Annotated in this window: 99 protein-coding genes, 2 tRNA genes and 3 rRNA genes (2 of these 104 only partly in view); 55 read left to right on the top strand and 49 right to left on the bottom strand. The window is 38.5% G+C overall.

The genetic code is table 11. The annotated features are described in order from the left end of the window. The 8 genes from P7V56_RS06955 to P7V56_RS06920 all read left to right on the top strand — a co-directional run. Positions 1-91 carry the 3' portion of a glycosyltransferase gene (locus tag P7V56_RS06955; RefSeq protein WP_171222422.1) on the top strand. 977 nt of this gene lie to the left of the window's left edge, so the window shows 91 of its 1,068 coding nt (coding positions 978-1,068); its start codon lies off the left edge, out of view; the stop codon is at positions 89-91. Positions 92-95: 4 nt separating this feature from the next. After that, entirely contained in the window at positions 96-1,943 is a 1,848-nt protein-coding gene (gene asnB, locus P7V56_RS06950) for an asparagine synthase (glutamine-hydrolyzing) (RefSeq protein WP_171222421.1), read from the top strand. Positions 1,944-1,988: 45 nt separating this feature from the next. After that, positions 1,989-3,002, top strand: coding sequence for a UDP-N-acetylmuramate dehydrogenase (gene murB, locus P7V56_RS06945; RefSeq protein ID WP_171222580.1), 1,014 nt, complete (start codon positions 1,989-1,991; stop codon positions 3,000-3,002). An 86-nt stretch (positions 3,003-3,088) separates the two neighbouring features. Further along, on the top strand, positions 3,089-3,700 hold the full coding sequence (locus P7V56_RS06940) for an FMN-binding negative transcriptional regulator (RefSeq protein ID WP_171222420.1): 612 nt from the start codon (positions 3,089-3,091) through the stop codon (positions 3,698-3,700). Between the two features lie 77 nt (positions 3,701-3,777). Continuing rightward, on the top strand, positions 3,778-4,884 hold the full coding sequence (locus P7V56_RS06935) for a glycosyltransferase (RefSeq protein WP_171222419.1): 1,107 nt from the start codon (positions 3,778-3,780) through the stop codon (positions 4,882-4,884). Beyond that, complete coding sequence (locus tag P7V56_RS06930; RefSeq protein WP_171222418.1) at positions 4,875-5,426, top strand: RNA polymerase sigma factor; 552 nt, start codon at positions 4,875-4,877, stop codon at positions 5,424-5,426. Before P7V56_RS06935 ends, P7V56_RS06930 begins: the two co-directional genes overlap by 10 nt. A 170-nt stretch (positions 5,427-5,596) precedes the next feature. Then, positions 5,597-6,412, top strand: a complete 816-nt coding sequence (locus P7V56_RS06925; protein WP_171222417.1) for an energy transducer TonB — start codon at positions 5,597-5,599, stop codon at positions 6,410-6,412. A 117-nt stretch (positions 6,413-6,529) separates the two neighbouring features. After that, positions 6,530-7,753 (top strand): serine hydrolase domain-containing protein, encoded by a 1,224-nt coding sequence (locus tag P7V56_RS06920; RefSeq protein WP_171222416.1) that lies wholly within the window; start codon positions 6,530-6,532, stop codon positions 7,751-7,753. 6 nt (positions 7,754-7,759) lie between these two features. Here P7V56_RS06920 and P7V56_RS06915 read toward each other — a convergent pair whose 3' ends face one another. Beyond that, positions 7,760-8,599, bottom strand: a complete 840-nt coding sequence (locus P7V56_RS06915; RefSeq protein WP_171222415.1) for a CvfB family protein — start codon at positions 8,597-8,599, stop codon at positions 7,760-7,762. Between the two features lie 118 nt (positions 8,600-8,717). Between P7V56_RS06915 and P7V56_RS06910 the strand changes: the two genes are divergently transcribed. From P7V56_RS06910 to P7V56_RS06900, 3 genes are read left to right on the top strand one after another with little or no spacing between them, the layout of a single operon-like run. Continuing rightward, a complete protein-coding gene (locus P7V56_RS06910; RefSeq protein ID WP_171222414.1) occupies positions 8,718-9,212 on the top strand; it encodes an RNA polymerase sigma factor in 495 nt (164 codons plus the stop codon). Between the two features lie 5 nt (positions 9,213-9,217). Next, entirely contained in the window at positions 9,218-9,856 is a 639-nt protein-coding gene (locus P7V56_RS06905; RefSeq protein ID WP_171222413.1) for a DUF8845 family protein, read from the top strand. 1 nt (position 9,857) lies between these two features. Next, positions 9,858-10,712 (top strand): TraB/GumN family protein, encoded by an 855-nt coding sequence (locus P7V56_RS06900; RefSeq protein ID WP_171222412.1) that lies wholly within the window; start codon positions 9,858-9,860, stop codon positions 10,710-10,712. Positions 10,713-10,831: 119 nt separating this feature from the next. Here P7V56_RS06900 and P7V56_RS06895 read toward each other — a convergent pair whose 3' ends face one another. Both P7V56_RS06895 and P7V56_RS06890 read right to left on the bottom strand, forming a co-directional pair. Next, positions 10,832-11,665 carry a lysophospholipid acyltransferase family protein gene (locus P7V56_RS06895; protein WP_171222411.1) on the bottom strand — a complete coding sequence of 278 codons (834 nt, stop codon included), beginning with the start codon at positions 11,663-11,665 and terminating at the stop codon, positions 10,832-10,834. Between the two features lie 53 nt (positions 11,666-11,718). Then, complete coding sequence (locus P7V56_RS06890) at positions 11,719-12,357, bottom strand: NUDIX hydrolase (RefSeq protein WP_171222410.1); 639 nt, start codon at positions 12,355-12,357, stop codon at positions 11,719-11,721. Positions 12,358-12,425: 68 nt separating this feature from the next. On the opposite strand from P7V56_RS06890, the gene P7V56_RS06885 reads away from it, so the two are divergent. After that, positions 12,426-12,869: a DUF4268 domain-containing protein gene (locus P7V56_RS06885; protein ID WP_171222409.1), complete on the top strand. Its 444-nt coding sequence runs from the start codon at positions 12,426-12,428 to the stop codon at positions 12,867-12,869. Here the strand turns inward: P7V56_RS06885 and P7V56_RS06880 are convergent. After that, positions 12,866-13,162, bottom strand: a complete 297-nt coding sequence (locus P7V56_RS06880) for a DciA family protein (protein WP_171222408.1) — start codon at positions 13,160-13,162, stop codon at positions 12,866-12,868. The genes P7V56_RS06885 and P7V56_RS06880 overlap by 4 nt on opposite strands. Further along, positions 13,162-13,578 carry a hypothetical protein gene (locus P7V56_RS06875; RefSeq protein WP_171222407.1) on the bottom strand — a complete coding sequence of 139 codons (417 nt, stop codon included), beginning with the start codon at positions 13,576-13,578 and terminating at the stop codon, positions 13,162-13,164. The genes P7V56_RS06880 and P7V56_RS06875 overlap by 1 nt, the downstream gene beginning before the upstream one ends. Before the next feature lie 128 nt (positions 13,579-13,706). Between P7V56_RS06875 and P7V56_RS06870 the strand changes: the two genes are divergently transcribed. Next, positions 13,707-14,783, top strand: coding sequence for a serine hydrolase domain-containing protein (locus P7V56_RS06870; RefSeq protein ID WP_171222406.1), 1,077 nt, complete (start codon positions 13,707-13,709; stop codon positions 14,781-14,783). 6 nt (positions 14,784-14,789) lie between these two features. On the opposite strand, the gene P7V56_RS06865 is transcribed toward P7V56_RS06870, so the two are convergent. From P7V56_RS06865 to P7V56_RS06820, 10 genes are all read right to left on the bottom strand, one after another. Then, positions 14,790-14,972 (bottom strand): hypothetical protein, encoded by a 183-nt coding sequence (locus P7V56_RS06865; RefSeq protein WP_304986207.1) that lies wholly within the window; start codon positions 14,970-14,972, stop codon positions 14,790-14,792. Positions 14,973-14,977: 5 nt separating this feature from the next. After that, positions 14,978-15,931, bottom strand: a complete 954-nt coding sequence (gene ftsY / locus P7V56_RS06860; protein WP_171222405.1) for a signal recognition particle-docking protein FtsY — start codon at positions 15,929-15,931, stop codon at positions 14,978-14,980. A gap of 130 nt (positions 15,932-16,061) precedes the next feature. Next, the gene (locus tag P7V56_RS06855; RefSeq protein ID WP_171222404.1) at positions 16,062-16,214 is read right to left on the bottom strand and encodes a DUF4295 domain-containing protein; all 153 of its coding nucleotides are present in this window, start codon (positions 16,212-16,214) and stop codon (positions 16,062-16,064) included. A gap of 47 nt (positions 16,215-16,261) precedes the next feature. Continuing rightward, on the bottom strand, positions 16,262-16,444 hold the full coding sequence (rpmG, locus tag P7V56_RS06850) for a 50S ribosomal protein L33 (protein WP_131475924.1): 183 nt from the start codon (positions 16,442-16,444) through the stop codon (positions 16,262-16,264). Positions 16,445-16,470: 26 nt separating this feature from the next. Then, a complete protein-coding gene (rpmB, locus tag P7V56_RS06845) occupies positions 16,471-16,707 on the bottom strand; it encodes a 50S ribosomal protein L28 (RefSeq protein WP_304986206.1) in 237 nt (78 codons plus the stop codon). 161 nt (positions 16,708-16,868) lie between these two features. Continuing rightward, positions 16,869-18,122 (bottom strand): CinA family nicotinamide mononucleotide deamidase-related protein, encoded by a 1,254-nt coding sequence (locus tag P7V56_RS06840; RefSeq protein ID WP_171222402.1) that lies wholly within the window; start codon positions 18,120-18,122, stop codon positions 16,869-16,871. A 213-nt stretch (positions 18,123-18,335) separates the two neighbouring features. Continuing rightward, a complete protein-coding gene (locus P7V56_RS06835) occupies positions 18,336-18,680 on the bottom strand; it encodes an Hpt domain-containing protein (protein ID WP_171222401.1) in 345 nt (114 codons plus the stop codon). Beyond that, entirely contained in the window at positions 18,680-19,291 is a 612-nt protein-coding gene (locus P7V56_RS06830; RefSeq protein ID WP_171222400.1) for a fumarylacetoacetate hydrolase family protein, read from the bottom strand. Before P7V56_RS06830 ends, P7V56_RS06835 begins: the two co-directional genes overlap by 1 nt. A gap of 76 nt (positions 19,292-19,367) precedes the next feature. After that, entirely contained in the window at positions 19,368-20,141 is a 774-nt protein-coding gene (locus P7V56_RS06825) for a 3'-5' exonuclease (RefSeq protein WP_171222399.1), read from the bottom strand. 136 nt (positions 20,142-20,277) lie between these two features. Further along, on the bottom strand, positions 20,278-20,613 hold the full coding sequence (locus P7V56_RS06820) for a helix-turn-helix domain-containing protein (RefSeq protein ID WP_171222398.1): 336 nt from the start codon (positions 20,611-20,613) through the stop codon (positions 20,278-20,280). A gap of 260 nt (positions 20,614-20,873) precedes the next feature. On the opposite strand from P7V56_RS06820, the gene P7V56_RS06815 reads away from it, so the two are divergent. Continuing rightward, on the top strand, positions 20,874-21,371 hold the full coding sequence (locus tag P7V56_RS06815) for a hypothetical protein (protein WP_171222397.1): 498 nt from the start codon (positions 20,874-20,876) through the stop codon (positions 21,369-21,371). Between the two features lie 17 nt (positions 21,372-21,388). Here the strand turns inward: P7V56_RS06815 and P7V56_RS06810 are convergent, their stop codons facing one another. Both P7V56_RS06810 and P7V56_RS06805 read right to left on the bottom strand, forming a co-directional pair. Then, positions 21,389-22,690 carry a dihydrolipoamide acetyltransferase family protein gene (locus P7V56_RS06810; protein ID WP_171222396.1) on the bottom strand — a complete coding sequence of 434 codons (1,302 nt, stop codon included), beginning with the start codon at positions 22,688-22,690 and terminating at the stop codon, positions 21,389-21,391. Between the two features lie 74 nt (positions 22,691-22,764). Beyond that, positions 22,765-23,925 carry a glycosyltransferase family 2 protein gene (locus P7V56_RS06805; RefSeq protein WP_171222395.1) on the bottom strand — a complete coding sequence of 387 codons (1,161 nt, stop codon included), beginning with the start codon at positions 23,923-23,925 and terminating at the stop codon, positions 22,765-22,767. Between the two features lie 136 nt (positions 23,926-24,061). On the opposite strand from P7V56_RS06805, the gene P7V56_RS06800 reads away from it, so the two are divergent. The 7 genes from P7V56_RS06800 to P7V56_RS06770 all read left to right on the top strand — a co-directional run bounded on the left by P7V56_RS06800 (position 24,062) and on the right by P7V56_RS06770 (position 32,779). After that, a complete protein-coding gene (locus tag P7V56_RS06800) occupies positions 24,062-25,924 on the top strand; it encodes an ABC-F family ATP-binding cassette domain-containing protein (RefSeq protein WP_171222394.1) in 1,863 nt (620 codons plus the stop codon). Between the two features lie 70 nt (positions 25,925-25,994). Beyond that, positions 25,995-26,774 (top strand): O-methyltransferase, encoded by a 780-nt coding sequence (locus P7V56_RS06795; RefSeq protein ID WP_171222393.1) that lies wholly within the window; start codon positions 25,995-25,997, stop codon positions 26,772-26,774. A gap of 68 nt (positions 26,775-26,842) precedes the next feature. Beyond that, a complete protein-coding gene (locus P7V56_RS06790; protein WP_171222392.1) occupies positions 26,843-27,541 on the top strand; it encodes an ABC transporter ATP-binding protein in 699 nt (232 codons plus the stop codon). 161 nt (positions 27,542-27,702) lie between these two features. Then, entirely contained in the window at positions 27,703-28,272 is a 570-nt protein-coding gene (locus P7V56_RS06785) for a cob(I)yrinic acid a,c-diamide adenosyltransferase (protein WP_171222391.1), read from the top strand. Positions 28,273-28,439: 167 nt separating this feature from the next. Continuing rightward, positions 28,440-28,661, top strand: a complete 222-nt coding sequence (locus P7V56_RS06780; RefSeq protein ID WP_002986941.1) for a DUF2795 domain-containing protein — start codon at positions 28,440-28,442, stop codon at positions 28,659-28,661. A 99-nt stretch (positions 28,662-28,760) separates the two neighbouring features. Beyond that, complete coding sequence (gene secA, locus P7V56_RS06775) at positions 28,761-32,105, top strand: preprotein translocase subunit SecA (protein WP_171222390.1); 3,345 nt, start codon at positions 28,761-28,763, stop codon at positions 32,103-32,105. Positions 32,106-32,191: 86 nt separating this feature from the next. Continuing rightward, a complete protein-coding gene (locus P7V56_RS06770) occupies positions 32,192-32,779 on the top strand; it encodes a hypothetical protein (protein ID WP_171222389.1) in 588 nt (195 codons plus the stop codon). A gap of 189 nt (positions 32,780-32,968) precedes the next feature. On the opposite strand, the gene P7V56_RS06765 is transcribed toward P7V56_RS06770, so the two are convergent. Together P7V56_RS06765 and P7V56_RS06760 are read right to left on the bottom strand one after the other, a co-directional pair. Beyond that, the gene (locus P7V56_RS06765; RefSeq protein ID WP_171222388.1) at positions 32,969-34,372 is read right to left on the bottom strand and encodes an FAD-binding oxidoreductase; all 1,404 of its coding nucleotides are present in this window, start codon (positions 34,370-34,372) and stop codon (positions 32,969-32,971) included. 133 nt (positions 34,373-34,505) lie between these two features. Next, on the bottom strand, positions 34,506-35,720 hold the full coding sequence (locus P7V56_RS06760; protein ID WP_171222387.1) for an MFS transporter: 1,215 nt from the start codon (positions 35,718-35,720) through the stop codon (positions 34,506-34,508). A gap of 105 nt (positions 35,721-35,825) precedes the next feature. Between P7V56_RS06760 and meaB the strand changes: the two genes are divergently transcribed. From meaB to P7V56_RS06745, 3 genes are all read left to right on the top strand, one after another. Continuing rightward, positions 35,826-36,908, top strand: coding sequence for a methylmalonyl Co-A mutase-associated GTPase MeaB (gene meaB / locus P7V56_RS06755; protein WP_171222386.1), 1,083 nt, complete (start codon positions 35,826-35,828; stop codon positions 36,906-36,908). Between the two features lie 405 nt (positions 36,909-37,313). Next, entirely contained in the window at positions 37,314-38,636 is a 1,323-nt protein-coding gene (locus tag P7V56_RS06750; RefSeq protein ID WP_171222385.1) for a sensor histidine kinase, read from the top strand. Position 38,637: 1 nt separating this feature from the next. After that, entirely contained in the window at positions 38,638-39,282 is a 645-nt protein-coding gene (locus P7V56_RS06745; protein WP_171222384.1) for a response regulator, read from the top strand. Positions 39,283-39,286: 4 nt separating this feature from the next. On the opposite strand, the gene P7V56_RS06740 is transcribed toward P7V56_RS06745, so the two are convergent. From P7V56_RS06740 to P7V56_RS06730, 3 genes are all read right to left on the bottom strand, one after another. Further along, positions 39,287-39,514, bottom strand: coding sequence for a DUF8828 family protein (locus tag P7V56_RS06740; RefSeq protein ID WP_171222383.1), 228 nt, complete (start codon positions 39,512-39,514; stop codon positions 39,287-39,289). A gap of 84 nt (positions 39,515-39,598) precedes the next feature. Next, on the bottom strand, positions 39,599-40,987 hold the full coding sequence (locus tag P7V56_RS06735) for an MATE family efflux transporter (protein WP_171222382.1): 1,389 nt from the start codon (positions 40,985-40,987) through the stop codon (positions 39,599-39,601). 34 nt (positions 40,988-41,021) lie between these two features. Beyond that, positions 41,022-41,897: a PPK2 family polyphosphate kinase gene (locus tag P7V56_RS06730; RefSeq protein ID WP_171222381.1), complete on the bottom strand. Its 876-nt coding sequence runs from the start codon at positions 41,895-41,897 to the stop codon at positions 41,022-41,024. 149 nt (positions 41,898-42,046) lie between these two features. Between P7V56_RS06730 and P7V56_RS06725 the strand changes: the two genes are divergently transcribed. From P7V56_RS06725 to P7V56_RS06705, 5 genes are all read left to right on the top strand, one after another. Beyond that, positions 42,047-42,871 carry a DUF6929 family protein gene (locus P7V56_RS06725; RefSeq protein WP_171222380.1) on the top strand — a complete coding sequence of 275 codons (825 nt, stop codon included), beginning with the start codon at positions 42,047-42,049 and terminating at the stop codon, positions 42,869-42,871. Further along, on the top strand, positions 42,868-43,503 hold the full coding sequence (locus P7V56_RS06720) for a hypothetical protein (protein ID WP_171222379.1): 636 nt from the start codon (positions 42,868-42,870) through the stop codon (positions 43,501-43,503). The genes P7V56_RS06725 and P7V56_RS06720 overlap by 4 nt, the downstream gene beginning before the upstream one ends. A gap of 119 nt (positions 43,504-43,622) precedes the next feature. Then, positions 43,623-44,123 (top strand): RNA polymerase sigma factor, encoded by a 501-nt coding sequence (locus tag P7V56_RS06715; protein ID WP_171222378.1) that lies wholly within the window; start codon positions 43,623-43,625, stop codon positions 44,121-44,123. Positions 44,124-44,125: 2 nt separating this feature from the next. Next, a complete protein-coding gene (locus P7V56_RS06710) occupies positions 44,126-45,019 on the top strand; it encodes a hypothetical protein (protein ID WP_171222377.1) in 894 nt (297 codons plus the stop codon). Positions 45,020-45,048: 29 nt separating this feature from the next. Then, the gene (locus P7V56_RS06705) at positions 45,049-47,184 is read left to right on the top strand and encodes a vWA domain-containing protein (RefSeq protein ID WP_171222376.1); all 2,136 of its coding nucleotides are present in this window, start codon (positions 45,049-45,051) and stop codon (positions 47,182-47,184) included. A 94-nt stretch (positions 47,185-47,278) separates the two neighbouring features. Here P7V56_RS06705 and P7V56_RS06700 read toward each other — a convergent pair whose 3' ends face one another. Next, positions 47,279-48,913 (bottom strand): ABC-F family ATP-binding cassette domain-containing protein, encoded by a 1,635-nt coding sequence (locus P7V56_RS06700; RefSeq protein ID WP_171222375.1) that lies wholly within the window; start codon positions 48,911-48,913, stop codon positions 47,279-47,281. 278 nt (positions 48,914-49,191) lie between these two features. Between P7V56_RS06700 and P7V56_RS06695 the strand changes: the two genes are divergently transcribed. Further along, positions 49,192-50,415 (top strand): MFS transporter, encoded by a 1,224-nt coding sequence (locus tag P7V56_RS06695; protein WP_171222374.1) that lies wholly within the window; start codon positions 49,192-49,194, stop codon positions 50,413-50,415. A 6-nt stretch (positions 50,416-50,421) separates the two neighbouring features. On the opposite strand, the gene P7V56_RS06690 is transcribed toward P7V56_RS06695, so the two are convergent. The 4 genes from P7V56_RS06690 to P7V56_RS06675 form a co-directional block, all read right to left on the bottom strand. Beyond that, positions 50,422-50,721, bottom strand: coding sequence for a hypothetical protein (locus P7V56_RS06690; protein WP_171222373.1), 300 nt, complete (start codon positions 50,719-50,721; stop codon positions 50,422-50,424). A gap of 1 nt (position 50,722) precedes the next feature. Further along, on the bottom strand, positions 50,723-50,938 hold the full coding sequence (locus P7V56_RS06685; RefSeq protein WP_171222372.1) for a putative signal transducing protein: 216 nt from the start codon (positions 50,936-50,938) through the stop codon (positions 50,723-50,725). 39 nt (positions 50,939-50,977) lie between these two features. Beyond that, positions 50,978-51,592, bottom strand: coding sequence for a DEAD/DEAH box helicase (locus P7V56_RS06680; protein ID WP_171222371.1), 615 nt, complete (start codon positions 51,590-51,592; stop codon positions 50,978-50,980). A gap of 71 nt (positions 51,593-51,663) precedes the next feature. After that, entirely contained in the window at positions 51,664-52,827 is a 1,164-nt protein-coding gene (locus P7V56_RS06675) for a sigma-54-dependent transcriptional regulator (RefSeq protein ID WP_171222370.1), read from the bottom strand. Between the two features lie 285 nt (positions 52,828-53,112). Between P7V56_RS06675 and panB the strand changes: the two genes are divergently transcribed. The 8 genes from panB (at position 53,113) to P7V56_RS06635 (ending at position 64,352) form a co-directional block, all read left to right on the top strand. Continuing rightward, on the top strand, positions 53,113-53,931 hold the full coding sequence (gene panB, locus P7V56_RS06670; RefSeq protein ID WP_171222369.1) for a 3-methyl-2-oxobutanoate hydroxymethyltransferase: 819 nt from the start codon (positions 53,113-53,115) through the stop codon (positions 53,929-53,931). A gap of 75 nt (positions 53,932-54,006) precedes the next feature. Next, a complete protein-coding gene (locus tag P7V56_RS06665) occupies positions 54,007-54,360 on the top strand; it encodes a four helix bundle protein (RefSeq protein ID WP_171222368.1) in 354 nt (117 codons plus the stop codon). Positions 54,361-54,388: 28 nt separating this feature from the next. Beyond that, entirely contained in the window at positions 54,389-55,081 is a 693-nt protein-coding gene (locus P7V56_RS06660; RefSeq protein ID WP_171222367.1) for an RluA family pseudouridine synthase, read from the top strand. A gap of 82 nt (positions 55,082-55,163) precedes the next feature. Then, complete coding sequence (locus P7V56_RS06655; protein WP_171222366.1) at positions 55,164-56,510, top strand: DUF5723 family protein; 1,347 nt, start codon at positions 55,164-55,166, stop codon at positions 56,508-56,510. 59 nt (positions 56,511-56,569) lie between these two features. Further along, complete coding sequence (locus tag P7V56_RS06650; protein WP_171222365.1) at positions 56,570-57,901, top strand: aldehyde dehydrogenase; 1,332 nt, start codon at positions 56,570-56,572, stop codon at positions 57,899-57,901. A gap of 108 nt (positions 57,902-58,009) precedes the next feature. After that, positions 58,010-61,969, top strand: a complete 3,960-nt coding sequence (locus tag P7V56_RS06645) for a PAS domain S-box protein (protein WP_171222364.1) — start codon at positions 58,010-58,012, stop codon at positions 61,967-61,969. A 12-nt stretch (positions 61,970-61,981) separates the two neighbouring features. Then, positions 61,982-62,839: a KPN_02809 family neutral zinc metallopeptidase gene (gene ypfJ, locus P7V56_RS06640; protein WP_171222363.1), complete on the top strand. Its 858-nt coding sequence runs from the start codon at positions 61,982-61,984 to the stop codon at positions 62,837-62,839. A 160-nt stretch (positions 62,840-62,999) separates the two neighbouring features. Next, positions 63,000-64,352, top strand: coding sequence for a hydroxymethylglutaryl-CoA synthase family protein (locus P7V56_RS06635; protein WP_171222362.1), 1,353 nt, complete (start codon positions 63,000-63,002; stop codon positions 64,350-64,352). Here the strand turns inward: P7V56_RS06635 and P7V56_RS06630 are convergent. Beyond that, positions 64,349-65,884: a YifB family Mg chelatase-like AAA ATPase gene (locus P7V56_RS06630; RefSeq protein WP_171222361.1), complete on the bottom strand. Its 1,536-nt coding sequence runs from the start codon at positions 65,882-65,884 to the stop codon at positions 64,349-64,351. The two genes, P7V56_RS06635 and P7V56_RS06630, sit on opposite strands and share 4 nt — an antisense overlap. A 164-nt stretch (positions 65,885-66,048) precedes the next feature. On the opposite strand from P7V56_RS06630, the gene P7V56_RS06625 reads away from it, so the two are divergent. Further along, the gene (locus P7V56_RS06625; RefSeq protein ID WP_171222360.1) at positions 66,049-66,528 is read left to right on the top strand and encodes a hypothetical protein; all 480 of its coding nucleotides are present in this window, start codon (positions 66,049-66,051) and stop codon (positions 66,526-66,528) included. Further along, complete coding sequence (locus tag P7V56_RS06620) at positions 66,518-66,718, top strand: helix-turn-helix transcriptional regulator (RefSeq protein WP_171222359.1); 201 nt, start codon at positions 66,518-66,520, stop codon at positions 66,716-66,718. Before P7V56_RS06625 ends, P7V56_RS06620 begins: the two co-directional genes overlap by 11 nt. On the opposite strand, the gene P7V56_RS06615 is transcribed toward P7V56_RS06620, so the two are convergent. Both P7V56_RS06615 and P7V56_RS06610 read right to left on the bottom strand, forming a co-directional pair. After that, positions 66,719-67,624, bottom strand: coding sequence for a patatin-like phospholipase family protein (locus P7V56_RS06615; protein ID WP_171222358.1), 906 nt, complete (start codon positions 67,622-67,624; stop codon positions 66,719-66,721). Next, a complete protein-coding gene (locus P7V56_RS06610) occupies positions 67,621-69,696 on the bottom strand; it encodes a M1 family metallopeptidase (RefSeq protein ID WP_171222357.1) in 2,076 nt (691 codons plus the stop codon). The genes P7V56_RS06615 and P7V56_RS06610 overlap by 4 nt, the downstream gene beginning before the upstream one ends. Before the next feature lie 97 nt (positions 69,697-69,793). Between P7V56_RS06610 and recG the strand changes: the two genes are divergently transcribed. From recG to pheT, 6 genes are all read left to right on the top strand, one after another. After that, entirely contained in the window at positions 69,794-71,902 is a 2,109-nt protein-coding gene (gene recG, locus P7V56_RS06605; RefSeq protein WP_171222356.1) for an ATP-dependent DNA helicase RecG, read from the top strand. 112 nt (positions 71,903-72,014) lie between these two features. After that, entirely contained in the window at positions 72,015-73,079 is a 1,065-nt protein-coding gene (locus P7V56_RS06600; RefSeq protein ID WP_171222355.1) for an efflux RND transporter periplasmic adaptor subunit, read from the top strand. A 48-nt stretch (positions 73,080-73,127) separates the two neighbouring features. Beyond that, complete coding sequence (locus tag P7V56_RS06595; RefSeq protein ID WP_171222354.1) at positions 73,128-76,214, top strand: efflux RND transporter permease subunit; 3,087 nt, start codon at positions 73,128-73,130, stop codon at positions 76,212-76,214. A gap of 2 nt (positions 76,215-76,216) precedes the next feature. Next, positions 76,217-77,518, top strand: a complete 1,302-nt coding sequence (locus P7V56_RS06590; RefSeq protein ID WP_317174652.1) for a TolC family protein — start codon at positions 76,217-76,219, stop codon at positions 77,516-77,518. A 30-nt stretch (positions 77,519-77,548) separates the two neighbouring features. Continuing rightward, positions 77,549-78,412, top strand: a complete 864-nt coding sequence (locus P7V56_RS06585; protein WP_171222352.1) for a bestrophin family protein — start codon at positions 77,549-77,551, stop codon at positions 78,410-78,412. Between the two features lie 213 nt (positions 78,413-78,625). Then, positions 78,626-81,046, top strand: coding sequence for a phenylalanine--tRNA ligase subunit beta (pheT, locus tag P7V56_RS06580; protein ID WP_171222351.1), 2,421 nt, complete (start codon positions 78,626-78,628; stop codon positions 81,044-81,046). A gap of 49 nt (positions 81,047-81,095) precedes the next feature. Here the strand turns inward: pheT and P7V56_RS06575 are convergent, their stop codons facing one another. Further along, entirely contained in the window at positions 81,096-82,049 is a 954-nt protein-coding gene (locus P7V56_RS06575) for a hypothetical protein (protein ID WP_171222350.1), read from the bottom strand. Positions 82,050-82,054: 5 nt separating this feature from the next. Then, the gene (locus P7V56_RS06570) at positions 82,055-83,500 is read right to left on the bottom strand and encodes an MBOAT family O-acyltransferase (protein ID WP_171222349.1); all 1,446 of its coding nucleotides are present in this window, start codon (positions 83,498-83,500) and stop codon (positions 82,055-82,057) included. Between the two features lie 317 nt (positions 83,501-83,817). Between P7V56_RS06570 and P7V56_RS06565 the strand changes: the two genes are divergently transcribed. Beyond that, a complete protein-coding gene (locus P7V56_RS06565) occupies positions 83,818-84,534 on the top strand; it encodes a hypothetical protein (protein ID WP_171222348.1) in 717 nt (238 codons plus the stop codon). 53 nt (positions 84,535-84,587) lie between these two features. On the opposite strand, the gene rpsA is transcribed toward P7V56_RS06565, so the two are convergent. From rpsA to P7V56_RS06505, 12 genes are all read right to left on the bottom strand, one after another. After that, positions 84,588-86,363, bottom strand: coding sequence for a 30S ribosomal protein S1 (gene rpsA / locus P7V56_RS06560; protein WP_171222347.1), 1,776 nt, complete (start codon positions 86,361-86,363; stop codon positions 84,588-84,590). A gap of 367 nt (positions 86,364-86,730) precedes the next feature. Continuing rightward, the gene (locus tag P7V56_RS06555; protein WP_171222346.1) at positions 86,731-87,987 is read right to left on the bottom strand and encodes a nucleoside permease; all 1,257 of its coding nucleotides are present in this window, start codon (positions 87,985-87,987) and stop codon (positions 86,731-86,733) included. A 67-nt stretch (positions 87,988-88,054) separates the two neighbouring features. After that, on the bottom strand, positions 88,055-88,750 hold the full coding sequence (gene cmk, locus P7V56_RS06550; RefSeq protein ID WP_171222345.1) for a (d)CMP kinase: 696 nt from the start codon (positions 88,748-88,750) through the stop codon (positions 88,055-88,057). Positions 88,751-88,800: 50 nt separating this feature from the next. Then, the gene (gene porQ, locus P7V56_RS06545; RefSeq protein WP_171222344.1) at positions 88,801-89,832 is read right to left on the bottom strand and encodes a type IX secretion system protein PorQ; all 1,032 of its coding nucleotides are present in this window, start codon (positions 89,830-89,832) and stop codon (positions 88,801-88,803) included. A 131-nt stretch (positions 89,833-89,963) separates the two neighbouring features. Next, a complete protein-coding gene (gene lon / locus P7V56_RS06540) occupies positions 89,964-92,417 on the bottom strand; it encodes an endopeptidase La (RefSeq protein WP_171222343.1) in 2,454 nt (817 codons plus the stop codon). A 222-nt stretch (positions 92,418-92,639) separates the two neighbouring features. After that, positions 92,640-93,539: a DUF6252 domain-containing protein gene (locus P7V56_RS06535; RefSeq protein WP_171222342.1), complete on the bottom strand. Its 900-nt coding sequence runs from the start codon at positions 93,537-93,539 to the stop codon at positions 92,640-92,642. Positions 93,540-93,575: 36 nt separating this feature from the next. Next, positions 93,576-94,877, bottom strand: coding sequence for an MFS transporter (locus P7V56_RS06530; RefSeq protein WP_171222341.1), 1,302 nt, complete (start codon positions 94,875-94,877; stop codon positions 93,576-93,578). A gap of 65 nt (positions 94,878-94,942) precedes the next feature. Further along, positions 94,943-95,761 carry a M48 family metallopeptidase gene (locus tag P7V56_RS06525; RefSeq protein ID WP_171222340.1) on the bottom strand — a complete coding sequence of 273 codons (819 nt, stop codon included), beginning with the start codon at positions 95,759-95,761 and terminating at the stop codon, positions 94,943-94,945. 82 nt (positions 95,762-95,843) lie between these two features. Then, positions 95,844-98,240, bottom strand: coding sequence for a glycoside hydrolase family 31 protein (locus P7V56_RS06520; RefSeq protein ID WP_171222339.1), 2,397 nt, complete (start codon positions 98,238-98,240; stop codon positions 95,844-95,846). A 162-nt stretch (positions 98,241-98,402) separates the two neighbouring features. Continuing rightward, complete coding sequence (glgB, locus tag P7V56_RS06515) at positions 98,403-100,307, bottom strand: 1,4-alpha-glucan branching protein GlgB (RefSeq protein ID WP_171222338.1); 1,905 nt, start codon at positions 100,305-100,307, stop codon at positions 98,403-98,405. 142 nt (positions 100,308-100,449) lie between these two features. Continuing rightward, entirely contained in the window at positions 100,450-102,084 is a 1,635-nt protein-coding gene (locus tag P7V56_RS06510; RefSeq protein ID WP_171222337.1) for a maltokinase N-terminal cap-like domain-containing protein, read from the bottom strand. Next, positions 102,084-104,024, bottom strand: a complete 1,941-nt coding sequence (locus tag P7V56_RS06505; protein WP_171222336.1) for an alpha-1,4-glucan--maltose-1-phosphate maltosyltransferase — start codon at positions 104,022-104,024, stop codon at positions 102,084-102,086. The genes P7V56_RS06510 and P7V56_RS06505 overlap by 1 nt, the downstream gene beginning before the upstream one ends. Positions 104,025-104,098: 74 nt before the next feature. Between P7V56_RS06505 and P7V56_RS06500 the strand changes: the two genes are divergently transcribed. The 4 genes from P7V56_RS06500 to P7V56_RS06485 all read left to right on the top strand — a co-directional run bounded on the left by P7V56_RS06500 (position 104,099) and on the right by P7V56_RS06485 (position 106,220). Continuing rightward, positions 104,099-104,962, top strand: coding sequence for an alpha/beta fold hydrolase (locus tag P7V56_RS06500; protein ID WP_171222335.1), 864 nt, complete (start codon positions 104,099-104,101; stop codon positions 104,960-104,962). A 3-nt stretch (positions 104,963-104,965) separates the two neighbouring features. Further along, positions 104,966-105,157: a hypothetical protein gene (locus tag P7V56_RS06495; protein ID WP_240976633.1), complete on the top strand. Its 192-nt coding sequence runs from the start codon at positions 104,966-104,968 to the stop codon at positions 105,155-105,157. 38 nt (positions 105,158-105,195) lie between these two features. Continuing rightward, positions 105,196-105,606: an endonuclease III domain-containing protein gene (locus P7V56_RS06490; protein WP_240976632.1), complete on the top strand. Its 411-nt coding sequence runs from the start codon at positions 105,196-105,198 to the stop codon at positions 105,604-105,606. 83 nt (positions 105,607-105,689) lie between these two features. Beyond that, complete coding sequence (locus P7V56_RS06485) at positions 105,690-106,220, top strand: 2'-5' RNA ligase family protein (RefSeq protein ID WP_171222334.1); 531 nt, start codon at positions 105,690-105,692, stop codon at positions 106,218-106,220. 329 nt (positions 106,221-106,549) lie between these two features. Here P7V56_RS06485 and rrf read toward each other — a convergent pair. From rrf to P7V56_RS06460, 5 genes are all read right to left on the bottom strand, one after another. Beyond that, positions 106,550-106,659: ribosomal RNA gene (rrf, locus tag P7V56_RS06480) — 5S ribosomal RNA — on the bottom strand. A 124-nt stretch (positions 106,660-106,783) separates the two neighbouring features. Beyond that, positions 106,784-109,657: ribosomal RNA gene (locus tag P7V56_RS06475) — 23S ribosomal RNA — on the bottom strand. Between the two features lie 183 nt (positions 109,658-109,840). Continuing rightward, a tRNA-Ala gene (locus P7V56_RS06470) sits at positions 109,841-109,914 on the bottom strand. Positions 109,915-109,998: 84 nt separating this feature from the next. Beyond that, positions 109,999-110,072: transfer RNA gene (locus P7V56_RS06465), tRNA-Ile, on the bottom strand. An 87-nt stretch (positions 110,073-110,159) separates the two neighbouring features. Continuing rightward, positions 110,160-111,675: ribosomal RNA gene (locus P7V56_RS06460) — 16S ribosomal RNA — on the bottom strand. Together the 16S, 23S and 5S rRNA genes with 2 tRNA genes alongside form the textbook arrangement of a ribosomal RNA operon. 589 nt (positions 111,676-112,264) lie before the next feature. Between P7V56_RS06460 and thrS the strand changes: the two genes are divergently transcribed. From thrS to rplT, 4 genes are all read left to right on the top strand, one after another. Then, the gene (gene thrS / locus P7V56_RS06455) at positions 112,265-114,211 is read left to right on the top strand and encodes a threonine--tRNA ligase (RefSeq protein ID WP_171222850.1); all 1,947 of its coding nucleotides are present in this window, start codon (positions 112,265-112,267) and stop codon (positions 114,209-114,211) included. A 22-nt stretch (positions 114,212-114,233) separates the two neighbouring features. Next, entirely contained in the window at positions 114,234-114,788 is a 555-nt protein-coding gene (gene infC, locus P7V56_RS06450; RefSeq protein ID WP_171222857.1) for a translation initiation factor IF-3, read from the top strand. Between the two features lie 25 nt (positions 114,789-114,813). After that, positions 114,814-115,011, top strand: coding sequence for a 50S ribosomal protein L35 (gene rpmI / locus P7V56_RS06445; RefSeq protein ID WP_011921545.1), 198 nt, complete (start codon positions 114,814-114,816; stop codon positions 115,009-115,011). A 132-nt stretch (positions 115,012-115,143) separates the two neighbouring features. Continuing rightward, positions 115,144-115,343, top strand: partial view of a 50S ribosomal protein L20 gene (rplT, locus tag P7V56_RS06440; protein ID WP_171222849.1) — the 5' portion only. Its footprint extends 145 nt past the window's final position; only the first 200 of its 345 coding nucleotides appear in the window; its start codon is at positions 115,144-115,146; its stop codon lies beyond the right edge, outside the window.

The following is a 115,343-nucleotide window of genomic DNA, read 5'->3' as shown; positions in this document are numbered from 1 at the left end:
TGTTGAAGAAAATGCCAACTATGAAACCAACATGAAAAAAATAGCTTTTAAGTACCACGATTTGATCTCAGCTAAATCAGCTGCCGTATAATTTTATGTGTGGCATTAACGGAATTTTACATTTAGATCACAAACCGGTTGACCAAAATCAATTGGTGAAAATGCGTGATATTCTGGAGCATCGTGGTCCGGATGATAAAGGTATTTACCTTCATAACAATATTGGCTTAGGTCACAGAAGACTTTCTATCATTGATACTTCCGCGGCCGGACATCAACCTTTTATTTCCGACAACGGCCGATACATCATCGTTTTTAATGGGGAAATTTACAATTACCAATCTTTTTATCCCGAATTAAAAAGCAAGGGAATTACTTTAAAATCGGGTTCTGATACCGAAGTTTTACTTAAGCTCTATGAATTGTACGGCATGGAAATGCTCGAACGTTTAAACGGTATGTTTGCCTTTGCGATTTGGGACACTTTGAAAAAGAAACTCACGCTCTGTCGCGACAGAATGGGTGTCAAACCTTTGTATTACACTTTTCACCAAAATACTTTATTTTTTGCTTCTGAACAGAAAGCCCTTTTTACTGCCGGAGTACCACTTGAAATTTCGGAAAACGGTATGGAAGAATACATTTTCAATCGTTTTGTGGCAGGCGAAAATACATTGTTCAATCATGTCAAAAAATTGCTTCCCGGTCATTATATGGTGATTGACGAAAACGGAAAAAGCAATACCGTGAGATGGTGGAATTTGAAAGAGCAAATCCAAAACCACAGCCCGATCATCAATCCGAAAAAATGGTTTGAAGAAATGTTCTTTGATTCGGTCAAACTCCGTATGGTTAGTGATGTCCCCGTTGGGGTTTTACTCAGTGGCGGATTAGATTCTTGCTCGATTTTATCAGCATTGTACCATCAGAATTTTAAAAACATTGAGACTTTCAATATCAGTTTCTCGGAAGAAGAGCATAATGAGTATCATTTGGCCAAAAGAATCACTGAGGAATATCATTATCAGTTGAATCATACCAAATTAGAAAATGAAAATCTATACCAAAATTTGATAGAGACTTCTTATTTTCAAGATGAGCCGATAATGCACCTCAACGAACCACATTTGTTGGCTATCGCAAAATTGGCCAAGCCAAAAGTAAAAGTGTTGCTTTCCGGTGAAGGTGCTGATGAATTGATGGGCGGCTATGTTCGTTATAAAGCCTTGAAAAATCCTTCTTTATTGAAAGTTATTTCACAAATTTCGAAGTTTGAAACCTTTAATAAAAGACCTCGTTACGATAAATTGTTTCGATATTCCAAAATCAACAGCGATGCAGATTTGGTGATTTTTAATGGTTCCAATGTTTATCCGAATGATATTAATTCGTTTTACGGCAACAAGAAAAAACCTGAGAATGATTATCGTCATCAAATTTTAAAAGAAGCACAAGAATTATATCCGAAAGATTTACAACGCCAAGCGTTATATTTTGACCAGCATACCTACTTATGCTCATTATTAGACCGAAACGACCGTTGTACCATGGGAACTTCAATCGAATGCCGCGAGCCATTTTTAGACCAAAGATTGGTTGCCGGTTTGGGAACCTTAGACAGCAAATGGATGTTTACCGGCAAAAAAGGAAAGTTCATCCTCAAATCGACGATGGAAGACAAATTACCGAAAGAAATCATCGATTTCAGAAAGATTGGTTTGAGCGCACCTTGGGGAAAATATTTGACAGACTACCCTATTTTCAAAGAAGAACTCAATAGTTTTGCCCAAAGTGAAATGTTTGAAATGCCTTTTATGGAAAACCTCAACGGACTAAAAATTGTAAGCGAAATCCAAAAAGGCAATACCAAAATTATTCCTTACATCATGCCACTTTTCATGTTCCATGTTTGGCAAAAAAACTACCAAAAGAAATTCGTTTAAATGATGGATTGTTTACTTTTGTAAACCAATAAGCCGATTTAAATGATGCCAATCCAGACTAATTTCTCCCTAAAAAAATACAACACTTTTGGTATTGAAGCCAAAGCCAAGCAATTTATTGCAGTTCACACAGTTGAAGAGTTAAAAACCGTTTTAAAAGAAAATACCAACGAGAAAAAATTCATACTAGGCGGCGGAAGCAATATGTTGTTAACCCAAGACATTCAAGCTTTGGTCATACATGTTGATTTAAAAGGAAAAAGAATTCTCAAAGAAGATGACGATTTCGTTTGGGTAGAAAGCATGGCGGGTGAAAACTGGCACGAATTTGTACTTTGGACCATCGACCAAAACTTCGGTGGATTAGAGAATATGTCTTTAATTCCGGGGAATGTTGGGACAACTCCTGTGCAAAATATCGGTGCTTACGGTACTGAAATCAAAGATACTTTTGTATCGTGTGAAGCGGTAAATATTGCCACGCAAGATCTCAAAACTTTCAATAAAGAAGAATGTAATTTTGGTTACAGGGAAAGTGTTTTCAAGCAAGAAGCCAAAGACCAATTTGTCATTACTTCTGTTGTTTTTAAACTCACCAAACGCAACCACAAAATCAACACTTTCTACGGCGATATCATGAAGGAATTGGAAAAACAAAACGTGGTTAACCCAACTTTAAAAGATGTTTCCAACGCCGTAATTGCCATTCGCCAGAGCAAATTGCCCGACCCGAAAGAACTCGGTAATAGCGGTAGTTTCTTTAAAAATCCGATTATTTCAAAAGCCGATTTCGAAAAAGCACATGCTTTGCATCCGGAAATGCCGCATTACGTGGTTTCGGAAACCGAAGTTAAAGTGCCTGCCGGTTGGTTAATAGAAAGAGCCGGATTCAAAGGCAAACGCTTTGGTGACGCGGGAATACATAAAAATCAAGCATTGGTTTTAGTGAATTACGGCAACGCGACCGGACAAGAAATCTTGGCCGTTTCAAAGGATATTCAAGCTGCGATTTTAAAAGAATTCGGCATCGCGATTGAAGCCGAAGTGAATGTGATTTAAAAAGTTAAAAGGGATTAGGGAAAAGGGATAAGTTTCCTAATCACTCAATATACTAATCCCTTATCCCTTTTAACTAATCCCTAAAAATGTACATCCCCGACTTATACAAAAACGAAAACCAAGAAGACATTCAAAACTTCTTGCATCAAAACGGCTTTGCGATTTTAGTCAACCAAACCAATGGAAAATTATGGGCAACGCACATACCGTTAGTCTTGGATGTGAATGAAAACGGTAATCTAATTTTAGTCGGACACGTCTCTAAACTCAACCCACAAGCAGAAAGTTTTAAGAACAGTGATGAAGTATTGGCTATTTTTTCGGGAGCGCATACTTATATTTCTTCTTCTTGGTATGACCATGAAAATGTACCAACCTGGAATTATCTGGCCGTACATGTTTACGGAAAAGTGACCATTTACAACCACGAACAAGCAGTCAATTCACTTAAAAAATTAGTCGATAAATACGAAGTCAAATCAGAGAAACCGGTTCGTGTCGAAAATCTATCCGAAAAAACCATGCGGGAAGCCCGAGGAATTATTGCTTTTGAAATCGAAGTCACCGGTATCGAAGCCCAAAAGAAATTATCCCAAAATCGAGATGATAAAAACTACCAAAACATCATCTCCGAACTCGAAAAAACCAATGACCATCAGGCCATTGACATTGCCAACGAAATGAAAAAGAACCGATAGGAATTTGTTAAAAATCCCTTGATTATTGCGGTTAGAATAACTACATTTGCACACCTTTTTAAAGTCAAAAAAAGCCTATGTTATTAGCTCTATTCTGTCTATTCATCGCCGTTGTAGTTATTCAATTCTTATATTATGTTGTAGTATTTGGCAAATTTTCTTTTGCTAAACCACAAACTGTAACTCCGAAAAGAGTACCGATTTCAGTGATTGTTTGTGCTAAAAATGAAGAAGAGAATGTGCAGCAATTTGTACCGCTGTTGGCAGAACAAAATTACCACACTTTTGAAATCGTATTGATTGATGATGCCTCGAGCGATAATACCTTAGAGATTTTTGAGGCATTTGAAAAACAATATCCCAACATTAAATTGGTCAAAGTAGAAAATAACGAAGCCTTTTGGGGTAATAAAAAATTCGCCTTGACATTGGGAATCAAAGCCGCAAAATACGAATACTTATTGTTTACCGATGCCGATTGCTATCCGACTTCCAAAGATTGGATTACGAGCATGAGTTCACAGTTTACAGCACAAAAAAATATCGTTTTGGGTTATGGCGCTTATGAAAAAATTGCCAATTCGTTTTTGAATAAAATCATCCGTTTTGAAACGCTATTAACAGCAACCCAATATTTTTCTTGGGCCAAAATAGGGAAACCTTATATGGGAGTTGGACGTAACATGGCCTACAAACGCGAAGAGTTTTTTAAAGTGCGTGGTTTTATGGATCATATGAAAATCCGTTCCGGAGATGACGATTTGTTTATCAACCAAGCCGCAACCGGAGAAAACACAGCCATTTGTTATTTACAAGACAGCTTTACCTATTCGGAGCCCAAAAAATCATTCAAGGATTGGTTTACCCAAAAACGCCGTCATGTATCAACCGCCAAACACTATAAAATGTTTGACCGCAACCAATTGGGGTTATTCTACGCTTCTCAATTGTTGTTTTTATTGCTACCAATAGTCTTGTTGGTATTTCAATTTCAGTGGATTGCTGTGGTGAGTATCATTGGCTTCCGCTATTTATTTGCGTGGCTATCCATGGGATTTGCGGCCGGAAAGCTTAAAGAAAAAGATGTGATGTATTGGTTTCCCATCATAGAAATTGTTTTAATTTTCACCCAATTGAATGTATTCATCACCAATACGTTCTCAAAACCGGTGCATTGGAAATAAACAAATACATAGAGAAAGCCAAGAAAGGTGACCAAGTAGCGTTTACCTTTTTGCTCGACCATTATTGGAACGAAGTGTATGGCTTTATGCTCAAACGAACGGAAAACGAAACCGATTCGGAAGACATTACTATTGAAACTTTCTCTAAAGCTTTTGACAAAATTGCGACTTACAACCCCGAATTTCAATTCAATACTTGGTTGATTGCCATTGCCAAAAATGTGCACATCGATATGCTCCGCAAAAAAAAATCGACCGTTTTTGTGGAAATTACCGATGAAGAAGACCAACAAGCCTACAACGTAGCCGATAGTTCTCCTTCTGCCGAAGACGAATTGATTACTGAACAAAACCTGTCTCGCCTACTCCAATTCATCAAAGAATTAAAACCACATTATCAGGAAGTCATTCAGTTGCGTTATTTTCAGGAAATGAGTTATCAGGAAATTGCAGAACAGCTGAACGAACCCCTGAGCAACGTTAAAATCAAATTGCTTCGCGCCAAAAAATTATTGGCGGAAATCATCGAAAGCAAAAGATAATTTTCTTTTTTTGCCCAGATTTATTTAAATCTTTCCAACCTTTTAGCGGAATACTACCTCTATATAGATAAATATTTAACATTATTTATACTATTTTAATATTTCCTGCGTTATAACTTTAAACACTTCGCTTATGTAGTATAAATACTTAACTCTAAAACCATATAATTATGTCAAACGTTAGTATTTATGAAAGAAACTGGATCGATCTGGTTTTTGAAGGCAAAAACAAAGCCTACGGCGCCTACCAGTTGCGTCAAGAAAATGCCAAAACCTCATTATTTGCTCTTATCGGTGGTGTCGCTTTCTTTTTAACTGCCATTGGCGGTGGGCTGTTCTTGACTTCCTTTAGTGATGTTCCTCATGACGGACCTGTAATTGTAATAGATGACAACCAAATTACCCCGGTTGATTTAACATCTAAACCTGAAATAGAAAAACCGGCGGCTCCCCAAAAAGAGCAACAAGCTCCAAATAGTGTTGAGCCCAACAATCTTTCCAACATGGTCGTTACCGATACCGAAAACGCGACAGACAATGTACCAACCAACAATGAACTCAAAGAAACACCACCACCATCTGAAGGCAATGGCACCGGAACAATCCCAATCACTTCCGGCGTTGAAGGCGGAAACAATAATCCCGTAGACGTTCCGAGTGGTCCGGGTTATGAAACCACCAACAATCTTGATGTACTTCCGAAATATCCGGGCGGTATAGAAAAATTCTACGAATATGTAGTTCGAAAATTTGAAAGACCTGAAATTGAAGAAGATGGCGATGTAACGATGAGTGTTATGATGTCATTTGTAATAGAAAAAGACGGCACATTGACCGATATAAAAGCCATACGCAGTACCAATTACCAGTTAGAAAAAGAAGCCATTCGCTTGCTGAAAGCTTCCAAAGTAAAATGGGAACCGGGTGTAAAAAACGGAAAACCGGTTAGAACCTTATTCATGTTACCTATAAAAGTTAAAATTTAATTCCTCAAAACCGCCTCCTTCAAGAGGCGGTTTTTTGTTAACAAAAGTTGGAAAGATTAACAACGATTTAGAATTTAAAGGTTTTAATTTCGGTTAAATATTGGTATTATTGCAACCATGAAGCTTACCCTGATTTCCTTTTTTCTAAGCACGCTATTGTATTTTTCCGGCCCAATGGTCGGAACCCGACAATTCGTTTCTGAAAACCTTGCAAATCTTGACACTACTCTGATTACAATTCCTTTTAATGTCAAATTCGGCTTGGTTTCAGAAGCTTACATCAACGAAAAGAAACCCAAAATTGATTCATTTTACCACAAATTCATCAATTCGCCTTACTACAGCGGAAGTTTTTTGGTGGCCAAAAACGGCCGAATCATTTATGAAGATTACAGGGGATTTTCCAATGCCAAAACCGGAAAAAAAATCGATGCCAATACCGCTATTCACTTGGCTTCTGTGAGCAAAGTTTTGACGGCTACAGCCATCTTAAAATTGGTACAAGACGACAATATTATGCTCGACCAAAAAGTAACCGATTGGATTCCGAAATTCCCTTATAAAAACACCACCATCAGGACTTTGCTGAACCACAGAAGCGGTTTGCCGCACTACTCCAACTTTCCCGGTATAATGAAAAAAGCCTGGAACCGAAAAAAGGTGTTGACTAATAAAGATATTTTGGATTTGATGATCAAGCAAAAATTCAAACCCGTTTTTGCTGATAATACCCGCTTTGATTATTGCAATACCAACTATGTCATTTTGGCCCTAGTCATCGAAAGAGCTACCGGTCAAAACTTTCGCGACGCCATGCAAACCCTGATTTTCAAACCGCTTGGTATGAAAAACACTTTTGTTTTTAATTATGAAACCGACCGAGATACCGTTTGTAAATCTTACCGTGGCAGCAATATTTTTCCTTGGGATCAATATGACAACTTGCATGGTGATAAAAACATTTACTCAACACCCAGAGATTTAGTGAAGTTTGATTTGGCCACTTACTCTTCGGATTTCATCAAACCCGAATTATTGCAAGAAGCTTATTACGGTTATAGCGCCGCTAAGGTTGCCAAACCAATAAAAGATTATGGCTTAGGCATGCGCATGCGCTTTTTACCTCCAAACGGAGAAAAAATGGTTTACCACAACGGCTGGTGGCATGGCAATAATACCTCCTTTATACCGGTCAAAAAAGATACCGTGACCGTGATTTGTTTGGGCAATAAATATTCTAACCGACCTTATGCTACCTTGAGTATGGTGAGTAGTCTTTTTTATCAAAAGAAAACCGAAATTGAAACTCCGGTGCCGACCGAGTTAGAAATGAAAGAGTAAATTAGTTTAAATTTTAACTTCAGGAACCAAATAGATTCCGTCTTCTTTAAGTTCGATGCGCTTTTCTTTGTACAAGGCACCAATGGCTTTCTTGAAAGTCTTTTTGCTCATTTTCAATACCGTTTTGATATCTTCCGGATGGCTATTGTCTGTTAGACGTAAAAAACCTCTGCTAGCTCTGAGTTCGTCTAGTATTTTTTCGGCATTCGGTTCTACATTGCGGTAACCGAATTTATGCAAAGTGACATCTATTTTATTATCGGGACGAATAGCTTTAATATAACCCGTCATTCTATCGCCTGGCTTTATATCCTCGTAAACTTGGTCTTTGTAAAGCAACCCTTTATGTTGGTCGTTGATAATTACATTAATCCCAACTTCTGTAATATGTGAAATAATCAAATCTACCTCATCGCCTACGGCAACAGTCAAATTATCATTATTCAAAAACTGATTGGTTTTACTCGAAGCTACGATTCTATTGGTCTTTTCATCGATATAGGCAAATACCAAATAGCGTTTGCCTTTTTCCATTGGACGGGCTTGTTCTTTAAAGGGCACAAAAAGGTCTTTCTCCAAACCCCAATCTAGAAAAGCCCCAAATTTATTGACGTAATTTACGCGAAGTAAACCAAATTCATCCATCAAAATATAAGGTTCCAAAGTCGTAGCCACCGGTCTTTCTTCGTGGTCAAGGTATACAAACACTATAATTTCATCGCCTATAGTATATTCCTTTGGCACATATTTTAACGGAAGTAACACATCGGTCGTGCCATCGGTTAAAAAGAGTCCGACTTTGGTTTCTCGGGCTATGGTAAGCGTGTTGTAATGTCCTATTTTCATTTTGAGTGACGGTAATTTTCTGCTGCAAAGATAGCGAAATTAGAAACTTGAATTTGAATAATAAAAAATGTAGTTTTACTAAGTGTAACAAAACAAGGACTTACACTACTAACGGGCTATGAGTGACAACCTAGAACAATCATTTGTAAAACAGCTAAAGGAAAACCAGAACATCATCCACAAGATATGTCGGTTATACACCAATGGCGAAGATGCGCACAATGATCTGTTTCAGGAAATAACCATTCAGCTATGGAAAGCCTTCCCAAAGTTTAGAGGAGAATCTAAATTTTCTACTTGGGCTTATCGCGTAGCATTAAACACTGCCATTACACTGTACCGAAAAAGTACTCGAACCGTTTCGACAGTTACTTACGAAGGACAAAAACATTTCTTAAGTCAGGAAGATTACAATTTAGAAGAAGAAGAACAAATCAAATTGATGTACCAAGCGGTGCAACAGTTGAATGATATTGAAAAAGCGTTGGTATTTCTTTATCTTGAAGATAAGGATTACACCGAAATATCAGAAACATTGGGGATTAGCGAAGTCAATGCCCGTGTAAAAATGAACAGAATCAAAGGAAAATTAAAAAAGATATTAAATCCCTAAGGATTATGGAAGAGTTGGATTTATTAAAAAAAGCCTGGAAAAAGGACACCCATTCTTACGAGCAGGTTTCGGAGAGTGAGATTTACAATATGCTACACAGGAAATCATCATCTATTGTGAAATGGATTTTGATCATTAGCATACTTGAGTTTGCGCTATGGGCTTTATTTAGCATATTGTTCAATACCGAAGAAGCCATAAAAAATTTACATGCCGAAAATTTTGCCGTCTATCTAAAGATATTAACCTATGTAAATTACGTAGTAGTAGTTCTGTTTATTTTTAGCTTTTACCGAAACTACGCTAAGATTTCCACCATTACTTCAACCAAACAGTTGATGCAAGATATTATCAGAACACGGAAAACGGTACAATATTACGTTTGGTACAACTTGTTTATGATTTTTATCAGTACCATTTTAGGCTTTGTGATGGCCTTTGTTTACAATCCGGAAATGGCACCGTTGAAATATAAAATTGCCCACGAAGACAGTTACTATACCCTGACTATTACCATCTGTATGATAGTAGCTACTGTAGTGGTATTTGTTGGCGGATTTTGGTTGATATACCGACTCCTTTACGGTATCCTGCTGCGCAAACTCAACGCCAATTATAAAGAACTTAAAAAAATAGATTTATAATATGAAAAAAGTACTACTGTTTGTTTGTTCGCTTTTTATAGGTTTGGCTTATGGCCAAAAAAGTGAGAATTCGCTCTTGTGGAAAATCTCCGGAAACGGATTGTCAAAACCGTCTTATCTATTCGGAACCATTCACATTACTTGTGATGCTACGCTTTCGGAAAAAGTAAAAAAAGCTTTAGACAATACCGAGCAACTTTGCTTAGAACTCGATATGGATGATCCCGGCATGCAAGGACAAATGCTCAACAGCATGATGATGAAAGATGGTGTAACCATGAAATCCTTAACCACCGAAGCCGATTTTAAAATAGTAGATGCTTTTTTGACCAATAATATTGGCTACTCTGCCGAAATCCTCAACCCGGTTAAACCGTTTATGATTGCCACCATGTTGTATCCTAAAATGTTGGGGTGCGAAATGCAATCGGTAGAAACCGAATTGATGGCAATAGCCAAAGCGCAAAACGAAGAAGTGATAGGATTAGAAACCGTAGCCGAACAGTTGGCTGTTTTTGACGCCATACCGTACAAAGAACAAATGAACGAACTGGTAATTACCGCCAAAGACAATATGCAACGCGATAAAACAGAGCTCAATGAAATGATGGCACTTTACCAAACCGAAAATGTGGAAGCCATGTTGACCTTTACCGAGAAATCACCGAACGTAATGACGTCAAAATACATTGATATAATGCTCAACAACCGAAACAATAATTGGATTAGCCGAATAGATAAAATTGCCAAAACCAAACCTACTTTCTTTGGCGTAGGAGCCGCACACCTAGGAGGTAAACAAGGCGTAATTGCTTTGCTCCGAAAAGCAGGTTTTACGGTAGAAGCGGTAAATTAATTTAGAGATACGTGACAAGTAAAAGTGATAAGTTAGCAATGGCTTAACCCTCTTTTATTTGCTATTAAAAATGAATATTACCTCCCAACAAAAAAATCCCCTCAATACGAGGGGATTTTTTATTCTTCAACAATATCTTCTTTATCCACTTGCCATTTACGTAATTTATTGAGACGCTCTTGTTCGGCAATTTCTTCGGCGGGAATCACTTTTAAGAACGAAGGATGCTGCTCAATGGCATATTCTACTTTTTCTACAATTTGCTCTATGGTTTCGTTGTCGTAATCAATCACCAAAGGTTCTTTGATGATGAAGGATTGCAGGATATTTTTCTTTTTCACCCGTAGCCCTTTTTTGTCAAACGCCCGACGGAAACCGTCAATTACAATAGGCACTACGATAGGTTTGTGTTGTTTGATAATATGCGCCGTTCCTTTGCGCACCGGTTTAAAAGACTTGGTCGTTCCTTGCGGAAAGGTAATTACCCAACCGTCTTCAAGTGCTATGCGAATATTTTCGGTATCGTTAGGATTAACTTCTCGCTTTTCTTCAACATCTTTACCACCTGAACGCCAAGTACGTTCCACTGTTATAGCGCCTACATAGGCCAAAATTCTGGGCAACCAACCGTCTTTCATGGTTTCACTGGCAGCAACGTAGTAGATATTCATTTTGGGTTGCCATAAATAGCCTACGTTTTTAATATTGTCAACTCGCCCTGATAGACTGGCATTGAACACGTGAAACATGGCTACGACATCGGCAAAGTACGTTTGGTGATTGGAGATAAAGAGTACATTTTTATCAGGCAAGCCTTTGATGATTTCAGAACCTTCGATATGAAGTTCGTTAAAACCGCGATACCTGCGGTGCGTCAAAGCTCCGAAGATACGAATTAACCATTTTTTGATAAAGAGTATATGACCAAAAGGATTTCGTTTCAATAATCCCATAATTCATTTTTTAGTCCCGACGTTTCGGGATGCAAATCTACAAAAACTAAAACTTATAAAACCAATTTAAGAGTATCTTTCAATTCGCTCAACATCATGGCTGTTGCGCCCCAAACGAAATGTTCCTTTACCTGAAATCCGGGCACTTCAATACTTCCGGCATAAGAGGTTTTCATAGTGGTATTGACAATGATACTGTCGTCCATAAAATCGGCAAAAGGAAATTCAACTAAACCTGCTACTTCATCTTCTTGTAAAATAAACTCCAATTCGCTTTCACTATAACCCAAATAAGGATAAACCATAAAATTACTCGGTGGAATATACACTTCGGTAAAAGCACGAATGACATTAACACTATTAGGATGAACCCCTATTTCCTCATGGGTTTCTCTGAGTGCAGTTTGGCTTAAATCGGCATCAAAATCCTCAACCTTTCCACCCGGAAAAGCAATTTGAGAAGAATGTACTCCGTTATAACTAGTTCGAAGAATGAGTGCCAAATGGGTTTGCGAAGCTTTAGGATAAAGAAGCATCAATACGGCGGCTTGTTTTGGGGTTACTTTGCTAAAATCGGTTGCTTTGATTAAATCTAATCGGTTGGCCGGTGCCATTTTTGCATGGGCAAGCGTTGCGGGTAGCGCGACATTTTGTATTTTTGGCGTGTATTTTAAAAACTCCTCAAAGTGCATCGTACCTAGTTTTAGAAATATAAAGTTACCTTAAAAAAATAATCCAAACCAACTTTTACACTAATAAAATGTACAGCAAAGAAGAAGCCCAACGCATCAAAAAGGAATTTTGGACCGCATTTGCCGAAGCTTATCCGAGAAAATGGTTGTTGTATGATACTAAAATTAAAGACTTTACATTCAAATTTTATATCGATAATAAAAAGGCACAAGTGCTTTTAGACATTGAGCCAAAAGACGAAGAAAAGCGCAAAATTTATTTTGAAAAAATAGAATCCCTGAAAACTATCTTGCTTGAAGAATACTTGTCGGAAGCGGTATTAGAGCGTAATTTTTACCTGGAAAACGGGAAAGTGATTAGCAGAATTTGGGTCGAAAAATTGGGCGTAAGCCTAAACAACAAAAGTAATTGGCCGGAGATTTTTGAGTTCTTCAGCGATACCATGACGCAGTTTGAAGTTTTCTTCTACGAATACGAAGACTACATTAAAGATTTGGAAACCAACACTTAACGAAGGATTATATCTTTGACCACTTCTTTGCGCAATTCCTCATTAATCATGGTGATGATTTTTTGTTTGCCGTAACTCAACTCTTCGCGTAAAACAGCTGAAGTTAAAGAAACGTATAAAGTTGAACCTTTTAAAACCACTTCCTTGGTATAACTGTTGACACCATTGCCCATCAACGATTTCCAAGCTTGCTGCACGTCAATTTTGTCCATACCGCCTTGGAGTTTATTGGTCTCAATAAACGCTTTTAAAACGTCGCCTATCGAACTTTCGTTGCTGAGTCTTTTGGCCATTACTTTAAAGAAAAAGGTTTGAATTTTTTATAAGTATAAATAAGGTTTTGCTTGTTTTTAAGTACCAAAGTCGAATCTTCTAAAGTAATGATTTCCTCTTTCCATTGACGGTAATTGGTTTTGTATTCTATAAAAAAAGCACTCTTCTTTTGAAGCACTATGATACATTCTTTTATGCCGTTGGTTTTATAGGTTCCGTCAAATTGCGGCATTACTTTTTGGCGAAAGCCCGCATTGTTTTTAACTTCAAAAAAATCGATGGTTTCATTGACTTTATAGTCTTTATTTTCGCCATTGGCCAAAGTCACTTGCTTGATTTCCCAATAACCGTTAAGCTTAGTCAAGTCTTCCTTTTTGACATCAGCTTGGCAAGAAATTAATAAAAAAGTAAGAAATACGAAAGCTATTCTTCTCATGGTTATGGTATTTTAACGCTTTCACAAATTTAATTTTTTAAGTTTAGAAAGCGAGCAAAATAAAAATTAATATTATCAACATTAAACTATTTAGTACATTTAAAGTCCAAAGAAAAAATTCCAATAAAATGAGAAAGATATACCTACTTGCTTTAGTTTCCTTTTTAATGTTGAATTGCAGTTCAGACTCTTCTGAAAGCGAACCAATTAACGAACAAATGTACTTTCCGCCGAGTGATGGCAGCAATACTTGGGAAACCAAATCTATAACCGACTTGGGTTGGAATCAAAATGCCGTTCAACCATTATTAGATTACTTGGAGCTGAAAAATACCAAATCGTTTATCATTTTGGTCAACGGAAGAATTGTGATGGAAAATTATTTCAATGGACATACTGCAACAACACCTTGGTATTGGGCAAGCGCCGGAAAAACACTTACAACAACTGTCACGGGAATTGCTCAAGACGAAGGATTAATCAACATAAACAATAAAGTTTCTGATTATTTGGGAACCGGTTGGACGAGTGCGCCATTGGCAAAGGAAAACCTGATTACTTGTAAAAATTTATTATCTATGAACTCAGGGTTGAATGATGCTTTGGGAGATGATGTTTCTCCGGCCAATTTACAATATGTAGCCGATGCAGGAACCCGATGGGCATACCACAATGTATATGTAAAATTGCAAGATGTAGTAGCTCAAGCCAGTGGGCAAACTTGGAGCAATTATTTCAATACGAAACTGAGAGACCGAATCGGAATGACCGGTGGCGCTTGGATTAACAACGATGGTTTGAGTGTTTATTGGAGTACGAGTAGAAACATGGCACGTTTTGGTTTGTTGTCGTTAAATCAAGGAAAATGGAACGGAACAACCATTGTAAACAGTAACTACTTTAACCAAGCTACTACAACATCACAAACTTTAAATCAGGCATATGGTTATTTGTGGTGGTTGAATGGCAAATCTTCTTATCGCTTACCCGGTCTTCAATTTGAATTTAATGGTACCTTAATGTCGAATGCGCCTAGTGATATGTATGCCGCTTTGGGTAAAAACGATCAAAAAATTTATGTGGTTCCGAGTATGAAAATGGTTATTATCCGAATGGGAGATGTAGCCAATCCGGATAATCCAACGTTTGCCTTATCGGGTTTTGATAATGAATTGTGGGATAAAATCAATGATTTATACCAATAGCAAGGATTACTTTTTATTGAAATATTTTATCACTGCGTAGATAAATAATAAGAAGCCAATTAGCCTTAATCCCAAGAAAATACTAGGCAATGGCTTTTCAATAAAATGAGCAATTCCTGAAAGTATAAAACTTATCAAAACCAATTTTAAAGGAGTGGCTTCAGTAAAAAAAGAGAGTGCTTTGTTCATGTTATTTATTTAAAAAACGAATCTACAAATTCAAATTTATTAAAAACCTGTAAATCTTCAATACCTTCTCCTACGCCTATGTATTTTACCGGTATTTGAAATTGGTCAGAGATTCCGATTACTACACCGCCTTTGGCAGTACCGTCTAATTTGGTTACAGCTAAACACGACACTTCAGTGGCTGCAGTAAACTGTTTGGCTTGTTCAAAAGCATTTTGACCGGTCGAACCGTCTAAAACCAGCATCACATCGTGTGGTGCATCTTCTACTACTTTTTGCATTACGCGTTTTACTTTGGTCAGCTCATTCATCAAATTGACTTTGTTGTGCAAACGACCGGCGGTATCAATAATTACGATATCGGCATTTTGGGTTACGGCACTTTGAAGCGTATCAAAAGCCACAGAAGCAGGATCACTTCCCATTTGTTGTTTTACTAATGGCACGCCTACTCTATCGGCCCAAATTTGCAATTGGTCAATCGCTGCGGCACGGAAAGTATCGGCAGCACCGAGTACTACTTTATAACCGGCTTTATTGAATTGGTGGGCTAATTTTCCGATGGTGGTAGTTTTGCCGACACCATTTACACCAACCACCATTAAAACATAAGGTTTTTTGTTGGCAGGAATGGTGAACTCGCTTTCTTCTCCTGATTTGGTTTCCGAAAGTAAACCCGCAATTTCTTCTCTTAGAATTAAGTTTAATTCTTCTGTCCCAAGGTATTTATCACGAGAGACGCGCTCTTCGATTCTTTCGATGATTTTAAGGGTTGTATTCACGCCGACATCAGAAGACACTAATACTTCTTCCAAATTGTCTAAAACCTCATCATCTACTTTAGATTTTCCGGCTACGGCTTTGGTTAGTTTGGAAAAGAAAGACGTTTTGGTTTGTTCTAAACCTTTGTCTAAGGATTCCTTTTTCTCAGATGAAAATATTCTTTTGAAAAAACTCATTTTTAAATTTAGGAATTAGGATTTTAGGAATTAGGACAGCGCCTAAAACTTAACAAATATCTTGGGCAAATATAAAAATAAAAAAGCTACTTCCGAATGAAAGTAGCTTTACTATATAGTGATTGTTGAATTATTTCTTATTAAGGAAACTATCTACTTCTTCAGGAGTCATGATTGCTTCCTGGAAAGTGTATGCACCAGTTTTTGGAGATCTTACCATTTTGATTGCTTTGGTTAATCTTTTTGATGCTGTTTGTAACGTTGCAACGGTTTTCTTTGCCATGACTTATAATGTTTTATTTGAAATTTCTACTTGGTAAAAACCTCTAATTATTTGATTTCTTTGTGAACAGTCATTCTCTTTAAGATCGGATTAAATTTTTTAATCTCTAATCTGTCCGGAGTATTCTTTTTGTTTTTGTTGGTGATGTAACGAGAAGTTCCAGGAAGACCTGTTGCTTTGTGCTCTGTACACTCTAAAATTACTTGGATTCTATTACCTTTCTTTGCCATCTTACTTTATTTTTAAGGATTTCAGATTATTTAATAAATCCGTTAGCCTTTGCATTTTTCAATACAGCAGCCAATCCGTTTTTGTTGATTGTTTTAATTGTAGACGCAGCTACTCTAAGAGTAATCCATCTGTCTTCTTCAGCAAGATAGAAACGTCTTTTAACTAAGTTTACAGAAAATTTTCTCTTAGTTTTGTTCATAGCGTGGGAAACGTTATTTCCTACCATCGCTCTTTTACCTGTAAGGTCACAAACTCTTGACATTATGCTTTTCTTTTATCGTTATTCAAAATCAGGGTGCAAACTTACGCAAAATAAATCATTGTAACAAAAAAAATATAGCAGATTTTTTTCTTTTTTTTTATTTGCTTTTTTTCGGCAGAAAAGAAAGCCCTTATTTGGTTAGTAATCAGTATCAACTTCAGTTAGAGGGCATTTTTTAAAATTTCTTTTTGCAATAATTCTAACGCTTTATTTGCAGTTCTATCTATCACTTTTTCACGAGGTTGGCCAAAATTAAATTCGGACACCAACACTTCATTCGGTGTAGCCAAAGCAATAAAAACCACACCTACTTCCGCTTTTCCGGGCTCAGATGTTGGCCCGGCATTCCCGGTGGTTGCTAAAGCATAGTCGGTTTTCATCATTTTCTGAATATTGAACGCCATTGCTTTCGCCACTTCTGCACTCACCACATCGTGTTTATCAATTAACACAGCATCAATCCCGAGGACATTGATTTTGGTTTCTTTCGAATAACTAACAACGCTTCCGCGAAAATAATTAGACGCTCCGGCTACCGAAGACAACATTTGGGCAATTTTTCCACCGGTACAACTTTCGGCTGTGGCAATGGTTTTGTACTGTTGAGAAAGCAATTTACCTATCACAACCTCTATGGTTTCCTCTTCGTCAAAACCAACTATAATATCACCAATGATTTTAGTCAAAGAAATCACGTTCTCGTCAATTTTACTTTGCAATAGTTCTTTGTTATTGCCACGGGCTGTGAGTCGCAATCTGACTTTTCCGGGACTGGGCAAATAGGCTAATTTGATAAAATTGGGCAAACTATTTTCCCATTCTTCTATTTTTTCGGCTATTCTGCTTTCTCCTTCTCCATAAGTCATGATGGTTTTGTGGAGAATATAAGGCCGTTTGTATTCTTGAACTACTTTGGGAATAATTTCAAAATCAACCAAGTACTTCATTTCATAAGGCACTCCGGGCAACGAAATATAGACTGTATTATCTTTTTTCATCCACATTCCCGGTGCTGTTCCCATTTTGTTAAAAAGTACTTCACATTTGGAAGGAACCAAAGCTTGGTCACGATTTAACTGGGTAATCGGTCGCTTGTAAAAACCTTCAATGATTTCCGTGACATGAGCTAAAACAGCTTTATCTTCGACTAAAGTATCTTCAAAATACTCGCAGAATGTTTTTTTGGTAATATCATCTTTTGTTGGTCCTAAACCACCGGTGATGATGACCAAATCAACTTTATTCTGTAGAGAGGAAAAAGTATCGAGTATGTGTTGTTTGTCATCGGAAATGGAAAGCATTTCGTGGGTTTGTACACCAATTTTATCCAAAGCTTTGGCGATGTAACTCGAATTGGTATCAACAATTTGTCCGATGAGAATTTCGTCGCCGATGGTGACTATGGTTGCTTTCATTCGATTGTTAATAATTGTTTTTCAATGGTATCATGCAGTCACTTCACTCGTATCATTCTTAAAGGTTCTGAGGCGCTAAGGTTTGTATTTAGTTTACAAAGAAACGAATTGATAACTATTTAGCCCCGGTTGGAGTGTAAATCCTCGAAGAGATTGAAACGGAAAACGGGAACTGCCATAACTGATAGTTCCCGAACCATTCGCTCTTAATTTTTATACTTCGAAATCTTTTTTGATTTCTTTAATGGCTTTTTCCACTTGACTTTGAATGCTGGCGAAAGTATCGTTGATTTCTTTGCGTTTGCCTTCTCTTTTGGTCCAAGCTTCTACTTGAAGAATTTCTTCAAATGCCACAGACATTCCCAATAAATCAAGCGTTGGTTTGATCTTGTGTGCATAGGCGTAAGCCAATTTATGGTCTTTTTCTTTGATACCCAATTCAATTTGTTTCAGGTCTTCGGGGACTTCGGTAACGAACAGGGTGATGATTTGCATTACAAATTCGGGATCGTTGTCTGAAAGTGCGTAAACTTTCGCTAGGTTGTAGTTTATAGCCATTATTTTATGTGTAATCTTAGTAGTTTTTTATCTTCTATAAATCCTTCGAGGATATCATTTGGCAACACTTTGGCTACTCCTTCGGGAGTTCCTGTAAAAATAATATCTCCTTTTTTCAGGGTGAAATACTGTGAAACGTAGGAGATAATTTCATCAATTTTCCACAACATGTGGCCGGTATTTCCTTTTTGAACGGTTTTTCCGTTATTAGTCAACTCAAAAGTAATATTTTCCACCGAATTAAAATGATTTATCGGTAGAAAGTCACCAATTACCGCTGAACCGTCAAAAGCCTTAGCTTTTTCCCAAGGTAAACCCTTCTCTTTCAGCTTGTTTTGAATATCTCTAGCGGTAAAATCTATCCCTAATCCAATCTCGTCGTAGTACTTGTGGGCAAACTTTGTATCGATATATTTCCCCATTTTATTAATCTTGACAATCACTTCAATCTCATGGTGAATATCATTACTGAATTCCGGAATGACAAATGGGGCTTTATCGGGTAAAATCGCTGAATCGGGTTTCATAAAAATTACCGGTGCTTCCGGACGCTCATTGTTGAGTTCGGCTATGTGGTTTACGTAATTTCTTCCGATACAGATGATTTTCATTCTTTATAGTGATTGGTAATTAATAATTGGTAATTAGTGAAAGACTGCTAATCACTAATTACTATTCACTAATCACTCAATTTTTAGTATTTAATTTTCTTAATTTGATTCCCGTTAAAACCTTTTTAGTGTATAAAGGAAACTCGGCATTTTGTATCCAACCGAAATAACCCGGTTCTTTGTCTAAAACCTCATCGACTAAAGCTCCTTTGTGTTTACCAAAGGTAAATATTTCTTTTCCTTCGGCATTCAACGCAATAAAACCGGCAAAATCTACCGATTTCTTACGGGTAGTAAACTCAGAAAGCACTTTCATATCGTTTTCTAAATCTTCGTAACGGTCTAATTGCGCTTTGAGGATTTCATAAGTTGCCATCGTGTCTGCTTCAGCGCTGTGGGCATTTTCAAGGTTTCCGTTGCAATAAAACTTATAGGCTGCACTCAGCGTTCTTTCTTCTTTTTTGTGGAAAATAGTTTGCACATCAACTGATACGCGGTTTTTCATGTCAAAATCGACCTCGGCACGCAACAATTCTTCTGCCAATAAAGGAATGTCAAATCGGTCCGAATTAAATCCGGCCAAATCGGTGTCTTTAATCATGGCATGAATTTGACCTGCCAATTCTTTGAAAGTGGGCTCATTGGCTACTTTTTCATTAGAAATACCGTGTACGGCTGTGGCTTGCGGTGGAATTGGAATCGTAGGATTCACCAACCAGGTTTTGCTTTCTTTGTTTCCGTTAGGATAGACTTTGAAAATCGAAATTTCTACGATTCGGTCTTTAGCGACATCAATTCCGGTGGTCTCTAAGTCGAAGAAGCAAATGGGTCTGTTGAGTTTTAATTCCATTTTAAATTTTTATGCTCACAAATATAAAATATTGATGTTACCGTTTATCGATATTTTAATAAAGATTTATGATTTTACCATAAAAAAACCCATTCGAAAGAGGAATGGGTTGATTTATAATTGTTTGAATTTACAACTATTTTGGCGTATCAAATTTATTAATAAGTAAATCCATCTTTTTATGCAAGTCTTCAAAGAAATGATTGGGTGCTTTGATGATGATTTCGAAACCGTCATTTTTAAAATCAATTTTCGGGTGAGCTTGAACACTATTGTTTTGGTTTTCTTCGAATAAATAATCAATGGGAATCTCCAATGCATCAGCCAGTTTCTTAATGTACTCGTGCTTGATACTTTTGCCTTGTTCCCAATTACCGATAGTAACTTGACTCACGCCAACAGCATAAGCCAATGCTTCTTGGGAAATCTTTTTTTGCTCTCTAAGGGTTCTGATTTTGGTTCCGGTGGTCATAGTTAAGTGGGTTAGCGTTAAAAGTGTTTTGAGAAAGTAAATGCCTTAAGCAATTATACTAATAACGTGATAACTAACAATTTATTATATGACTTAGTCTGTTATTTTAATAATAAAACTTTTAATAATTAGCCACTCTCTTTTGAAGATTATCAGGTTTCTTTTAGGAATTTGAAATCACTATCCGCAACTTTACTCTTTAATTTAAAACCTCAAAATGACATGGAAAGCTTTACGTAATCTCTAAAACAACTTTCATCATGAAACCATTTGAAAAACGTAAAGTAAAATTCCAAATTAAATCGGTCTTAATTGTCTTTTTGGCTATGCCAATAATGTCTAACGCCCAATCGGATCTTACTGCTATAGTAAGAGGTGGCGAAATTTTAGTAGGTGGTTTAATCACCATTTTCTCTTCTTCAAAAACCAATCCGAACAGCACTATTGTAGAAAGTGTTTGCATCAAAAACAAAATGACCGACAAAGTAACTTTAATCATTACACGGCAAACCGAAGAAGGCGATGAAATCAAAAAGGAATTGGTCATTCAAAAAGACAGTAAAGAATGTTTTTATGACTTACCCAAAGGTGTTTACACTTATGAAATACTATTGTCAAATGAAGAAATCTATAAAAAAGGGGAATACCGTTTTAAAGATAAAGTACTCATTACCTTGAGAGAAGACACTAAAGATGTGATAAAAGAAGTGGTAAAAGAGGAAGCCAAACAAGAAGAAACAAAAACCCCGACGGATTAGTCGGGGTTTTCTATTTTTTAATATTCTCTGTTTACATCAAAAGCTTCCAAATATTCCGCTACTCGTTTTACAAAACTTCCGCCAAGCGCGCCATCTACAACTCGGTGATCGTAACTGTGCGACAAGAACATTTTTTGGCGAATACCAATAAAATCGCCTTCCGGAGTTTCAATAACGGCTGGCACTTTTCTAATGGCTCCTAAAGCTAAGATTCCCACTTGCGGTTGGTTGATAATTGGTGTTCCGAATACAGAACCAAAAGTTCCAACATTCGTTACGGTATAAGTTCCACCTTGAGTATCGTCCGGTTTTAGTTTTCCGGCTTTCGCACGGTTTCCTAAATCGTTTACGGCTTTCGCCATACCTACCAAGTTCAATTGGTCTGCATTTTTAATTACCGGCACAATTAAGTTGCCGTTGGGTAACGCAGCCGCCATTCCCAAGTTGATATTTTTTCTTTTAATAATAAAGTCACCATCTACTGAAATATTCATTCCTGGGAAGTCTTTCAACGCTTTCGCCACGGCTTCCATGAAAATTGGTGTGAATGTCAGTTTCTCGCCTTCTCTTTTCTCGAAAGCATTTTTAACGCGATCTCTCCATTTTACAATATTGGTCACATCCACTTCAATAAACGATTGTACATGCGCCGAAGTTTGTACCGAAGCGACCATATAACCCGAAATTAGCTTGCGCATTCTGTCCATTTCCACAAGCTCGTCGCCGCCGTTAACTGAAACAGGTGTTGCGATTGGCGCAGTGGTTTTTGGCGCAGATGTACTAACCGGAACTGCTTGAGCTGCAGCAGCAGGTTGGCTTCCTCTGGTTTTGATATAATTTAAGATATCTTCTTTAGTCACACGTCCGTCTTTTCCTGAACCGGCTATGCTTTCCAATTCAGTTAATGAAATACCTTCCGCAGTCGCAATGTTTTTTACCAATGGCGAGAAGAATTTATCAGACGATTTAAAATCAGCCGGTGCAGCAATAGTTGTTGCAACTTCTATCGTCTTTTCAACTTCAGCAACCGGTGCAGTAACTTCCTGAGCTACCGGAGCAGCAGCAGCAACGCTTCCACCTTCAGTCTCAATAATCGCGATGGTTTGGCCTACTTTTACCACATCATTGACTTGGAATAAAATTTCGGCCAAAACACCCGAAACTTCGCTTGGAACTTCACTGTCAACCTTATCGGTAGCGATTTCCAAAACGGCTTCGTCGGCGTCGATTTTTTCGCCTACATTTTTTAACCAATTGGTAATGGTTGCTTCTGCAACGCTTTCTCCCATTTTGGGCAATTTCAATTCAAACTTTGCCATATTGATAATCTAAAGTTGTATTTTGTTGTTTCGCTTGCAAAATTAATAAAAGAAAAAGCGATTTTCGTGTTTTTCTATAAATTAATTACTTCTCCTCTATCGTTACTACTGTTGCTTCCTATGATGAAATTACTTTCAACGGGTAACATTTTAAAAGTGAACGACTTGTTTTTGTTTTCTTCCAAAAAGGCAATAGCTTTTTTAAAACCTAAATAATTGGTATCTAAAATAACCTCGGTATTCTTAGCCTTCGAAATCGTTTGCGAAATTACTATTTTCCCGTTTTCTAATGGCACTCTTTCAATACTTTTTTGCAATTTGGCCACTAATTTTTCCTTTATCGCTTCATTATCAGAAACTAAAATATACTGATTGGGTTTCACTTTAGGCTGTACTTTGCCTTTAAACACTTTCACTATAGAAAAATAAAAAGCACCAAAACGAGCCATGAGATTGAAAAACAAGGAGCGTTTAAAGTGCTTCTGATAGAAGTAATTCATAAATCCTCTGAAATGCTTCATGTAAGTCGCATCTTTCACTGTGCTTTCTCCTTTATAATGAATGACTGTCGTTTCGTGAAAGTAATAATTCTGTTTTTGCAACAACAATGCTCGATACGACAAATCAATATCGTCGGCATACATAAAACAATTTTCGTCAAAACCTCCTAATTCATTGTACAATTCGCGTTTCATCACCATAAATGCACCAACCAATATATCGACTTTTCCCGTTTGGTTTTCAGCTAAATCTTGAGCGTAATATTTATTGAACATCGATGACTTCGGGAAAATTTTGTACAAGCCAAAAATCTTAGTAAAAGCCACCCATGGTGTTGGAATACCGCGTTTGCTTTCCGGAAGAAAGTTTCCGGTGCCGTCGATGAGTTTGCAACCGATTATTCCAGTGTTCAGTTTCCAGTGTTCAGTGTTCAGTATTTTTTCAAACGTATCTTCGGCTACAACGGTGTCCGGATTTAAAATGCACAAATACTCACCTTTGGCTTCTTTAACCGCAATGTTATTGCCTTTAGGAAAACCGGCATTTTCTTTGTTTTCGATGAGTTTTACAGTCGGAAAACGCTGCTTCATCATGGCACAACTGTCATCGGAAGAGTTGTTGTCGATGACGATAATTTCGGCATCAATATTTTGAATGGCTTTTTGCACACTCAATACACACTGCTCTAAAAAGTAGCGCACGTTATAATTAAGAATGATGACCGATAGTTGCATTGGGCAAATATAATAGATTGTTAGATTATTAGATACGGCTGCGCCTTTAGATTGTTAGAAATTTGAGTTACTTTTGCCGAAAAGTTATAGTTTTCATTTGACTCCTAACTCCTAATTTAAAACTCATACCTCAAAAGTGAATTACCTTTCAGTAGAAAATATATCGAAGTCCTTTGGCGAAAGAACCTTGTTTAAAGATATTTCTTTTGGCATTAATAAAGACCAAAAAATCGCCTTTATTGCTAAAAACGGTTCGGGAAAAACCCAAATCATGCGGATGATTAATGGCGATGACGAACCGGATACCGGACAAATCGTGATTCGAAAAGGGTTGAAAATGGCTTTCTTATCGCAGAACAATAATTTGCAAGATGAATTGACGATTGAGGAAAGTATTTTTGCTTCAGACAACGAAATCCTTCATGTGATTGAACAATATGAAAAAGCGTTGGAAAACCCGGAAGACGTGGAAAAATACCAATTGGCTTTTGACGAAATGGACCGCCACAACGCTTGGGATTTTGAAACACAATTCAAGCAAATTCTATCCAAATTAAAACTAGACGATTTAAAACTCAAAGTCAAATCCCTTTCCGGTGGACAAAAAAAACGTTTGTCCTTGGCCATTATTTTGATTAATCGCCCTGATTTACTAATCTTGGATGAGCCCACGAATCACTTGGATTTGGAAATGATTGAATGGTTGGAAAGTTATTTTGCCAAAGAAAACATCACCTTGTTTATGGTGACCCACGACCGTTTCTTTTTGGAACGCGTTTGCAACGAAATCATCGAACTCGACAACGGAAAACTGTACCAATACAAGGGCAATTACTCTTATTATTTGCAGAAAAAAGAAGAGCGAATCGCGATGGAAAACTCGACGATTGACAAAGCGCAAAACCTTTTCGTCAAAGAATTGGCTTGGATGCGTCGCCAACCGAAAGCACGTACGACCAAATCGAAATCGCGCCAAGATGATTTCTACAAAATCAAAGAAGTCGCGGAAAGCCGTAGAAAAGAAAATGTAGTTGAGCTCGAAATCAACATGGAACGCATGGGTAGTAAGATAATCGAGCTGCACAAATTGTATAAAAAATTCAAGGACAAAGTCATTTTAGACAATTTTACCTATGATTTCCAACGTGGTGAACGTATCGGGATTATTGGTAAAAACGGCACCGGAAAATCGACTTTCTTAAACATCTTAACCAAAACCATAGTTCCCGATGCCGGAAAAGTGGTGATCGGTGACACGATTAAAATTGGTTATTACACCCAAAGCGGCATCAACCCGAAACCCGGGCAAAAAGTCATTGACATCATTAAAGAATACGGCGAATACATTCCGCTAACCAAAGGCAAAATCATTTCAGCTTCGCAATTGTTGGAGCGCTTTTTATTTGATGCCAAAAAGCAATACGATTTTGTAGAAAAACTAAGTGGTGGCGAATTAAAACGACTGTATTTGTGTACGGTTTTGATTCAAAATCCGAACTTTTTAATTCTCGATGAGCCAACCAATGATTTGGATATTGTGACTTTAAATGTTCTGGAAAGTTTCTTATTGGATTATCCGGGCTGTTTATTGGTGGTTTCGCACGACCGGTATTTTATGGATAAAATTGTGGACCATTTATTCATTTTCAGAGGTGAAGGACAAATAGAAGATTTCCCGGGAAATTATTCTGATTTCAGAGCTTATGAAGATTCGGCTGAACCTAAAAATTTATCGAATGTTTCTACGGAGAAAGTCAATTGGAAACAAAACAACCCAACGACTTCGGGTCTGAATTTTAACGAGCAAAAGGAATTCAACAAAATCGAACGCGAAATCAAAGACTTGGAATACGAGAAGAAACAAATCGAAAACCTATTTGCTGAAGGCAAAGTAGCCGATGCCGATATCACCAAAAAAGCTCAGGAATTGGAAGTGATCATTAAGAAACTAGAAGAAAAAGAAGAGCGTTGGTTTGAGTTAAGTTCAAAAATGGAATAAACAACTGCCAGCTTTTAGCCATCAGCAAAAAAAGCTAACTGCTAAAAGCTAACTGCTAAAAGCTATATAAATGCTTCAACAAATAAAATCATATCTAAACTTCCTCTATCACTCCAAAAACGAACACGGAGTCCATTCGCCTTTTGTGTTTAACTTGGTGACCAAATGTTTTTATAATAAGCAACCATATCCCGAATATTCGATACTGAAAAACTATCGGAAATCCCTTTTAGAAAATAAAAACACCATCGAAGTAACAGATTTTGGCGCCGGTTCCAGGGTTTTCAAAAGCAATACCAGAGCGATAAATCAAATTGCGAAAACTGCAGGGATTACGCAAAAACGAGCTGAATTACTGTTCAGAATCACGAAATATTTCCAACCTGATACTATTCTGGAAATTGGAACTTCGTTAGGATTAGCAACTTCGGCTTTATCATTGGGCAACCCAAAAGCAAAAATCACAACATTGGAAGGTTGTGAAAACACTTTGGCTGTAGCCCAAAAACAATTTGAGACTTTTGAATTGAATAACATCTATACGGTCGCAACAGAATTTAATTGCTTTTTAAAAGACCGACAACCGTCAACCGACAACCGACAACTTATCTATTTCGACGGTAATCATTCCAAAGCCGCGACGTTAGAGTATTTTGAGCTTTTAATGCCGACAATCACCAACGAATCGGTTTGGATTTTTGACGATATTCATTGGTCAGCCGACATGGAAGCCGCATGGGAAATCATCAAAAATAACCCTAAAGTAACCGTAACAATTGATACCTTTCAATGGGGATTGGTTTTCTTCAGAACAGAACAAGAAAAAGAACATTTTGTGATTCGTACCTGAAATTTGTAACAAATCCTTGTTGCAGATTACTTATATTCGTAATTCATAATTCGCAATTCATCATTACAATGGCCAATCCGTTAATCAACATAAAGAACCTAAAACGTGATTTCCAACTCGGAAGCGAAACCATCTACGTTTTAAAAGGCATCGATTTACAAATCAACAAAGGCGAATACGTCGCACTCATGGGACCATCAGGTTCCGGAAAATCAACGCTGATGAACCTTTTAGGTTGTTTGGATACGCCAACTTCGGGAACTTATATCCTAAACGGAAAAGACGTCAGCCAAATGCACGATGACGACTTAGCCGAAATCCGCAACAAAGAAATCGGATTCGTGTTTCAAACCTTCAATCTTTTACCCAGAACCACTGCTTTAGACAATGTGGCTTTGCCGATGATTTACGCCGGTTATTCCAAATCCGAACGAAATATACGCGCTACCGAAGTACTGACCCAAGTCAATCTGTCCGACAGAATGGACCACCAACCCAACCAACTTTCAGGTGGACAACGCCAACGTGTAGCCATTGCCAGAGCTTTAGTCAACAAGCCATCCATCATCTTAGCCGATGAACCTACCGGAAATCTCGACAGTAAAACCTCCGTCGAAATTATGAACCTCTTCAACGACATCCACAAAAACGGCAACACCGTAATTCTGGTAACCCACGAAGAAGACATCGCCAAATACGCCCACAGAATCATCCGATTACGCGACGGCATCATCGAAAGTGACAGTCCAAACGTTGATCATTTGTAAAGTTAGGAGCGAAAGGCTCGGGCTTTATCGGTAATCCATATTCCTGCTGTCCATTCTGCAAGGCGCCATTCCCATCAGGGCTAAAGAGTAATCCATTTGCATCCTTGTCAACAATGCAAAAACTTAGTACCTTAGCGCCTTAGTACCTTAGCACCTTAAAAATGAAAGTCTACACCAAAACCGGCGACACCGGAACCACTGCCCTTTTCGGCGGCACTCGTGTCCCAAAACACCATATCCGTATCGAAAGTTACGGCACTGTTGACGAACTCAACTCCCACATCGGTTTAATCCGCGATCAGGACATCAATGTTTTGTATAAAAATGTTTTGGTTGAAGTCCAAGACCGACTCTTTACCGTAGGCGCCATTTTGGCCACGCCACCCGAAAAAGAAGTATTAAAAAACGGTCAACCCCGCTTAAACATCAACCGCATTTCGGAAGAAGATATCGCCTTTTTAGAAAACGAAATTGACAGCATGGACAGTGCTTTGCCACAAATGACACATTTTGTCTTGCCTGGCGGCCATACGACCGTGTCATATTGTCACATTGCGCGCTGTGTCTGCCGTAGAGCCGAGCGTTTGGCCACCCATTTACACGAATTAGAACCCACAGATGAGCAAGTAATTAAGTACCTAAACCGACTTTCTGACTACCTTTTTGTCTTGGCACGGAAGTTGTCCTTTGACCTGCAAGCGGAGGAAGTGAAATGGATACCGCGAAAATAGTGTTCAGTAGGCAGTATTCGGTCGTTTATCTATGTAAAGCTGACCTCTAAAAACTGACCTCTGACCATTAAAACAAGACGTTCTTAAACTTACTTAAAAATAAATCAAAAAAAACTTGACTTTTTCAGTATAAAATTTATTTTTGCATAAACTAAAATCGACAGAAGATGTATTGGACATTAGAATTAGCATCCTATTTAAGTGATGCGCCTTGGCCAGCTACCAAAGATGAACTTATCGACTATGCTATACGAACAGGAGCTCCGCTAGAAGTAGTAGAGAATTTACAATCGATAGAAGACGAAGGTGAAATCTACGAATCAATGGAAGAGATTTGGCCGGATTATCCAACAGACGAAGATTACCTTTGGAACGAGGATGAATATTAAAAAAATAAACAATCACAACAAAGAAAAAAGTCCGTTTAGGGCTTTTTTTTTGTTTAAATTTGCACTCCTTTACGCAAGGAATAAAAACACAAATACAATATGAGTTTCATTAATAGCATTATCAAAGCTTTTGTAGGCGATAAATCGCAAAAAGACGTCAAAGCAACGCAGCCCTATATCACTAAAATAAAAGCTTTAGAACCCGTTTTAGCCGCTTTGTCACACGATGAACTGAGAGCCAAAACAACCGAGTTCAAAGAAAAAATAAAACAAGCCCGCGCCAAACAAGACGCTGAGATTGAAGCCAAAAAAAAAGAAGCCGAAAACACGGCCGATATCGACAAAAGAGAAGACATCTACAACGCTATTGATGCTCTTGAAAAAGAAGCTTATGAAATCTCCGAAAAAGTATTGAGCGAAATACTTCCGGATGCTTTTGCTGTAATCAAAGAAACCGCACGTCGTTTCAAGGAAAATACAACTATTACCGTAACCGCTACGCCAAAAGACCGAGAACTTTCGGCTACCAAATCATATATCACACTCGATGGTGACCAAGCGATTTGGGCCAATTCTTGGAACGCTGCCGGAAAAGAAATTACTTGGGATATGGTGCATTACGATGTACAATTAATCGGTGGTATCGTTTTACACGAAGGAAAAATTGCCGAGATGCAAACCGGTGAAGGAAAAACTTTAGTGGCAACACTTCCACTCTACTTAAACGCTTTGACCGGAAATGGTGTTCACTTAGTAACCGTGAATGACTATTTGGCCAAACGTGACAGCACTTGGAAAGCGCCATTATTCGAATTCCACGGATTGACTGTTGATTGTATCGACAATCACTCACCTAACTCTGATGCACGTAGAAAAGCTTACGAAGCCGATATCACTTATGGAACCAATAACGAATTTGGATTCGACTACTTGCGTGATAACATGGCGCATTCTCCCGAAGATTTGGTACAAAGAAAACACAACTACGCGATTGTCGACGAGGTGGATTCGGTATTGATTGATGATGCGAGAACTCCGTTGATTATCTCAGGTCCGGTACCTGATGGCGACCGCCATGAGTTCAATGAATTGAAACCAAAAATTGAAAACTTATACAATTTACAACGTCAATTGGCCAACGGATTTTTAACAGAAGCCAAACGTTTAATTAAAGAAGGCAATACCAAAGACGGCGGTTTCCAATTGTTAAGAGCTTACCGTTCGTTGCCTAAAAACAAAGCTTTAATCAAGTTTTTGAGTGAAGAAGGAATCAAGCAATTGCTTCAAAAAACCGAAAACGAATACATGTCAGACAACAACCGCAGAATGCCGGAAGTGGATGAAGCCATGTATTTTGTAATCGAAGAGAAAAACAACCAGGTAGAATTGACCGATAACGGAATCAAATTCTTATCTAAAGATACTTCAGAAGATTTCTTCGTGTTACCGGATATCGGAACTGAAATTGCCAATATCGAAAAACAAAACTTGGAAAAAGACCAAGAAGCGGAAGCCAAAGAGAAATTATTTCAAGATTTCAGTGTAAAATCAGAAAGAATCCACACGCTTACGCAATTGTTAAAAGCCTACACTTTGTTCGAAAAAGACACCGAGTATGTTATCATGGACAATAAAATTCTTATTGTAGATGAGCAAACCGGTCGTATCATGGATGGCCGTCGTTATTCTGACGGATTGCACCAAGCCATTGAAGCCAAAGAAAATGTAACCATTGAGGCGGCTACGCAAACTTTTGCTACCATTACACTGCAGAATTATTTCCGCATGTACAGCAAATTGGCTGGTATGACCGGAACCGCGGTTACCGAAGCCGGTGAGTTATGGCAGATTTATAAATTAGATGTAGTAGAAATCCCAACCAATAAAGGCATTTCAAGAATTGACCGTGAAGATTTAATTTACCGTTCGGTTCGTGAAAAATTCAACGCCGTTATCGAAGACGTAACCCAATTATCGCAAGCCGGTCGTCCGGTATTGATTGGAACAACCTCGGTTGAGATTTCTGAATTATTAAGCCGTATGTTGAAAATGCGCGGTGTTGCCCACAACGTTTTGAATGCTAAAATGCACAAAAAAGAAGCCGAAATCGTTGCCGAAGCCGGAAAACCAGGTGTTGTAACCATCGCAACTAACATGGCCGGTCGTGGAACGGATATCAAACTAACGCCCGAAGTAAAAGCAGCCGGAGGTTTGGCCATCATAGGTACAGAACGCCACGATTCGCGACGTGTGGATCGTCAGTTGCGCGGTCGTGCCGGTCGTCAAGGTGATCCGGGAAGTTCCCAGTTTTATGTGTCTTTGGAAGACAACCTAATGCGTTTGTTCGGTTCAGACAGAGTAGCGAAAATTATGGACCGAATGGGATTGAAAGAAGGTGAAGTAATTCAGCATTCCATGATGACCAAATCGATTGAACGTGCTCAGAAAAAAGTAGAAGAAAACAACTTCGGTACTCGTAAACGTTTGTTAGAATATGATGACGTAATGAATGCCCAACGTGAAGTGGTTTACAAACGCCGTCGTCATGCTTTGCACGGAGAACGTTTGAAACTGGATATTGCCAACATGATGTATGACACTTGCGAATTAATCGTAAGTGAAAACAAAGGCAAAAATGACTATAAAAACTTCGAGTTTGAATTGATTCGTTACTTCTCTATCACTTCACCGGTATCGGAAAGCGAATTTGAGAAATTATCCGAAATGGAAATTACGGGTAAAGTGTATAAAGTGGCTTTGGCCTATTACACCGAAAAAACCGAAAGAAGCGCTCGAGAAGCTTTCCCAATTATAGCTGATGTTTACCAAAAAGAAGGCAATAAATTTGAGCGCATTGTTGTTCCTTTTTCTGACGGTATTAAAACCTTAAATGTGGTAACCGATTTGAAAAAAGCATTTGATTCAAACGGAGCACAATTGGTAGCCGATTTCGAAAAAAATATCACTTTGGCCATAGTTGACGAAGCTTGGAAAAAACACTTGCGCAAAATGGACGAGTTAAAACAATCGGTACAATTGGCCGTTCACGAACAAAAAGATCCGTTGCTGATTTACAAATTGGAAGCTTTCAAATTGTTTAGCGCCATGTTAGACGGTGTGAATAAAGAAGTAATCTCGTTCTTGTTCAAAGGCGATTTACCGCAGCAAAACCAAAACATTCGGGAAGCGCGACAAGTCCGTGAAAAACAAAATTACACCGAAAGCAAAGACGAAATCGAAAGCAGTGAAAGTGTTAATCGCGAAGCCGGTCAAACGCAACAACGTCCACAAGTAACGGAAACCATCGTGAGAGAAACTCCGAAGATCAACCGTAACGACACTGTAACTATCAAACACGTGATGAGCGGTAAAACCGAAACCACCAAATACAAAAAAGCCGAAAGCATGTTGGCTTCCGGTGAATGGATTTTGGTAAACGACTAGATTTCAAAATGTATCCTTAAGAATATAATCCTCAACGGTTCAAACTGTTGGGGATTTTTTTATATTTGAGTAAAGATTAAATATTTATGAAATCAAAATATCTCACATTACTGTTTTTATTCCTCACTTGCAACAGCTTTTCACAAAGTATTGAAACGTTAAAAACGTCAGCACAAAAGCTTTATGAAGCCAATTTTTTAATGGATTTTGAAGCGATTGTGCAATTATCGTATCCACCAATGGTTTCGAATATTGGCAAGGAAATCATGTTGGAGAAAACAGAACTTCACTATGAAAATGAGGAATACCGTTTGCGGTACCAATTGCAAAATGTTCCGCTGCAATATGCGCCCATAAAAAAAATAAACGAGAAATCGTTTTGTGTGATAAGCATTCGTATTCCGAAGCGTTATTTTTTTGAAACCAAATTAACCACAGAACAAGCGACTGAAAAGAATACTTGGCTACAAGAAGTCAACAATACCAAAGAGGTTACTTTTGAACCCAACAGAAACAGTTTTAATGTAAAAAAAATGACAACTTATGTAGCCGTTTGGGATGAAACCACTAATGGCGAATGGAAGTTTTTCAATTTTGACAATGCCGAACAATTAGCAGCTTTTAATGCCTTGTTTGAGGAAAATGTAAAATCGGCTTTGGGTTTGAATAAATAGTTTTACCTTTACTTATATCATTTGATACCAAACTAAAAAATATATACCATGGCAAAAGGAAAAGACGTTCAAAAAGCGGTAAAAAAAGAACCTCTGAAGACCGCAAAAGAAAAAAAAGAGGAGAAAAGAAACAAAAAACAAAACCCGAAAAGAGATTAAAAAAAGCCCTGAGTTTTCAGGGCTTTACTTTTATAATTCATCTGGGAAAATCTTTCCGGGATTTAAGATATTATTCGGGTCAAAAACACGTTTAATGCTTTCCATTAATTCTAAATGGGTTCTGCTGAAAGCAATATCCATAAAGTTTTTTTGTACATATCCGATGCCGTGTTCGCCGGATAAAGTGCCTTTGAGTGAAACTGTCAATTCAAAAATTTCTCGGATACCTAATGGAACTTGGGTCTGCCAATTGTCATCCGTCATATCGCCTTTGATGATGTTTACGTGTAAATTCCCATCACCGGCATGACCATAACAAACTGATTTAAAACCATACTTCGCACCTATTTTCTTGATTCCTGATAATAATTCGGGCAACATGAATCGGGGTACAACCGTATCTTCTTCTTTGTAAATAGAATTGGCTTTGACGGCTTCCGCTACGGAACGACGCATTTTCCATAACGCATTTTTCTCGTCTTCGGTGTCGGCATATAAAACTTCATCTATCTCAAATTGTTCTACAACAGTCATGATTTTTTCGGCTTCCTGCATCAAAATCTCGGGATAATTTCCATCGACTTCTATCAACAAATGCGCTTGGTGTTCCGGTTTTATGGTTACACTTATGCCTTCCACAAATTGCAGCGTCCAATCAATCGCATCGCGTTCCATGAATTCCAATGCACTTGGTACAATTCCGGCGCGGAAAATGGCTGATACGGCTTCACAGGCTTCGTTAGCTTTGTAAAACGGTACTAACATTAGCACATTATGATTGTTTTTGGGCAAAAGCTTTAAAACTGCTTTGGTAATTACGCCAAGCGTTCCTTCACTTCCGACCATCAATTGCGTCAAATTATAACCGGTAGAATTTTTAAGTGTATTGGCGCCGGTCCAAATGATGGCTCCGTTGGGCAAAACCACTTCTAAGTTGAGCACATAATCTTTAGTCACACCATATTTTACCGCTCGAGCGCCACCGGAATTTTCGGCGATATTACCACCAATCCAACAGCTGCCCATACTGCTTGGGTCAACCGGATAAAACAAGCCTTTTTCGGCCACGGCTTCACGTAAAACCTGCGTAATCACAGCCGGTTCAACCGTTACTTGCAAGTTTTGTTCGTCGATTTCAATAATCTTATTGAAACGTTCCATTGACAGTCCGATGCCTTGGTAAATGCTCAAAGCACCACCGCTCAAACCGGTTCGTGCTCCAATAGGTGTGGTTGGAATTTTATAATCGTTGGCTACTTTCAAGATGGCTGAAATTTCCTGAGCATTGGCGGGTTTTAGGACAACACTTGGCGGAAAAACATAGTCTTCGGTTTCGTCGTGACCATAATGGTTTCGGGTTTCTTGATCGGAAAAAATATAGTGTTCACCTACAATCGTGGTGAGCTTTTGAATGATTTCGGGATTGAGTGACATCGCATAAAAATTGAGAAGTAAATGTAGCGATTCCAAAAGAAAAAGACAAATCGTTTTTAGCCCTGATGGGAATGGCGCCTTGCAGAATGGACAGCAGGAATAAGGATTCCCAAAATGCCCGAACCATTCGCTCCTATTTTTTCTTTAAATTGGGAAGAAAGTAACAAATAATCCCAATCAACGGCAAGAAAGAACAAACGTGATACACGTATTGAATTGAAGTGTAATCGGCTAAAGTACCCAGTAAAGCCGAACCTAAAGCGCCCATTCCGAAGGCAAAGCCATAGAACAGACCGGAAATCATCCCCAGTTTTCTGGGTAATAATTCTTGGGCATAAACCAATATCGCCGGGAAAGCCGAAGAAATGATGATTCCGATGATAATCATTAAAACATCGGTCCAAAACAAATTGACATAAGGCAACAATAAAGCAAAAGGCGTGGCTCCGAAAACCGACAACCAAATCACATATTTTCTACCTATTTTATCGCCCAAAGGTCCACCCAATATAGTTCCGGCCGCATAGGCTATCAGGTAAATAAACATGTGGTATTGGGCTTCTTTGATAGACAAATGAAACTTGTCCATGACATAAAAAGTGTAATAAGTAGATAAACTCGCTGAGTAGAAAAATTTAGAGAAAATAACGATCAACAAGATGGCAATCGCCCATTTTACTTTGCTTTTGGACAATCGTTGGAAATCGGCAAAGACAACTTTTTTGGGCTGTCTGTGAATTAGGTGATCTCGGTACCAAAAGGCTATTTTGCTGATAATTCCCAGTCCTAAAGTCGCCGCGATGATGAACCAAAGAATATACACTTGGGAATGTGGCACCACAATTAAAGCTACTAACAATGGTCCGAGCGCAGTTCCGAAATTACCGCCAACCTGAAAAATAGATTGGGCCAAACCTCTTCTGCCACCGGCGGCTAAATTGGAAATACGCGCCGATTCGGGATGAAAAATAGACGAACCGGTTCCGATGAGCATTACCGATAGTAATATCCAATAAAAATTATTCGCAAACGAAATGGAGATAATTCCGGCCAAGGAAAAAAGCATCCCATAAATCTGTGAAAAAGGTTTCGGATGCTTATCAGTGTAATACCCTACGAAAGGCTGGAATATAGAAGCTGTTAATTGAAACGCAAACGTAATCAGACCGATTTGGGCAAATGACAAATTATAATTTTGCTTTAAAATGGGATAAACCGAAGGGATAATGGCTTGGATTAAATCATTAAGCAAGTGGGCAAAACTAATCGAAAAAAGGATGGAATAAACCGTTTTTTGAACTAACTCGTTATTCTTTTTTCCTGTTGAAAGCGTAGTTTCGATTTCCATTTTTCATTTTTAACGATACAAAAATACTATATATATCAGTCATTAAAATAACATTTAGTAATTTTAGCAAATCATTAAGACAAACCTCACTAACATTACTGCTATTTGGAAAATAATTCAAAAAAAACGGCACTGCATGAAAAAGACGGCATTCCGCAACCGGAAAGCATCAGCAAAACGGCTTTGGATAAAGTGGTACGTAGCCGCAAAACACAACCTTCTGCAGCAACATTGATTTCCGGAATTCTATCAGGTGATATTTCGGCTTTAAGTCGGGCCATCACTTTGGTAGAAAGCACCAATCTCGATCATTTGATGAAAGCCAATGAAATTATCGCAGCTTGTTTGCCACATGCTAATCAATCGTTGCGAATAGGTATAACCGGTGTTCCGGGTGTTGGAAAAAGCACGTTTATTGAAGCCTTTGGAAAACATTTGACCGCAATGGGTAAAAAAGTTGCTGTTTTGGCAGTTGACCCGAGTAGTACCATATCGCACGGCAGTATTTTGGGCGATAAAACCCGAATGGAAGAATTGGTCAAAGACAAGAACGCCTATATTCGACCGAGTGCTTCGGGTGAAACACTTGGCGGAGTCGCTCGAAAAACGAGAGAAACCATAATACTTTGTGAAGCGGCCGGATTTGATACGATTGTGATTGAAACCGTTGGTGTCGGACAAAGCGAAACGGCGGTTCACAGCATGGTGGATTTCTTTTTACTATTAAAAATTTCGGGCGCCGGCGATGAATTGCAAGGCATCAAACGCGGCATAATGGAAATGGCCGATGCTATTGTGATTAATAAAGCCGATGGCGATAATGTAGCCAAAGCCAAATTGGCAAAAACCGAATTCAATCGGGCATTGCATTTGTTTCCGGCTAAAACTTCGGGTTGGATTCCTAAAGTGACCACTTGCAGCGCTTATGAGAAAACCGGGATTGACGCTATTTGGGATTTGATTTCCGAGTATTCTTCTTTGGTAAAAAGCAACGGATATTTTGGAGAAAAACGCCAAGAGCAAAATCAATATTGGATGATGGAAACCATCAATGAACAATTAAAAAACCACTTTTATCACCATCCGGAGATTATAGCTTTATTGGAACAAAAGAAAAAAGCGGTACAAAATGACGAATTATCGCCTTTTGCAGCCGCCATGGATTTGTTAGGTCAGTATTTTAAATAAATCAGAAACTTGTAAAAACAAAAAAACCACAAGGTTTTTACCTTATGGTTCTGATGAACAACTCAAATTACCACAATATTCAGTTGCAACTTTCCTATTAACACTCACTCGAATCATACTTTAATTTTTCAAAATCCTTAGTACAACTCTACAGTCGTTGAGTATTGCAAATTTGTCATGACTAACTAACTTCAAATTTGAGGCGATTTTGAAAATATTACTATGAGCAAAAAACTAAATTTAGTATGTTTGATTAACGATAAAATTACCGTTGTTTAACGGATAAAAAAAGAAATGCCTGTCGGAGATTTATCAAAAAAGTAATCGTTTCTTTATAAATCCGCAAAGTGGCGCGTGCATAGCTTTTGGTTGCTATGCCTAAACTTACCTTAACCGAGTCAGACTATGCTGAAAAATGATATTTTTTTTATTCAACTTTGTTTCTACACCATTGGTTTTCTTAGTTTGGCCGGCGTGATTACCACGTTTTTAAACACCTATTTTTCTTCCCGAATTTATAAGTTTTACGGATTGTATTTATCGGTGATTATTGCTTTTGTGGCTATTGTTTACATCAAAAACACCGGTGATTTTCCCAAAAAATCAAACGAACGATTGCTTTTGAATCTAACTGTAGATATTTTACAAGTTCTTAGTCATTTTTTCTTTTGCGGCTTTGTCTACTTTGCTATGGTCATGGAAGATATTAAGTTTAAAAAGCTAAAAAACATTTACAAAACCTTTTTGTACTTTACAGTAATATATCTGATTATTGTAGCAGCTTTTCCAAAATTTGTCAGTCGGGATTTTGTCTATTTTCTGATTACCCGTATCATCATCTTGGTACTTTCGGTCCTATTTTATTACCATCTTTTTAAAAACTTAGACCGCACATTTTTCAGGTACTTGTTTGCCGCCGTAAGCTTTGTTTTCATTAGTGGTTTTTTAGCGTTATGGGATAGTTTTAGCAGTAGCGGCTATAGCAAATATACCGGGTTTGACTATCTCTGTTATGGTTATTTTTTGGAGAATTTATGTTTTGTTGGAGCGCTTATCCACAAGTATTTCAGCATCGAAAAAGAAAAAGAAATTACGGCTGTTGCCCATAAACAAGAATTGTTCACCACTCAAAAAGAAATTCAGCAAGAAACTATTGAACACATAGGTCGTGAAATTCATGACAACATTGGCCAAAAACTAACACTGGCCAGTTTGTATACCCAACAATTAGAGTTTGAAAACAAAGCGCCACAAGTAAATAACACCATCGAAAACATCAGCTTAATCATTAATGAATCGATTGCCGAATTGCGTGAACTTTCCAAATCTTTAATTGACAATGCTATTGATGTCAACACCATCAGCCAATTGATTGAAAAAGAGTGCGAAAAAATTAAGGCACTCAAGAAATGCAATGTGATTTATAGCTCTAACGGTTTTTCTGCTAATTTAAAATACCAGGAAAAATCCATTCTAATTAGAATTGTACAAGAATTCATCAACAACAGTATCAAGCATTCCAAATGTCAAAACATTTTTGTGGAATTACTTTCAAAGGATAACAATATCGTTTTATCTTTGAAAGATGATGGTATCGGTTTTAGTCCCGAAACGGTACAAATAGGTCAAGGCATAACCAATATTAAAAAAAGGACAGCGCTCATCGGAGGTAAAATGGAATTGAAAAGCGGTACAGATAATGGCACACAATTAATTATTCGATTGTAATATGAAAGTCAAAAAAACCATTGCTATAGTTGATGACCACATCCTGATTGCACAAGCGATCAAAGGAATCATAGCCAATTTTGAAAATTTTGATACCATTTGCGAATGCGAAAACGGACAAGTCTTGATCGATAAAATCAATGCGCATAACGATGTGCCTGACATTGTTTTACTCGACATCAGCATGCCCGTAATGGACGGATTTGAAACCGCCAACTGGCTACAAAAAAACCATCCCGAAGTACTGATAATGGTATTGAGTATGCAAAATGACGAACAAAGCGTAATTAAAATGGTAAAAAACGGCGCCAAAAGCTATTTGCTTAAAAACTCTCATCCGCGTGAATTAGAATCGGCTTTGAACAAGTTAGTGGAAAACGGTTTTTATTATCCGGAATGGGCGTCGAAAATTATTTTTTCAAGTATCAATAAAAATACCAACAGTGCTTTATCCAAACTCACTGAAAGAGAAAAAGAATTTCTGAAATACACTATTACCGAAAAAAGTTATAAAGAAATCGCCGAATTAATGTTTTGCAGCCCCAGAACTGTTGAAAGCTACCGAGACAATCTTTTTGAAAAGCTAAACTTGAAAAGCCGTGTCGGATTGGCAGTCTATGCGATCAAAAACGGATACGATCAATAAAAAACTATTCCTCGTAAGCTTTCATTTCTTTGTCGTAAAACTCTCCGGCCAACGTAATTAAATGCTCCATTTCGGCTTCTAATTCGGTTTCGTCTTCTCCTTCTAAATCTTCCATAAACTCTACTTCGTCATCTTTTAAATTGATAATAAAACGAGGAAAATCAAGGTGAATGACAAAAATATCATCCGGAAAATCTGAGTTATCTGCTAGTACGAATTTTGGTAATTCCATTTTTTTTAGTGATTAGTAATTAGTAATTGGTGATTAGCTATTTGTTATCAATAATTAGTCGATTTCCCGACCAATTACTAATCACTAATTACCAATCACTTTATTATCAACAATTAGTTTTTTAGTTAAATAATGAAAACGAAGATACAAAAATAAAGCAGCCGCTGTTAATCCTCCCAACAATCCAATCCAAACACCTACAGCGCCTAAATTAGTTTTCAGTCCCAAATAATACGAAATTGGAAAACCTACAATCCAATAGGCAACAAAGGTAATATACATAGGAATCTTCACATCTTGCAAACCGCGCAAGGCACCAAGCACCACAACCTGAATACCATCAGATATCTGGAAAACTGCCGCTACCAAAAGTAATTTGGCCGCAATCGAAATCACTTCGGCATTGTCTAACAATTGCATTTTATTGTCCATGTTGAGAAACAAATACGGCAAAATTTGGTGCAAAGCCACAAACATTAAGGCAAAGAGAATCTCAATAATAATCGCCAACAAAAAGATGGAACGACCTACCACAATCAACTGTTTGTAATCACCTAAGCCTTTTTGGTTACTGATTCTAATCATAGACACCACGCTCAATCCCATTGCAAACATAAAGGTCAACGAAGCCAAACTCAGCGCAATCTGATTCGCAGCCTGACTCGTTTTGCCTATGGTACCGCAAAGCCAGATGGCCGCCGTAAATAACACTACTTCAAACAACATTTGCATCGCTGAAGGCAAACCCAGATTAATGATTTTTTTTAGGGTTGCTTTTTTTATTTCGTCAAAACTAAAGTCCTGAAAATAGGGTTTCAGCTTTTCCTTTTTAGCTAAAATAACGTGCATAAAAACCACCATCGCTATTCGGGAAATCACGGTGCCCAAAGCCGCGCCTATGATACCCATTTTTGGGAAAAACCATATCCCGTAAATCAACAAATAGTTGATAATCACGTGCAAAACATTCGCCATAATAATAGCGTACATCGACACTTTGGTCATCGACAAACCATCGGCAAATTGCTTGTAACCTTGGTAAATAATCAATGGAACCAAAGAAAAAGCCACCCAAGTCAGGAACGGCTTAGCTAAAACTATTACCTCTTTGGGTTGGTGCAACAATTCCATTATAGGCTGTGCTAAAACCACCAAACCAAACAACATAAAGCCCAAAATGGTACACAAAAACAAACCGTGGTGAAAAGCGGAGCGAATGTTATCGGTTTTTTTAGAGGCATCGGCTTCAGCTACAATCGGTGTAATCGCTGTTGAAAACCCGATTCCGATAGACATTGCTACAAAAATCAAACTATTACCTAAAGAAACGGCAGCCAATTCGGTACTGCCCAATTTCCCGACCATAATGTTATCTACGATTCCAATTAACGTATGGCCAACCATACCCAGAATTACCGGATAGGCCAGTTGCATATTGTATCGAAATTCTTTGGTGTATTGGGCTAAATTCACTTTGCTTTTTTTGAGTCGGCAAAGATACTATGTTTTACCCTTTCAATTGCTCACGATATACGTCAATATTCGCTTTGACTTTCGGATCCAATTCGGGTTCTGTAATATCTTTGAGCGATTCCAGTTTTTCCCAAATGGTTTGCGCTACTATATAACGAGCTACGCCTTTGTCATCGGCCGGAATCACATACCAAGGCGCATGGTCTTTATTGGTATTGTTAATAGCGTCTTCATAGTATTTCATATAATCATCCCAACGCTCGCGTTCTTTCAAATCACCGGTCGAAAATTTCCAGTTGTCCTCCGGATTTTCCAAACGTTTTAACAACCGAAGCCTCTGCTCCTCTTTGCTCATGTGGAAATAAAACTTCAAAATCGTCGTACCGTTCTGCGCTATATGCTTTTCAAAATTATTGATTTGCTCCATGCGATTCGCCCAAAACTGAGGCGTAATATCTTCCACTTTTTCAATTCCCGGTAAATTTTCGAATAAAATATATTCCGGATGCACGCGTGTCACCAGCACGTTTTCATAATGCGTGCGGTTGAATACGGCAAACTTCCCTTTCTCGGGCAAAGCCAAATAATGACGCCACAAATAGTCATGCTCCAACTCGGTTGAATTCGGTGTTTTAAAACTGTGAATTACCACGCCGCGCGGATTGAACTCTTTAAAAACTTCGCGTATCAAACTGTCTTTTCCACTCGTATCCATGCCTTGCAGACAAATCAAAAACGCATGTCGGTTGTGGGCATACATGGCATCTTGCTTCTTGCTCAACTTCATTTGAACCTTATCCAAAGCCAATTCCTCTTCCGCTTTATCCGTATCTATGTCCAATCGAGTCGGTAATTTTGACAACTCAATGTTGCCTTTCACTCTAAAATCTTCCGGATTGATGTTTTTCATGGTACAAGTTTTATATTTGTAAAAATAATAATTTTTGGGAGCTATTTCCGGCTATCCGTTATATCTTTTTTAAATTACCTTGGGTTAAAACCCAAAGCAATTCAAAAAAGGATGCCACTCCTATCCGGGCTAAACTTATCTTACAACTAATGGAAAAATTTCAACTTTCGGTACTTTTTAAAATCATTGGCATTGGTTCTGCTTCAGGATTGGTTTATCATGACGACAAACTTTATCTCATTTCTGACAACAGTACTTTTCTTTATGAATACAATATTCCAACCGAAAAGCTCAACAAAATAGCTTTGACAGAAAACGCCCAAGACAACATCGCCAAAAAAGACAAACCCGATTTTGAAGCCATCGCTATCAAAGGAACTGATTTAATTCTTTTAGGCTCAGGCTCAACCGAAAACCGAAATATGATTTTCAATTATGCCATTCCAACCGGTAAAATTCAAAAGAATAACATTGGCACCATCTACCAAAAAATTAAACAAAAATTCAATATTTCAGACGATGAATTAAATATTGAAGGGTTAATCATGGACCATGACCATATTTATTTTTTCCAACGAGGGAATGGCGCTAAAGGCAAAAATGGCATTGTTTACTCAAAAGACGTTGCCAAAGACCAAAAATTCGAATATGTCCCAATCGATTTACCCAAAATCAAAAATGTGCCCACGACCTTTACCGACGCCATTTTAGTAGAAGACAAAATCTACTTTTTGGCTTCCGCCGAAGACACCGAGTCAACTTATCTCGACGGAGAAGTTTTAGGTAGTATCATCGGTACTATCGATTTAAAAACCATGACGCTGACCAATTCGATTCAAATTAGCGATAAAAACAAATTCGAAGGTCTGACACTATACAAACAATCCGAAAAGGAAATCGAATTCCTCCTCTGCGAAGACACTGATTCGGAAGTTTTGGAATCTGACATTTACAAGTTAACATTAAAACGATGAATCAAGAAAAGTTCGAAGGTCGGAATGTAATTTGGGAAAGCAAAACTAAATCAGTTTTGGTTATCATAATATCATTCGTCTTCGTGGCAATGGCTATTATTGGCAAAGACAATATGACCCGTTTTTCTTTTTGGGGAACATTTTTGTTTTTTGGCGTTGGCGGAATTTTTATGTTGGCAAGATTATTAAACCCTAAGAATATTTTTGTTACATATGATTCTGAAATGGGTAAAAAGATTTTGGCTGAAAGACAAGAAATATACGAAAAGGAATTAGACTCATTCCTGTATGACGAAACCGGATTCAGTATTCATATTGATGGCCTCGATGCTTACTACAATTGGGATGAAATAGAAACTGTTTTTGGTTACAAAATTGATTTAGTAGCTTATGATGAAATCTGTATAGATGTTTATACTAGTGATGACGAAAAATTTACAATTTCAGAAGAAACTTATGGTTGGTTTCAATTCATCAGCAAACTAAGTGAAAATATCCCAAACATATCCATCGGTTGGTCAATAGAGATTACCCAACCCGCTTTTGAAAGAAACCTAACTTTACTATATGATAAAAAAAATCGACCCCAAAATGAGCTAGAAGCCTTATATTACAACAAAACTGAACACTAAAAACTCCTAACTCCCAACTTTTTTTTCACCTCTTCCCAACCTTTTTAAACCAATAGTCCTCTTTACCTATAAAGACTCCAATTGTGATAAACGAAACACTCATATCAGCCTGTAAAAAAATGCAACGGGAAGCCCAGCGGCAAGTGTACGACTACTTGTCGCCCAAGTTGTACCGAACCTGCAAACGGTATTTAAAAAAGGAGGAAGAAATAGAAGAAGTATTAGCCGATGCCTTTTACACCATTTTTACCAAACTCGACCAATTAAAAGAAGTAGGCGCTTTCGAAGCTTGGGCCCGAAAAATAACCGTAAACCAATGTTTGTTACAATTGAAACGCAACGTAAATTTCAATTTGTATTTAGAGGAAACCTCTTTTAGCATCCAACCGCAAAGCGCACAAGAAACGCCTCTGGAAGAAGAAGATTTGCTCAACTTGCTCAATTTAATTCCCGAAGGTTGCAAAACCATCTTCAATCTTTTTGTTATTGAAGGCTATGGCCACAAGGAAATAGCAGTTATGCTAAATATTTCGGAAGGCACCTCAAAATCACAATTGAATGTCGCCAAAACCAAGTTAAAAGATTTAGTCAACAATCTTTATTATCAAAAAGCAAAGTAATCATGGAAAATCAAAATATTTTTAACCAATTCAAAAAAGCCGCCGACAACGCCGAGTCACCCGATTTTGCTTCGATGGAGAAAGTCTGGCACCGCGTAGAGGAAAAACTCGATAAAAAGGAGTTGAAACAAGAAACAGTGCTTTGGAAAAAATGGGCTATAGCAGCTTCAATCTTATTGGGAATTTCTATTGGTTATCAATTTTTAAAAGAAGACCAACCCACAATGAATACCAATGAGGTCATTGTACAAAAAGACACGATTCAAAAAACAAAAAATCCATACAATAATGAGGTAGTTGCGGCTGAACCTATTAATCCGGCTATTAAAGAGGAAGCCAAAGAAATATTGCAAAACCAAATTTTAGCCGCACCACAAGTCGCTGCAGCAGAAGAAGTAAATCCCAATGATGATTCTTATAAATTCGATACTATTTCAAAAGGCGTAAAATCACTCTCTAATGTTGCTTCAATCAACAACTCAGGATATAGTAGAAGCAACAAATTTGAAGTCACGCCGGCAAAAGCAAAAGACATGGAAGTTTTTATCAACAAGGAAAACAAAGTGTCCAATGCCAAAAAAGAAATGCCTCTACTGGTTTTTGATGACAAGGTAACCAACAAACAAACCGTAAAGGAAATCGAAATGGACGAAATTGAATCTATCGTTGAACTTCCCGATCCACTTTATATTATCAATGGTGTGGAATACACCGAACAAGAACTATTCGGTCCCAATCCAACCAGTCCATATGCACCGCTAAACGATCAAGAAATCGATTCCATTTCTATACTGCAGAATGAAAAGGCTACTTCGATTTATGGTCAAAAAGGCAAAAAAGGCGTCGTCATTATCTCTACTAAAAACGGAAAACCGGCAGCCAAAAAGCGCCAATAAATTAGTCTAATCTTTTAAAATCTAACGTCATGAAAAATGTAAAAATCTTTTCATTAGGCATCGCTATGCTTGTAAGTTTCCTAACTTTCGGGCAGGAGAAAACCATTACAGGTACCGTTTCCGACAAAGTCGGACCGCTTCCGGGTGTCAATGTTATCGTAAGGGGAACATCAAACTCCACACAAACCAATTTTGATGGTAAATACAGTATTAAAGCCTCTGAAGGTCAACTCTTGGTTTTTAATTTTACGGGGTACAACAGTACGGAAGTAAAAGTAGGTAAATCCAATATTATCAATGTTGTTCTTAAGGAAGGGGTTAGTTTGCAAGAAGTTGTGGTCGTTGGTCAAGGCTATAGTCGTAAAAGCAAAAAAATGACCACACAATCCGTGACCAGTCATTCCCAATCCTTGTCAGGCAAAGTCGCCGGTGTACAAATCAACCACCGTTCGGGAAGTCCCGGCACCACCAAAGTTGTCATTCGTGGTAATTCATCACTCAATACTCAGACAAAACCATTGTATATAGTTGACGGTGTTCCTGTGAAAGAGGAAGATTTTAAAAGCATTAATCCCGATGATATTAATTCTGTTAATGTGTTAAAAGATACCGCCGCGACTTCTGTTTATGGAAACAGCGCAAATAACGGTGCTATCGTAGTACAAACCAAAACAGGAGTACAACAAAATTTGACTGAAAAAGAGCTGAAAAAAAGAATCAAAGAAATCAACAAAACCACCAAACCAATGGTGATTGAACCCGACAATGAAGACTACGACAGCTTTACAGAAAATGCTTTTGAAAGCCCGAAATCGGCGCCGTTATCGACTTTCTCCATTGATGTTGACAATGCCTCTTATACCAATATTCGTCGATTTATTAATGGCGGTCAAACCGTTCCGAAAGATGCAGTTCGTGTAGAAGAAATGGTAAACTTTTTTAAATACCAATATCCGCAACCCACCGGCCAACATCCGTTTTCAATTAATACCGAATACAGCGAATGTCCATGGAATACAAACAACAAACTGGTTCGCATTGGTTTACAAGGCAAAGACATCCCGACCGATAATTTGCCCCCATCGAATTTGGTTTTCCTTATAGATGTATCAGGCTCCATGGGCGATGCCAACAAATTGCCTTTGCTGAAAGAATCTTTGAAAGTATTGGTAAACCAACTGAGAGAAGAGGACAAAATTGCCATGGTTGTTTACGCCGGAGCCGCCGGTATGGTTTTACCGCCAACTTCAGGCAGCGATAAAAAAACCATTATTGACGCTTTAGACAAACTACAATCTGGCGGTAGTACTGCCGGTGGTGCCGGAATCGAATTGGCTTACAAAACCGCAGAAGAAAATTTTATTAAAAACGGCAACAACCGCGTAATCTTGGCTACTGATGGTGACTTTAACGTAGGCGCCTCATCCGACAAAGACATGCAAACCTTGATTGAAGACAAAAGAAAATCGGGGGTTTTCCTGACTTGTTTGGGCTATGGTATGGGCAATTACAAAGACAGCAAGTTGGAAACTTTAGCCGATAAAGGCAACGGTAATTACGCTTATATCGATAACATCCAAGAAGCCAATCGCTTTTTGGGCAAAGAATTTAAAGGTTCGATGTTTGCTATTGCGAAAGATGTTAAAATCCAAATCGAGTTCAATCCGGCACATGTGAAAGCCTACCGCTTGATTGGTTATGAAAATCGAAAACTGCGTCCGGAAGATTTTAAAAATGATGCCATTGATGCCGGAGAATTGGGCAGCGGGCATACGGTAACCGCTTTGTACGAAATCATTCCTACTGATGCCAAAAGTGATTTTTTTGTGGATACCGATGAGTTGAAATACTCCAAAGTAGAACCTTCCAAAACTAAATTCAACGACGAATTAGCCACCATAAAATTCCGCTACAAAAAACCGGATGGCGCAAAAAGTATCGAAATGGTTCAGGTAATTGATAACAAAGTGAATACCATAGACAACGCTTCGAGCGGATTCAAATTCAGCACCGCAGTAGCTTGGTTTGGGTTGAAATTAAGAGATTCCAAATTGGTGACCAACAAATCTTCTGCAGCCATTAAAAAATTAGCCAAAGCAGGTTTGGCCTACGATGAAGACGGTTATAAAGCAGAATTTATTCGCTTAGTGGAAGCGGTAAATTAAATTTTTTGGGTGATTTGATTAATGTTGGCAAACCCGTCAAGTTCTATGAATTTGGCGGGTTTTGTTTTTATATTGATTGACTGAATACAGAGTTCTACTTCTCTATCTCTTTCAAACTCTCCATTTTCTTGTGTGCCAAGAACCCTTTGATGTCTTCAAAATGTTCTTTTACTCTTTTGTTCCCGAATTCGAATACTTTTTCGGCCAAACCGTCTAAGAAATCACGGTCGTGAGATACTAGAATTAAAGTTCCGTCAAAGTCTTTCAACGCTTCTTTGATGATATCTTTAGTTTTCATATCCAAGTGATTGGAAGGCTCATCCAGAATTAACAAATTTACCGGTTCCAACAACAATTTGATCATGGCCAAACGCGTTTTTTCGCCACCCGAAAGCACTTTGACTTTCTTCTGAATATCATCACCTTGGAACATAAAAGCACCTAAAATATTTTTGATTTGCGTGCGTACATCGCCTACGGCTATATTGTCTATCGTTTCAAAAATCGTAGCGTTCTCATCTAATAATGACGCTTGATTTTGGGCAAAATAACCAATCTGTGCGTTGTGACCAACCTCAACACTACCGCCATTGATTTCAATTTCCTTCATGATGGCTTTGATCATAGTTGATTTTCCTTCTCCGTTTTTCCCCACGAAAGCTACTTTCTGTCCGCGCTCAATCACCATGTTAGCATCTTTAAAAATCAGATGATCACCGTAAGATTTCTCCAAATCGCGCACAATTACCGGATATTGTCCGGAGCGAACTGAAGGCGGAAACTTCAACTTCAAAGCCGAAGTATCGATTTCATCAATTTCTACCGGAACCAATTTTTCCAACATACGAACCCGCGATTGCACTTGTTCGGTCTTCGAAAAAGTACCTCTGAAACGTTCAATAAAAGCTTGGTTCTCGGCAATAAATTTTTGTTGCTCGTCATAGGCTTTTTGCTGGTGAATGCGTCGGTCTTTGCGCAGTTCTAAATAATGTGAGTATTTGGCTTTGTAATCGTAAATTCTACCCATCGTAACTTCAATAGTTCGATTGGTAATATTATCTACGAAAGCTCTATCGTGGGAAATCACCATCACCGCTTTGGCCTGATTGATTAAGAAATCCTCCAACCACTGAATACTATCCATATCCAGGTGGTTTGTCGGCTCATCTAATAGAATTAAATCGGGTTGTTTTAATAATATTTTGGCCAATTCGATACGCATTCTCCAACCTCCTGAAAACTCAGATGTTGGGCGATTAAAGTCTTCTCTTTCGAATCCTAATCCTTTCAATACTTTTTCTACCTCGGCTTCGTAATTGACTTCTTCAATTGAATAATATTTCTCGCTTAATTCAGAAACGCGCTCAATTAATTTCATGTACTCATCGCTTTCATAATCAGTGCGAATAGTCAACTGCTCATTGATTTCGTCGATTTCGGCTTTCATTTTGAAAACCTCAGCAAAGGCTTTCGAAGCTTCTTCCATCACGGTACAATTGTCGGCAGCCAACAAATGTTGCGGCAAATAGGCAATCACCGCTTCTTTCGGAGCCGAAATGTTTCCTCGAGAGGGTTTGTTTTCACCGGCTACAATTTTTAAAAGTGTCGATTTTCCGGCACCGTTTTTACCCATTAAGGCAATTTTATCGGTTTCATTAATGGCAAAAGTTACTTCGCTGAATAAAGTAGTACCGCCAAATTCAACGGCTATGTCGTTAATTGTAATCATTTATTTCTATTTAGCCTCCGGCAGTTAGCTTTTAGCAGTTAGCTTTAAATCCATATTCTATTTTTAGCTTTTTGTTAGTAGCTGATGCTAATAGCTGAAAGCTATTTTTTTGAAGGTGCAAAGATAGTGTAAATATGGAATCGAAGATTTGAAATTTGAGATTAAAAAATAGCTGATTAACATTAAAAATTAATAACAATAACGTTGTAATTCATCAAGAACGAAGGCTGACAAAACTTAATGTGTATTTTTGCATTCTACAAACACAAAGTTCAGCTATGCCTTTAATAGATTATAGTTTTTTAGCCAAAATTTTACCCAAAGCCAAGATTAACAAAGGTTTTAGAAAAACCAAAAAATCTTATCTCAAAAGGGTTAGATTAGCTACTTCTCTGTTTTTCTTTGGGATGGGATTCTGTTTTTCAACTTGGGCCAGCCGAATCCCGGATATCAAATCGATATTACAATTAAGTGAAGCCGAATTAGGAACGATGCTTTTTGCTTTACCGATTGGACAATTGATAGCGATGCCGTTTACAGGTAAAATTGTAACAAAATATGGTAGTCGAAACATCTCCATTTTAGGACTATTCCTTTATGCCTTTTGTTTGATTTTTATAGGATTGGCTAGCCAAACTTGGCACTTAGCAATCGGATTGCTTTTGTTTGGTTTCTTTTGTAACTTCTGCAATATAGCGGTGAATGCACAAGGGGTTTATACCCAACAGTTGTTTGACAAGCCGATTATTGGCTCGTTTCACGGTTCTTGGAGTTTGGCCGGTTTTTTTGGGGCACTGGTTGGGCTACTTATGCTGACTTTTGAATGGACTCCATTCCAACATTTCACCGTAGCCTTTGGGTTGGTTGTGATAATTTTATTGACCAATTACAAATACCTCATTATTGCCAAATCCAAGCCGGAAGAAGAAAAATCGAGTTATTCCTTTTGGAAAAATCCCGACAAAACATTGCTGTGGTTGGGCGTAATTTGTTTTTGCGGTATGGCGAGCGAAGGCATTATGTTTGATTGGAGTGGTGTATATTTCAAAGAAATTGTCAAAGCGCCGGGCGCATTAGTGGTTTTGGGTTACACCACTTTTATGATCAGTATGGCTTCGGGAAGATTTTTGAGTGATATTTTGGTAGCTAAATATGGGGGCAAAAAAGTCCTCATCATCAGCGGCTTAATCATTTCGACCGGATTATACATGGCGGTTTTATTGCCTTATTTGATTCCGTGTATGATTGCTTTTATGTTGGTTGGTTTTGGGGTTTCCAATGTCGTACCGATTATCTTTAACGTGGCCGGAAATAATGAAAATGTCCCAACGGGTATCGCCTTGACGATAGTAACGAGTATCAGTTTCCTCGGATTTTTAATCGGGCCGCCGCTGATTGGTTTTATAGCCGAACTAACCAGTTTAGAATATTCCTTTGCGGTGATTGGTGTTTTTGGCGTATTTATTTCAATACTGGTAAGCCGATTGAAAATATTTAAATAATCAAGATTATTGAAAATCAAGCGGTTCATATGCTTCATAAACCGTATATTCCAGCGTATCTTTATCCAACAAATACAAGGTTCCGAAATAGCAACCCAACAAATAAAAAGAATCTAATTTTTTGTTGGCACTGATTTTCACTTCAAAATTATTTACGATATCAATATTTTCGAAAGTGATGGTGTCTCCTATATTAGTTCCGGTTTTATATTCCCAAGTGCCGGCCATTCTACCGGGTAAAAACAAGAATCGGTCGAAAACAAAAACGACTAAGAAAAAAAGTGCTATTTCAACCGCTTTTCTCAATTTAAATGCTTAATCGAAAATCCTCAATTACCGGATTGGCTTTGCCGAAATCAACTTCCTGAATAAACAATTCCACCGGTTTTACGGTTTGAATACTGGGCAATACATTCGCCTGATTGTTATCCCGAATTACCACATTGATATTGGCTTCTTCGAGTTTTTCTTTTAAAGTGACAGCGAGAATTACATCGCCTGAAAATATTTTGATTAATCCCATTTTTTTGAATTACGAATTACGAATTATGAATTATGACAATTATTCTTCTATCTCAAAGAAAGTAGGTTCTATCATGACTTTATCTGCCAATACTTCTACCCTTTCGGTAATTTGGGAACAAAAAAATAAGCGTTGGGTTTTCTCGATACTTTGCGACAAGCGAAGTACTACCGCATCCATTCGATTTCTGAATAAAATATCGGCATCGTCTACTACAAACATCTTGATGGTGTTACTGTTAAAACCTGCAGAAGCAAACATCGCATTGATTTTGTTGGGTGTTCCGATTAATATATCCAATCCCATAGATACTATATTTTTATCATAATCGATATCGCCTTTGTCGTGTACCCCAAAGATACTCAAGTCGTGATAGGTTCCGAGTTTCAGAAACATTTCTTCCATTTCTAAAACGCGTTCTTTGTTTTCCACCAAAATCAAAGCGCGAGTACTTTCACCAACCGATTTTTCCAATCGTTGGATAACATTCAACACTATAGTCGTCGATTTCCCTGTTCCTTGGGGTGATTGAATTACCGCATCGGCACCGCTTTTAATGGTAGAAAAAGTTTCCTGTTGCATCTCATTGGCTTCGGTTAAACCGTGTTCGATGAGTGCTTTTTGGAGGTTTGGGTTTATTTTTTTTAGGTTCATTTTTTTTAGCTTTTAGCTTTTAGCTTTTAGCTTTTAGCAAAAGAAACTCGCTAATCGCCGACAGCTAACTGCTATTTAGAGGCAAACAATTTAACATCCATTTCTGAAATCTCGCTTCCACCTAGGATAATTAATCTTTCCACCACGTTTCTTAGTTCTCGGATATTACCGGTCCAATCGTATTCTTGCAATAATTTGACCGCGTCTTTGGAAAAAGATTTTGGTGCATTCCCTTGCTCTTCAGCAATTTTTACAGCAAAATGTTCTATCAATAACGGGATATCATCGCGTCTCTCGTTTAGTGAAGGTACTTTGATTAAAATGACCGCCAAACGATGATACAAATCTTCTCGGAAACGACCTTCGGCGATTTCTTTTTTCAAATCTTTGTTGGTTGCCGCTACGACACGCACATTGATTTTAATATCTTTATCGGCGCCGACTCTTTGAATCAAACTCTCTTGCAACGCACGCAATACTTTAGCTTGAGCTGACAAACTCATATCGCCGATTTCATCTAAGAAAATCGTTCCGCCATCGGCAGCTTCGAATTTTCCGGCCCTATCTTTCACCGCGGATGTAAAGGCACCTTTTACGTGACCGAACAATTCGCTTTCAATTAATTCAGATGGAATAGCGGCGCAGTTGACTTCAATCATTGGCGCATTGGCTCTTTCGCTTTTTTCGTGTAATTGATGGGCAACCAATTCTTTTCCGGTGCCGTTAGGTCCGGTAATTAAAACCCTGGCATCGGTTTGGGCAACTTTATCAATCATTTGTTTGATGTGATTGATGGGTTCGCTCTCACCAATAATTTCGTAGTTTTTGGAAACCTTTTTCTTTAGAATTTTATTTTCTACGACCAATTGCTTTTTGTCCAGAGCGTTTCGAACGGTATTTAATAATCGATTTAAATCGGGTGGTTTTGAGATGTAATCGAAAGCACCTAAACGCATGGTGTTAACTGCAGTTTCTAAATCTCCGTGACCGGAAATCATCACCATCGGGATTTCAGGTTTGATTTTTTTGACAGCTTCAAGTAGCTCTTCGCCGCTCATTTTGGGCATTTTGATGTCACACAACACTAAGTCGTAGTCTTCGCTTTTAATTTTTTCAAAACCTGTTTTTCCGTCTTCGGCTTCTTCAACGGTATAAGTATCGCTTTCTTCGGTAAGTATTTTGATCAATACTCTTCGGATGGTGGCTTCGTCTTCGATGATTAGTATTTTAGGCATTTTTAAGTTGATTCGGTTATTTGGTTATTCGTTTATTTGGACGATTTATGATTGACCTTTTTAGCCCTGATTATTTGAAATTAAAAGGAGGACAGCCGGTGGCTGTCAGGTATTTTTTGTTTCAGCAAAAATAAATAGGCAAAAACCGAATGTCAACTGGACATTCTCATCTTAATATCAAACCAAATCAGTTTTGACAAAAGTAGTATAAAATCACATTAACCGTCTTAATTTTGTTACATCAAAAATAGATTTAATACTTTTACAACTTCAAAATAAACCATTATGTCTACTGCAAAAAAAGATTACAAAAGAATTACAACCAAGTCATTGTTTGACATGAAAGCCAATGGCGAGAAAATATCGATGCTGACCGCTTATGATTATACCATGGCAAAGATTGTAGATACCGCCGGTGTTGATGTAATTTTGGTGGGTGATTCTGCGAGTAACGTAATGGCAGGTCACGAAACAACTTTGCCAATCACTTTAGACCAAATGATTTATCACGCATCTTCTGTGGTGAGAGCCATTGAAAGAGCTTTGGTGGTAGTTGATTTGCCATTCGGAAGTTACCAATCTGATCCAAAAGAAGCCTTGCGTTCAGCCATCAGAATCATGAAAGAAAGCGGCGGTCATGCGGTAAAATTAGAAGGTGGAAGTGAAATCAAAGAAAGTATTAAACGCATTTTGAATGCCGGAATTCCGGTGATGGGCCATTTGGGTTTGACGCCACAATCGATATACAAATTCGGAACTTACACCGTTCGTGCCAAAGAAGAAGCCGAAGCCGAACAATTAATTGAAGACGCCAAATTGTTAGAGAAACTAGGCTGTTTTGCTTTGGTTTTAGAAAAAATTCCGGCATCATTGGCTGAAAAAGTAGCCAAAACCATTTCGATTCCGGTTATCGGTATCGGAGCCGGTGGTGGCGTTGACGGACAGGTTTTGGTGATTCACGATATGCTTGGTATGAATAATGAATTCAGTCCGCGATTCCTAAGACGCTATATGAATTTGTATGAAGGTATGACAAAAGCTATCGGACAATATGTTGAAGATATAAAATCACAAGATTTCCCGAATAAGAACGAGCAATATTAATTAGACTTCTTAGACAAGTTAGATTGTTAGACTTCTTAGATAAGTTAGATTGTTAGACTTCTTAGATAATCAGATATGCATAGATATAAGGAATTGGAGATTTGGAAGAAAAGCAGATTATTTTGTTCTCAGATTTATGCTATAACCTCTAAATTTCCTAGTGATGAAAAGTTTGGTTTAACCAATCAATTGCGTCGTGCATCAGTTTCTATTCCATCGAATATCGCTGAAGGTTCTTCAAGAAGTTCAAATAAAGATTTTTCCAGATTTTTAGAAATTGCCATTGGTTCAGCTTATGTAGTTGAAACACAACTTTTAATTGCTTCTGATTTAGGCTTTGTCAATACTGAAGAATTAGAGATTATTGCTAATGAGTTAAATGAAATTATCAAAATGATTTCTCGATTCCGCACGACTTTAAAAATCTAACCTTTCTAAGAAGTCTAAAATGTCTAAAATGTCTAAGCTAGTCTCAAATAAAGATAACCTCAAAGTGCTTCACGAAGACAATCACATCATGGTGGTGAACAAACGCGTTGGCGATATTGTACAAGGAGACAAAACCGGAGACAAACCGCTGTCTGAAGTTGTTAAAGAATACATTAAAGATAAATACAATAAACCCGGCGAAGTCTTTTTGGGTGTGGTTCACCGCTTGGACCGGCCAACTACCGGCATAGTGGTTTTTGCGAGAACAAGTAAGGCGTTAACGCGTTTAAACGAATTGTTCAGCAAACGAGAAACCCAAAAAACTTATTGGGCTGTGGTGAAAAACAAACCGCCAAAGACAGAAGACAATCTAGTTCATTTTCTGAAAAGAAATGAAAAAAACAATACTTCTAAAGCACATCTTAAGGAAGTGCCTGAAAGCAAAAAAGCGAGTTTGGATTATAAAATCATCAAAGAACTCAACAACTATTTTGTGTTAGAAATCAACCTACACACCGGAAGACACCATCAAATCAGGGCGCAATTATCGGCTATAGGTTGCCCTATTAAAGGCGACTTGAAATATGGCTTTGACCGCAGTAATCCTGATGGTGGCATTCACTTGCATGCCCGAAAGTTGGTTTTTATCCATCCGGTTACCAAGGAAACCCTGGAAATTATTGCACCAACGCCAAATGAAGTTATTTGGAATGCTTTGTAAACTAAATTGACTATTTTTACGTTTATAATGTAGTTAGGGTTTTTAAAAACCCAACTGTTATAAACCTAAATCAATCTTACCTATGAAGAAAATCATTTTAACTGCAGGTCTGTTAATTGGGCTAAATACTTTTGCCCAAGACCATTATTCGGGAATCAGTACTTCTAACCGAGTTGGTATTTTGAATGCCAATATTAATCCGGCCGAGTTGGCCAATTTGTCTAAAAAATTTGAGGTCAACATTTACGGTTTAAGTTTTAATGTGGCTAACAATAAAATTGCTTTCAGTGATATTTCCTCAGATGCCGATTTTGAGACATTGATTTTTCAGGGAACCAGTCCGGTAAACGCCCGAATTGATGCCGAAATTAACGGTCCGGGATTGGCTATTCGTTGGCAAAAATGGGGTTTTGCCATTACCACTAAAGCCCATGCCAAGTTTGATATGGTAGATATCGACCCGACTATCGGAAATGCTATCACCAATGACAATATCATTCTGAATACAACGCTTTTGAACAATCCTAATAATCAAAGATTGAGCGGTACTTCTTATGGAGAAGTGGGTTTGTCGGCAGCAAGAACTTTTTTTGAAAATGACAACCATAAATTCAGTGCCGGCCTTACTTTGAAAATATTATTCCCGGGTTCGTATTCTAACTTTGGTTTGAGCAATTTAGACGGAACAGTTACCGAAAATGCAACCGGAGCTTATTTGACTACCAATTCGCCGGCAACTTTAAACATAGCCTATTCCGGAAATTTAGCGGATAGTTTTACCAATTTTGACGATTACAGTAAATCGATTTTTGGCGGATTGAACGGTTTTGCCGGAGATATCGGTTTTAATTACCAATGGAAAAAAGGGAAAGATTATAAATTGAATGCCGGTTTATCAATCAGAAACATTGGTAGCATGACTTTTAAAGACAATAACAATTCGTCGACTAATTATGTTTTGAATATCCAACCCAATGCCCAAAACCCACAAGGTTTAGACTTAAGCTCGTTTGAAAACGTAGAAAATTTAAGCGATGTTGAACAAATCTTATCCGACAGTGGTTACTTAACTCAAACTAGCGGACAAAACGATTTCAAAGTCAAATTACCAACTGTACTTTCTACCTACGTCGATTTCAAATTGGTACCAAAATTATACGTAACGGCTTATTTGCAACAAAAAGTCAATGAAGATTCCGATAATGACCAAATCACCGTGCCGAATATTTTCAGCATAACCCCAAGAGTAAACTTAGGTTTCTTTGAAACTTATGTTCCGGTAACTTTCAATGAAATTTCGGGAACCAATGTTGGTTTGGGCTTCAGATTGGGCGGTTTCTATTTGGGTACAAGTTCATTGGTCACCGCTTTGGTAAGCGACAGCAAACAAGGCGATATATATACCGGATTCCGCTGGGCATTTTTGTAATAAAGAATTGTACTTTTCTGATTAAAAATCCTATATTAGCCTAGCTAATAAAACTTGTCATGATTTTTAAAACGGATTTGAATTACAGAAAACAATCGTTACTGAAATTACTGCTGACCGTTGAAAATAAAGAAGCAGAAATCATTCAAGCTTTACATGATGATTTCAAAAAACCGGCATTCGAAGCGGTCGCTACCGAAACAAGCTTTATTGTTTCCGAACTCAAATACACGATCAAGAATCTTAATCTATGGGCAAAACCTCAAAGGGTTTTGCCTTCTTTTTTGAATTTCCCCTCGGCCGATTATCTTTACCCGGAACCATATGGTAAGATCTTGATTATCGCTCCATGGAATTATCCCTATCAATTAGTTTTCGCGCCCTTGATAGCCGCCGTTGCTGCAGGAAATCAAGTGGTGGTTAAGCCTTCGGAATTAACGCCCAATACTTCCAAAGTCATTGCTGAAATTATCCAAGCAACCTTCGAAGAAAATCACGTGCAATGTGTTTTAGGCGGCATTGATGTTTCTCAAAATTTATTGTCCCAGCGCTGGGATTACATTTTCTTTACCGGAAGCGTAACTGTAGGTAAAATTGTCGCCAAAGCTGCAGCAGTTCACTTAACACCGGTTACTTTAGAATTGGGTGGAAAAAATCCGTGTATTGTTGAGGCCACAGCTAATTTGAAATTGGCGGCCAAACGCATAGTTTGGGGCAAGTTTTTGAATGCCGGACAAACTTGTATCGCTCCTGATTATCTTTTGGTCGATCAAAACATCAAACCAAAACTGATTGAGTATTTAAAAGAAGAAATCACGCTGGCTTATGGCGAAAACCCTCAAAAATCTCCGGATTATCCGCGTATCATCAACGAAAAAAATTGGAGAAGACAAATATCGCTTTTAGAAAACCAAGTTGTTCTTTTGGGTGGAAAAACTTCGGCTGATGATTTTTATGTGTCGCCAACCTTACTCGATGAACCTTCACTCGATAGTTTGGTAATGCAAGAAGAAATTTTTGGCCCGATATTACCAATTCTAGGATATAAAACCGAAGCCGATTTGGAACGAATCATTACCCGATATGAAAAACCGCTTTCGCTGTATTTGTTTAGCCAAAACAAAAAATTTGTGGAGAAAATATTGGCTCAATATTCCTTTGGCGGAGGTTGTGTTAATGATACCTTGATTCATTTTGCCAACAAACGACTGCCTTTTGGCGGTGTTGGTCACAGTGGTATCGGTGCTTATCACGGCAAACGAAGTTTTGAATTGTTTTCACACCAAAAAGCCATTGTTAAAAAAGCCAATTGGCTCGACATTACGATTAGATATGCACCTTACAAAGGTAAATTAGGCACCTTAAAAAAATTATTAAAATGGTTTTCCTGAATATGTTTTTAAAAAGTAAACAGTGTTTTTATTTTTGTGTATATTGTAATGCGAAAGTTATAAAATTTAAAATCTAAATCGTTTAATTGGTTAAATATCTACTGTACCTTGAATTCTCTTTTCTCTTTTGCCAATGTTAATAGCTATCTGATAATCTGTTTGTTGCTGATTATTTCATTGTTGTTTTATATCGCCATTCACAAAACTTTACAAAAGAAGTTAAACCTCAGTAAGAAATACTCGGAATTTGAACCCAAAGAAGAACAATTCAGAATTTATTGTCTCTTTTTCGGGATTACTATTCCTTTGGTAGAAACCATTGTTGATGTATTTGAATTGCGAGACACACACCAAGTTGGGATTAATTTTAGTGTCGGAGCGCTGATGTTGCTGTGCTATTTTTTATGCAGCAAGTATGACTATTTTTATAAAAAGATAACCATTATTTTTCCTTTATTCTATCTAGGTTATTTTTGTTTTATCGGATACAATTTATTCTTCGAATCTTACGAACTAATATCATATGTCAGCTTTATTGTTGCCTTTTTCTTATCCTACTTCGTCTTAAAAAATATTCTTCAATATTGGATATTTGTATTGTCAATTTTTGCTTTTTTAATCTACAGTTATCAAACCGAATTGATTGAAAGTACCTTGACTGTTTTATTGGTTTGCACTTTTCTTTCCACAGTAGCCATCCACATTTCAAGACATTTGGCCTTATTGGAAACCAAAAACAAATTCCTCTTTTCAGACATTATCGTCAATAACGGAAACTCGCTGATTATAACCACCAACAGAAAAGGAGAAGTCTCTTTTTGTAGTGAATCTGTTGAAACCATTTTGGGATATACTGTAGCAGAAGTATTAGGAATGGGCTATTGGAAACTAACCGAAGATCCGGAATTTATTGGCGAAGCTTACCACAATACATTTATTGATGATCGTTCTTACATACGGAAATTAAAGTGTAAAAACGGTGACTATAAGTTCATTCAATGGAAAGACAAAAAATATTCTGAAGATGTTGTAATCGGTATCGGACAAGACGTTACGGAGCAAGTCAAAATAAAAGACCAATACCGGAGTTTGATAGAATCGGCAGCCGATTTAATCTATGAAATCGATTTGAATGCTGTAATAACCTATGTCAATCAATTTGCCGTAAAAACACTTCACTACGAGAAAGAAGATATTTTAGGCAAACATTTCTCCAATTTTGTCAGAGCAGATTATTTGGATTATGTAACCGATTTTTATACCGAAATTCCAAAAGAAACCCAGGAATACAATGATTTGGTCTTTCCATTGCTTAAAAAAGACGGCGAAACCATTTGGGTTTCCCAAAAAGTGACTTTAAAGAAAAATGATTTCGGCGAAGTTATAGGCTATTCGGCCATTGCCAGAGACATCACTTTGGTTAAAAACCTTGAAATTGAACATTACAATCGAAGCAAGAAAGTTAGAATACACAATGAAACTTTGAAAGTTTTAACGTCACAAAGCTATTCTAACAAAGACACTTTTAGCGGAATTCTCAAAAACATCCTCAAAGTTGCTGCCACAAACTGCGTTATTGAAAGGGTTGGTTATTGGTCTTATATTCCTGAAGGGCTAAAATGTGAAAGCATATATTATCTTAAAAGTGACCGGTTTGAAAAGAACTTTTTCTTAGCCAATGAGAGTTATCCCAACTACTTTGAAAACATAGAAACCGGAATGCAGATTGTAGCCTCTAACGTTTACAACAATAGTATTACCCAAGAACTATGTTATGACTATGTTCCCAAAAACGATATCATGTCGTTGTTGGATACTCCTATTTTTATCAATGGTAAAATCATTGGAATATTGTGTTTCGAGAAAACGGATACTGCTTTTGAATGGGACAATGAAGACATCAATTTTGCTCGTTCTATAGCCGATTTAATAGCCATTGCCATTGAAGCACAATTACTATTAGAATCAGATAAAAAACTTTCCTATAAAAGTGAAATCCTGACGGTAATTAGTAAAAACATTGATAAATTCTTGCTCAATAAAAATACAGACGACATCCTTAAAGGCATAGTAAATGAAATTGGTACCGTATTAAAAGTAGATAAAATATCCTTCTTTGCCAAAAACGAAAAGGAAACCATTTACTATCAAAAACACCGTTGGATTGCTGCCGAAAAAGGGTTTACAGAAACCAATGAAAAACTGCAAAACATAACTATCGATTTGCTATCGTTTGTATTAAAACAAATGGTTGAAAATTATTATTACGCCGCCATAGTCAGAAAAATCAAAGATGAAACCACCAAAAACTTCTTAGAAGCCTTTGATATAAAATCAGTTTTGTTTCTGCCGATTTTTGTCAAAAATGAATTGCACGGTTTTTTGGTTTTTGACGACTCAACTCTTGAAAGAGAATGGTCTATCGATGAAATTACGATACTGCAATCATTGGCTAATAATATTTCTTCTGCATTTGAAAGAAATATTAATGAAGCCATCATCAAAGAAAGTGAAGAAAAGTTCAGTCTTTTGGCCAATAACATTCCGGGAACTGTACATCTTTCCAGATATGATGAAAAATGGTCTAAAATTTACCTCAACGACCAAATTGAAAAACTCACCGGTTATCCCAAAGAAGACTTTCTGCAAAACAAAATGTTCTACATCGATTTGGTACATCCCGATGATATAGCGGTCGTTAGAGAAAAAGCCTATGACTTGTTTAAAAACAAACAGAAAATCCATTTAATCTATCGAATCATCAATAAATTGGGGCAATATGTTTGGGTGGAAGAGTTTGGCGAACCTATTTTTAAAGACAATCAAATTGTTTACATAGTTGGGATTTTTATCGATATCACTTCCCGTATGGAAGCTGAAGAAGCCATCAAAGCCAAAAATTACGCCGAAGCCGCCAACAGAGCTAAATCAGAATTTTTAGCCAATATGAGCCATGAAATCAGAACACCGCTAAACGGTATCATCGGATTTACAGAGCTTTTGATGAACACCAACCTGGAAAGTATTCAAAAAAAATACATGGATACCATCAACCAATCGGCCATTTCTTTGATGGAAGTCATTAATAATATCCTCGATTTTTCTAAAATTGAATCGGGTAAATTAGAGCTCAACATAGAGAAAATAAACATCGCTGAATTATTGAATCAAGTAGTGGATTTAATACAGTATGAAGCAAATCTTAAAAAATTACAACTCAATTTGACCATTCAAAAAGAAGTACCGAAATTCATCTGGGTTGATTACATTCGCCTCAAACAAGTCTTAATCAATTTGCTGAGCAATGCGGTTAAATTTACCGAAAAAGGCAGTATTGATTTATCAGTAGCGGTTTTTAAAAACATTGATCAAGACAGTATCCAACTACAATTTGCGGTCAAAGACACAGGAATCGGCATCAAAAAAAGCAACCAATTAAAAATATTTGAAGCTTTTTCTCAAGAAGACAATTCAACTTCCAAAAGGTTTGGCGGAACCGGTTTAGGCCTTTCCATTTCTAACCAACTTTTAGAACTTATGAACAGCAAGTTGGAATTGACCAGCGAACCAAATAAAGGAAGTGAATTTAGTTTTGTTTTAGATGTCACCTATTCCAATCAATCTACTGAAAACAACAAATCACTCGACAAATCGGCTAAAGCAAGTCACAACACTACTGTGATTTCTACAGCAGGTAAAGTAATTTTTATTGTAGAAGACAATAAAATCAATATGCTTTTGGCCAAAACATTAGTCAAACAAATTTTGCCTAATGCTCAGATTATAGAACTTGAAAACGGAAAAGAAGCTTTTGAAAAAGTACAAACTTTAATCCCGGATTTAATTCTAATGGATATTCAAATGCCGGTGATGAATGGGTACGAATCAACATTAGCCATCAGACAATTACCCAATACCGCCAATATTCCGATTATCGCTCTAACGGCCGGTACCGTCATCGGGGAAAAAGAAAAATGTCTCGAAAATGGCATGAATGACTACATTCCTAAGCCAATAGACAAAGAGTTGTTGGAAAAAATTATTCGAGATTTAATGAAGTTAAACTAAACTCAACATAATATGAAATGGCAAAGAAAAGACAGTGGTAACTTTGAAGACCGCAGAGGTATGTCGGGCGGAGGAAAAGCCCTAATTGGCGGAGGTGTTATTGGTATTGTAGTTTTGTTACTCCAAATGTTTGGAGGCGAAACCGGTCAAACCATCGGCAATATCATCCAGCAAACGCAAGGAACAGAAACACCTACAGAAGGAACAAAAACCCGTGAATTATCGGCTGAAGAAAAAGAATTAGGCGATTTCTCCGAAGCTTGTTTTGTTTACAACAACGAGACATGGGCCAAAATTTTCCAAGAAAACAACATGGATTTTGAAGAACCGGGCATGGTTTTATTTGATGACGGCGTAAGCACCGCTTGTGGCAGCGCAACTTCCGCTTCGGGACCATTTTACTGTCCGGGCGACAAAAAAATCTATATGGATTTGCGTTTTTTTGAAGAATTAAAAACAAGATTTGGCGCACAAGGCGGCGACTTTGCCATCGCGTATGTGATTGCCCACGAAATGGGACATCATTTACAAACCATTTTGGGAACTTCGGGCAAAGTACGTCAACTGCAACAAGGAAAAAGCGAAAAAGAAGCTAATAAATTATCAGTATGTCTCGAACTGCAAGCCGACTTTTATGCCGGTGTTTGGGCACATTATAACAAAAATTTATTGGAGGAAGGCGATATCGAAGAAGCCTTGAGTGCCGCTCATGCCGTAGGTGATGACGCTATTCAAAGTAAAATGCAAGGTCATGTTCAACCCGATAGCTTTACTCACGGAACTTCTGAACAAAGAATGTACTGGTTTAAAAAAGGCTATAATTCAGGCGATATTAAACAGGGTGATACATTTTCAGCGCTTTTGGATTAAAATAATGCAGTATTTAGAAGCAAAAATCACAATTCAAAAATTATAGGTATTCTTTTTTGCATAAATCATAAATCGTGTTTAACACCTTCATTTTAAAGACAATTTCAAGTTATTTTGAGGTTGTCTTTTTTAATTTTGCAAAGCAAAAATCGAAAAAGAAATGAAAGCAGGCATCGACAGTATCGCATTTGATATACCGCATTTATACCTACCTATAACCACTTTAGCCGAAAACCGAAATATTGAAGCAGACAAACTAATCAAAGGTTTGGGTTTGCATAAAATGAGCTTTCTCGATGTTCACCAGGATGTGGTGACTATGGCTTCGAATGCGGCTATGAAACTTATTCGTCAAGATAATTTAAATCCAAGTGACATCAACCGCATTTATGTGGGAACCGAAAGTGGTATCGATAGTTCAAAACCGGTAGCTTCTTATGTCTTGTCGAATTTAGAAAGTGTTTTAGGCGAAGGAAGTTTCAAGAATTGTGATGTGGTCGATTTGACTTTTGCCTGTATCGGTGCGATTGATGCGTTACAAAATTGCCTTGATTTTGTTCGATTAAATCCAACCAAAAAAGCGATGGTTATTGCTTCTGACAACGCCAAATACGATTTAAACTCTACCGGAGAATACACCCAAGGCGCCGGTGCCATTGCCATGCTAATTACTGCAGAACCCAGAGTTTTAAGTTTTTCAAAGGAAGTCGGCGTTTCGACAAAAGGTGTGTTCGACTTTTTCAAACCCAGACGAACAGTCAGCAAAGAAGACACATTACAATTAGAAAACAATCCGGAATGGCATGGTGTTTTGGAAAGCGAAATTACCCTCTATAAAGAACAACCCGTTTTTGACGGACAGTATTCCAATCAATGTTATATTAACCGAATTGCGGAAGCATACGAGCATTACAAAACCGAAAGCAACCAAAGCGGTAAAGTGTATGAAAACTGGTCAAACATTTTAATGCATCTTCCCTATTGCTTCCAAGGTAGAAGAACATTTATCGAAATTTTTGCTAAAGAAAATCCTGAATTATTAGAAAGTCAAGTTGGTGAAACCAGTAAAGATAAACTTAAAGCTTTAGCCAAAAGCCCGGAATACTTGGCTTTGGTTAACCAACAGATTTTGCCTTCCGAAATCGCTTCGGGACAAATTGGGAATATTTATACCGGTTCGATTTTCTTGGGATTATTATCGACTTTATGTCATCATTTCCAACAAAAATCTGATTTAACCCATAAAAAGTTCGGTTTCATCGCCTACGGAAGTGGCTCCAAATCTAAAGTGTTTGAAGCAGAAGTTGCACCACAATGGCAAAGCGTATTGGAAAAAGTAAAACTTTTTGAAACCTTGGAACAAACCTCAGCCATTGATTTCGAGACTTACGAAAAATTGCATAAAAAAGAATTGAAAAACTCCGTAATCATCCCTAAAAACGAATTTTATTTGGATTCGATTGAAAAAGAAAATCCGGTGTTGGTTGGTGCTCGATATTATAAATTTAGTTAACCCAACCATCCATCTCTGTCCAAACTCCTGTATTGAATGGCTTCGGCTATATGATTTGAACTTACAACTTCGGCTTGTTCTAAATCGGCTATAGTACGCGATACTTTTAAAATTCGGTCATAAGCTCTCGCAGACAAATTTAATCTTTCCATAGCCGTTTTTAAAAGTTGCAACGATGTGTCATCCAAAGCACAATAGCTCCTGATTTGCTTGGTGCTCATTTGGGCATTGTAATGTATGCTTTCCATTGCTTCAAACCTTTTGGATTGAATTTCTCTGGCTTTGGTCACGCGCTCTCTGATTAAAACGCTGCTTTCAGCCGGACGGGTTTCTGTGAGTTTTTCGAATGGTACCGGAGTGACTTCAATATGAATATCAATTCGATCTAACAACGGCCCTGATATCTTGCTCAAATACCGTTGCATTTCTGCAGGAGATGAACTGACCGGCGCATCAGGATCATTAAAATAACCGCTCGGACTGGGATTCATACTCGCCACTAACATAAATGACGATGGATAAGTTATGGTGAATTTTGCCCTGGAAATTGTGACTTCTCGGTCTTCTAAAGGTTGCCGCATAACTTCTAAAACTTCTCTTTTGAATTCCGGTAATTCATCCAGAAATAAAACTCCATTGTGGGCTAAAGATATTTCTCCGGGTTGCGGATAGCTTCCGCCGCCAACCAAAGAAACCGAACTAGCCGTATGGTGCGGACTCCGAAAAGGTCTTTGGTTCATCAAACCGGCATCTTTTATTTTGCCGGCTACACTGTGAATCTTGGTGGTTTCTAAAGCTTCTTTTAAAGTCATTGGTGGCAAAATACTCGGCAATCGCTTAGCCAACATGGTTTTTCCCGAACCCGGCGGACCAATCAGAATAATATTATGGCCACCGGCAGCCGCAATTTCCATACAACGTTTGATACTTTCTTGTCCTTTGACATCGGCGAAATCAAATTCAGGAAAATCTAATGTTTTGTAAAACTCTTCTCTTGTATTAATTATAGTTGGTTCAATTGATCCTTTTCCATCAAAAAAGTCGATTACCTGTAACACGTTCTCTACTCCGTAAACTTCGAGTCCATCAACAATGGCTGCTTCTTTGACATTCTGAATAGGCAAAAAGAAACCTTTAAATCCTTCTTCTTTGGCTTTAATAGCAATGGAAAGTGCGCCTTTTATAGGTTGCAAACTGCCATCTAAAGACAATTCACCCATGATAATGTATTGGTCAATTTCATCCGTTTTGATTTGACTTGAAGCGGCTAGAATTCCTATGGCTAATGTCAGGTCGTAAGCTGAGCCTTCTTTACGCAAATCGGCCGGAGCCAAATTGACTGTAATCTTTTTTCCCGGAAAGTCGTAACCATTATTTTTAAGCGCTGCTGCTATTCGGTAACTACTTTCTTTAATAGCATTATCAGGCAAACCCACTAAATGATAGCCAATGCCTTTATCAATATTGACCTCAACAGTTATAGTTGTTGCTTCTACACCAAACACAGCACTACCAAATACTTTTACCAACATATTATATTTTTTTATTAAATAAAAATAATAAAATAGTTACAAAAAAGTAATATTTTGAAAGAAAAAACAACATTATGTAAAATATATCAAACAAAATGTAAAGTTTATTTGTCTATTTGTAAAATACTGTATACTTTTGAAGTGAATTTAAAACAGTAATCATCATGAAAAATCTATTTTTATTTCCAAACCAATTTAAAGTTATAGGTTGGATTTTATTTATTCCAGCGTTACTTTTCTCTATCATTATTTCATTTTTAGATATTAATATAGACCAATATTGGGTTGTTAACGTATTTGCCTTTGCAAATGATTTTGTAATGAGCGATAATCAATATTTTGCGATTACTAAAAATAGCATAGTTGATGAAATTATGCTTTTCTGTTTGGTAATCGGCGGCATTTTAATTGGATTTTCCAAATTAAAAATTGAAGATGAATTTACCACAAAAATCCGTTATGAAAGTTTGGTTTGGGCAACCTATCTGAACTACGGTTTAATATTGTTCTTTACCGTTTTCCTATATGGTTTGTCTTATTTGAATGTGTTATTTTACAATACATTTACAGTACTATTGTTCTTTATCATCCGATTCCATTACTCCATTTACAAACTAAATAAAGCCACTAAAGATGACGAATAATTTAAGAGTACTGCGAGCCATTAAAAATATCTCACAAGAAGAATTGGCCAAACAAATTCAGGTAAGTCGACAAACAATCAATGCGATGGAAAAAGGAAAATATGTTCCCTCAACTGTGTTGGCTTTAAAATTGGCGCGATACTTTGAAAAAAAGGTAGAGGAAATTTTCAGTCTTGAAGCTGAGGATTAATCACTGTAAATTATCACTCATCAACTCACTCTTATTTTTAGCATATTGATAGCCTTTATGCCACCAATCTTTCATCTTGTCTTTATTGAAAATCAAAGCATTATCTGTGAGTTGTGTTGGTGTGTAGTATAAATTGAGTTTGGCATCTTTGTTTTTGGCTGCCAGTTTCCCAATGGTTATGTCATGTTTTTCGACTTGAGTCAGTAGTGTTTGAAATAAATCAATCATCAATGAAAACGGGTTGCTGCCAATTTTTTTGGTCCTGGTTTGGACTTCCGTTTCCAATATAACTACGTCAACTTCTGTCGCGCCACGATTGATGGCTTCTCTGATCGGCACCAAGCTCGAAAAGCCGCCATCGCCGTATTCGTAGCCGTTTTTGGTTACCAAACTCATAAACGGTATATAATTACAAGAAATCCAAATCCATTCGCAAAACTCCTCGTAATCGTAATCTTTAATCGATTTGTATTCGACTTCATTTTTGGAAAGATTGGTCACCGTCACTATCACTTCGCATGTGGTTGATTTGAGTAAAGTAAATTCATCTTCTGTAAAATTCTCTTTGATGTACTCCAGAAGTTTGTGGCTTTCGCCAAAAGTTCGTTTGCCTTTCAAAAACTGCTTTACCACATTCCAGTGGTTAATAGAAACTGTTTCGTTAGGTGTGTTTTTATTTCTGACTACAAACGGACTAATATCAAAAATACTCCGCATATTCACATTGGAATAAATGTTGTAAATCTTATCGACTTTGCCCAAAGCCAAATGCGGAATCAGCAAACTTCCGGTCGAACTGCCTATAAGAATATCATATTCATGCTTATTCTCCTGCATCAAATACTGCGCTACGCCACCGGCAAACGCTCCTTTACTTCCACCTCCAGAAATCACTAATGCTCTCATATTTTTTCGCTTAATAATTTTTGCAATTGGAATTTTTCACTCTCGGCTAACGTTGGTAACAAAGACTCTAATAATACACGATAATTATCCTCTTTCAACAATTGGCGGATTTTATCCCGACCAAATTTGCTGAATTGCCATTTGTGATGTGTCGTCGCATTAACCAAGCTCTTCAAAACCGCAATGTCTTTGTCATTAATGGAAAGCATTTTGACTATCGCATTTTGGCGCACAGAACTTTCGTATTTTGGTGTTGTATAATCAACTAACTCATTGTAGTAATTTGACTTATCTGCACTTTCTTGAGCTTCGGAAAGAATGGAAAATGTCAAAAAAAGAATTCTCAGACCTTTGTCGTTTCCTCCTATCCAATCTTTGGCCTTCGCCAAATAATTAACCCGACTTTCAGGAAAATTTTTCCACAAATTCATAAAAGCAATTTCTCTCGTTTCATAAGATTTGTCATCCAATAACGTTTCATATTGTCCTTTGAATTCGGCAGGAATCTCTTCCGTAAACTCAGCCACAGCCTGACGTACTTTTATGTCATTAGTTTGCATGGCCAAAATCAACAACTCTTTTTTATCTTGAAACGGAACGTCTTTCAATTGGTACAAAATCTCGGTCTTTACCGGATAAAACCCCTTGGATTGCAATAATTCCATGAACTTCTGCTGGTTTGCAGCCAAAGTCTTTTTGCGCAATTGCTGGGTTTCAAAAAGCGTTTGGATAAAGGTATTCTTCTTGAGTAAAGTATTGGCTTCTTCGATCTGGAAGCGGTAATCTTCGAGCCAAGTTTTCTTGAATTTTTCGGTATCAAAAGTAGGCGAGACTTTTTTGATTTCGGCTAAAAAATCATCGGTTTCCACATTCTTATATTGGTACTTTTTCAAATAGGTTTTGACCGCTTTTTGGAACAACTTCGGACCAATAGCTTCGCGAATGGTATGCAATGCCCAAGCACCTTTTTGGTAAAACGACAACGAACTTGCTTTTTCGTTCATTATCGGAATCGTATCGGTTTTAGCGGCATTTTTCAACTGTAACGACGTTCGATACAATTGATGGTAAAAATAATCCTCGCCAAAAACTTCGCGCTCCGCCAACAAAGCATAATAAGTCGCAAAACCTTCTTGCAACCAATGATGCTTGCCTGATTTTGCCGTAATCAAATCGCCAAACCATTGGTGTGCCAACTCATGTGCGTTGACATTTATATAATTTCGGTCGTTAAAACCAATCTCATCAACCACAAAATCTTGGGCAAAAATGGTACAACTCGTATTCTCCATTCCGGCATATAAAAAATCTTCCACGGGAATTTGCTTGTAAATTTGCCACGGGTATTTCACGCCGATTTCTTTCTCCAAATAATCAAATAATTGCTTCGAATATTTATAGGTTGATTCAAACTTCGCCGTGTCTTTCGGCTGAATAAAAAACTGTAATGGAATGCCCGATTTGGAAGCAATGACTTTGTTCCTGAAATCGCCTATGACCATGGCTAGTAAATAAGAACTCATCGGCTTCTGCATTTCGTAAAACCAAGCTTTAAAATGGTTATCAAGAGGCATGGTCTTTTTTAAAACACCGTTTGACAAGGCTACCTCATTCTTCGGACTGATAATCTCAAGATTAAAAATCACTTTCTCATTAACATCATCAAAACTCGGCATCCAATAACTGGTGTATTTTCCTTGCCCTTGTGTCCAAATTTGCCGATGATCTCCTTGTCCGACAAAATAAATCGTTTGCTTAGGGATAGCTTCATAACTGAAACTTACCCAATTCATCCCCTTTTTAAATCCTTCAAAAAGTAATAACTCTTTAGAATTATTTTTAAATTTAACCAATTGATTATTGATTTTCACTTGAGAAAAATTCATGTTCTTAGCATCAATCCGAATCGTATCTATTGGCTTTAAAACCTTAAAATGATAAACCGCTGAACCAACTACTTTTTTTAAATTAAAATCAGGCGCAACAATCGAATTGCATTTAATAAAATCAACTTGAGCTGTTTGCTGTGCGAAAGAAATAGCGGTAAATAAAAGAAAAAAAAGTAGGCGCATTGGGTCTGAATTAGTAAATACGAATATACAGAATTACACTTTATGCTTACGCCAATTTTAAATTAAAAAACTATCTTCGCTTTAACAATTTTGGTCCATGTCAAACAATCTTCTGCAAACTCCTATCGAATATCTTAAAGGCGTTGGTCCGCAGCGCGGGGAATTGTTGCGCAAGGAAATCGGCATTCACCGTTACGAAGATTTACTCAATTTTTACCCGAATCGTTATATCGATAGAACGCGTTATTACAAAATTAACGAACTGAATAACAATCCGGCCGAAGTTCAAATCATTGGTAAAATCATCAATATCAAAACGGTTGAGTTCGGCAAAGCCAAAAAAAGATTAGTCGCTGTTTTTGTGGATGAAACCGGTCAAATGGAGCTCAATTGGTTTCAAGGCCACAAGTGGATTCGAGATACGTTGAAACTCAATACGCCATATGTGATTTTCGGAAAAGTGACCAACTTTAACGGGCAATACAGCATGGCACATCCGGAAATGGAATTGCTCAACGAACACGAACAAAGTTTGCGTTCGGCCATGCAACCCGTTTATCCATCGACGGAAACATTGACCAATCGCGGGATTTCGAATCGGGTAATCAATAAAATGATGCAACAGGTTTTTTTGGAAACCCAAGCTAAATTCACAGAAACTTTACCGCAATATTTACTTGAGGAACTAAAGTTGATTCCGAAAAACGCCGCGTTATTCAACATTCATTTTCCGAAAAGCCCCGAACTTTTGGCTAAAGCCCAATTCCGACTGAAATTTGAAGAGTTGTTTTTTATCCAATTGCAATTGATAACCAAAAATCTGGTTCGAAAACACAAAATCAAAGGCCATCCGTTTACGGTTGTTGGTGAAAATTTCAATAATTTTTACCAAAACCATTTGCCGTTTGAACTCACCAATGCACAAAAAAAAGTACTAAAAGAAATCCGAAATGATATGGGTACCAACGCCCAAATGAATCGTTTACTGCAAGGTGATGTCGGCTCCGGAAAAACAATAGTCGCTTTAATGGCGATGCTGATTGCTTTAGACAATGGCTTCCAAAGTTGCTTGATGGCGCCAACAGAAATTTTGGCAAACCAACATTACAACGGTTTAACCGAATTGGCCAAAGATTTAAATATTAATATCAAAATACTAACCGGTTCTACGAAAACCGCCGAGCGCAAAATTATACACGAGGAACTTGAAAACGGCAGTTTACATATCTTAATCGGAACGCACGCCTTATTGGAAGACAAAGTGCAGTTTAATAATCTAGGCTTAGCCATTATCGACGAGCAGCACCGTTTTGGTGTAGAGCAGCGCTCCAAACTTTGGCAAAAAAACAACATTCCTCCACATATTTTAGTGATGACCGCTACGCCTATTCCGCGTACGTTGGCGATGAGCTTGTATGGCGATTTGGACATTTCAGTCATAGATGAATTGCCCCCTGGAAGAAAACCTATTCAGACTGTTCATCGTTATGATAGCAACCGTTTGAAAGTTTGGAAATTTATCAAAGACGAAATCGCCAAAGGGCGCCAAATCTATATTGTTTATCCTTTGATTAAGGAAAGCGAAACGATGGATTACAAAGATTTAATGGATGGCTATGAAAGTATTTCCAGAGATTTCCCTTTGCCGCAGTACAGCATTTCTATGGTTCACGGCAAAATGAAACCGGCCGATAAAGATGCCGAAATGAAACGCTTTGCAGAAGGTAAAACCAATATTATGGTGGCTACTACGGTGATTGAAGTTGGGGTAAATATTCCCAACGCCAGTGTTATGATTATTGAGAGTGCCGAACGTTTCGGGTTATCGCAATTGCACCAATTACGCGGTCGTGTAGGTCGCGGTGCCGAACAGAGCTATTGCATTTTAATGACTTCCTTCAAATTGTCGAATGATAGTAAAATTCGTTTAGAAACCATGTGCAAAACCAATGACGGTTTCGAAATAGCTGAAGTTGATTTAAAACTCCGCGGACCCGGCGATATCATGGGCAAACAACAAAGTGGCGTTTTGAATTTACAGATTGCCGATTTAGTCAAAGACAAAGACATTCTACTTTTGGCTCGACATGAAGCGATGAAACTCCTTAAAAAAGATGCTGCCTTGACTCTACCCGAACATCAAACACTAAGAGCTGTTTATATCGAACTCACCAAAAAGAAAAACATCTGGAATTATATCAGTTAACAGATATTTGTACCTACAAGTGTTAAATAAAAATTAACTGTACCAACGCTTTCATCGGTAAGAATTAGTTTTGTAGACACAACTATTGAAGTCTATAAACAAGCCTACTTCTATGAAAATAAAACACATTGTTATCACTGTTTTAGCTATTGCTCTTGGTGGAATGATTGTCTATCGAATTACCAAAAACAAAGCCGAAAACGAAAAAGGAAAAGACAAAAACGGCAAAAAACAACCCATTAGTGTCAGTGCATTTGTAGTTACACCTCAGGAATTTTCAAACACGATTTCGCTTTCAGGTTCGATTGAAGCCAATGAACAAATTGAAATCAGAAGCGAAGTTTCCGGCATTGTTGAAACGATTTCTTTCACCGAAGGCAGCAATGTCAGCAAAGGACAAGTATTATTTAAAGTAAATGACATAGAGCTCAGAGCACAATTGGTACAAGCCAAAACCAGAGAAAGTTTGGCTTCGGAAAACGAAAGAAGAGCTAAATTGCTTTTACAGAAAGAAGCCATCAGCCAAGAAGAATACGACATCGCCAGCGCCGATTACCGTACGGCCAAAGCCCAAACCCAATTAATTCAAGCACAAATTGGGAAAACTACGGTCAGAGCTCCGTTTTCGGGTAAAATTGGTTTAAGAAGTATTTCGCCAGGAACTTATGTAACGCCAACCACCTTGATTGCCAAATTAGTGAGTACCAATCCACTAAAAATTACATTTTCTATTCCCGAAAAATACGCCACCGAAATCAGCAAAAACAGCACCATCACTTTTACTGTTCCGAATATAGCGGAAACCTTTTCGGCCAAAATATACGCCTTGGAACCGGCTATTGAAGCTACAACCCGAACGCTGCAAATCAGAGCTTTGACCGATAACTCCGGCGGAAAATTATTGCCGGGCACTTTTGCCAATATCGAATTACCGTTAAAAAATATCAAAGACGCCATCATCATTCCAACCGAAGCCATTGTACCCATACAAGACGGAAAAAAAGTATTTATCGCTAACAATGGCAAAGCCAAAGAAGTAAAAGTAACCACCTTAACCCGAACCGATAAAGATGTTGTGATTACTTCCGGACTGAAAATCGGTGATACGGTTTTGACTTCCGGGGTAATGTCTTTGAAAAATGAAGATGACATCAAAGCAAAAGTTAAATCATTTTAGTATTTCAATTCACCCTCTGAAAGCTGAAATCTAAAATTTGAAATTATTATGAGTCTATCCACTTTAAGTATCAAACGACCGGTTTTTACGATTGTCATCAATCTGACCATTATCCTTTTCGGAATTATTGGTTACAGTTATTTAGGCGTAAGAGAATTTCCTTCGATTGATCCGGCGCAAATTTCGGTGCGTACCAATTACACCGGTGCCAATGCCGATATCATTGAGTCACAAATCACCGAACCGTTAGAAAAAGCCATCAACTCTATTGACGGTATCCGAAACATTACTTCTTCGAGTAACCAAGGGTCAAGCAATATTACTATCGAATTCAAACTCGAAAAAAACTTAGAAGAAGCCGCTAATGATGTACGCGATAAAGTTTCGCAAGCCATCAGAAGCTTACCGCAAGACATTGATGCGCCTCCGGTAGTTTCCAAAGCGGATGCCGACTCGGATGCAATCATCTCCATGACAGTCCAAAGTGACACCAAGAGCGTACTCGAATTAAGTGATTATGCCGAAAATGTCATTGCCGAACGTTTGCAAACCATACCCGGTGTTAGTGGTGTTCAAATTTGGGGACAAAAAAGATATGCCATGCGACTATGGCTTGATCCTCTAAAATTGAATGCCTACGGCGTAACCGTTGCCGATGTCAGAGCAGCCTTAGACAAACAAAATGTCGAATTGCCTTCGGGTAAATTAACCGGTGCCAATACCGAACTTACCGTAAAAACCTTAGGGAATTTATCCAACGAAACCGAATTCAACAACATCATCATTTTGGCCGAAAACGATAAGATTGTTCGCCTTAGTGATGTTGGTCGCGCCGAATTAGGTCCGGAAAATTTAGAAACCCAGTTCAAAGCCAACGACCAATCGATGGTAGCTTTGGCCATAGTGCCGCAACCGGGAACCAATTATTTGGCGATAGCTGAAGAATTTTACAAACAATACGAAGGATTTCAAAAAGATTTACCCAAAGACATTAAGCTAAACGTAGCTTTAGACAATACTATTTTCATCAAAAAATCTATAGTTGAAGTAGCCGAAACACTACTGATTTCCATCATTTTAGTGATACTGATTATCTTCTTATTCTTTAGAGATTGGGCTATTGCCTTCCGTCCGCTGATTGATATTCCGGTATCGCTGATTGCGACTTTCTTCATCATGTACTTGTGTGGTTTCTCAGTAAACGTCTTGACGCTTTTGGCCATTGTTTTGGCCACCGGTTTAGTCGTTGATGACGGAATTGTAGTCACCGAAAATATCTTTAAAAAAGTCGAAGAAGGCATGTCGCCTATAGAAGCCGCTATCAAAGGTTCTAATGAAATTTTCTTTGCGGTAATTTCCATTTCTATCACTTTGGCTGCGGTGTTTTTACCCATCATCTTTTTGGAAGGATTTGTAGGTCGTTTATTCCGAGAATTCGGCGTCGTCATTGGCGCGGCGGTTTTAGTCTCTGCCTTTGTATCGCTTACTTTGACACCAATGCTAAATGCTTATTTGATGAAAGGCGGCGAACAAAAGAAAACCAAGTTTTACACTTTTACCGAACCCTATTTTGAAGGTTTAAACAAAGGATATGCTGCTGCTTTGGAAAGTTTCATGCAAAGAAAATGGTTGAGCTTTCCCATTGTAATTATTTGTTTCGGATTGATTGGATTGTTCTTCAGTATTTTGCCTAAAGAAACCGCTCCGTACGATGACCGAAGTTTGGTGATTGTTGGAGTAACAACACCTGAAGGTGCAACCTTTGATTACACAGATCGCTTTATGCAGGATATGTCAACGCTGATTAATGACAGTATTCCGGAGAAAAAAATTGCTTTGGTCATAACATCACCGGGCTTTTTATCATCCTCTGTTAATACCGGAAGAATCCGTTTGGCCTTGAAAAATACTGAAGACCGCGAGCGTTCTCAAAAAGAAATTGCGGACGATTTTACCAAATGGACCAAAAAATATTCCCAAGCTAAAGTCACCGTTTCCGAACAACCTACCATTGCGGTCAACCGTCGTGGTGGTTTACCGATACAGTATATTATTCAGGCACCAAACTTTGAAAAGTTGAGAGAAAAGATTCCGCAGTTTTTGGAAGAAGCCAATAAAAGTGAAGTATTCTCTAATGTGGATGTGAACTTAAAATTCAACAAACCAGAAATCAACGTCACCATCGACCGAGAAAAAGCGGAAAGTTTAGGCATTTCTGTTTTAGATGTAGCACAAACATTGCAATTGTCATTGAGCGGACAACGTTTTGGTTATTTTATGCAAAACGGTAAACAATACCAAGTGATTGGACAGTTTGACGAAAAAGACCGTGACGAACCGTTAGATTTGACCTCTATGTTTGTTAAAAACAACAAAGGTGAACTGATTCAAATGGATAACGTAGTCAAAGTGGAAGAACAAAGCAATCCGCCACAATTATTCCACAATAATCGTTATATGTCGGCCACAGTGTCTGCCGGTTTAGCGCCGGGCAAAAGCATGGGCGACGGTATTGAAGCCATGGATGAAATCAGAGCCAAAGTTCTAGACGATACTTTTACCACCGATTTAGGCGGAGAATCGCGCGATTTTGTGGAAAGCAGTTCCAACACTTTATTCGCTTTCGGATTGGCTTTGTTATTAATTTACCTGATTTTGGCGGCGCAATTTGAAAGCTTTATCGATCCGTTCATTATCATTTTAACCGTTCCCATGGCGGTTGCCGGTGCTTTGTTTTCCCTATGGTTATTTGGACAAACTTGGAATATCTTTAGCCAAATCGGAACCGTGATGTTAATTGGTCTCGTCACGAAGAACGGAATTCTGATTGTTGAATTTGCGAACCAACTCCGTGAACAAGGTTTATCAAAATACGAAGCTATTATTCAAGCTTCGGAAGCACGTTTGCGTCCGATATTGATGACCAGTTTGGCGATTGCCTTAGGTGCTTTACCGATCGCGTTATCGCTTGGTGCGGCTTCTACCAGCCGAATCGGAATGGGAGTTGTAATTGTAGGTGGAACTATTTTCTCCTTGATTCTGACCTTATTCGTTATTCCGGCCTTTTATTTAATGTGGTCGAAAGCTAAAAAACACCGCCCTGAATTTGACAACTTAGAAGCTTTAGAAAGATGAAGATGAAATCGATATACAACCTTTTTTTACTGTTGGTTTTGGTTCCCAAAATACAATCGCAAACCTTACTAAAACTTGAGGATGCCGTCAAAATTGCGTTAGAGAACAATTATGATATTAAATTAGCCAAAAATGAATTGAAAATTGACGAACTCAATAACAGCATCGGAAATGCAGGTATGTTGCCAACAATCAATGCTTTGGTTACCGACAACAACAGTATTACCAATACCGAACAAACCCAAGCCGATGGTTCTCAACGGACTTTAGACGGTGCGCGAAACATGAACCTGACTTACGGTGTTGGTTTAGATTGGACGGTTTTTGACGGATTGCGCATGTTTGCCAGAAAAGAGCAACTCAATATTTTACAAAAGCAAGGCGAAGCCGAATTGAAATTGGCTATCCTTACCAAAATTAGTGAAGTGTATTTGAATTATTTCGATTTGGTGCAACAACAACAACAGTTGGCGGCGATAGATACTGCCATCGTCATTTCACAAGAAAGAGTTACTACAGCGCAAAACCGTTTTAGTATTGGAAAAGCATCGAAATTGGAAGTGTTGAATGCGCAAGTCGATTTGAATTCGGATAAGAGTTTGCAACTCAAACAACAAGAATTAATTAAAACCACAAAAATTCGCTTCAACGAAATTTTGGCCCGTGAGGTACAAACTGATTTTGTGGTTGCTAACGAAATTTCGGTTGATGAACAGTTACAATTTGACGAACTCAAAACGGCAGCTGAGAGTCAGAATCCGCAATTACAAGCCCAAATGCTGACCAAAAATAGCGCTGAACAACAACTGAAGCAAGTCAAAGCCGGTCGTTATCCAACTATTCGCATTACCTCAGGGTATAATTTTTCTCGTTCGGAAGCATCTTTGGGTTTTATTACGCAATCTTATAACCGTGGGTTTGCTTATGGTTTTAATGCTTCGGTACCGATTTTTAATGGTAACCAACAAAACCGCAATGAGAAGATCGCCAAAGTCCAATTGGAAAACGCCAATGTTACTTTAGAACAACAAAAAAGAAATTTGGAAAGCCAATTAAATTCGGCCTTTACCAGTTATAGTACCAATTTGGAACTGACCAAAGTAGAAGCCCAAAATCTTAAAATTGCTGAGCAAAATTTGGAGATCACTTTGGCCAAATTTAAAATCGGGACCATCACGCCTATTGAGTTCAGAACGGCACAGCAGAATTTTTTGGACGCCAGAGTGCGTTACAGCAATGCAGTGTATTTGACTAAAATTTATGAAATCAGTCTGAAAGAATTGGCCGGAAATTTGAGTTTTTAGTTTATTTTTGAACTCAAATCAATTACAACAATGGTAAAATACGACCCGAAAGACTGGATTACTTTTATTTTTCGATTTCACAAAGCCGACACGTTTCGACAATTATTTCCGATGATGATTTTTATCGGATTGTATTCTGCCGGAATCTGTTATTTGGAAGTTGAGTATTGGCAATTATCCCAAGAGAGTCATGTAAAAAACATTTCCATCATGCACGGTATGTTGGGTTTTGTGATTTCGTTGTTATTGGCTTACCGAACCAATACCGCTTATGACCGCTGGTGGGAAGGCCGAAAACTATGGGGTTCGTTGGTGAACAACAGCCGGAATTTGGCCATCAAACTTTCGGCGATGCTGAAGGACGAAAACGATAAAAAGTTCTTACGCTTTTTGATTCCGACTTATGCTTCAATTTTATCCAAACATTTGAGCAATGAGGAAGTAGGACAACTATTGTTTGAAGAGGTAGATTTGAAAATCAATCTGCAAAAACACAAACCCAATCAAGTGGCTCAGATTTTGTTCCAAAAAATTAATGACTTACACCAATCGGGAAAAATATCGGGTGAGCAATTGATTATTTTGAATGCCGAATTGCAATCGTTCACCGACGTTTGCGGTGCTTGTGAACGGATTAAAAATACGCCTATTCCCTACTCTTACAGTGCTTTTATCAAGAAATTCATTTTCTTTTATGTGATGACATTGCCTTTTGGTTATGTTTTTAATTTGGGGTATTATGTGATTCCGGTAGTGGTTTTTATCTTTTATGTTTTGGCTTCTTTAGAATTGATTGCGGAAGAAATTGAAGATCCTTTTGGCAACGACGACAACGATTTGCCAACCGGAAAAATAGCCGAAAACATCAAACGCCACGTAGAAGAAATACTGTAATGCTTTGAAAAGCCAAATGTTCTTTATAGCCCCGATAGGAGCAAACTACCCCCGAAACTTCGGGGTAGTGCGGATAGCGGGACGAGGTTTTCTTAAATAAGAAAATGGTACTGCTTCTTATTAAAAAAATTACCAAACAATCATCGATAAACGACACAATTTTGTTTTATCTCTCGGTAGCAATACCTATATTTGCACCCTTAAAGTACAGTCATGAGAATCTCTTACAATTGGTTAAAACAATTCATTAAAATAGATTTAAAATCAGAGGAAACTGCGGCTATCTTAACCGATTTAGGTTTGGAAGTGGAAGTCGTAGAAAAATACCAATCCGTTCGCGGCGGTTTGCAAGGTGTTGTGGTGGGTCACGTATTGACTTGTGAAAAACATCCCGATGCCGACCGATTGAAAATCACTACCGTTGATTTAGGCGAAGGCGCTCCGGTGCAAATTGTATGCGGTGCTTCGAATGTAGCAGCCGGACAAAAAGTTCCTGTAGCCACTATCGGAACCCAATTATTTGATAAAGATGGGGTAGCTTTTGAAATCAAAAAAGGAAAAATCCGCGGACAAGAAAGCCACGGAATGATTTGTGCCGAGGACGAATTGGGGTTAGGAACCAGTCATGACGGTATCATGATTTTAGACGAAAAATTAAAACCCGGAACGCCTTGTGCCAAGGTTTTCAATATAGAAAATGACGAAGTTTTTGAAATTGGGCTAACACCCAACCGTGCCGATGCCATGTCGCATATGGGCGTTGCTCGTGATTTGCGTGCAAGTTTATTGCAAAAAAACAGCAATATCGAATTGATTACGCCATCAGTTAGTACGTTCAGAATTGACAAGAGAACTTTGAAAATTGATGTTGACGTTAAAGATAATAAATTAGCACCAAGATATTGCGGTGTTACTATTTCCGGAGTTACGGTAAAAGAATCTCCCGAATGGTTGAAGAACCGTTTGAAAGCCATTGGGCTTACGCCCAAAAATAACATTGTTGATGTTACCAATTATATTTTACACGATTTAGGCCAACCGTTGCACGCTTTTGATGCGGCAAAAATCAGTGGCAAAATCATTGTAAAAACGGTGGCCGCCGGAACAAAATTCACTACGCTTGACGATGTGGAAAGAACCTTACACGAAGAAGATTTGATGATTTGTGACGAAAAAGGACCGCTTTGTTTGGCCGGTGTTTTTGGCGGAAAAGGCTCGGGAGTTACTGAAACTACCAATGCTATTTTCTTGGAAAGTGCTTACTTCAATCCGGTTTCTATCCGAAAATCGGCTAAACGACATGCTTTGAATACTGATGCTTCTTTCCGTTTTGAAAGAGGCATTGACCCGAATATTACCGAGTTTGCTTTGAAACGTGCGGCGCTTTTGATTAAAGAAGTAGCCGGTGGTGAAATCACTTCGGACATTATTGATATTTATCCGAAAGCGATTGAAGATTTCAGAGTGTTCTTGAATTTTGACAAAACGGCAAAGCTTATCGGACAAGAATTGCCTAAAGAAACCATCAAGAAGATTTTGGCTTCCTTAGACATTAAAGTCACTACGGTTTCCGATGCCGGTTTAGGATTAATCATACCGTCTTACCGTGTGGATGTGCAACGCGAAGTAGATGTGATTGAAGAAATTTTACGCGTTTACGGATATAACAATATCAACTTTACTAAGAAATTAAACGCGACTGTTTCCAATTCGGCTCGAACAGAAGATTATAAAGTACAGAACATTGTGGCTTCCCAATTGAATGGTTTAGGTTTCCATGAAATGATGGCCAATTCTTTGACCACGCCTGACTATATAGGTTTGTCTGACATGTTGAAAGAAGAATACAATGTCATGATGCTGAATCCGTTGAGCAATGACTTGTCGGCTATGCGTCAGTCGTTATTGTTCTCCGGTTTGGAAGCTGTTTCGTATAATATCAACCGCAGAAATGGGGATTTGAAATTATTCGAATTCGGCAAAACTTACCACAAATTGCCTTCGGGTTATGACGAACCCAAACACTTGACTTTGTTTGTTTCGGGAAATCGGAATGAAGAAAGCTGGACCAATCCGCAAAAACCTTCTGATTTCTTTTTATTCAAAGGGTATGTGAGTTCGGTTTTAGACCGATTGGGCATTACCAAAGTGCAAAATAAACCGGTCGCTTCTGATGTGTTTGCTGAAGGAATTGCCATCGCTTCGGGTAATGATACTTTGGTCGAATTTGGTACCGTAAAAAAATCGATTTTAAAACATTTTGATATTAAACAAGAAGTGTTTTATGCCGATTTTAATTGGAACTTAATTTTAAAACTTATCGGAAGTAAAATCAAATTTACCGATATTCCGAGATATCCTGAAGTGCGCAGAGATTTAGCGCTTTTAGTAGATGAAAATATAGCGTTTGATGCGATTTACAACATTGCCCGCCAAACAGAAAAATCGCTCTTGAAAGCCGTGAATTTGTTTGACGTATATCAAGGTAAGAATCTTCCGGAAGGCAAGAAATCTTATGCGGTGAGTTTCACTTTACAAGACAGTTCTAAGACCTTAACCGACGAGCAAATTGACAAAATCATGAGCAAGTTGCAAAAGAATATGGAAAACGAATTGGGTGCCAGTTTAAGGTAATAACCTCAACATTCAAATAAAAAAATGCCCGAATTGCTTCGGGCATTTTTTATTGCTGCTTTGCTTTCTGCATCAATCTTTGAGTTAAGACTTTAGAGAATTTTTCGGCGCCTTTCAGATTCAAATGATCGCAGTCGTGAAAATCGTTTCGTTTCATAGGATACTGCAGGTAATTCCAATATTCGAGTTGGTATTTTAGGGCCAACTTTTGATAATCACTTTCAGCTCTTTTCACCATGTTTTTATTCAGCGCTTTCACATAATCTTGGTGACAAGGCATGGTTAATAGAATTGGTGTGATATTTTTGGTTTTGAGTAATCGAATGAAATCTTCCAAATCGCTTAGAATTTCTTTCTTCTCCGGAGAAATCCCTTCATCCAAACCCTTTCCGGCTCTGTTGAAAATATGGGCAGGCGTCATCCCTTCTTCTCTGGTGCCTTTATAGCCAAAGTAACCTTTTACGATAGGCTTGCTTAAATCGTGGTCGTTGTCTAAATCAATGGCTTTGATGATTTTGTACTTTCCGCTTAAATCGTTCTTTAATAATTTTAAGGCAATGCTCGTAGAATAGCCGTTCAAATAACTGTATTTCGGGAAAAAAGCCATTTCGTTTTTGTACTCAATGCCGTTGCCGTAATACGACCAAATTTCACGACTATCCATTCGAGAATAATTTAGCGAACCACAATCCACGGTAATGAAAACGTATTTTAAATGAGACAGTTGGTCCAAATATTTTAACGCAATTCGCTTATCATAATACAACGGCTGGGCGACATTGGCCAAATTATAGGCATACAACTCAAATTGGTTTGGGTCAATACCTAAAGTAGCTCTTGAATTCCCTAAAATCAATACTTTAATCTCTTTGGCTTTTTGAAGAATACCTTTTTCTTTTTCGGTATAAGTGGTGTCTATTTGTCTCAAATAAATTTCAAAAGCGACAATCACCAAAACAATCGGCAAAGTAAAGTAGAGCAAATATTTGATAAATTTCTTCATGCCGATTAAAATTGGAAATAAATAAACTGTTGCTCTTTAGCATCTGCGCAATAAAAAATAACGGCGATGATAGCATAATAGAAAGCCCAACGTATTGGTCTTTTCCATTGCAAACCCAATTTGGCTAAGGCAAAAGGCTGTTCTCTTCCCAACCATTCCATTACCAAAAAGAAAGCCAACATGATAAAAGTATTAGAGTTGGCCGGCATTTTGGTGGGTAAGGCAAACAAACTCCATGAAAACATATCCGAGACATAATTTAAAGCCTGTGTTAAATCGGTTGCTCTGAAAAATATCCACGCCAAAACCGTCAAACAAAATGTGAGCATTACTTGGAAAAACTCTTTGAGCGTAGGTAAATATCTGCCTTGTGCTACAATATCGAGATTGTTTCTGTTGGTTTTAAATACAATCGAAGGCATGATATACAAGGCATTGAGCAATCCCCAAACGATGAAAGTCCAGTTGGCACCATGCCAAAAACCACTAACTATAAAAATGACAAATGTATTTCTGACTTTCATCCACATACCGCCTTGGCTTCCGCCTAACGGAATGTATAGATAGTCTCGGAACCAAGAAGACAATGAAATGTGCCAGCGACGCCAAAACTCGGCTATATCTCTGGAGAAATACGGAAAAGAAAAATTTCGCAATAAATCAATGCCAAAGAGTTTGGCCGTACCAATAGCAATATCGGAATAGCCTGAAAAATCACCGTAAATTTGGAACGCAAAATAAACTGCGCCCAAAAAGAGTGTGCTTCCGGAATAGTCTCCGGAGTTATTAAAAATTTCATTGGCGTATTCGGCGCATTTATCAGCGATGACGATTTTTTTAAACAATCCCCAAAGAATTTGTCGCAGTCCATCAGCGGCATAAGTAAAATCAAAAGTTCTTTTCTTTTTTATTTGAGGTAATAAATGCGTCGCTCTTTCTATCGGTCCGGCCACCAATAACGGAAAGAAACTGACAAAGAGTGAATAGTCAATAAAATCGCGCTTCACTTTTATTTTGTCTTTGTAAATATCAATAACATAGGACAAACCGTGAAAAGTATAGAATGAAATTCCAACCGGGAGAATTACTTCCAGTGTCCATGGATTAACCTGAAAACCTATATTCGCAATAGCCGCTGCAAACTCAGTAATGAAAAAATTATAGTATTTAAAAAACCCTAAAAAGCCTAAGTTCACTGAAATGCTAAACCAAAACCAAAAATTTTTGACCCGCTGATTATTGGCTTCCGCCATTTTGACCCCGGAAAAATAATCCAGTACCGTAGAAAAAACGAGCAGAAACAGAAACCGCCAATCCCAACAAGCATAAAAGAAATAGCTCGCTACCACTAATAGTATATTCTGATGGCGTAAGTTTTTGCGGCATACCAACCAGTACAATATAAAAACTACCGGTAAGAATAAGGCAAAGCTTAGGGAGTTGAAGAGCATGGTTTAACCTTGTTTTGTCCAAATATAGCAAATTAGTTGACAACAAGTTAAAAACAAAAAAGCTCCGATTAGCCGAAATTTACTTTGTCCATCATTATTGGATTTATAGAGTAAGTATCAAAATTTTGCCGCTATGACCCCGTCAATCACATGAATGGCTTTATTAAATTGGTTTACTTTTTCATGTTCTTTTTTCGGAAAACTTTAACAACTGTAGAGTTGCAATTAATAGTCCGGCGGAAAAGGAGTGAAAATTTATTTTTGTAAATTAGATTTTCTAAAACAGCACGTATCAATCATTTAAAAAATACTTTACAATGTTGGTAAACAAGTTAAACTTAGAAAAAGAATTACTTTCCAAAAGAAAAAAATTCAAATCTGAAGCTGATATTTTAGCCGAAGTACAATCGATTTTAGCGGAGAATGATTTAGTTCGTGAACGCATTATTGAGAAGTTGGAACTAAAAAGTTCAACAAAACCAAATCAGCTGAATTTTGATTTATTAGAAGCCGATAAAATTTTTCATTTGGAGCAAATTAGAACCATTTGCATTGATTACCGGCTGCGCTTTTTAGACAGTAATATCTTCAAAAATGAAATTCCGGAAGAAGCGATTTCAAAAATCAGAATGCTGGAGAAAGAGCATGAAACTTCGTTAGAAGGTTTTAAAATCATTGCGCCCAGCAAAGCTTTTCATTTGTTGAATTATGATGATCCGTTGCTTTTTATTCCCATCGGGAACGATTATTATTATTTGATTCACCAATGGGGAACCGAGATGAATCCGTGGCGAAAATTATTGGTTTTACCGATTAAGAATTTGGGCAATTTCACCATCACAAGTATATTATTAAGCATTATTATCGCGCTGTTGGTACCCGAAAACAATTTGAGCAAATCAGTTCCGCTGGCTTCTCTAATTGTATTTCTTTTTGCTTTCAAATCCATCTTTGCGGTTTTTGCTTATTACTTTTTTATGATGGGGAAAAACTTTAACGAGGAGATTTGGCAACGGCAGTATTATAATAACTAAACCATAAAAAAAGCCCCGATTACTCGGGGCTTTTTATTTATCAAAAACAAGAATTATTTCTTTTTCTCGCTTTTTTCCATTTTTGCTTTTAATCCGGCAAGAACGTCATTGGCATCTCCAAGAGTAGCTGCAGGAGCATTGTTAGTAGAAGATACTGTTTCAACAGCAGCTTTTACGTTTTTCTCTTCTTCTTCTCTGAAAATAGCCGTGTGTGAAGCCACCACTCTTTTGAATTCTTTGTTGAACTCAATTACTTTGAATTCAGCTTCTTCACCTTTTTTCAATTTCTTACCATCTTCTTTTTCTAAGTGACGTGTTGGGATAAACGCAACAACATCATCTCCGAAATCTACAGTAGCACCTTTGTCAACAATCTCAGCGATAGTTCCGGTGTGGATAGTTCCAACAGCGAAAGCATCTTCATGTTTGTCCCAAGGATTAGCAGTAGTTTGTTTGTGCCCTAAAGATAATTTACGGCCTTCAACATCCAACTCTAATACTACTACCTCTAATTTATCACCTACGTTAACAAATTCTGATGGGTGTTTGATTTTCTTAGTCCAAGATAAATCAGAGATGTATACTAAACCGTCAATTCCTTCTTCTAACTCAACGAAAATTCCGAAGTTAGTAAAGTTTCTAACGATTCCTGTGTGTTTAGAACCTACAGGGTATTTAGAAGTAATATCAGTCCAAGGATCTTGCGTTAATTGTTTGATACCTAAAGACATTTTACGATCATCTCTGTCTAAAGTTAAGATAACTGCCTCAACAGTGTCACCAACTTTAACGAAATCTTGTGCACTTCTTAAGTGAGTTGACCAAGACATTTCAGAAACGTGGATCAAACCTTCAACACCTTCAGCCACTTCGATAAATGCACCGTAATCAGCGATTACTACTACTTTACCTTTTACTTTATCTCCAATAGTTAATTTAGAGTCTAAAGCATCCCATGGATGAGCGTTTAATTGTTTTAAACCTAATTGGATTCTTGTTTTCTCATCATCGAAATCAAGGATTACCACGTTTAATTTTTGGTCTAATTCAAGCACTTCGCTTGGGTGATTGATTCTTGACCAAGAAAGGTCAGTAATGTGGATTAATCCATCAACACCACCTAAATCAATAAACACACCGTAAGAAGTAATGTTTTTAACAACACCTTCTAATACTTGTCCTTTTTCTAATTGACCAATGATTTCTTTTTTCTGAACTTCGATGTCAGCTTCGATAAGCGCTTTGTGTGAAACAACAACGTTTTTGAATTCGTGGTTAATTTTTACCACTTTGAACTCCATCATTTTGTTTACGTATACATCATAGTCACGGATAGGTTTCACATCAATTTGTGATCCCGGTAAGAACGCTTCGATACCGAATACGTCCACGATCATACCACCTTTAGTTCTACATTTAACAAAACCGTTAACGATTTCTCCGGTTTCATTAGCTGCAATAACTCTATCCCATGATTTGATAGTTCTTGCTTTTCTGTGTGATAATACTAATTGACCTGTTTTGTCCTCACGAACGTCGATTAATACTTCAACTTTGTCCCCAACTTTCAAGTTCGGGTTGTAACGGAACTCATTCAAAGAGATAACTCCTTCTGATTTCGCGTTAATGTCAACGATTGCGTCTCTGTCAGTAATTCTAACTACTACACCTTCTACTACTTCTTCTTGGTCGGTAGAGATAAAAGTTTTAGTAACTAAATCTTCAAACTCTTGTAAGTTTTTCTCGTCTACTGCGTCAATTCCTTCTGCGTAATTGTGCCAGTTAAATTCGTTTAAAAACGCTTGTTGTTCTTTGTTTAATTCAGACATGCTGATAAAAAATTTGTATGCTATGCTTCTTGAGTTTCTTGATGCGAATAAAAACACAGCAGTGTTAGTTATAAGTTGTTTTACCCTTTCGAAAACTCTACTCCGCCAAAAGGACTGCAAAAGTAAGCATAATTTCTTAATTACAAAACAATTAGAAAAGAAAAAAGACCAAAGAAAAAGAGAAAAGACGGTTTCTTTTTAGAAGCGAATGGCTTGGGAATTATCGGGTTATGCAATTCCTGCTATTCGCTTTACTTCGTGCTCGCTACTATCAGGGCTAGATGAGAATGGTCTTGATTTCTTGGCAACAAAAAAGCCCAACCGATTTTAAAATCCGTTAGGCCTAATTGATATAAAATAAATATTTTTAATGACTCACATTCGCCACCGCTTTCGGGTCGTGTTTGTGCTTGAATAAAACGGCAAAAGCAATTGCAATAACCAATGAATAAGCCGCAAAAGCCAACCAGATGTTGTGCCAATCTCTGGCACCATCATGCGTAAAAAACTTGTCAATGGCCCAACCGGAAGTAAAGCTTCCTAAAACAGCTCCAAAACCATTAGTCATCATCATAAACAATCCTTGTGCTGAGGAACGAATCTTAGCGTTGGTGGAAGTTTCAACAAATAAAGAACCGGAGATGTTAAAGAAGTCAAAGGCCATTCCGTAAACGATACAAGACATGATAATCATCCACAATCCATCGGTTGGATTGCCGTAAGCGAATAATCCGAAACGCAATACCCAAGCCAGCATAGAAATCAACATGACTTGTTTGATCCCAAATCGTTTTAAGAAAAACGGAATCGCCAAAATAAATAAGGTTTCCGAAACTTGAGAAATCGACATAATGATGGTAGAATATTTCACCACAAATGAATCGGCATATTCCGGTACATTTTTAAACTCATCCAAAAAAACATCTCCATAAGCATTGGTCAACTGCAAAGCGCCACCCAAAAACATAGAGAAGATAAAAAACAAAGCCATTTTATAAGTACCGAATAATTTGAAAGCTTCCAATCCTAACGATTCAATTAAAGATGCTTTTTCGGCTTTGGTATGCTGTGGTTTACATTTTGGCAAAGTAAAAGAATACAATCCTAACATAACAGCGGCTATTCCGGCTATATAAAATTGGTAAGCAGTGGCTTTATTGCCCGACAAATTAGTCAACCACATAGCCGCAATAAAACCAATGGTTCCCCAAACCCTAATCGGTGGAAAATCTTTGACAACATCGCTGTCATCACTGTTTTTTAAAGCGGTATAGGAAATCGAATTTGACAAAGCAATCGTTGGCATATAACAACACATAGCCAAGAGCATCACATAAATAAAATTGTCCGGTGTAGTAACTTGAGGAAGATAAAATAAAACTAAAGCGTAACAAATATGAAGAACGCCATATAATTTTTCTGCGTTAACCCAACGGTCAGCTATAATTCCGGTTAAGGTTGGCATGAACAAAGAAGCAATTCCCATGGTACCAAATACCAATCCGAATTTTGTTCCATCCCATTGTTTGGTTCCGAACCAAAAGTTGGCAATCGTAATAAGCCACGCACCCCAAACAAAGAACTGAAAGAAGTTCATGGCAATTAATCTGTTTTTTATACTCATAATAGTGGTTTTTGGTTTTATAATATCAACCCGTAAATCTACTATTTATATTGAGATAAACAAATATTTACAATGATTTCGAAACTTTACTGACTAAGGATAAGACTTCTTCAAACTGTTCTTCACGAGTTAGTGCCGAATTGTCAATTTCTATGGCACCAACGGCTTTGACCAACGGAGAATCATCTCTGTGAGTATCAATATGGTCGCGCTCTTCCACATTTTTTAAAACCGCTTCAAAGGTTACATTTTCTCCTTTGGCCTGCAACTCATCATAACGACGACGCGCTCTGGTTTCCGGACTGGCGGTCATGAATATTTTAAGTTCGGCTTCCGGAAAAACTACGGTTCCTATATCGCGACCATCCATGACGATACCTTTCTTTTTGCCCATTGATTGTTGTTGTTCTACCAATTTGGCACGAACCTCAGAAACCTCAGCCACTTTACTAACAAAACTCGACACTTCTATCGTTCTGATTTCCTTTTCGACATTGACACCATTCAAATACATTTCGGCAAACCCCAAGTCGGTGTTGAACTCAAAATGCAATTTGATAAACGGCAAACTGTTGATTAAAGTTTCTTTGTCGAAAAACTCTGCGCCAATACAACCGTTTTGCATCGCAAAGTAAGTCACCGCACGATACATCGCACCAGAATCAACATAAACATAGCCTAAATGTTTGGCCAACTGCTTGGCTAAAGTGCTTTTCCCGGTGGAGGAAAATCCGTCAATGGCAATGGTAATTTTTTTACTCACAATTTTAAAATTATTTTTTGGTGTTCGTGAACCTTCGGTTTCATTAGTGTTTAATATCGGTTTCCAGAAAAATCAATGGTCAAGCCAAATAAGCTGGTGTTGGCCGCCAAAGTGTATCGGGAATACGAGTAATTGAATTTTAAATTATTGACTTTCAAACCGAAACCCACCGACAATCCGGAAAAATTTCGCTGCTCTAAGATACGTAATTCTTCGGCTCTTCTGAAATTATAACCTAATCGGATGTTGAATCCTTTCTCCGGAAACAATTCAGCACCCACAATTACGTGGCGCAAAGCGTTGTTAAAAAAAGAAACTTTTTCCGGTGTAGCACCGCCATCCAAATTGCCTTCTGCCCTATTCGGATTGGCAAATGCAACTTGCCATTGCTGCATATTTTCTAATGTCAAATGCCAACGAATCGGCACATTTTCCATCAATTGGGAAACCCCAATTAATACTTCTAATGGCAATTTTTCTCTGGTTTCGGCATAAGGAGTAATTTGTGTCCCGAGATTTCGGATGGAAATAGCCCAATTGACATCGTTTCGGGTATCGATAAATAAGGCGCCAATATCAACGGCTGCGCCAAAAGAATTGTAACTCTCCAAAGTGGAAGAAATCAGTTTGGCATTGGCACCAATATAAAAATCGGTAAAAGGAATATTGTAAGCATACCCAAAAGACAGTGCAATTTCGCTTCCCGTAAAATCAGATGTTTGCTGGCCGTTTTCGTCATAACCGTCAAACTTACCGTAATTCACATAATTGACTCCGCCAAAAAACGTTTGTACATGTCGGTCATAAGTGTAAGCATAAGAAGCCGTTCCATAAGTCACTTCTCCAAAATAACTGCCGTAATTCAATGACAACTTATTGTCCATTTCCACATTAATACAGGCCGGATTAAAATGGGCTTGGTTGACATCTTGGTCATAAAAAGTAATCACTTTTCCGCCAATAGCGGCTTGTCTTGGTGAAGTTACTAAGTTTAGAAATTGGTACACCGACCTACCGCCAACTTGTCCGAAAGCGACCAAACCGACCAGGCAAAAAGCAATACAAATTGTTTTTCTAAACATTAAAAAAGACTTATGGCTATTACTATAACGGAATTGCGAAGATATTATTTTATATCGGAGGAAAAAAAGTAAATAAAAAAAGGCAGGAGTTTATTTTACTCGTGCCTTTTTATTTTTTCTAATTTTGAGTTTTATTGCAATGTTTTAGCATTTTTTACCTTTTGGTTGGTCAAAGCTACGTCAATGACTTCACTCATTTCTTTTACGTAATGAAACGTCAAACCTTCGATGTATTCCGGTTTGATTTCATCGATATCACTTTTGTTTTCGTGACACAAAATGATTTCTTTGATGTTGGCTCTTTTGGCTGCCAATATTTTTTCTTTGATACCGCCAACCGGTAATACTTTGCCACGAAGTGTGATTTCGCCTGTCATGGCCAAATTTTTCTTCACTTTCTTTTGTGTATATAATGACACTAAAGATGTCAGCATTGCGATTCCTGCACTTGGTCCGTCTTTGGGCGTTGCGCCTTCCGGAACGTGTAAGTGAATGTTGTATTTGCCAATCATCTCCGGGTCGAGCCCAAAAAGTTCTGCGTTAGCTTTGATATATTCTAAAGCGATGGTCGCCGATTCTTTCATTACCGTTCCTAAATTTCCGGTTAAGGTTAAAGTACCTTTTCCGGTAGAAATTAATGACTCTATGAATAAAATATCGCCTCCAACAGACGTCCAAGCCAAACCGGTAACTACTCCCGCTACATCATTGCTTTCCGATTTGTCTCTGGCTAATTTGGGCGCACCTAAAATTTTGACAATATCTTCATCGGTTAGTTTTTTGTTGTACTCTTCTTCCATCGCAACCGATTTGGCAGCGTTTCTGATTACCTGAGCAATCTTGGCTTCCAAACTACGAACACCGGATTCGCGGGTATAGCCTTCCACTATTTTTTCCAATTGCTTTTTGCCTACCGTTAAATCTTTGGTTGACAAACCATGCTCTTTTAATTGTTTGGGCAACAAATGCTGACGGGCAATTTCAATTTTTTCTTCAATGGTATAACCTGTCATTTTGATGACTTCCATTCGGTCTTTCAAAGCAGGTTGAATAGCTGCCATGTTGTTAGAAGTCGCAATAAACATCACTTTTGACAAATCATAACCCATTTCGAGGAAATTATCATAGAACTCATTATTTTGTTCAGGATCTAAAACCTCCAACAATGCCGAAGATGGATCACCTTGATGGCTGTTAGACAATTTATCAATTTCATCCAACACAAACACCGGATTGGAGGTTCCTGCTTTTTTCAAACTTTGAATGATTCTTCCTGGCATGGCACCGATATACGTTTTACGGTGACCGCGAATTTCTGCTTCATCACGCAAACCACCTAACGAAATACGAACATATTCTCTACCCAAAGCTTCCGCAATGGATTTTCCGATAGACGTTTTACCAACACCCGGAGGTCCGGTTAAACAAATTATGGGCGACTTCATGTCGTTTCTCAATTTCAATACGGCTAAATGTTCGATAATTCTTTTCTTAACATCTTCCAAACCAAAATGGTCGCGATCTAATATTTTAACCGCGCGTTTTAAGTCGAAATTGTCTTTAGAATATTTATTCCAAGGCAATTCTAAAAACAATTCTAAATAATTTCTTTGGATACCAAAATCGGGGGCTTGCGGATTCATGCGTTGTAGTTTGGAAATTTCTTTCTCAAAATGCTTAGCGGTTTTCTCGTCCCAAGTTTTGGTTTTGGCCTTTTGGCGCATTTCTTCAATTTCCTGCTCATACGAAACGCCACCCAATTCTTCTTGGATGGTTTTCATTTGTTGGTGCAAGAAATATTCGCGTTGTTGTTGGTCGAGGTCAAAACGCACTTTAGATTGGATATCGTTCTTTAATTCCAACTTTTGCAATTCAACATTCATGTAGCGCAACGTTTCCAAAGCTCTTTCTTTCAACACATTAATCATCAACAAATCTTGCTTTTCCTTAACTGTTAGGTTCATATTAGAAGAAACAAAATTGATTAGGAATGACTGACTTTCGATATTTTTTATGGCAAATGTTGCTTCGGTTGGAATATTCGGGCTTTCCTTGATAATCTCAATAGCCAATTCACGGATGGAATCAACGATGGCTTGAAACTCGGTATCTAATTTTCCCGGACGCTTTTCTTCTACTTCTTTGATGGTAGCTTTTAAATAAGGTACTTCCGAAGTTACGGCGTCTATTTCGAAACGCTTTTTCCCTTGGAGAATTACGGTAATATTACCATCAGGCATTTTTAAAACCCTCAGAATTTGGGCAACAGTTCCAATGGTATGAATATCATTCTTGGTTGGATCTTCATCTTCCTCATTCTTCTGCGCTACTACTCCAATGATTTTATTACCGGCATTGGCATCATTTATCAGTTTGATGGATTTATCACGACCGGCAGTAATCGGAATGACTACACCCGGAAATAAAACAGTATTGCGAAGTGGTAAAATGGGCAATGAATTGGGTAACTCTTCCTTATTCATTTCCTCCTCATCTTCGGGAGTCAAAAGCGGAATTAAATCCGTTTCGGTATCGAACTCTTGTAATGACAGATTGTCAAGAGTTAAAATATTGCGGTTTGACATGTGGTATTTGATTTAGTCAAGATGACATTAAAAATTATATAATGCTAAACAAAAGTAGGACAACTTTTAAAAGTAATAAATTAAAATCGATGTACAACAGTTGTTATAGCCTAAATTCAACATTATTGTAATGCTAAAGTTGAGTGCTGTATGATGACAAGGATTGTGCCGTAAAAAAAATCCGCCAATTTGGCGGATTTTATATTTGGACAATATAGAAAATTAATTGTATTCGACATCAAAGGCACCTTCGGTAATCGTTTTGGTAGTAGTACCATCTGAGGCTTGAAAGTTGAATGTTCCTTTAATTCTTGTTGCTGTTTTACTGATAATGGTGACCGAACCTGAAACCGAATCATAATCGGTATCGCCTAAGGTATAAACTCCTTGTGCACTGTCAACGGCCACATTTCCGGTAATGGCATAAGTTCCGGCTCCAACACTTCTTCTTACAGAAACATTGATAGCATTTAAATCGGCATCTTCAGCGGCTATGGTTAACCATTCTTCAGCGCCAACAAAAAATTCGGCTGTAAAAATATCGGTATCAACAAACTCAACTCCACCAACTTTTGCAAAAAAAGAATCTCCGGTTTGTCCTTGTGTTACAAAAGGAATATTTTCAAATACACCATTAGAGAACTGTACCGGTAAAATTGAAGTAGTTGTAGTATCTGACCAATAACCTTTAAAACTAAATGTTCCGGAAATGGTATTGTTAGTTGTATTGATACTGGTAATAGTTATAGAACCTGTATTTTCTTCAGGATTATCAAAATTAGTTGACCAATAACCAAACTCTGAACCTGCCGGTGTAAAAGCTAATATGTTAGTGTTTGCAGGATAAGTTCCGGTGGCTGATGCTTCCACTAAAAGACCAAACCCTTCACCGTTAGGTTTTACCCCTGAAATAGTGATATAATTTCCTCCAATGAGTGCTTGAGCGGTTGAGGCAACCCAAGTATTTCCGCTAAAATCCGCTTTGAAAACTGCCGGACCGGTATTTCCTCCACCAAAATTATCTAAATCAATGGCCGGATCAATAGGTTCATTTTCGCAAGAAGTAAAGGTAAAAGCCGTAAGGAACAAAAATATTCCGGCTAAAAATTTGATGTTTTTCATAACCATTTTGTAAATATTGCTCAAATATAATTTTTTTTAAATTGATGACAAGTGTTTTTTTGGGATTCTCAACAATAATAACAATCCACATAAGAAAAACAATCCTAAAAAAACAATAGCAAACCTCGGACTTCCTGTGATTTGGTCAATTAATCCATAGACCATCATTCCGATGACAATGCCAATTTTTTCAGAGACATCATAAAAACTAAAAAAAGAGGCGGTGTCTTCTGTTTCCGGCAAAAACTTGGAATAAGTTGAACGCGCTAACGATTGAATTCCGCCCATCACTAAGCCGACTAAAGAAGCCATAATGTAGAATTCCATTGGGGTTGTTATAAAATAAGCGAATCCGCATAACAGTAACCAAAAGGCATTCAGTACAATCAATACTGTAACATTTCCGAATTTACCGGAAGCTCTGGAAGTTAAAAATGCGCCTAAAACAGCAATCAATTGAATCAAAAGAATACAAGTAATCAGACCCGTTTGGCTTTCTTCGGCATTGGCCCACTCTATTTCTTGAGCACCAAAATAAGTGGCTACCAGCATAACTGTTTGCACTGCCATGCTAAATACAAAAAAGCTCAGTAAATAACGCTTTAAAGGGATTTCGTTTTGCAGTTTACGCCATACTTTTTTTAATTCTTTAAATCCATTGAAGACCACGGCACGGGTAACTTTTTGCTGATTAGAATTTCCTTTGGGTAAATAATAATAAGAATACTGACTAAAGAGAATCCACCAAATACCCACCATCACAAAAGAGTATTTCATCATCGCTATTTTGTCGGCGTTATCCGCGGTCATAATCATTATTAAATTGATTATCAACAGTAAAACACTGCCTATGTATCCCATAGAATAGCCTCGCGCACTGATTTTGTCTTGTTGCGCTTCAAAAGCGATATCCGGTAAATACGAATTGTAAAAAACCAAACTGCCCCAAAATCCTATCAATCCAAAAAAGTAAAACACCAAGCCAACCACTATATTTTCTAAATCAAAAAAATACAGTCCGATACACGACAAAGCACCGATGTAATTGAACGTACGCATGAAAATTTTCTTGTTCCCGGTATAATCTGCAATACCTGATAATAAAGGGGAAAATACGGCTACACACAAAAAGGCGGCGGCCGTAACAAAACTGATCAAAGCCGAATTCTTGAAACTATAGCCGAACAAATCCACATAAGGGTTGTCTTTGTCAAACAAGGCATTGTAAAAAATCGGGAAAACTGCCGAAGCAATTACTAAACTGTAAACCGAATTAGCCCAGTCATAGAAAGCCCAAGCGTTGAGTAATTTTGGATGACCTTTAGGAAGTGCTGACATAAAAATAGGGTTTAAATAAAAAATCCCGCTCAACAAGGAACGGGATTCAAATATAAGTTATTTTTTTATTTAAATGTAACACCAAACTTAGCAGCTTCTGCTTTTGCAGCAGGAATTTGTTTTTTGATGTTGGCGATTCTGGTTTCGTCAGACGGGTGCGTACTCATGAATTCCGGTGGTTTTTGCCCGCCCGATTTAGCCGACATTCTTAGCCAAAAATCAACTGCTTTTTCAGGATTATATCCTGCAATGGCCATCAATTTCAATCCGATCATATCAGCCTCACTTTCATGGCTTCTGCTAAAAGGCATCATGGCTCCAAACTGTGAAACTCCCGAATAGGCTAACATGGCTAACTGTTGGGTTTCGGCACTTTTCCCTCCGGTGGCTACAGCAACTCCGGCGGCTCCGGCTTGTTGTAACATCCCGGCACTCATGCGTTGCTGACCGTGATTGGCTAGTGCATGTGATACTTCATGCCCCATAACTGTGGCTAATCCGGTTTCGTCTAAAGTGATTGGAAGAATTCCCGAGTATACAACGATTTTTCCGCCCGGCATACACCAAGCATTGACTTCTTTGCTTTCCACCAATTTGTATTCCCATTGGTAATCTTTTAAGTAGTCAGAATACCCGTTAGCGTTTAACCATTTCTCGGCAGCGGCTTTGATTTTCATACCAACCGTTTCCACTCTTTTCGCATCAGTTGTTCCGACTACTACTTTGTTTTCTTTTAAGAATGTTCCGTATTGCTGAAATGCTGTCGGAAAAATTTGGCTGTTATCTACCAACGCCATGGTACTTTTTCCGGTAAACGGGTTTTTAGCACACGAAACTACCAATAGTACAGACAGCAAGGCAAAAAATAAAATTCCTTTTTTCATAATTGTTTTATTTGAATTACAAATTTACCCATTTCATGTTACATAAGATTACATAATTTGGATTATAAATTTACATAATTTATTATCCTATCAAATGCAATTCGGTAAAATCTTTATCAATAATTAAGGAATTATCTCCATTTAGGTGAACTTTATCTAAACTAATTTTCTCATTATCAACTTCAACCTTTTTGACCTTAAATGGTAGTCCTTTTAGATTGATTTTGAATTTAGAATATTGTGTTTCAAAAGTGCCTTCACTGTGTTGCTGGATGATCAACTCTTTTTCTTTTCCATTTAAGCTGAAAGTTCTCAAAGAAAAACGGCCTTTGTTGTAATCATAGCCATCTTGCGCATCTTCATATACGGTTGATTTTTCTTTGCCCAATTTATAGTATACATCCAAAATCAACTCATCAAATTGCAATTCACCCACATACTGCTGCACCGGATATTTTGGGATAATCGCACCTTCTTTGATGAAAATCGGGATTTGGTCAAAGCTTGTTTTTATCCAAAGTTCTTTCTTTCCTTCTACCAATTCATTCGTCCAGAAGTTGTACCAACTTCCTTTAGGCAAATACATTCGACGGCCTTGTGCATTGGGTTCTAATATCGGACAAACCAAAATCTGGTTTCCAAAAATAAACTCATCCGTTCTGTAATGGGTGTGAAAATCTTCTTGGTCGAAATACACTAAAGGTTTCAACATTGGCGTTCCTTCGTTTACGTATTGCCAGAACATCGTATATAAATATGGCAACAATTGGTAACGTAATTCCACGAATTTTCTGGTAATATCGATTACTTCATCACCAAATGACCATGGCTCTTGTTCGCCGTGATCCCCTGAAGAGTGCGTTCTGCAGAAAGGATGAAAAACGCCCAACTGAATCCAACGCGCATACAATTCGCCCGAAGGTTGCTCTGCAAATCCGCCGATATCCGAACCGGTAAAACCCATTCCTGAAATCGACATGCGTTGCATTTGGATATTGGCTATCCATAAATGTTCCCAGCTGGCAACATTATCGCCTGTCCAAGATGAAGTATAACGTTGCGCTCCTGAATAAGCCGAACGCGTAATCACAAACGGTCTTTTCGGATAGGCAAATCGCTTGACACCTTCATAAGTGGCACGTGCCATTTGGGTGCCGTAAATATTGTGAGCTTTTCGGTGGCTGCATGGGTTGCCGTCGTAATCGTGGCGGACATCGTTCGGGAATGTTTTTCCGGGAACTTCCATTACCGCCGGTTCATTCATATCGTTCCAAACGCCTTTTACGCCTATCTCAGAAACCAATTCTTTGAACAATCCTGCCCACCATTCGCGGACTTCCGGATTGGTATAATCGGGGAAGTTACATTCGCCCGGCCATACTTTACCTTTCATATACGGACCATCAGCGCGTTTGCAGAAATAACCTTTCTCCAAAGCTTCCTGATATACCCAATAATCTTTATCGATTTTAATTCCGGGATCAATAATCACTACCGTTTTGAAACCATCCTTGGCCAATTCGGCTACCATTCGTTTGGGTTCGGGAAAATATTCTTTGCTCCAAGTAAAACAGCGAAAACCTTCCATGTAATCGATATCGAGATAAATCGCATCACACGGAATTTTGAGTTCTCTGAATCTTGAGGTAATTTCTTTGACCTTACTCTCGGGATAATAACTCCATTTGCATTGGTGGTAACCCAAAGTCCACATAGGCGGTAACTCCGGTTTTCCGGTTAAATGGGTGTAATTAATGACTACATCACTCATTTTCGGACCGTAGAAGAAATAATAATTCATTTCACCGCCTTCCGCCCAAAAACTGGTTACGTTACGGCGTTCGTGACAAAAATCGAAAAAGGTTCTGAAAGTATTGTCGAAGAAAACACCGTAAGCTTTGTTATGGTGCAAACCAATATAAAACGGCACCACTTTATACAACGGTTCTTGGTCTTTATGGAATGCATACTGATCCATAGCCCAATTTTCTACACGCTTGCCTTTTAAATTCAAATGAGACGCTTTGTCACCCAAACCGTAGAAACTCTCTCCATCTTTGGACACTTTACTCATTTTGACAATGTTGCCGCCGTGTTCGTAACATTCCTCCCAATGAAACCCAATCTCATCTTCTAAAATCGTAAAACCGTCAATGTCGTGAATCGATATTTTTAGGTCTTTTTTATTGACTTTACAAAAAACTTTGCTGGTTTTGATTAGGTAAAATTGTTGGTCTTCAATAACTTCTAATTGGTTGTAACCATGCGATTGTGTTTTGTCTATGGCATACGAAAAATCGTTGCTGAAATACCCTTTGGTAGTATAACGGAAACGGATTAAGCTATCGCGAAGTATGGTTATTTTTAATATAACATTGTTATCGGTGTTGAAATAAATATTGTCAACATCTTGTTCGAAGGAAACTATTTTGGACGGAAATTGATCGCCTTTGTGTTCCAGTTCTGTATTGGTAATCATACGGTTTGGTTTGTATCGAAACGTCAAATTTACAAAGATGACTACGATAAATTTACAACTTATTAAAGTAGTTTTTAACTACAACGTTTGCGGTTGATGATAGTATAAGTAAACCTATCAGATTTTAAAATCTGACAGGTTTAGTAAATGAATGTGTAAGCTTTACGAAATTTTAAAAACGGCTACTCCCAGTGGAGGCAAAGTTAATTCAGCCGAATAACCTTTGTAATTCCAAGCTGTTTTATCTATTTTGATTGATTTAGTCATTACAACACCGCTTCCGCCATATTCTGTACTATCTGAATTAAAAATTTGAGTGAGTTTTCCTTTATTAGGCAAGCCGATTCGGTAATTTTGTCTTACTACCGGGGTAAAATTGGCCACTATAATTAAATCATCTTTTTCGTTTAATCCTTTTCGGATATAGCTCAGTACGGCATTTTCACTATCGGAATAATTGATCCATTCAAAACCATCCACGTGGAATTGTTTTTCATACATCGCCGGATTGTTTTTGTATAACGCATTCAAATCGGTGATGCATTTTTTGATACCCGCATGGTAGCCATATTGCAACAAATGCCAATCTAAACTGCCTTCGAAATTCCATTCGCTGCTTTGCCCGAATTCGGCACCCTGAAACAACAATTTTCCACCGGGATGCGTAAACATATAGCCATACAACAAACGAAGATTAGCAAATTTCTGCCATTCATCACCCGGCATTCTGCCTAAAATAGAATGTTTGCCATAAACGACTTCGTCATGCGACAACGGCAACATGAAGTTCTCGGTAAACGCGTAGGTCATGGAGAAAGTCAAATCGTTTTGGTGGAAACGTCTGTATATCGGTTCTTTTTTGAAATATTGTAAAGTGTCATGCATCCAGCCCATCATCCATTTCATGCCGAAGCCTAAACCTCCTATGAATGTTGGTCGTGACACCATTGGAAAACTGGTACTTTCCTCGGCTATCGTTTGCACATCGGGGAAAGCTGAATAAACCGCTTCGTTGAAATCTTTTAGGAAACTAATCGTGTCTAAATTTTCTCTTCCACCATAAATGTTTGGTTCCCATTCACCTTCATTACGGGAATAATCCAAATATAACATTGAGGCTACTGCATCTACTCGCAAACCGTCAACGTGGTATTGTTGCAACCAAAAAATGGCATTGCTGATTAAGAACGAACGCACTTCATTGCGGCCATAATTGAACACCAGACTTTTCCAGTCGGGATGATAGCCTTTTCTTCTGTCCGGGTGTTCGTACAAGTTAGAACCGTCAAAGAATCCGAGTCCGTGCGCATCATCCGGGAAATGTGATGGTACCCAATCTAAAATCACTCCGATACCGGCTTGGTGTAATTTATCGACCAAAACCATGAAATCCTGAGGTTTCCCGAAACGGGAAGTTGGGGCAAAATACCCCACCAACTGATAACCCCAAGACGGATCATACGGATATTCCATCACCGGCATAAACTCGACGTGGGTAAAACCCGTTTCTTTTACGTAATCGACCAATTGGTCGGCCATTTCAAGATACGTCAGGAACTTCCCTTCGCTGTTTCTACGCCAAGAACCTAAATGCACTTCGTAAACTGAAAAAGGTTTGTCTAACCCATTATTATCCTTGCGCGTGTCCATCCATTTTTTGTCTTTCCACTTGTAGTCTAAGTCCCAAATGATTGAGGCGGTTTGTGGCGGATGTTCACAGTATAACGCAAACGGATCGGCTTTTTCGGTGATGATGCCGTTGTTATTGGATTGTATTTTGTATTTGTAGGTCGTGCCTTTATCAACACCGGGAATAAATCCTTCCCAGATGCCCGAGCCGTCCCAACGCACATTGAGTTGGTGCTCGCCTTGAATCCAGTAATTGAAATCCCCTACTACGGAAACGGTGCGTGCCGCGGGTGCCCAAACGGCAAAGTAAACTCCTTTTACGCCATTTACTTCGGTGAGGTGCGCACCGAGTTTTTCATAGAGTCTGAAATGTTTTCCGGCTTTGAATAAATCGATGTCAAAATCGGTAAAAAGCGAATGTACTTGTACTTGGTTCATTATTACTATTTTATTTTTATCGCTTATTTGCGACTGTCTTTTATTGTATATCAATTCAATTCCTATCTAGCCCCGATTGTAGAGGCTACCGCGTAGCCCGGAAAGCGGGGACTACCCCCGAAGCTTCGGGGCTGAAACTGCCCTACACTTTCGCTTCAAATTCCATTATACTGGCAATTCCCGTCAATGGAATCACTGCCCAACGTGGTCTGGAGTTAAGTTCGTAGCCGAGTTCGTAAACCGCTTTTTCGAGGATGCAATATTTGAGCAGGAAGTCGATTTCTTTTCGGTAACCGATATTTAAATTGCCGCCTTGAGCAACTTCGGTGTAGGTTTGCAAAAACACGCCTACGAAATATTTGAACAGGATTTCTCCGGCTTGGAACAACTCTTTTTGTTCAAACGGATATTTGTCCTTGTTGTTGAAAATGGTCGCGTAAATCGAGTAATGGAACGAGCGGAACATCCCGGCGACGTCTTTTAATGGTGGTTGCTTTACCTTTCGGTCGCGGATGGTGCTTTCTGGTTCGCCTTCAAAATCGAGCAAATAAAAATCATCTCCGTTGACCAAAACCTGTCCAAGATGATAATCGCCGTGGATTCGGATGCGTTCGGATTTCATTTTCGTCCAGTCGAAATCGAGGAAGATTTTACGGATTTCTTTTTTGTTGTCGAGAAATTGATTGGCGAGTTCGAGTGCCAAACCGTCGAGTTTGTGCAAATTATTTTCAAGTATATTCAATCGATTTTGGAACTGATACGTCAAACGATTTTTGAGCCAAACGGTGTAATCTCCGTTGTAAGTCGTAGGCGTAAAAGCCGTATCTCTAATGTCGCCACCAAGTGCGATGTGCATTTCGGCTGTTCTTGTGGCCAAGGTATGGATCCGCAGAAAAATACTCAGTCCGGCCCAATCGATGATTTCGTGTGGCACTTCGTTTATTTTTAAGCGCTTGAATAATTCGATATCGGGAAGCTTGGCAATTTTGATTTTTTTGTGTTTGAGGTTGTCGAAAATGCGGTCGACTTCTTCGAGCATAAACTGCCACGCATCGCCTTGATTCGGAACCAATTCTTGCATTAATCCCAAAGTAATATTTCCTTCGGATAAAACCACACTGATGCTTCCAGTGTAGGCAGGTGAATATTTAAAATCCATGGTTTCGGTTAAGAATCGACTGATTTCGTAATCGGGATTCATACTGATGTAGATTCTTCTAAAGATTTTCAACACCAGAGTACCGTTGTATATAATGGATGTATTGCTTTGTTCTACGCCCATGAATTTGGACGATTTGTATTCTTTCTCTTCAAGTTTTTCCCCTTTATGGAATTTGACTTTTTCATCTTTTCCAGAGGAGTTTACAATCTTTTCAAACAACAATCTTCTGAAATCTTCTTGATGTAAGGCATCGACTAAAAACCCTTCTTGGCCTCCCATTTTTACCGGCGCGATGATAGTATTGGTATCGAGTTCCTCTTCCGCCATAAACGAAATCGGCATAAAATAATGCTGATAAAAAGCCTCTTTGAAATTCACTTCCAACAAAACGCCGTAATAAGTATTTTTCTTTGAAGTGATTTTGAACCAATCTACAACTTCGATATACTTTAGCGTGCTGGCTTTTCCACCATACCATCGTTTGTTGATGATATAATTTTCCAAAATATCCGACGAAAATACTTTGACAAAGTCATCGTCTTCAAAGGCTGTTTTCCAATCTGTTTTAAAAACGTATGGATTTATAAATTCATCTTCATTAATTTTAGTATCCATTACTTCAAGATTTTAAATAAATGAAACGGCAATGCCGGATGCAATTCAACAAAGTTCCATTCCTTATCCCAAAAATAGCTGTTTCCTGTAATCAAATCAACTACTTTAATGGTTTGTCCGGGCTGAACTCCCAGAGCTTGTAAAGGCAATTGCACCCACGTTTGCTTGGCATAATACGGATCGAGACTGCAAATCATAAGGGTTTCATCTAATCGTAAATCGTCGTATTTGTAGTAAGCCAACACTTGGTCGTTATCGGTATTGCAAAATTGAATGTTATTCGTTTGCTGCAATGAAGGTTGTTCGTGACGGATTCGGTTTAATCTTGTAATCAACGTAATCAACTTATTTTGCACAGTCCAATCCCAATGGTAGACTTCATATTTCTCTGAATTGAAATATTCTTCCTTACCCGGCATCGCTTCGGACACCATGTATTCATAGGCCGGACCGTAAATTCCAACGCTGGAACTCAAGGTGGCCGCCAAGAAATATTTGTGAAGGTACACACTTTCGTTACCGCTTTGTAAAGCATACGGTAAAATATCCGGTGTGTTCGGCCAAAAGTTTGGTCGGTAAAAATCGGCTTGGTTGGTTTTGGTGAGTTCTTCTACATATTCGATTAGTTCGGCTTTGGTATTGCGCCAAGTAAAATACGTATAAGATTGTGAGAAACCTTGTTTAGCCAACTCATGCATCACTTTAGGAGCCGTGAACGCTTCTGCTAAAAATAATACATCGGGATGCTTTTTCTTGATTTCGGCGATGAGCCAACCCCAAAAATAAAACGGCTTAGTGTGCGGATTATCGACTCTGAATACTTTGATATCACATTCTTCTATCCAGAATAAAGCCACGTCTAGCAGCTCTTTCCAGAGGTTTTTCCAGTCACTGCTTTCGAAGTAAATGGGTTGAATGTCTTGGTATTTTTTGGGTGGATTTTCAGCATATTGTACGGTTCCGTCCGGACGCCATTTGAACCACTGTGGAAAATCTTTTACATAAGGATGATCCGGTGCGGCTTGTAAAGCATAATCCATAGCGACTTCAATTCCCAAACTTTTAGCGGCTTTTACTAAAGACTTGAATTCTTCAATCGTGCCTAAATCAGGGTGTGTTGACTTGTGTCCGCCATGCTTAGAACCGATGCCCCAAGGCGAACCTACATCTCCGGGTTGGGCATTAGTGGCGTTGTTTTTCCCTTTTCGGTTGACTTCTCCAATCGGATGAATTGGCGGGAAATATAATGTATCGAATCCCATTGCGGCAACTCTTGGCAATAACTTTTCACAATCTTTAAACGTGCCGTGTTTGCCTTTTTCTTGGGAAGCTGAGCGCGGGAAAAATTCATACCACGTACTAAATAACGCTTTCTTTCTGTCGACGTAAATTTTTAATTCGGCAGAAGTATTGGCTAAAGTTCTGGTTGGGTACTTTTCAAAAATGTGGTGTAACTCTTTTGATAAAGCAATCACAGTAGCTTTGTCGTATTGCTTTTCGTCTTGAAAGGCTTTGATCGCAGAAGTTAAATAAGCTTTTTCGTCTTTTTCGACTTCTTTCAAAATCGCCTGACAATATTCGGCACCTTCTAATAATTCTGATTTTACGTGTTGGTTGTCTTGTATTTTTCTTTCGGTTCCGTGTTGCCAATTCAGCGTATAATCAACCCAACCTTCAATGAAATAAGTGTAATGACCTTGTTTTTCTACTTTGAATTGCGCGGTCCATTCGTCATTCCCTAAAGCACTTAATCTTACCTCTTGCCATTTTTTATCCTTTTCGTGTTTGAATTTTACACAACACGCAATCACGTCGTGACCATCGGCAAAAACATTCGCTTTTACTACAACGGTTTGTCCAACAATTCGCTTGATATAAAAAGCGCCTCCGTCTAATTGAGGCGTGACATTTTCAATAATTATTCGGGTTTGATTTTGCATTTTGACTTATATTTATGATGTTGAAATTTAAAAAAAAATATTTTAACTTTTGGTCAGCCGAAAAATTTATTGAAATGACAAAAAAATCCCCAATAACCAACCAATCATTGCAAATTCCTAAGCCAATCTTACTTACAGCTAAATTATTAGAGACAATTTCTCCAAAATTAGCCACCCGATTCGCGGCGAGATTATTTACCACACCTATAAAACACAAAATTCCCAAGAGAGAATTTCACATGGAGCAAAATAGTCGCCAAAACAAATTGTTGGTACCGAGTCTACAAAAAGAAATTATGGTTTATCACTACGGTCAAGGAGAAAAGAAAATCTTATTGGTTCACGGTTGGTCCGGACGAGGCACACAATTGGTGAAAATTGCGGATGAGTTTGTTAAAATAGGTTACCAAATCATTAGTTTTGACGCTCCGGCGCATGGTAAATCTCAAGGAAAAACTACCATTATGACCGAGTTTATTGCTTCGATATTGGAGATTGAAAAACAGTTTGGTCCATTCGAATTTGCGATTGGTCATTCACTTGGCGGTATGTCAATTCTAAACGCAATAAAGCAAGATTTTAAGGTAAAAAAAGCAGTAACCATTGGCAGTGGTGATATAATTCAGGATATCCTGGATGATTTTGTTGCCAAATTAAAACTCAATCCTAAAATCGCCTTACTGTTGAAACAACATTTCGAAAAGAAATTTGGCGAGTCGATGGAAAATTATTCCGCCCATTTTGCCGCGCAAAAAGTTACAATTCCGGTATTGGTAATTCATGACCAAAATGACTGCGATGTAAATGTAAAAGCAGCTCATAACATCAATAAAAACCTAAAAAACAGTAAGCTAATGATTACCGAACATTTAGGACATCGAAAAATATTAGGCAATGAAACAGTCATTAATCACATCAAAGAATTTTTAAAAGCATAAGTCATGAGTTTATTTGAAACCACCAATTGGGCTCCGAAATTGCAGCCTATTATAGATTTATACAAAGACAAAAAACATCCGTTGGATTACGAAAACCTATACCAATTGATGGTCATGGTGATTTTATCAGCTCAGGATTCAGACGCTAATATCAATAAAATAGCGCCGGCTTTATTCAAGGAATACCCAATTTAGCGGCATTATCAACTGCTACTTTTGACAGTTTATTCCCCTTGGTAAGTAAAGTGCGTAACTTCAACACCAAATCAAGTTGGCTAATCGAAATCGCACAAACCCTAAAAACCGACAGCAACATTCCAACCAATTTACCCGAATTAATCGCTCTAAAAGGCATCGGCAGAAAATCGGCCAATGTGATTATGCGCGAAATGAAAGTCCCGGCCGAAGGCATTATTGCCGATTTACATGTAATCCGTGTTGCTCCCAGAATTGGTATCATCCAAGAAGCCAAAGACGGAAATAAAGTCGAAAAACAGTTGATGGAAGTCTTACCAAAAGCCATCTGGTGCGAAATTGGCATGGCCATATCCTTTTTAGGAAGAGAAACTTGTCGCCCTACTAACCCAAAGTGTTCGCTATGTCCAATCCAAAATGATTGTCAATATCCTTTAAAAACAATATAACTTGGGCGCGTCCCGTCTAAAGACGAGACCGGGCTGTCCGGGTTACACGGTAACCTCTCCCATCCCTCGCGCTTTCTTAAATCATGAAACAGATTCCTCAATTCTCATTGGTTGTATTCCCAACTGCCGAACAATCGGATTTAGTCAAATCCTATAAACAATTTCTCAAAAATGAGATTGGCTGGTTTGGGAGTGCCAATGCTGCAGCTCACATTACGGTAATCAACTTTGATGACGAATTCTCACTCCAACTCCATCTTGAACAGATAAGGGATTTTTGCAAAACCGTTGTTTCTCAAAACGTGACTTTAAATGCTTGGAATTCTTTTGGTGAACGGACCTTTTTCATCGCACCTGAAAAAAAATCTCAGCAATATCTTGACAATCTCATCAACGATTTACATCATTTTATAGGTTACAAAAACAATACCGCTCATGCCCATTTAAGCATTGCCCGCGGACTTGATGCCGGAAAGATGGAAACCGCTTATAAGTTATTTCAAAATACTGAGGTAAATTTTCAGTTTAACTGTGACGCTATCTACATTCGAAAATTCAACGATAAAACCAAACAATATTCAGATATAATAGAGAAAATACCTTTCGGACAATAATATAAAACAAAAAAACCCATCCGTTAGGATAGGGTTTACTTCGTCAGTTCGCTTCGCTCGGGTCTAAAAAAAAAGCCTGCCTGCCGGTAGGCAGGGCGGCGACACGAGTCTACGACTGCGCCGATCCGCTTAAAAACAAGAAAGCCTGTCTAAAAGACAAGCTTTCCACTAAAAAAGGCGGCGACATACTCTCCCACATTACTGCAGTACTCCCGAAGTCTCGGGACGCAATCGGGCTTAACTTCTCTGTTCGATATATTTAATTAATTTTTCTTAAAAATTTACCTAAAACAAAAAACCCCTCATCGTTAGATGAAGGGTTTTCAAAAAAAAGGCGGCGACATACTCTCCCACATTACTGCAGTACCATCTGCGCAGTCGGACTTAACTTCTCTGTTCGGAATGGGAAGAGGTGAGCCCCGACGCAATAACCACCTTAAGCTTTTAGCTAAAAGCTGTTAGCCGTTAGCTGCGGCCTTCGCCGCTAATATCTTAACATACTGAGATAAAGAAAATAATTTTATGCAAGAAAGTTTCTCCAGCCTCTTGCGAGGCTGGATGACGTACATAAGCTTACGGGTTATTAGTACTACTCGACTATGACATTACTGCCTTTACATCTATAGCCTATCAACGTGGTCATCTTCCACGACCCTTAAAAGAAATCTCATCTTGTGGTGGGTTTCGCGCTTATATGCTTTCAGCGCTTATCCCTTCCCAACGTAGCTACTCTGCGGTGCTCCTGGCGGAACAACAGATACACCAGAGGTTAGTCCAATTCGGTCCTCTCGTACTAGAATCAGATCCACTCAAATTTCTTGCGCCCACAGTAGATAGAGACCGAACTGTCTCACGACGTTCTGAACCCAGCTCGCGTGCCACTTTAATGGGCGAACAGCCCAACCCTTGGGACCTTCTCCAGCCCCAGGATGTGACGAGCCGACATCGAGGTGCCAAACCCCCCCGTCGATATGAGCTCTTGGGGGAGATCAGCCTGTTATCCCCGGCGTACCTTTTATCCTTTGAGCGATGGCCCTTCCATGCGGAACCACCGGATCACTATGCTCTACTTTCGTACCTGATCGACCTGTATGTCTCTCAGTCAAGCTCCCTTATGCCATTGCACTCTACGCACGGTTACCAAGCGTGCTGAGGGAACCTTTAGAAGCCTCCGTTACTCTTTTGGAGGCGACCACCCCAGTCAAACTACCCACCAAGCAATGTCCCCCATATGATGGGGTTAGACCTCAGATAAGCAAAGGGTGGTATTTCAACAATGACTCCACAACGCCTGGCGACGCCACTTCATAGTCTCCCACCTATCCTACACATCACTTATCCAAGACCAATACTAAGCTATAGTAAAGGTGCACAGGGTCTTTTCGTCCCACTGCGGGTAATCGGCATCTTCACCGATACTACAATTTCACCGAGCTCATGGCTGAGACAGTGTCCAGATCGTTACACCATTCGTGCAGGTCGGAACTTACCCGACAAGGAATTTCGCTACCTTAGGACCGTTATAGTTACGGCCGCCGTTTACTGGGGCTTCAATTCAATGCTTCTCCGAAGATAACATCTCCTCTTAACCTTCCAGCACCGGGCAGGTGTCAGGCCCTATACCTCATCTTACGATTTTGCAGAGCCCTGTGTTTTTGATAAACAGTCGCCTGGACCTTTTCACTGCGGCCCCGATTGCTCGGGGCGACCTTTCTCCCGAAGTTACAGGTCTATTTTGCCTAATTCCTTAGCCATGAATCTCTCGAGCACCTTAGGATTCTCTCCTCGACTACCTGTGTCGGTTTACGGTACGGGTTCTTATAATCTAAGTTTAGAGGTTTTTCTTGGAAGCCCTTAGGTACACTATCACTTTGGCCGAAGCCTCCGTGTACTATCGCATTTCCCCAAAAGCCGTGGATTTGCCTGCGGCTCTTATAGGTAGGTGCTTTAACGAACTATTCCGTCAGTTCGCGGTACTTTCATCACTCCGTCACCCCATCACAATTATAAGAAGTACGGGAATATTAACCCGTTGGCCATCGACTGTCCCTTTCGGGTTCGCCTTAGGACCCGACTAACCCTCAGCTGATTAGCATAGCTGAGGAAACCTTAGTCTTTCGGTGTGCGGGTTTCTCGCCCGCATTATCGTTACTTATGCCTACATTTTCTTTTCTAACCAGTCCAGCATGCTTTACAACACACCTTCAACCCTGTTAGAATGCTCCCCTACCACTCCATTGGAGTCCATAGCTTCGGTAGTATACTTATGCCCGATTATTATCCATGCTCGTCCGCTCGACTAGTGAGCTGTTACGCACTCTTTAAATGAATGGCTGCTTCCAAGCCAACATCCTAGCTGTCTGGGCAGACAAACCTCGTTTTTTCAACTTAGCATACATTTGGGGACCTTAGCTGATGGTCTGGGTTCTTTCCCTCTCGGACATGGACCTTAGCACCCATGCCCTCACTGCTGTAAAACATTATATAGCATTCGGAGTTTGTCAGGAATTGGTAGGCGGTGAAGCCCCCGCATCCAATCAGTAGCTCTACCTCTATATAACTATTATCAGCGCTGCACCTAAATGCATTTCGGGGAGTACGAGCTATTTCCGAGTTTGATTGGCCTTTCACCCCTACCCACAGGTCATCCGAAGACTTTTCAACGTCAACCGGTTCGGACCTCCACTATGTGTTACCACAGCTTCATCCTGCCCATGGGTAGATCACACGGTTTCGCGTCTAACACTACTGACTAAAGCGCCCTATTCAGACTCGCTTTCGCTACGGATCCATGACTTAATCACTTATCCTTGCCAGCAACGTTAACTCGTAGGCTCATTATGCAAAAGGCACGCCGTCACCCCACTAAAGGGCTCCGACCGCTTGTAAGCGTATGGTTTCAGGATCTATTTCACTCCGTTATTCACGGTTCTTTTCACCTTTCCCTCACGGTACTGGTTCACTATCGGTCTCTCAGGAGTATTTAGCCTTAGCGGATGGTCCCGCCAAATTCAGACAGGGTTTCACGTGCCCCGCCCTACTCAGGATACCACTATCCTTATCTTCTCTTACCTATACGGGACTATCACCCTCTTTGGTTAACCTTTCCAGGTTATTCTAGTTCAATCCGCAAGAAATGTCGTGGTCCTACAACCCCAAAATTGCCGTAACAACTTTGGTTTGGGCTAATCCGCGTTCGCTCGCCACTACTTACGGAATCACTTTTGTTTTCTTCTCCTCCGCCTACTTAGATGTTTCAGTTCAGCGGGTTTGCCCATCTATCGATGTACTATGTCTTCAACATAGTGGGTTGCCCCATTCGGATATCTACGGATCAATTCGTGTGTGCCAATCCCCGTAGCTTTTCGCAGCTTATCACGTCCTTCTTCGCCTCTGAGAGCCTAGGCATCCCCCATACGCCCTTATTTTGCTTATTGTACTTTTAGCTAAAAGCTAACAGCTATTAGCTGACAGCTTAAAACTGTGTTTCTTTCTACTTTTTAAATTTTCTTATCTCAATATGTCAATGAACTTTATCTGTGTGGATTGGGTTATTTGGTTATTCGGCTATTTGGTTTCCCAAATCAACAAATTACCGCATAAACGAATCAACAGATTCGTGGAGAATATCGGAGTCGAACCGATGACCTCCTGCGTGCAAGGCAGGCGCTCTAGCCAGCTGAGCTAATCCCCCAATCTAATTATGAATTGTGAATTATGAATTATGAATTGGTCAATCCATAACCCCTCAACCCTAGAATTTCCAAGCTAAAAAAAGTAGTCCCGGGCAGACTCGAACTGCCGACCCCTACATTATCAGTGTAGTACTCTAACCAGCTGAGCTACGAGACTCTGTTTTCTTTGCTTAATATTATTTGAACTAACAGCGAGAGTAAAAAAATTCTACTTTTTGAGGACTATCCCCTATATCGTCTCTAGAAAGGAGGTGTTCCAGCCGCACCTTCCGGTACGGCTACCTTGTTACGACTTAGCCCCAGTTACTAGTTTTACCCTAGGCAGCTCCTTACGGTCACCGACTTCAGGTACCCCCAGCTTCCATGGCTTGACGGGCGGTGTGTACAAGGCCCGGGAACGTATTCACCGGATCATGGCTGATATCCGATTACTAGCGATTCCAGCTTCACGGAGTCGAGTTGCAGACTCCGATCCGAACTGAGAACGGTTTTATAGATTCGCTCCTACTCGCGTAGTGGCTGCTCTCTGTACCGTCCATTGTAGCACGTGTGTAGCCCAAGGCGTAAGGGCCGTGATGATTTGACGTCATCCCCACCTTCCTCACAGTTTACACTGGCAGTCTTGTTAGAGTTCCCGACATGACTCGCTGGCAACTAACAACAGGGGTTGCGCTCGTTATAGGACTTAACCTGACACCTCACGGCACGAGCTGACGACAACCATGCAGCACCTTGTAAATTGTCCGAAGAAATATCTGTTTCCAAATACGTCAATCTACATTTAAGCCTTGGTAAGGTTCCTCGCGTATCATCGAATTAAACCACATGCTCCACCGCTTGTGCGGGCCCCCGTCAATTCCTTTGAGTTTCATTCTTGCGAACGTACTCCCCAGGTGGGATACTTATCACTTTCGCTTAGCCACTGAAGTTGCCCCCAACAGCTAGTATCCATCGTTTACGGCGTGGACTACCAGGGTATCTAATCCTGTTCGCTCCCCACGCTTTCGTCCATCAGCGTCAATCCACTGGTAGTAACCTGCCTTCGCAATTGGTATTCCATGTAATATCTAAGCATTTCACCGCTACACTACATATTCTAGTTACTTCCCAGTAATTCAAGTCTATCAGTATCAATGGCCGTTTGATCGTTGAGCGACCAGATTTCACCACTGACTTAATAAACCGCCTACGGACCCTTTAAACCCAATGATTCCGGATAACGCTTGGATCCTCCGTATTACCGCGGCTGCTGGCACGGAGTTAGCCGATCCTTATTCTTACGGTACCGTCAAGCTCCCTCACGAGGGAGTGTTTCTTCCCGTACAAAAGCAGTTTACACACCATAGATGCTTCTTCCTGCACGCGGCATGGCTGGATCAGGCTTGCGCCCATTGTCCAATATTCCTCACTGCTGCCTCCCGTAGGAGTCTGGTCCGTGTCTCAGTACCAGTGTGGGGGATCTCCCTCTCAGGACCCCTACCTATCGTTGCCATGGTAAGCCGTTACCTTACCATCTAGCTAATAGGACGCATGCCCATCTTTTACCGTTGGAACTTTAATATGTCTAACATGCGAAAAACATATACTATGAGGTATTAATCCAAATTTCTCTGGGCTATCCCTCTGTAAAAGGTAGGTTGCATACGCGTTACGCACCCGTGCGCCGGTCTCAAGGAAGCAAGCTTCCTCTACCCCTCGACTTGCATGTGTTAAGCCTGCCGCTAGCGTTCATCCTGAGCCAGGATCAAACTCTTCATCGTATATTGTTGATGCTCGCGCATCGTTTTTTTAGACAAAGGCTAGTCTTTTCAAAAATCCTAAGATTTCCTTACTCTCTTTTTGTTGTTCTAACATCTCTGTTAGAACGGCTGTCAATTCAATATGTCTATGAACGTTGTCTTCTTTATTATCAAACCAATCTCTCGATTAGCGGGTGCAAAAGTAAGCATCTTTTTTAAACTAACAAGGCTTTTTGAAATTATTTTTGAATTTATTTCAAATCCCTCATTTTACAGCTTTTCAATGTGCTTTTCCTCTCTTGCGGGGTGCAAATATAAAAATCTTTTATCTCCCAATCCAAATAAAAATCAAACCTTTTTCAATCTTTTTTTTAAAACACTGAAAACATGATTTTTGGAAACAATATTTCTGATTATTTTAACAAATACAAACCCAAAGACCGCTATTTAGCCCCGATTGGAGCAACTACCATGTAGTGCGCAAAGCGGGAATACGGAACACCGATAAGTCCCGAACCTGACGCTCCTAATAAATCTTTTCTATATTATACTATATATATTGTATGTGTTTTGTTAATCTGTTATATTTGCAGTCCATAAAATTTTAGGAATGATAAAGATTACACTGCCTGACGGTTCGGTTAAGGAGTTTGCAAAGAATTCAACTCCAATGGATGTTGCGAGAAGCATTAGTGAAGGATTAGCGCGAAATGTGATTTCGGCTGCCTTTAATGGTACCACTATTGAAACGGAAACCCAGTTAACAACCGACGGTTCACTTATATTATACACATGGAATGACAAAGAAGGTAAAAAAGCTTTTTGGCATTCGACTTCGCACGTGATGGCGCAAGTATTGGAAGAAAAATTCCCGGGCATCAAGTTAACTCTTGGCCCTGCGATTGACAATGGATTTTATTATGACGTTGATTTTGGCGACAAAAAAATCACCGATGCCGACTTTAAAGCCATTGAAGACCGTGTGTTAGAAATCTCGAGAGAGAAACATGAATTTAAAATGCGTTCGGTTTCTAAAGCAGAAGCTTTGGAAGTTTATAAAAACAACGAGTACAAAACCGAATTGATTTCGAATTTGGAAGATGGGACGATTACGTTTTGTGATCACGCTAACTTTTTTGATTTGTGTCGCGGCGGTCACATTCCGAATACCGGAATCATCAAAGCGATGAAAATTATGAGTGTTGCTGGTGCTTATTGGCGCGGTGATGAGAAAAACAAGCAGTTGACTCGTGTTTACGGCATTTCGTTTCCTAAACAAAAAGACTTGACGGATTATTTAGAATTATTGGAAGAAGCCAAACGCAGAGATCACAGAAAACTGGGTAAAGAATTAGAATTGTTTACTTTCTCACAAAAGGTAGGTCAAGGTTTACCATTGTGGCTGCCAAAAGGTGCTGCTTTGAGAGACCGATTGGAACAGTTTTTAAAAAGAGCACAGAAAAAAGCGGGTTACGAACAAGTAGTTACGCCACACATCGGGCAAAAAGAATTGTATGTCACTTCGGGTCACTATGCTAAATATGGCGCTGATAGTTTCCAACCTATTCACACACCTGCAGAAGGCGAAGAGTTCTTGTTAAAACCAATGAACTGTCCGCACCACTGTGAAATTTACAACAACAAACCTTGGTCGTACAAAGATTTACCAAAACGTTATGCGGAATTCGGAACGGTTTACCGTTATGAGCAAAGTGGTGAGTTACACGGTTTGACTCGCGTTCGTGGGTTCACTCAAGATGACGCGCATATTTTTTGCACACCTGATCAATTGGATGCTGAGTTCAAAAAAGTAATTGACTTAGTATTGTATGTATTTGGTTCGCTAGGATTTGAAAACTTTACAGCACAAGTTTCTGTACGTGATTTAGACAATCCTGATAAATATATAGGAAGTGTTGAAAACTGGGAGAAAGCCGAAAATGCCATCATTAGTGCGGCACGTGACAAAGGATTGAATTATATTATTGAAAGTGGCGAAGCTGCTTTCTATGGTCCGAAATTGGACTTCATGGTCAAAGATGCTTTAGGCAGACAATGGCAATTGGGAACAATTCAGGTAGATTACAATTTACCGGAGCGTTTTGAATTGACTTATAAAGGAGCCGATGACAAGTTACACCGACCGGTAATGATTCACCGAGCGCCTTTTGGTTCGATGGAGCGCTTTATCGCTATTTTACTGGAACATACGGCTGGAAATTTCCCACTTTGGTTGATGCCGGAGCAAGCTATTATCTTGTCTTTGAGTGAGAAATATGAAAATTATGCGAAAAAAGTTTTAGAATTGCTAGAAAATCACGAAATTCGCGCCCTAATTGACAACCGCAACGAGACGATTGGAAAGAAAATCCGTGAAGCAGAAGTGCAAAAAATGCCGTTTATGCTGATTGTTGGTGAGGAAGAAGAGAAAAACGGAACTATTTCAGTACGTCGTCACGGTCAAGAAGGAAAAGGCAATATCACCGTTACAATTGAAGAATTTGCCAGAATTGTTAACGAAGAAATTGCCAAAACATTAAAAACATTTGAAGTTTAACTAAAATTACAGAGCCATAGCAATTAGAAACAACAGAGGTTACCAACCTAGAGAAGAGAAAAAAGCAGCACACCGAATTAACGAGTTGATTCGCGGTGTGTCAGAAGTTCGATTAGTAGGTGAAAATATTGAGCCGGGAGTTTTCAAACTCTCCGAAGCGCTTAGATTAGCGGAACAATTTGAAGTAGACTTGGTGGAAATTTCACCTAATGCTGATCCGCCTGTATGTAAATTGATGGATTATGGTAAATTCATTTATCAGCAAAAGAAGCGGGATAAAGAATTGAAAGCAAAATCAACTCAAATTACCGTTAAAGAGATTCGATTCGGGCCTCAAACTGACGAGCATGATTACGAGTTCAAAAGAAAGAATGCCGAGAAGTTCTTAAAAGAAGGTTCAAAATTAAAAGCTTTTGTATTCTTCAAAGGACGTTCAATTATTTATAAAGAGCAAGGTCAAATCTTGTTATTGCGTTTAGCACAAGATTTGGAAGAATTCGGTAAAGTGGAAGCTATGCCGGTATTAGAAGGAAAGAGAATGATTATGTTCATTGCTCCTAAAAAGAAAAGTAAGTAAGTTAAATTAAATAAACTAGGAAAAGATGCCTAAAATGAAAACAAAATCCAGTGCTAAGAAGCGATTCAAAGTAACTGGCTCTGGAAAAATCAAGAGAAAACACGCTTTTAAAAGTCACATCCTGACTAAAAAATCTAAAAAGCGTAAATTGGCTTTAACTCACTCTGCGTTGGTTCACAAAACAGATGAGAAAAGCATCAAACAACAATTAAGAATTATCTAATCGCTAAAAGCTAACAAGCTATTAGCCTTTAGAATTCTTTAGGTTAAAAAATTATTTAAATAACCTTGGAGTATGGCTTTAAAGTTCCCTTGATTTAATTCGGGACGCCTGCTACAAAAAAACAGAAAAATTATGCCAAGATCAGTAAATTCAGTTGCTAAAAGAGCAAGAAGAAAAAAGATAATGAAGCAAGCCAAAGGTTTCTTTGGTAGACGTAAAAACGTTTGGACAGTTGCCAAAAACGCAGTAGAAAAAGCAATGCTTTACGCTTACCGCGACAGAAAGCAAAACAAAAGAAACTTCCGTTCACTATGGATTCAGCGTATCAACGC

Origin of the sequence: Flavobacterium sp. IMCC34852, from assembly GCF_030643905.1 — a bacterium.
Lineage (GTDB): Bacteria > Bacteroidota > Bacteroidia > Flavobacteriales > Flavobacteriaceae > Flavobacterium > Flavobacterium rivulicola.
This window is presented reverse-complemented; position numbering and strand designations above follow the sequence as displayed.

Excerpts from the sequence above, each read along its gene's own strand:
- P7V56_RS06940 (WP_171222420.1), top strand. The coding sequence starts at position 3,089 with ATGTACATCCCCGACTTATACAAAAACGAAAACCAAGAAGACATTCAA.
- P7V56_RS06770 (WP_171222389.1), top strand. The coding sequence starts at position 32,192 with ATGAAATCAAAATATCTCACATTACTGTTTTTATTCCTCACTTGCAAC.
- P7V56_RS06805 (WP_171222395.1), bottom strand. The coding sequence starts at position 23,925 with ATGCAACTATCGGTCATCATTCTTAATTATAACGTGCGCTACTTTTTA.
- P7V56_RS06530 (WP_171222341.1), bottom strand. The coding sequence starts at position 94,877 with ATGTCAGCACTTCCTAAAGGTCATCCAAAATTACTCAACGCTTGGGCT.
- P7V56_RS06745 (WP_171222384.1), top strand. The coding sequence starts at position 38,638 with ATGAAAGTCAAAAAAACCATTGCTATAGTTGATGACCACATCCTGATT.
- P7V56_RS06575 (WP_171222350.1), bottom strand. The coding sequence starts at position 82,049 with ATGAAGAAATTTATCAAATATTTGCTCTACTTTACTTTGCCGATTGTT.
- P7V56_RS06740 (WP_171222383.1), bottom strand. The coding sequence starts at position 39,514 with ATGGAATTACCAAAATTCGTACTAGCAGATAACTCAGATTTTCCGGAT.
- thrS (WP_171222850.1), top strand. The coding sequence starts at position 112,265 with ATGATAAAGATTACACTGCCTGACGGTTCGGTTAAGGAGTTTGCAAAG.
- asnB (WP_171222421.1), top strand. The coding sequence starts at position 96 with ATGTGTGGCATTAACGGAATTTTACATTTAGATCACAAACCGGTTGAC.
- P7V56_RS06525 (WP_171222340.1), bottom strand. The coding sequence starts at position 95,761 with ATGAAAAAAGGAATTTTATTTTTTGCCTTGCTGTCTGTACTATTGGTA.
- P7V56_RS06590 (WP_317174652.1), top strand. The coding sequence starts at position 76,217 with ATGAAATCGATATACAACCTTTTTTTACTGTTGGTTTTGGTTCCCAAA.
- rpsA (WP_171222347.1), bottom strand. The coding sequence starts at position 86,363 with ATGTCTGAATTAAACAAAGAACAACAAGCGTTTTTAAACGAATTTAAC.
- P7V56_RS06815 (WP_171222397.1), top strand. The coding sequence starts at position 20,874 with ATGAAACCATTTGAAAAACGTAAAGTAAAATTCCAAATTAAATCGGTC.
- P7V56_RS06840 (WP_171222402.1), bottom strand. The coding sequence starts at position 18,122 with ATGAAAGCAACCATAGTCACCATCGGCGACGAAATTCTCATCGGACAA.
- P7V56_RS06710 (WP_171222377.1), top strand. The coding sequence starts at position 44,126 with ATGGAAAATCAAAATATTTTTAACCAATTCAAAAAAGCCGCCGACAAC.
- P7V56_RS06835 (WP_171222401.1), bottom strand. The coding sequence starts at position 18,680 with ATGGCTATAAACTACAACCTAGCGAAAGTTTACGCACTTTCAGACAAC.
- P7V56_RS06615 (WP_171222358.1), bottom strand. The coding sequence starts at position 67,624 with ATGAGAGCATTAGTGATTTCTGGAGGTGGAAGTAAAGGAGCGTTTGCC.
- glgB (WP_171222338.1), bottom strand. The coding sequence starts at position 100,307 with ATGAACCAAGTACAAGTACATTCGCTTTTTACCGATTTTGACATCGAT.
- P7V56_RS06785 (WP_171222391.1), top strand. The coding sequence starts at position 27,703 with ATGAAAGTCTACACCAAAACCGGCGACACCGGAACCACTGCCCTTTTC.
- P7V56_RS06610 (WP_171222357.1), bottom strand. The coding sequence starts at position 69,696 with ATGCGCCTACTTTTTTTTCTTTTATTTACCGCTATTTCTTTCGCACAG.
- P7V56_RS06895 (WP_171222411.1), bottom strand. The coding sequence starts at position 11,665 with ATGGGATTATTGAAACGAAATCCTTTTGGTCATATACTCTTTATCAAA.
- P7V56_RS06730 (WP_171222381.1), bottom strand. The coding sequence starts at position 41,897 with ATGAAAAACATCAATCCGGAAGATTTTAGAGTGAAAGGCAACATTGAG.
- P7V56_RS06810 (WP_171222396.1), bottom strand. The coding sequence starts at position 22,690 with ATGGCAAAGTTTGAATTGAAATTGCCCAAAATGGGAGAAAGCGTTGCA.
- P7V56_RS06510 (WP_171222337.1), bottom strand. The coding sequence starts at position 102,084 with ATGGATACTAAAATTAATGAAGATGAATTTATAAATCCATACGTTTTT.
- P7V56_RS06675 (WP_171222370.1), bottom strand. The coding sequence starts at position 52,827 with ATGCCTAAAATACTAATCATCGAAGACGAAGCCACCATCCGAAGAGTA.
- rpmG (WP_131475924.1), bottom strand. The coding sequence starts at position 16,444 with ATGGCAAAGAAAGGTAATAGAATCCAAGTAATTTTAGAGTGTACAGAG.
- P7V56_RS06885 (WP_171222409.1), top strand. The coding sequence starts at position 12,426 with ATGTACAGCAAAGAAGAAGCCCAACGCATCAAAAAGGAATTTTGGACC.
- P7V56_RS06720 (WP_171222379.1), top strand. The coding sequence starts at position 42,868 with ATGAATCAAGAAAAGTTCGAAGGTCGGAATGTAATTTGGGAAAGCAAA.
- P7V56_RS06875 (WP_171222407.1), bottom strand. The coding sequence starts at position 13,578 with ATGAGAAGAATAGCTTTCGTATTTCTTACTTTTTTATTAATTTCTTGC.
- P7V56_RS06620 (WP_171222359.1), top strand. The coding sequence starts at position 66,518 with ATGACGAATAATTTAAGAGTACTGCGAGCCATTAAAAATATCTCACAA.
- P7V56_RS06935 (WP_171222419.1), top strand. The coding sequence starts at position 3,778 with ATGTTATTAGCTCTATTCTGTCTATTCATCGCCGTTGTAGTTATTCAA.
- P7V56_RS06535 (WP_171222342.1), bottom strand. The coding sequence starts at position 93,539 with ATGAAAAACATCAAATTTTTAGCCGGAATATTTTTGTTCCTTACGGCT.
- P7V56_RS06570 (WP_171222349.1), bottom strand. The coding sequence starts at position 83,500 with ATGCTCTTCAACTCCCTAAGCTTTGCCTTATTCTTACCGGTAGTTTTT.
- P7V56_RS06520 (WP_171222339.1), bottom strand. The coding sequence starts at position 98,240 with ATGATTACCAATACAGAACTGGAACACAAAGGCGATCAATTTCCGTCC.
- P7V56_RS06630 (WP_171222361.1), bottom strand. The coding sequence starts at position 65,884 with ATGTTGGTAAAAGTATTTGGTAGTGCTGTGTTTGGTGTAGAAGCAACA.
- rpmI (WP_011921545.1), top strand. The coding sequence starts at position 114,814 with ATGCCTAAAATGAAAACAAAATCCAGTGCTAAGAAGCGATTCAAAGTA.
- P7V56_RS06635 (WP_171222362.1), top strand. The coding sequence starts at position 63,000 with ATGAAAGCAGGCATCGACAGTATCGCATTTGATATACCGCATTTATAC.
- murB (WP_171222580.1), top strand. The coding sequence starts at position 1,989 with ATGCCAATCCAGACTAATTTCTCCCTAAAAAAATACAACACTTTTGGT.
- P7V56_RS06655 (WP_171222366.1), top strand. The coding sequence starts at position 55,164 with ATGAAGAAAATCATTTTAACTGCAGGTCTGTTAATTGGGCTAAATACT.
- P7V56_RS06565 (WP_171222348.1), top strand. The coding sequence starts at position 83,818 with ATGTTGGTAAACAAGTTAAACTTAGAAAAAGAATTACTTTCCAAAAGA.
- porQ (WP_171222344.1), bottom strand. The coding sequence starts at position 89,832 with ATGTTTAGAAAAACAATTTGTATTGCTTTTTGCCTGGTCGGTTTGGTC.
- P7V56_RS06625 (WP_171222360.1), top strand. The coding sequence starts at position 66,049 with ATGAAAAATCTATTTTTATTTCCAAACCAATTTAAAGTTATAGGTTGG.
- P7V56_RS06905 (WP_171222413.1), top strand. The coding sequence starts at position 9,218 with ATGGAAGAGTTGGATTTATTAAAAAAAGCCTGGAAAAAGGACACCCAT.
- P7V56_RS06715 (WP_171222378.1), top strand. The coding sequence starts at position 43,623 with ATGCAACGGGAAGCCCAGCGGCAAGTGTACGACTACTTGTCGCCCAAG.
- P7V56_RS06685 (WP_171222372.1), bottom strand. The coding sequence starts at position 50,938 with ATGGGATTAATCAAAATATTTTCAGGCGATGTAATTCTCGCTGTCACT.
- P7V56_RS06750 (WP_171222385.1), top strand. The coding sequence starts at position 37,314 with ATGCTGAAAAATGATATTTTTTTTATTCAACTTTGTTTCTACACCATT.
- P7V56_RS06695 (WP_171222374.1), top strand. The coding sequence starts at position 49,192 with ATGCCTTTAATAGATTATAGTTTTTTAGCCAAAATTTTACCCAAAGCC.
- P7V56_RS06925 (WP_171222417.1), top strand. The coding sequence starts at position 5,597 with ATGTCAAACGTTAGTATTTATGAAAGAAACTGGATCGATCTGGTTTTT.
- P7V56_RS06890 (WP_171222410.1), bottom strand. The coding sequence starts at position 12,357 with ATGCACTTTGAGGAGTTTTTAAAATACACGCCAAAAATACAAAATGTC.
- pheT (WP_171222351.1), top strand. The coding sequence starts at position 78,626 with ATGAGAATCTCTTACAATTGGTTAAAACAATTCATTAAAATAGATTTA.
- P7V56_RS06555 (WP_171222346.1), bottom strand. The coding sequence starts at position 87,987 with ATGAGTATAAAAAACAGATTAATTGCCATGAACTTCTTTCAGTTCTTT.
- P7V56_RS06705 (WP_171222376.1), top strand. The coding sequence starts at position 45,049 with ATGAAAAATGTAAAAATCTTTTCATTAGGCATCGCTATGCTTGTAAGT.
- P7V56_RS06500 (WP_171222335.1), top strand. The coding sequence starts at position 104,099 with ATGACAAAAAAATCCCCAATAACCAACCAATCATTGCAAATTCCTAAG.
- P7V56_RS06650 (WP_171222365.1), top strand. The coding sequence starts at position 56,570 with ATGATTTTTAAAACGGATTTGAATTACAGAAAACAATCGTTACTGAAA.
- rpmB (WP_304986206.1), bottom strand. The coding sequence starts at position 16,707 with ATGTCAAGAGTTTGTGACCTTACAGGTAAAAGAGCGATGGTAGGAAAT.
- P7V56_RS06830 (WP_171222400.1), bottom strand. The coding sequence starts at position 19,291 with ATGAAAATCATCTGTATCGGAAGAAATTACGTAAACCACATAGCCGAA.
- P7V56_RS06900 (WP_171222412.1), top strand. The coding sequence starts at position 9,858 with ATGAAAAAAGTACTACTGTTTGTTTGTTCGCTTTTTATAGGTTTGGCT.
- P7V56_RS06595 (WP_171222354.1), top strand. The coding sequence starts at position 73,128 with ATGAGTCTATCCACTTTAAGTATCAAACGACCGGTTTTTACGATTGTC.
- P7V56_RS06700 (WP_171222375.1), bottom strand. The coding sequence starts at position 48,913 with ATGATTACAATTAACGACATAGCCGTTGAATTTGGCGGTACTACTTTA.
- P7V56_RS06880 (WP_171222408.1), bottom strand. The coding sequence starts at position 13,162 with ATGGCCAAAAGACTCAGCAACGAAAGTTCGATAGGCGACGTTTTAAAA.
- P7V56_RS06870 (WP_171222406.1), top strand. The coding sequence starts at position 13,707 with ATGAGAAAGATATACCTACTTGCTTTAGTTTCCTTTTTAATGTTGAAT.
- recG (WP_171222356.1), top strand. The coding sequence starts at position 69,794 with ATGTCAAACAATCTTCTGCAAACTCCTATCGAATATCTTAAAGGCGTT.
- P7V56_RS06485 (WP_171222334.1), top strand. The coding sequence starts at position 105,690 with ATGAAACAGATTCCTCAATTCTCATTGGTTGTATTCCCAACTGCCGAA.
- panB (WP_171222369.1), top strand. The coding sequence starts at position 53,113 with ATGTCTACTGCAAAAAAAGATTACAAAAGAATTACAACCAAGTCATTG.
- P7V56_RS06760 (WP_171222387.1), bottom strand. The coding sequence starts at position 35,720 with ATGGAAATCGAAACTACGCTTTCAACAGGAAAAAAGAATAACGAGTTA.
- P7V56_RS06505 (WP_171222336.1), bottom strand. The coding sequence starts at position 104,024 with ATGCAAAATCAAACCCGAATAATTATTGAAAATGTCACGCCTCAATTA.
- P7V56_RS06855 (WP_171222404.1), bottom strand. The coding sequence starts at position 16,214 with ATGGCAAAGAAAACCGTTGCAACGTTACAAACAGCATCAAAAAGATTA.
- P7V56_RS06910 (WP_171222414.1), top strand. The coding sequence starts at position 8,718 with ATGAGTGACAACCTAGAACAATCATTTGTAAAACAGCTAAAGGAAAAC.
- P7V56_RS06665 (WP_171222368.1), top strand. The coding sequence starts at position 54,007 with ATGCATAGATATAAGGAATTGGAGATTTGGAAGAAAAGCAGATTATTT.
- P7V56_RS06825 (WP_171222399.1), bottom strand. The coding sequence starts at position 20,141 with ATGGAATTAAAACTCAACAGACCCATTTGCTTCTTCGACTTAGAGACC.
- P7V56_RS06865 (WP_304986207.1), bottom strand. The coding sequence starts at position 14,972 with ATGAACAAAGCACTCTCTTTTTTTACTGAAGCCACTCCTTTAAAATTG.
- P7V56_RS06765 (WP_171222388.1), bottom strand. The coding sequence starts at position 34,372 with ATGTCACTCAATCCCGAAATCATTCAAAAGCTCACCACGATTGTAGGT.
- P7V56_RS06915 (WP_171222415.1), bottom strand. The coding sequence starts at position 8,599 with ATGAAAATAGGACATTACAACACGCTTACCATAGCCCGAGAAACCAAA.
- secA (WP_171222390.1), top strand. The coding sequence starts at position 28,761 with ATGAGTTTCATTAATAGCATTATCAAAGCTTTTGTAGGCGATAAATCG.
- P7V56_RS06920 (WP_171222416.1), top strand. The coding sequence starts at position 6,530 with ATGAAGCTTACCCTGATTTCCTTTTTTCTAAGCACGCTATTGTATTTT.
- P7V56_RS06680 (WP_171222371.1), bottom strand. The coding sequence starts at position 51,592 with ATGAACCTAAAAAAAATAAACCCAAACCTCCAAAAAGCACTCATCGAA.
- P7V56_RS06600 (WP_171222355.1), top strand. The coding sequence starts at position 72,015 with ATGAAAATAAAACACATTGTTATCACTGTTTTAGCTATTGCTCTTGGT.
- lon (WP_171222343.1), bottom strand. The coding sequence starts at position 92,417 with ATGTCAAACCGCAATATTTTAACTCTTGACAATCTGTCATTACAAGAG.
- ftsY (WP_171222405.1), bottom strand. The coding sequence starts at position 15,931 with ATGAGTTTTTTCAAAAGAATATTTTCATCTGAGAAAAAGGAATCCTTA.
- P7V56_RS06660 (WP_171222367.1), top strand. The coding sequence starts at position 54,389 with ATGTCTAAGCTAGTCTCAAATAAAGATAACCTCAAAGTGCTTCACGAA.
- ypfJ (WP_171222363.1), top strand. The coding sequence starts at position 61,982 with ATGAAATGGCAAAGAAAAGACAGTGGTAACTTTGAAGACCGCAGAGGT.
- P7V56_RS06795 (WP_171222393.1), top strand. The coding sequence starts at position 25,995 with ATGCTTCAACAAATAAAATCATATCTAAACTTCCTCTATCACTCCAAA.
- P7V56_RS06585 (WP_171222352.1), top strand. The coding sequence starts at position 77,549 with ATGGTAAAATACGACCCGAAAGACTGGATTACTTTTATTTTTCGATTT.
- P7V56_RS06780 (WP_002986941.1), top strand. The coding sequence starts at position 28,440 with ATGTATTGGACATTAGAATTAGCATCCTATTTAAGTGATGCGCCTTGG.
- P7V56_RS06725 (WP_171222380.1), top strand. The coding sequence starts at position 42,047 with ATGGAAAAATTTCAACTTTCGGTACTTTTTAAAATCATTGGCATTGGT.
- P7V56_RS06495 (WP_240976633.1), top strand. The coding sequence starts at position 104,966 with ATGAGTTTATTTGAAACCACCAATTGGGCTCCGAAATTGCAGCCTATT.
- P7V56_RS06820 (WP_171222398.1), bottom strand. The coding sequence starts at position 20,613 with ATGACCACCGGAACCAAAATCAGAACCCTTAGAGAGCAAAAAAAGATT.
- P7V56_RS06790 (WP_171222392.1), top strand. The coding sequence starts at position 26,843 with ATGGCCAATCCGTTAATCAACATAAAGAACCTAAAACGTGATTTCCAA.